This is a genomic window from Sphingobacterium spiritivorum ATCC 33861, from assembly GCF_000143765.1.
Taxonomy (GTDB): Bacteria; Bacteroidota; Bacteroidia; order Sphingobacteriales; family Sphingobacteriaceae; genus Sphingobacterium; species Sphingobacterium spiritivorum.
The window spans coordinates 1,010,246-1,125,588 of the sequence record NZ_GL379770.1 but is presented as its reverse complement, the minus strand read 5'-3'; the positions used below and the strand labels follow the sequence as shown (position 1 = coordinate 1,125,588).

Here is a 115,343-nt window from a genome sequence, read left to right as displayed (position 1 = left end):
ATCAGATAAGTCTGATAATACAGGACAATCCCTTACCAGTATCTGGAAAGTATTGGATCAGGTCATCAAAGGCATAGATATTGCACCTTACACCGATGCAGTAAGCAATTCTCCAATGAGTAAACATCTAGAAAGTGTGCAGCATATACTTGGTATAATAGAAGATATCCAGCAGAAGAACTTTACAGCTGCTACGCAGAAGACTCTTAAACTTGCAGATCAATTTTATGGAAGTAAATATGAATCACCAGATTTAAATAAGATATCTTTGAATATCAATGACACTTTATTGATCCTTAAATCCGGAAGCGAAAAGGAAATTTTCAAAACAAAATTTACCCTCCCCGGAATATCTCAACTAGCTATACAACAAAATTCAGTAAAGATTAAATATCAGAATATAGGAAAACAAGACTCCATAACTCTTACAGAAAAAGAACTGGAACAAATAAAGAGAATAGCATTAATAACCGGGCATCTGAATGAAAAGGACAGAAAAAAAATATTAAAGGAGTTTTCAGACACTAGCAAAACCACAATTAACGACCTTATAAACAACACATTAAAGGAAAAGAAGTTTAAGTTTTTCGAGATTATTTCCTTCTATCAAAAGATCACTTCGCAATCAGATTTACAAGGAGTACAAAAAAGCATTTCGGCTTATTCAAACTTGCTTAACCCGCAAAATTTAAATGATTTAAAAACATTAATAATATCGGGTGACAACTCTCAATTCGGAAGTACTTATCTCCATAAATATGGAGAACAGTTACTCAAACTCACCAGCTTCTTCGGCGATGTAATGGCGACTCAGGATGCCAATGCATTAGCCCAGGTAATCGAATCGTATGCACTCCCTCCTACCTCTTATAAGCTAAAACAAAAAATGAAAACATCTGTAGATCTGAATGCATACGTGGGTGCTTTCGGAGGAAAACTGTTTACCCACAAATATGCTTCCCTAAGTAAGCAGTTTACAGGTGGTATCACAGCTCCTATAGGAATAACATATAAAAACAATGGCTTGTTTAAACATATCAATCTCCATGCACAACTTCTTGATCTCGGTAATATCGTCAACCATTATTTAATTACACCGGATTCAGCCTACAATAAGGAAGTTCATTTCACAGAGGTATTCAGTCCGGGATTAAACATTTTATACAGCATCAAAAATACACCATTAGTTATTTTTATAGGAGGAAAAGGAATTCCGCTCAAATCCTATTATGATGAGACGCTGAATGCAAAAATGAATACCCGTGTTATAGACGCATGGGTATTTAGCCTGGGCTTAAAACTGGATATTCCTTTGCTGAATCTTTACTCCAGATAAAAAAGATAGTAATGCCAAAACCTAATATTAGTGCTCACCGATCAGCCTTTTCTTTCCTTTGAAAGAAAAGGTTTTTTGTAAGATATAACTCACGACAGTTACGATCACTCTTGTCAGCATTGCTGAGGGAATAGGATGAAAAGGAAATGGATACGCTTTATTAAATACATGAATAAACATACTTTTTGTGTCTATAAACATTAAATTATTCTCAACTGAAAGTAGACAATCCAAAGCCCTCAACAACGATAGCATCAACACAAAATCAAGTGCAAAAATCTATCCTTCTTGCTTTCCCTGAAGATATTTACTACCTTAGTACTGGCTTTAGGGGTATTCTGAAAAAGAATTGAGACAGTCCCTTTGAACCTGATCCGGCTTACATCGGCGTAGGGAAAAGCGCATAAGACAGGTTATAGTCTTATCCTATCTGCTTCCGTTCGGAAATTTCCTCAAGCCATTTTTGTATTTATTCATCACATTGAAACAGAAGAAAAATGCTCTGGAAACACATTCTCGAAGTACGCAAACAAGCTCCGCTCGTACATAATATTACCAATTATGTTGTCATGAACAATTCAGCCAATGCTTTGCTCGCCATCGGAGCATCCCCTATTATGGCTCATGCACACAGCGAAGTCAGGGATATGGTCAGTATCTGTCAATCTCTGGTCATCAATATCGGCACATTGGATGAATACAAGACGACTTCCATGAAACTGGCTATTGAAACCGCTATCGAACTGGAAAAACCCTGGATACTGGACCCTGTCGGTGCCGGAGCAACTCCTTACCGCGATCAGATACTCGCTGAACTGCTCCCTTACAGACCTGCCGTGATCCGTGGAAATGCCTCTGAGATCATGGCGTTGGCCAAGACCAACACCTCCCCTACAAAAGGAGTAGATAGCAGTAACCAAAGTGACGAAGCGCTGGAAGCCGCCAGACAATTACAACAATCCTTCGGCAGTGTAGTTTGCATATCCGGAGAAACGGATATTATTGTCGGAGCCGAACGGACGATCCGTATCTCCAACGGACATCCGCTGATGACTCGCGTTACCGGATTAGGTTGCAGTGCAACAGCAGTAATCGGAGCATTTATAGGCGTAACAGAAGATAAAGTTGAGGCAACCGCTGCAGCTACAGCCTTATTCAGTATTGCAGGAGAACTGGCGCAGCAGATCAGCACAGGCCCCGGATCCCTGCAAGTCAATATACTGGATGTACTTTATAACATGACCGAGCAACAATTTATCGATACCCTAAAAATTCAAAACTGATGCAGATACATCCCGGATTTCCGTATCCGCTTTACCTTGTTATCTCAGAAGCCGACTGTCAGGGTAAAGATATCCTTTATGTAGCTGAACAGGCCATACTCGGAGGTGTGGACATTATTCAGCTCCGGGAGAAGCATGCTTCAACTTCCGAATTTATAGAGAAAGCCTTACGGTTGAAAGAAATCACAGAAAAGCATCAGATTCCGCTTATCATCAATGACAATCTAAAAGTTGCTATCGAAGTAAATGCATTTGGTATACATGTAGGCAACAGCGATACTCCGCCTACAGTGATCCGGGATAAATGGCCCGACTGTAGCTGTCTGGGCTATTCTATTGAATACCTGGAGCAATTGGATAATCCTGAAACGGCTACAGCAGATTATCTGGGCATCAGTCCGGTATTCGTCACCGACACCAAAACCGATACGGTGACTGAATGGGGACTGGCAGGCATACAGCAAATCCGGATGCACAGTGACAAACCACTGATAGCAATAGGCCATATGAATTTACAGAATATCGCTTCAGTCCTACAGGCCGGAGCTGATGCTATAGCTGTAGTATCTGCCATTTGCGCAGCAGCAGATCCGCAGCAGGCAGCATACGAACTTAAAAACAAGATTTTAATAGCATGAATACCACATACAACTATATCCCCGTACTCAGTATTGCCGGATTTGACGGGAGTGGCGGTGCCGGCATACAAGCCGATATGAAAACCTTTTCCGCACTCGGATGTTACGCTACCTCTGTCCTGACCGCACTTCCGGTACAAAATACACAGGGAGTACGCAGCATTTACCCAATCCCTGATGTGGCTGTACGGGAACAGATACAAACTATTCTGGATGATATCTTTCCAAAAGCCATAAAAATAGGAATGGTTCACACCTCTGAACTGGTTCAGATTATTACAGATACCTTAGGCCGCTATCCTGCTACACCAGTAGTTTTTGATCCGGTCATGGTAGCCACAAGCGGACACAAGCTGATCGAAGAAAGCACTATCCGTACCCTTGTCGAACAGCTCTTCCCTATCACGACAGTCCTTACACCAAATATGGATGAAGCGGCTATATTAGCCGAAATGGACGTAAAAACACTGGATGACATGTATATAGCCGGTGAAAAAATACTAAAACTTGGCTGTCAGTCGGTATTATTAAAAGGAGGACATTTACAAACCTCTATGCTGACCTCTCTCTTCTTCGATCAATCGGGATTAGTACAAACATTCGAATTTGAAAAATTCGAAACAAATAATACACATGGTTCGGGTTGCACCCTGTCTTCAGCTATCGCAAGTTATCTGGCCCGGGGAGAAAGTCTGTCAGAAGCTGTCAGACTGGGACAGGACTATGTCCATCAGGCAATTCTCAACGGGAAAGACGTACAGACCGGAAAAGGTAACGGCCCTCTCAATCATTTTTTCAACCCTCAAAAACTTATCAAACATGAACTGGTCTGAACAAGCCTGGAAAACGATCCAGCCGGTCTATACCAATATATTACAAATGCCTTTTATCACCGAGCTAAGGAATGGCACTTTAGCTGCTGAAAAATTTCAGTTCTATATGGCCCAGGATTCCGCATATCTGGAACATTTCGGAAGAGCATTATCACTTATCGGAGCACGAGCAGATCACATACAGGATGCACTGGCATTTATGCGCTTCGGAGCCAATGCTATTATTGTCGAAAATGCCCTGCATGAGTCTTATTTTAAAGATTTTGGCGTTACGGAACGTGGGCAGATCCAGCCGGCATGTCATCATTACATCCATTTTTTGAAAAGCACTGCAGCTTTGGATGCAGTCGAAGTAGGAATTGCCGCCTTACTTCCCTGTTTCTGGATCTACAAACAGGTAGGCGATTATATCTATACACATCAGCAACAAGAGAATAACCCTTATCAGAAATGGATAGACACCTATGCAGGAGAAGAATTCGGAGAAGAGGTTCGAAAAGCAATCGCTATATGTGACCGGGTAGCAGCAAAAGCGACCACGGACACACGTCTAAAAATGACGGAAGCCTTTGTGACGGCTTCCCGACTGGAATACGACTTTTGGGATGCTGCTTATCAACTGAGAAAATGGTAAGAGGGTATAGAATACAAAATTTTTAAATATTAACCCTACTCTTAACTAATAATATGTATAAAATAAATTTTTAAAAATATAGAAAACACCACAATAAATCACTATTTTTAATAAATATTTTATTTTAAAAGCATGAAAACCAAATTAATCATTTCATTTTTCCTATTTTTTACATTTTATTCTTGTGAAAAAGAAAACCAAAACATTGATTCCTCAAAAATTTCCCCCGAAGAGTTGCAATTAAATAAATTGATAAAAAACTCAGATTTAACAAAGAAAGTTATTTCTTCCAGAAAATTTGAATTAAAAAATGGCAAACTATTTCAAGTTTCAAAATTTGCCTCTAATATTAAGTATTTATATGAAGTAGATGAAGGAATTTACATCGGTGATGGAATTGCAATTGAGCATTGCAATGATTTATTTAACGGAGACCCCGGCAATCAAATATCACTGTTAACTTATTATAGTGGACAACTATACTATGGAGAGATGGCTATATATGGCAAATCCACTATCGGAACTTCAAGTGGAACTCAAGCTCAATACTTTGAATGTTGGATTGATCACGATCCTATAGGCACAGTAAAAAGAATAAGTTCTTCTAGTCCGTGGGATTAATTATTCACTAACAAATCACAATTTCTAAATGACTTTAATAATCTAATAGTATTAAAAACAGAAACATGAAAACAATACTAATATCATCATTAATTATATTATTCATCGGTATTACCTCTTGCCAAAAGCAAAATGATTTGATACCAAACAAAGACTCTAATCAATTTATTAACATAGGAGAAGTTGTTTATAATTCATCTTCAAATTTATATTATAATAATAAAGGCAAATTGATTGACTTAGATAGTATTAAAAAGACTTTAAAACCAAACCAATTCTTAGAAGTAAGTTCATTATCAATAATTTCTGATGAAGGAATTGACAATTCTCCAAATGACATCAATAATATTCCTAATAGAAAAAGAACTGCAAATACTGCTAAAAACGCACACACTCAAGGTTACATAGTCAACATTGATAATCACATATGGTGGGGAGCTGACAACTTAGATAATGGCGGAGATATAGGTATTAGTACATCAGCAAAAGCATTCATTTTCAGACCTGGTGAATTATACATGAGGCATGCAAAATTTAAATTTGCTTCAGGATCAAATAATGATGGAGCTGTATGGGCTAGAAATTTTCTTTGGGCATTATATCAAGCGGATCCTACGGATACAGTAATTCTATCAGATTTTAAAGGACCAGCTATGACTTTTCCTTTTACTTAGACTTAGTGAATTTAAGAAATTATATATTTATAGGGTTGTATTCTAGAAAAACTACAACCCTAAATAATAAAAAATCGTAGCTAATCTCTTGGCAACTTATCCGGTCTGCGCATCTTATAGTCCGTGGCTGTGATGGCATTGAGGAATGCAGCGACATCCTGTATCTCTTCTTTAGTCAGTTTTAAAGGTTTCATCAGCGGATCAGTCACCGGGTACATCGGATCTTTGGCTTTCTGTTCAGCAGTAGCACTATTCATCTGCATACCACTATTATACATATTCAGCAATCCTGTAATATCCCAAAATAATCCATTGTGCATCCACGGATTTGTACTCATTACATCCCGTAACGATGGTGTGCGAAATTTACCCACATCATCCGGATTATGTGTTACATGATAACGTCCCAGATCTTCATACTTCCGTTTGTAATAAGTCAAACCGATATTATGAAAATCCTCGTCTGTAAAATACTGCCCGTTGTGGCAGTTCATACAACGCGCTTTGGTTCTGAAAAGATGAAGACCGCTGATTTCCTGATCCGAAAGATACTTATATTCGCCATCTAAAAACCGGTCAAACCGGCTTCTCCGGCTGGATATAGTATTCTGAAATGCGGCCAGAGACTGTGTTATCATATTGAAAGTAATGACATCCGTGCCGTAAGCTTTTTGAAACAATTCTCGGTAAGCTTTGTACTGCTGCAGTTTGGCAGGAAGCTGAGAAGCATCCATTGCCATTTCATTATGTGCCTGAATCGGCCCCAGTACCTGCTCTTCTAACGTGGCGGCACGTCCGTCCCAGAAAAAGGTCTTACGGGAATGTGCATTCAGCAGAGAAGGTGTATTCCGATTGCCGCTCAGATGGTCATGTCCCACAGGCACCTGTACTTTATCCGCCCAGGAAGTCTGAGGATTGTGACAGGAACTGCACGAGATCTGATTAGAGCCGGACAATATAGGATCGAAAAAAAGATTTTTACCCAGTATCACTTCCGGGCGTTCCATCATAGCAAAATATCCGGTATCAAAGTTAGGCAGAGATTTGAATTCTTCCCACTTCACCCCCGAATCTATAACAGGTCTCGGCCATTCTCCAACCGGACGCTGATATAAGGACCGTAAAGAATCCACTCCTATTTGTTCGTGTTGTGACTCAAATCCTTTAAAAGAAAGCAATGATACCACACTAATAATCACACCTAATACTATTCCTACCCTCATCCAATAATAATACTTTTTTGTGAACAATTTGCTACAAATATAAATTAATACCTACTTTTACAATAGCATTTTTACCTGTATATACTTTAGTATTTGGCTGTTGTATTCCTTTGAAATCTTCAGGAGAAGTGATATTTCCCTCAACATAAAAGCTCGCACCATAATTTTTCATGATCCGTTTTGTAAAATATTCCAAACGCGAACGGATATGAAAAACATTTACATCGTAATAATAATATTCCGGATAAGCTATATCAGTAGAAAAAATCTTAAGCTGTGTCTCAGGAATCGTCAATATATTATTCAATTTTAACCTATACGAAGGCTGAATACTCCATTTGACACGATCATGCTTATTTGTTTTATAAGTTCCTCCAAGTAAAAATCCTGCATTAATATAACTTCTTTTTGTATAATGTTGTGTAGCAGCGTCCTGCCTTTCATCATAGAAATAAGACACATCAATTCCGATTTCTTTTTCCCATCTGCGTCTTGCATGAAAAACTTGAGTAACACTTGTACTACCTGTCCATTGGGTTAACAAATAGTTCTTCCCTCCGTATATGGCATTTAAGTCAGCCCCATTGACATGAGTCATCTCAAAGTTGACAGAGGTATTGTTGGTTCTCTGACTATTTAAAAAAACATTTATCTTGTATTCATCTAAATCAAAACTTTGTTTGGTATAATAACCGACCATACGTTGTCTATCATTTGTGCTTTTATTTGTTCGAGCAATGTAATCCGCATTTGCCAACAAACTCCAGGATCCGATCTCAGTTTTGGTTTTCAAACTTAGTCCTTTGTAGGAGTCATACTTTCTTAATGTAGCAGTATCCATCTTGACAAAACTTCCGTACCCCAGATTTAAGTAATACAGATATTCAGGATAGAGATTACCGGTTGAGTATTTACTACTTTTATAGCTCATATCCGTTTGTGAACGTCCATAACCTACTATACCCCCTACTGTCCATATAGTCTTATTATGTATAAATGAAATTTCGGGTTGTATCTTAAGTGTCATTTCATAGTAATCCATCCGCGGATCTACAGAACGGGTTGCCCAATGATGCAAATAGGAGAGATTAATACCCGGTTTCCAACGATTAGGTACTGCTTCATAGCTAACATAAGCATCAGCCTGATACGTCTGCCTTTCAAATTCACCTGCTTTAGGAACAAAATAGTACGTAGGCAATGGCTGATCTACAATACCACCCAGCCTGTAGGAAAGACTGTCTTCCCATGTTTTATTAAAATAAAATTTTCCGGCAACCAGTACTCTTCCCAATTGGTTGTATCCTTCAGCAGAAAAGCTGGCAGATGTGGTACGATATGCCTGCTGAGCGCCTCTATAGTTCCTTTTATCTGACAAAAAATCCAGATTAGCTTTACCATATCCGGACTGGAGGGAATCCTGGATAAGTGCAGGATAATCCAGGAGATATGACATTTTCTGCCGGGAACCTCTTTGCCAGTCTATACTATCCGAATCATATTTCATTTGAGCATAAAGATTCACTAAAACTATAAAATGCAGGACAAAGACAAGTAGATATCTCATATACATAACAAGAAAAAACCTTCTCAGACTTTATTTATAAAGCCTGAGAAGGCAGAAATCATTTAATTTAAAAAGGAAGAAGCAGATTTAGACACATTTGGTCTATCAAAATAAGAGAAATCAGCTTCTGAATTATTAGTATCCTGCAATATTCTTCTCCCATTAACAGTCTTAGCTGTTTTACGGATTAGAGACTGACTGGAATACTGCCCACCTGGTACATGTGTACGTGTTGCATCCAAAGTCAAAGGTAAACGTTTTGGTACACGGCTATTCTCAAGAGGATGTTGAAATTCTACTGCATCTACAATTCCACTTACAGGTATCTGTCTGTATTTATTAGTTGTTGCAGTTATTTGACGTACATCTGGCTCCGCATATTCTGGAAAGTTCTTTGGATCCAATCCTCCGGCTTCTTTTTTGTAGAGAAATACAGCATCTCTTCCATTTGCTTTTAGAATCATATCATTTCCTGTTGCAACGAATAACACATCTACATTCGGAACATTCACATTATCTACATCATATTTGTATGGAGTACCTCCCAGATAATTGACCAGATAAGTTTCAAAATCTGCATTACTCAAATCTACAGTCAATGTAGGATCAGTAATAGCGACCGACTGTCCGTCATTTCCTGAGTAACTACCCGTATGGTTTACAGCAGTAGCCGCTATGATTTTACTTTCGCCAGGCTGAACAGGATATTTTTTACCTGTACCATCACTAGGTATCATGAATAAGGTATAAGCGTAGATATAGTCTTTATTTGCATCTAATCCTGGAGGCAGGATCATACCAATAGATTGACTCCAATCAAACTGGCGGGTATCTTTAATATAGTAAGTTCCTTCATTATTATTGTTTTTACCATCAGCCTGTCCAAAGTACAAACTGTCAGCATAAAGTACCTGATTGGAATTATTGTATACTTCTAAAAATACATCTCTGAAAGATGCCCCTCTTGTGGCATTGGAACCGGCATAATAAATTTGTTTAAAGACCCAATCCCCCACTTTGCCCACTACAAGTGGAAGATCTCTTTGCAGATCAGAAGTAATATCAAGCCTATCTACGCTTCCGTTAAAGAATACATTTTCTTCGGTGTAGACACCAGTTTTTGCAGAATAATCAGCTGCAGTTACTTCGAGTACAGCATTAACGCTGTAAGTTCCTGGAGTGATACTTGCAAAAGAAGCATTTCCGGAAGCATCCGCTGTTGCATTAAATATAGCGCCAGTAGATAAGTTTGTAATTTTTACAGTTGCTCCTTTTGCTTCAAATGAACTGGTACCATCTACTGCAGTAGGTTTTATATTCAATGATACAGGTGCAACCAGATTATTGTCGGCTTTCTTACATGATCCTAAAGTGATCAGAAGCAATGCCATCAAAAAAAGAATGTTATTTTTCAGCATAGTTTTTAAAATTTAAGTGTTGTTCCTATTGTTAAACTTGGTTTTCCATTTGGATTGAAGATTTCTTCTAATCCGCTATCTAAATAATATACTTTATACGGTCTGAAATCAAAGACATTATACCCTCTCAGGTTTATTCTGAAATTTTTACGTATTTCTTTCTCTACGCCCAAACTAATATTGGCATACGGCATAGGAATATTTTTTACTTTCGTTTCTTTCGACAATCTGTTTAGTTGAGCAAATGGTACATCCAGAGACTCAGAACCACTCAATGCTACGTATCTGATCTTATCATCCAGATAAGCGATAGGAGAAGTATTACTGATGGTACGATTGTTATCTAACCAATTAAGATCAATATTGAAATTCAGAACAAATCCAATACTGGGTAGATGCGTAACCGTATTGACCTTAGTCATAAAAAGTAAATTAGAACTTTTATCGGGTTCATAATATACCGTTTTGATATAGTCATCATTTGATATAAGTATCTTATTGGGAGGATTTACACTTGCATTTGAATTTGCAGCAAATGTATTGTAAACCAAAGACGTCAATAAAGAAAAAGAGGTATTAATATAAGGTATTTTCCGGGTAAATACCGACCAGTCAAATCCATAGCTTTGAGAAGCAGAACCGTTAACCATATTAAAGTCTATAAATCCACCTTCAAATCTATACTTACCATTCGGTGTATATTCAAATTTTTGGGTCTGCGCATTTAACCAAACATCATATTCCGGAAGTTCATATCTTCTGAGTGTCTGTTGTGTAGTGAAAATATCCCAGTTATTCTTGTAGTAAGCGTATATTGATGTATGAAATAAGGAATGCTCATATTCAGCACCTAACTCAATCTGAAGAGATTTAGACGGCTTGAGATGACTGTTATCGGGTGTAAACTTATCTGTAAACAACAAATATAATGAGGGATCCGTACCACCTGTAGTAGCTTTTATGAGGTCATAATCAATATAAGCTGGTCCGGGATATAAGTGAGCCAATGTTGGGGCTTTTGATCCTAAACCCAAAGCTCCGGTAAAACTCAGACTCTTATTCCATTTCAATCTGGAATTGATACGTGGCTGAATTGTGCCGAAACCATTCTGAATATCATAACGCAAGCCGATATTATTGGACAATTCGCGATCATCGATCTTCACCTTAAATTGATCCTGTATATAAAAACCATAATTTACAGCTTTAGGCAAAGATTCGAAAGAATAAGGTCTCAGATTTTGATTGTTTGTACCAACAAGTCGTGGACGTTCAGGATCTGAAATAACGCCTCTCCCTCCATTATTAGACAAGTTAAAATTCATACCATAACTCAACGAATGCACCACCTCGCCTGCATGAAATATACTGGCTGCAGAAAGAGAAGATCCGATTGTCAATGGCTTCCCGATAATAATCTCATCTGCCATATAACTTCCATTGATAAACTTACCTTCATAGATACCAGAAGTATCCAAATCAGCAATTGCAGTTAATCCTCTGTTGACAATATACTGAGATGAAGACTCCTGATTACCTACTGCTAGATTTGTATTAAATTGAAGATTCCTGATCCAGGTAGAGTTTAAATTGTAGCTTAGTCTGTTACTGATCCCCAGATTTGAATTTTTAAACTTCGAAGTTCTTTCCGTATCATCGTCAGGATCCTGCTTCTTTTCATCATTACGACTACCATAATCTACAGAAAGTGTATTTTTAATATCTTTAAATTGCTTAGTCCAGGTCATACTCTGAGAGAAACGACCAAATGTTTTTACCTTATCTTTGGGGTCGGCATTGCTATGTGTCCAGTTGGCACTTATATTTATAGCTCCCAAATTATTAGGCAACTGAAACCCTTTATTTATTCCCGATGAGGTAGATCCTCCATTTATGTTAAAGTTGATGAGATAAGGACTTTTACCGGCCTGTCTGTCAATAATAACAGCACCGTCTGTAACCTCGCCATATTGAGCAGGCGCGACCCCCTGAATTACTTCAATTTTTTCAATATTATTCACAGGAATATCACGAAGATCAATTCCTTGATAAGGAGTGTCATAACTTTTACTTCCCTGATTACCCCAGTAACTATCTCTATAGGAATTGGTTGTAATAGTTGTTCTTGCCATTCCATTTCTGGAAACACCTCTACTTTGCATATTAGCATCATTGGATAGACGAGCCCCATCCATAATAATGGCTATACCCAACGAATTATTAAAGTCACGAATTGAGCTATTACCGCCCATGCCCCCTCTGAAAGTAAGTGTTTTCAACGTATTAAGATCCAAAGCTGTTGATTTCTTTCCGGGAAGAGAATTCATAACGTCAACCAAACTGAAAGCCTGTAATTGATCGATAGCCTGTCTGTCAATTGTTATAGCAGAATTAGATCCTCCATCCCGTTTATAACTCGGAATTACATCTACTTCATCTAATTTCAGGGATAATTCCTTGAGAATAATAATTTGTGATTGAGCGGCATCATTGGGTTTAAAACCTAATGTCACGGTTTGCTTTCCTACAAAAACTACTTTAATACGGATAGAGTCTTGATTATTTTCTAATTTTATTCTAAACTCACCACGATCATTTGTAAAAGAAACCAGTTGCGTACGAAGGTTCGTTACTGACGCAAACTGTAATGGTTTACGCTCTTCATCAACCACTCTACCAATGAAGTAGGTTTGACTATATCCATTAAATGCAAGCAGGATAGATAAAAATGTGAGTATAAGGAGGCGCAACTTTATTTAGATTGAATCTTAACAATGCGCAAATATATGTAATTTAGATTAAATAAAAATTATTTTTTGCGTTTTTACATCACAACACTCTATAAACATGCAGAATAGCTAATAAACAAAGCATGTCTGAACACACATGTTTAATTAGAATTTCCGCCAATATTAGAATATGTTTAACAAAGGAAAAAGGATCTGCAATTGCTTGCAGATCCTTTTTCCTTTGTAGACAAATCCTCGTTAAAGTGCTTTTACATTATCATTAGGTGTATAATCCATAAAAATACCGCCATCCAGCTCTATTTTTTTCAAGGACTGTTTGGCAGGAATACGCAAAGTTGTTTGTTTTGAATTTTTCTCCCATACCTGAGGGGTGTAATGTATTGTAGCTGATTTTCCATCCGCAAAAGTAATATGCATATCAAACGGAATTGCAAAACCTCCGATATTGTCTACTACCACCTCTATAATACCCGGTACAGACTTAACAGTGTTTATTTTCAGATCAATATAATTATTGCTGAAGAACCAGTTCTGCCAGAACCAGTTCAGGTTTTTTCCAGACCCGGTATTCATAGAATAAAAATAATCCCAGGGAATCGGATGCTTACCATTCCAGTTATTCATATAATGGTGTAACGCTTTTTTAAATAAAGCATCACCCAGATAATCTTTAAGAGCAAGATATGAAAGAGCCGATTTGATGTAAGAGTTATTACCGTATCCGGCACCGCTAAGCTGTGAGCTCATGGAGATCAAAGGCTGATCCTGCTCAGCAGAAGGATCCGAGATCCAGCCTTTAACCCTGAAATCCTGAAACATCTTCTTCGTTGTAGCTTCACCGTTCTCATCAAGTCCGATCAGGTATTCAAAAGCTGTAGCCCAACCCTCATCCATAAACGCATAGCGCGCTTCGTTTGTACCCATATAAAATGGAAAGTACGTATGTGCAATCTCGTGGTCCACCGTCTGACGCGCATCCAGCAGATTATCCGGTACACTCGAATCATTGATCATCATCGGATACTCCATATCCGCAAATCCCTGTACTGCAGTCATCGTTGTGTATGGGTACTCTACTCCAGGCCAGTGCCTGGAAAACCAGTCAATACAATATTGTTCCCACCCTACATATTGCTCAAAATCCTTTGTGCCTGATTTATACGCAGCCTGTACACTGACCCGCTTAGAAGGCAGCTGAACACTTGCAGCATCCCATACATAGTGATTGCTCATTGCAAAGCAAAAATCCGTTAGATGATCAGCCTTAAATTTCCATACGTTCCATTCTTTAGGTTGAGTTACATTACCCGATTTCATTTCCTGCTCATTCGCAATATGCATACGTGTATCACTGCTTAATGACTGTTTGAATCGCTTCAAAAATTCAGGCATCAGTACCTCTTCCGGATTCAGAAATGTACCGGTAGCCCATACCACATAATTTTTAGGAGCAGCAATGGTAAACGTATAATCATTAAAGTCATTATAAAACTCCTGTCTTCCGTTGTGTGCCAGCATATCCCATCCGTTATAATCGTCATAGACCGCTATTCTCGGATAAGAATAAGCCACATAAAATGTCTCCGGATCAATCTGCCCTTCCCTGTCACTCTGCACAGATAACGGATATTCCCAGGAAATAGTGAAAGTTGCCTTTCCCTTGGGCAATATAGCATCTTCGAAGGCCCCTAAGGTGACAGTTCCCCAATCCTGAGCATCCACTTCATATTGATTGCCATTCATTGCAAACGAATGAATTTTCAATCCGGAAGTTAGAAAATCAGTTTCAGCATATGCAGCTCTGGGCGAATTAGGCTTGTGTACATTATTATCAAAGCGAATCGCTACTTGTCTCAATGTATCCGGACTGTTATTAGTATATACAATAGTCTCCGTACCACTGACCATCTTTGTATTCGCATCCACTTTTACCTGCACATCATATACTCCTTTATTTTGCCAGTAGGCAGGTCCCGGAGCTCCGGACAGACTCCGTGTACCACGCTCATAAGCCAGTTTAATATTTCGGGGAATATATAATTCCTGCGCAAATGCCGACAAAGCCAGCATAAAGCATAAAACGCTCAGTAATTTTTTCATATCATCACGATTGGATAATCAAAAATAATTAAAGTTAACAGATTTGGAATGTCTATTTAACATTTAAGTAAAAGTTTAAAGACAGAACTGATCTGATTTTGCTGGTGAGGACATCAGCAAACACAGACTTACCTATCGAAAACCAACCACCCAGCGTCAGTTGGCGTCCCCGCCAACTGCTATAACTCATTTTAAAGACTACTTTCATAAGTACCAAGCTCTACACCACAAAAAAAGCCGGATCAATGATCCGGCTTTTTATATGCTATGTAGAATAATTACACAGACTCCAGATACTGCGCATAGCAATACCCTTCCTCATTATCCTTTGTACGCACAAGCCACCACTGATCATTTGCCTTGCTGATCAGCGTAATGATTTCTCCCTTTGCAGCTTTACCTACAATAGGCTGATCTGTACCGGGACCTTTACGAATATTCAGATTACTGTTTTCGGTAATTACACGTACTTCGCTACCCGGTACTTCCGTAGCGACATCTACATTCATGACTACATCCCCTGTCAGGAAATTAGGGTCAATCTGCCCGTAGATATCCCACAGTTTATTTTTCACTTCCGCTGTCGGAGCTGTCCCTGCTATACGAAGTACACCGTCCTGTTCAGCAAATTGCAAATCATTTATCCCTGATGCCTGAGCCGTATCTAATAATGCTCTGTATTTATCTTGTAATGCCATATTAATGCTTCTTTAAAATGATTATTTAACCGATAATCCCGAAAGATCAACCTTTTTAGGATTCAGATTATCCAAAGCTTGTTTCAATGTTTTGATGCGCGCCTGTTCGATTGTTCCTGTCACCTGAATAACCCCATCTTTCACATTTGCAGATAGAGCAGGAAAATCCTTCATGACATCTGCAACATTCTTGACTAATGTATCGTCTACAGGAGTAGGCAATACCGGTGCAGCCTCTACAACAATGTTATTGACGACAGATTTAACACCTTTTTCTGCAGATTTTGCAGCAGTCTCCAGACTGATTTTCTCTTGTTCAGTGGCCACTGTACCGGACAGTGTGACAACACCATCTTTCACATCCACCAGTACATCCGGATTACCGCTTACAGCAGTTTCAACCTTCGTTTTCAGATCCGCATCCGAGATCTTGGATTTACACGAAATCATACTCATAGTCAGAAGTCCGGCCATGAATAAAACGGGAATAAATCTTTTTACATTCATAATTTTTTAATTTAACAGTTTTTTGTATTCAACTTTTACATCTTATTCAGGATTCATACCGAAAAGACTATGATACTAACAACTCTGATTTCAATTTGTTTGTAAAAAATAAGATCTTAATATATTCCTTTAATTGTCTGCCGAATACCATTAAATTCAAAATCCTGACCTTTTTCCTTACCAATCAATTGTTTACCTATTGGTGATTGAGCAGAGACAACGGCATATTTATTCCCATCGATGACAAGTTGTCCAAGACTGGTTGCCACAAAATAGGTAAACCTGTCTGTCACGACCAGTGCGCCCAATTTACCAACTTCCGTTCCCTCCTGTTCTATCTTATTGATAATATCCAGTTCGCGAATCACTTCCGCACGTTGCTGCTGTAATCTGTTAATATCCTGCTGAATCATCTCACGCGAAGTTTCATACTTATCCCCTGCACTACTCTTTGTATCATCATTAGCTGATTCCTGAGCCTGCACCAGCGCTGTATCAATTTCCAGCAGTCGTCTGTCAGTAGTCTCTTTAATGTGCTTTACAAGCCTTTCCTTTAGTTGTAGCGGATCTTTCATACCCGAAACTAAGATATATTTCCGAAATACCAAGAATACTTTTAAAGCACCTACTTTGTGACCCAGGAATTACTTTTTTTTCAATAAAATTGAATATTTTCACTTTGACAATCCAAATATAATGAAAAGAATACTTTCTATAGATGGCGGTGGAATCCGTGGTATTATACCCGGTCTTCTACTGGTCAATCTTGAAGACAAACTTAAAATAGCCACCAATGATCCGAATGCACATATATCGGATTTTTTCGACTTTTTTGCCGGCACCAGTACAGGAGGTATTCTTACGGCATTGTTATTATGTCCCAGTGAAGATAATCCCAATCGTCCCCGTTTCACAACACGTGAAGCGCTCAATATTTATCTGGATCATGGACCGCAGATTTTCTCCACCACACGCTGGAGAAGATTTTTAAGCAAATTCGGAGTCCTGAGTGAACTCTATGATGAAAAGATATTCGAATGTGTACTCATGGATTACTTTGGAGATATCAGGCTGAGCCAGTTAATCAAGCCCTGTATTATCACAGCCTACAATATCGAGCTCCGGAAAAATCATTTCTTCAGACAACAAAAAGCAATCAGCCACGGTGAATCAAGGGATTTTTATATCCGGGATGTATGCCGGGCTACCGCAGCAGCACCCACATACTTCTCGGTTGCTGAAATATTTTCTTTAGCCAATATTCGTTATCCGCTTCTGGACGGTGGTGTGTTTGCTCAAAACCCGTCAATTTCGGCCTTACTTGAAGTATTAAAAAACTTCAATACATTTAAAATAACAGACATATCCATTCTGTCACTGGGTACAGGTGCAGCACGGAATGCTTACAATTATGAAGATTTCAAGAAAAAATGGGCTATTTCTATCGGACCTGCACTTGTCGATATCATGACCAGCAGCTCTTCAGAGAGTACTGATTATTTCCTTCGACAGCTTTTCAGGTCTGTACAGCGTACCCAAAACTATATCCGGATAGAACCCAACAACCTGTTGTCTGTAGAATCTTCACTGGATGCAGCAACCAAAAGCAATATTCAAAAATTAGAGTCACTTGCAGACCGTATGATCAGTGAGAATGAAGCCCTCATAGATGACATTGTAGTAGATCTTATTGCCGACAGAAAATCCAGAAATCGCAAATCTGCCTGGAACTTTTTGAAGAATAAGGACTAAAACACTACTTTTACGCTATCAAATAAACAATATGGCCTTAAACTACGTATGGATAGCCTTCTTTATCATTGCATTTATTGTAGCGCTATGCAGATTACTTTTCCTCGGTGATACCGAAATATTCTCTCAGGTTATTAACGGAATGTTTGACAGTGCCAAGACAGGAGCCGAAATTTCACTTGGACTTGTAGGTATGATGACGTTCTGGCTGGGTATTATGAAGGTAGGTGAAAAGGCTGGTATGATAAGCTTATTTGCAAAAGGCGTAAATCCATTCTTTAGCAAATTATTTCCCGGAGTACCTAAAAACCATCCGGCAAACGGTTCTATCATTATGAATTTCTCCGCCAATATGTTGGGACTGGACAATGCAGCCACTCCTGTAGGGCTGAAAGCGATGAAAGAACTGCAGGAACTTAATCCGCAGAAAGACACAGCGACCAATGCACAGATTATGTTTCTTGTGCTTAATACGGCCGGAATCGCGCTGATCCCGACTTCTGTTATAGCGCTTCGTCTTGCCAACGGAGCAGCCAATCCGGCCGATATCTTTATTCCTTCGCTGATCGGTACTTTTATTTCTTTTATTGCAGGGATGATATCCGTTGCTTTCTTTCAGAAGATCAATCTCTTTAAACTTCCTATACTAATCTTTCTGGGTATTTTTGCTGGTCTGATGACCGCTCTTTATTTCGGTCTCAACGGCCTGCCGCCTGAACAAATTGAGAAGATCACCGGCCTTATAGGAGGCTTACTCATTTTTTCTATTATTGTCCTCTTCATCGCTTACGGTGCAGCAAAAAAGATAAATGTATATGATGCCTTTATAGACGGCGCAAAAGAAGGCTTTCAGACTTCCGTAATGATTATTCCATTTCTGATTGCTATACTCGTAGCTATATCTGCATTCCGTACAACGGGCTGTATGGATTATATTGTCAATGGTATTGGTTCTGCTTTTGCAGCAATGGGTTTTGATACCCGGTTTGTACCCGCATTACCTGTAGGTTTGATGAAAACACTTAGTGGTGGCGGAGCCAGAGGACTAATGGTTGATGTAATGACAACATATGGTGCTGATTCGTTTCAGGGAAGATTAGCTAGTGTAATACAAGGTTCTTCGGAGACCACATTTTATGTACTGGCGGTCTATTTCGGATCTGTAGGTATCAAAAATACACGTCACGCCCTGACCTGTGGTCTGATTGCCGATGCTGTAGGATTGATAGCGGCCATTATAATAGCATATATTTTCTTTGGTTAACTTTAAAATATAGATGAAAAAAACAATAGCACTGATTGCTCACGACGGAAAAAAAGCCGAAATGGTAGCCTTTGTCAAAGACCATATTGAATCTCTGAGACACGCACATCTTGTCGCAACAGGCACAACAGGCTCCTATGTACAGCAAACCGGATTACCGGTAGAACTCAAACTAAGCGGGCCTAAAGGAGGTGATGCACAGATTGCAGCTATGGCAGCAGAAGGTCTGGTCAACGGTATTATATTTTTCAGAGACCCGCTGGGTAAACATCCTCATGAACCGGATATACAAATGCTTATGCGTATATGCGACCTCTACAATGTACCTTTAGCGACCAATCCGGCCACGGGTGCACTTATTATTGAAGGATTACTGGAGGATAAAGATTAATACGAGTACAGATACAGACGTTACATTGACCCTATGAGCAGAGAGATCACCGTTACAATAGAGCAGGAAAAATACACAACAACGATTACAGACAATATACATACCCTTATTGCCGATGAACCAGCGGAAGTCGGCGGACAGGATAAAGGATTTGCTCCTACTCAACTTTTACTGTCATCCTTAGGTTCCTGTAAAGTGATTACAGTCCGGATGTATGCAGACCAGAAAAAATGGGAACTGGATAAAGTAATCGTACGTCTTTCTTCAGAAGTGAAGAGAAGTGTGCAGCAGCAGACCACCTATATCAAGTGCCATATTTCATTTGAAGGCAATCTCGATGACGATCAGAAAAAAAGATTAGCAATTATTGCAGACAGATGTCCTGTACACAAAATATTATCCAATCCGATTGTGATCGACTCCAATATGCTTTAATTATTTTACATTAATATTTTAAAGAACATTTTATATTTGCACCTCACAAGTATCGATATATACTGATGTCAAATCCAAATTCAGTCAATAGTCCTTTTCAACAGCTCTCCCGTGAAGAATGGAAACAGCTTAACGGCCACTTTTCACACAGCATCGCAGATAGCGATATTCAACATTTACGCGCGCTGAATGAGCCATTGACAATGGAAGAAATTGAAGAAGTATATTTTCCCCTGGCACATCTGCTGGATATACACATTCAACATTCCAAAATATTACATCACGATACCAACAGTTTTTTTCAGGCTAACAATAAAAAATTACCCTTTATAATCGGTATAGCAGGTTCAGTCGCCGTAGGTAAGAGCACCACAGCCCGTGTGCTGCAAAAAGTACTTTCGCTACTACCTGGCAAACCTAAAGTAGATCTGGTTACAACAGATGGATTTCTGTACCCAAACAAGATACTACAGGAAAGAGGGATTATGAACAGAAAAGGATTTCCGGAAAGTTATGATACAAAAGGTCTGCTGACATTTCTTTCGGATATGAAATCCGGAGAATCCAATATCAAAGTACCGGTCTATTCTCACCTGGCTTACGATGTACTTCCTGAAAAGATCGTTATCGACGGCCCCGACATCCTGATTGTAGAAGGCATCAACGTTTTACAGGTCAATTCACAGCGTACAGGAGTCTTTGTATCCGACTTTTTTGATTACTCTATATACGTAGATGCCAGGGAAAAAGATATTATGGAGTGGTATATTGATCGGTTTGAATCGCTAAGAGCCACTGCCTTTCAGGATCCGAAATCATTTTTTCACAGATATGCCAGTATGGATCAGGAAGAAAGCACCAAAATGGCCACCGATATCTGGAACGAAATTAACAGACCCAACCTGGTAGAAAACATCCTCCCTACGCGCAACCGCGCAGATCTGATCCTTGAAAAAGGAAATCATCACTTCGTCCGAAAAGTAAAAATCAGAAAAATCTAAGGTTCCCGTTGCTGCTTTAAGATAAGCGTCAATACTTCATTTTCCAATTGGCGGTGCAGTTTATTGGTACTGTTCAAGGCATTGAATTCAATTTTATATTGTACATAGTCTTTGCCGATATTGACGACTTTGAGCGCAACATCATCTGTCCAGTGTACATCAGGATGATACATAAGCAATTTTTTCAACTTCTCTTCAAGTTCTTCCATATTTGCAGCAGCATATAAGGGAAGTTCAAATTTGACAGACAATTTATTCGACTGGTTGACAGACTTATTGACGATTTTCTCTGTAAAAGCAGCATTATTCGGAATCAGCACAATATCATCTTCATCATTCTTGACCACAATATTTGCAAGCGTAATATCCACGATCTTTCCGTGATACTCCCCCACCTTAATCCGGTCTCCGATCGAAAACTGATCAGAAAACATAAGAATAAGACCACTGATCATATTGGTAATATACTCTCTGAACGTGACAGCAATAGCCATCGCAACGATAGTCATGCTTGTCACGAATCCTACAGGATTGATACCAAAGGCAAGCATTAGTGCAATAATGGCAAATATCGAATTCAATACAGCAGTGACTCTGTTGATACCCAACACAAAATTACCACGCACACTCTGGCGTTCAGTCCTACGCGTGTACAGGGCAATCATTACAAAGCGTCCTACCGAAAATAAGACACTTGCTGTTAGAAAAGTATTCAATGCATATGCAATCTGCGAAAGATAAGTACTCCTTTTATACACATCCTGAAGAATAGGAAAAGATAAGATCAATGCCAGCCATACGACAACTTTTACTATAAAAACAATGGGCCATTTACCTTTTTTAGAATAATCTTGCATACTTATGTTTACTTGTGCCGCTAAACTAAACAATTTTGCTCCTTTCTTCAACATACTCCTATAATAAGATGATCAATTTTTGTCAGAATAATAATTACGTAATACTGACCTGCAACTATAACTAAACAATTAGATGATAATTCCATTATTAAAATTTAACTGATCTGCGTATCATATATTCACACTTTTATGTTATATTGACATATATGAAACAATACCGCAATTTGCTTTTCGACCTGGATGGTACCCTAACGGATCCTTTTGAAGGCATTACCAAATCAATTGCATATGCCCTTGAGCACTTTGATATTGAAACAAAGGATCTGAATAGTCTGAAATCTCTCATTGGTCCTCCACTTAAACAATCTTTAATGGAAATTTATCATTTTGATGAGCGTAAGGCAGATGAAGGTGTCGCCAGATACAGAGAAAGGTTTGCGGATAAAGGTATTTTTGAAAATATCCTGTTTGAAGGTATACCGGAACTCCTGGCATCTGTCCGTTCAAAAGGTCACAAACTTTACCTTGCGACTTCCAAGCCTACAGTATTTGCAGTACAGATACTCCATCATTTTCATTTAGATCAATACTTCGAATTTGTCGGCGGTAGCGAGCTGGATGATTCCCGGCCAACCAAAACCCATGTTATTGAATATGTACTTGAGGAAAATAAGATTCAGGACCTTTCAGAAACATTAATGATCGGAGACCGAAAGCATGATATAATCGGTGCTAAAAACACAGGTCTGGACTCTGTAGGAGTTTTATATGGTTTTGGGGATCAGGAAGAGTTGAACCAGGCCGGAGCAACTTACATCGCAGAAGATATTCCTGCACTTAAAAATATCCTTCAATTATAGTATAACAACGGAATAAAGTACAGACATATGTATAAGACATACACTGGAAACCTGAAAAGAATATATCTGGCCATTATTTTTGGCCTTTGCTGCTTACACTCCACTTATGGACAGCAAATCGAAGAAAACAAAGTAGATGAACTGGTAGAGCATGTGAGGAAAACATTCAATGTGCCGGGTATAGCTGTAGGTATCGTTAAAGACGGAAAAGTCATCCTCAAGAAAGGGTACGGTGTATCCAGTATCAACACCGGAAAAGCTGTCGATCCGTTGACCAACTTCGGCATCGCATCCAACTCCAAGGCTTTCACAGCTACTGCGTTGGCTATGCTTATAGACCAGGGTAAAATCAAATGGGATGATCGTGTCCGCACTTATATTCCTGAATTTAAACTGTACAACGATTATGCGTCTGAGAATTTCACAATCCGTGACTTACTGACACACAGAAGCGGACTCGGTATGGGCGCCGGAGATCTGATGATATGGCCGGACGGAAACGATTTTACACCGCAAGATATTATCCGGAATATGCAATACCTGAAGCCAGTGTCTGATTTCCGGACAAAATACGATTATGACAATTTATTGTATGTGATAGCAGGTGTAGTCATTGAAAAGGTTTCAGGATTTTCGTGGGCATCCTATATACAGCAACACATACTGACACCTCTGCATATGGATCACTCCGCACCTAACTGGCATTTGCTAAGTAGTAAAGACAACTCGATTGATCCGCATGTGCCCATAGACGGCAAGCTTCAGGTGATTAAAAGATACAGCGGTACGACTGTAGATGCCGCCGGAGGGATCTATTCCAATGTAGAGGATCTTACTAAATGGGTACTTTTTCAGTTAAACAAGGGCAATTATGAAGGTAAACAACTGATCCCTAAAGAACAGCTTGCCGAACTCAGTACTCCGCAAACACTCATGCCCGTAGCAACAACCCCTCCTTACAATTCACTTTTCAGAGCCTATGGATTAGGGTTCAGACTTACAGATGTAGCCGGCAAACTCGAGGTATCGCATACCGGCGGACTGGAGGGTATCGTCACTCAGATTGTCATGCTTCCGCAGTTGCAACTCGGAATAATAGTACTAACCAATCAACAGGAAGGAGCTGCTTTCATGTCCATATCCAATACTATCAAAGATTTTTATCTGGGATTGCCACATAAAGACTGGGTAGATACTTATCAATCCAGTATAACGGCAAGTACATCTTCAGCAGATAAAATAACGGATGAGGTCTGGAAAACCATAGAAAAAAACAAAAATTCCAATCCATACGAAAACATGTTGACGGGTAAATTTGTTGATAACTGGCTGGGAGAAGTCAACATTTACAAAGAAAACGGCAAACTTATGTTCGCATCAAAACGTTCGCCGCAATTAACAGGGGAGCTTTTCTTCTATAAAGACCAGAAATATGTCGTCAAATGGAATAACAGATACTTCCATGCAGATGCTTTTTTAAATCTGGACATAAACCAGCAAAAGGTGTTGGGATTTAAAATGAATGCTATTTCCCCGCTTACAGACTTTAGCTACGACTTCCATGACCTTGCATTCAAAAAAGTAAATTAACATAAATTAAAAGTTATGCGCTGGAACCCTGAACAATATATTATATTCAAAAAAGAACGTTTCGCTCCGTTCTACGATCTGATCACTCCTATTGAAAAGAAAAAAGGTATCCAAGCCATAGATCTGGGATGCGGAACCGGCGAACTCACCCGTAAACTATCCGATTATCTGGAAGATGCTATCGTCACCGGTATAGATGCTTCGCCCGAAATGCTTACGCAGACATCAGCTTTTGCTAATGAAAAAACCATATTTTTGAAGAGAGATATTAAGGAACAACTGGATAGAGATGAAAAATGGGACCTCATCTTTTCCAATGCTGTATTACAATGGATTCCGGATCACGAATCATTGCTCCCAGCTATTATAAGACATATTAATCCGGGCGGGCAGCTAGCCATACAGATTCCGGCCCAGAATGACAACATTTTGAATATATTGATACTGGAGTTAGCGCAGGAAGAACCTTACGCAAAAGCACTGAATTATTGGAAAAAAGAATCTCCTGTTCTCCGTATAGATGATTATGCTCAGTTGCTATTTGAGAGTGGAAGTAAGAAACAAGAAGTTATGCAGAAGGTGTATCCTATAATTGCACAATCTCCGGATGATCTGTACCAGTTTATTGCAGGATCTACATTAATTCCATATCTCGAAAGAATAGACCCTGAAATGAAAGAAGATTTTATAAGAGCTTACAAAGAAAAAATCGCATTGCACGCAAAAAAATACCCTGCGCTTTATTCGTTCAAACGCAATATATTATATGCGGCTTATTAAATTTAGCTTTAACATTAAAACTATAGTTTAACTTATTCCAGTTGTATAACTCCACAAACCCTCTCCTCATCATATTTCATGAGCACTTCATCGATAAGCAGCATCAATTTGATTTTACAGAGTTTCTCGCTTGCACGATCAAGTTTTTCACTTGCACGATCAAAATGCTTCAAAACATAACTCTGAACATTTTCAACTTTTAGCGGAAAATAAATAGGGGTTTTATCGGATGTAGTATGATCCGATACTAATAAATTAAAACCTTTGGCTTTTAATTCACTCAAAATCTGGTAACTTACACGTTTGAAAATCATAGCTAATTTTTTTAAAAGAGTGAAAGTTTTATATGCATAAAACGAATTAACGTATCTATTGTTTTGTAACTATAAAGTGGAGTTTAAATTTTCATTAATTTACAACAGCCAGCTTAAACAACAGTAAACTCACTAAATAGAAGAACGGATACAACAAATATAAAGACTTATTTATCTAAAAAACAACAATTTATAAATGAAGGCGATAAATCTTATAAAATAACAACAGAACTATTTGTGAAAAAAGGTATATTTTTTGCATACAACCCATAAAACAGTTGAATCACAACAAATTTTCTTACTGCTTTTTTTACTTTTTGAAGACAATAATATACTTATATGATCAAGATGCTAAACAATTTAACAACAATAACCATATTTATTTTATGTTTTAGCTTTACTTCCTGTCAGAATAATAGTAAAAGCTATAGTATCTCTATACAGGATTCTTCAGAAAAAAGTTCCATTATAAGTTTACCTGTCAGTTATCGAAACATGGAAACAGAAGGATTTATTATCGGAGATCAGGTTGCTTTACTAAATGATAGCTTACAGGCTACTGACACTATCAGCGCCGAAGGTAAACTTGTGAAAATTTCGGGTATCAGCGAACAGTTCTACCCACTTACAGAAAATGATACAGGCATATGTAACAAATATTCTTATGTCAGAATACAATTACAGGACGAACAAGCCATAATCAATGGAAAGTATATCTATTCTGCCACCTCTGAGGAAGCCCCTAAAGAGATTCAGATAGAAAAAGATCAATACAGCTTTGTACGTCTTGAAAATTATAATGCCCTATCAGATACATCAGTTTCCTGTGATATGCACACCCCGTTGTTATTTACAAACTCCGGAGATAATTACAAAGGACTATTAAAACTGGTAAATAACGATATCTATCAATCTGAATACCCTTATTTAGAATTAATGGCTAACGCTATTGCACATGATGTAATTACAGAAATCAATACCAAAGGAAATCAGATCATCCTGTACATTCGCCGCACAGGAAAACAATCCTTGGCCAACATAGTCGTCGCTATAAAAAAAGATGCATTGAATGGCTACAGTGCCGAAGTGAAAAGTATAGAAAATATAAGATAAAATTACCTGACTTCGCAATACTTCTTTGGAGTAATAAATCTGCCATCAAATTGTAATTCTGGAATTTCAATTTCCGGGTTCTGTGTAGACCCTTAGACAATGCCTCCGGATATTGCAGAACAGTCTTCATGAACGCTCGCGGAAATACTTCAATTTATAAAGCATCTGTTCATAGACGCCACAAAATAAAAAATTATAAAATATTTATAATGAGAAATTTAAATATTTTCATATCAAGGATAAAAACACAATAAAAAACTCTATTATCTCGTATTGTATACCGCAAAATAATATTTGACAACCGTACTCAAATGATAAATCGGTAATGAGATTGGAATGTAAAAATTTTCCCCGTTTGGGAGAGAACTTTTGATACAAAAATTAAAGCCTGTCAACCTAAAATTTAACGCCCTGAAAGCTTCTCAAAATAGGTATTTTTTTGTATCTTCGCCTGCGTATGTTATTAGTTTAACTACGATAATGCATTAGTTTTATCGAACCCAACTTAATATGGCTGAAGAAACAGAAAACGAAAACAATTTATCGGCTAATGGCCGAATAATCCCTATTAATATTGAGGACCAGATGAAAGCTGCTTACATCGATTATTCGATGTCAGTAATTGTTTCCCGTGCACTTCCTGATGCACGTGATGGTCTTAAACCTGTTCATAGGCGTGTGCTTTACGGCATGCTGGATCTGGGAGTTACCAGTGGCAAGCCTTACAAAAAATCTGCCCGTATCGTCGGTGACGTTCTCGGTAAGTATCACCCGCATGGTGACTCTTCTGTATACGATGCAATGGTACGTCTGGCTCAGGACTGGAGCATGCGCTACCCATTAGTAGACGGTCAAGGTAACTACGGATCTATAGACGGAGACCCTCCCGCAGCGATGCGTTACACTGAAGCAAGATTAAAAAAGTTTGCTGAAGAAATGCTGTCTGACATCAACAAGGATACTGTTGATTTCAAATTAAACTTTGACGACTCTTTGGAAGAACCAACTGTACTTCCGACCCGTATTCCTAATCTTTTGGTCAACGGTGCCTCCGGTATTGCTGTAGGTATGGCCACCAATATGGCTCCTCATAATCTTTCTGAGGTTGTAGACGGAACCGTAGCCTTTATCGACAACCGGGAAATTGAGATATCCGAATTGATGCAGTACATCAAAGGCCCTGACTTCCCTACAGGAGGTATTATCTATGGTTACAACGGTGTCAAAGAAGCTTGCGAAACAGGACGCGGACGCGTAGTAATGCGCGCCAAAGCGGAGATCGAAACCACGAAATCCGGACGTGAGTGTATCATTGTTACCGAGATCCCCTATCAGGTGAATAAAGCTGATATGATCAAGCGGACTGCCGAACTGGTCAACGAGAAAAAAATTGAAGGTATTTCTGAGATCAGAGACGAATCAGACAGAGAAGGTTTCCGTGTCGTGTATGATATCAAACGCGATGCAAATGCTAACGTTGTATTAAATAATCTATATAAATACACTGCTCTACAAACTTCATTTTCAGTAAACAATATCGCTCTTGTAAAAGGAAGACCGATGATGATGAACCTGAAAGACATGATCCACGAATTCGTGGAACACCGTCATGAGGTCGTGATTCGCAGAACCAAATTTGAACTTGCCGAAGCAGAGAAACGCGCCCATATACTGGAAGGATACCTGATCGCATTAGACCATCTCGATGAGGTTATCAAATTGATACGTGCTTCCGAAACTCCGGAAGATGCCCGTACAGGTTTGATGGAGCGCTTTGCCCTTTCAGATCTTCAGGCACGTGCTATCCTGGACATGACATTACGTCGTCTTACAGGACTGGAACGCGATAAGATCAAAGAAGAATACAATGAATTGATGAAGACTATCGAATACTTAAAAGAAGTTCTTTCTGATGAGGGTCTTCGTATGAAAATCATCAAAGATGAACTTTTAGAGATCAAAGATAAATATGGTGATGAGCGCCGCTCTATCATTGTGCATTCTGCAGAGGATATGCGCATGGAAGACTTCATCGATGATGAAGAAATCGTCATCACTATCTCTCATAACAGTTATGTAAAACGTACTCCGTTATCCGAATACAAAAGACAAGGTCGCGGTGGTCGCGGTTCTATCGGAACAAACACACGCGAAGAAGACTTTACAGAACATATCATTACCGCTTCAGCGCATAATTATATGTTATTCTTTACTGAAGCTGGACGCTGTTTCTGGCTGAGAGCCTTTGAGATACCGGAAGGAAGCAGAACTTCCAGAGGACGTGCTTTACAAAACATCATCAACATTCCGAAAGATGAAAAAATCAAAGCCTATATCAAAGTAATCAATCTGAAAGATCAGGAATACTTAGAGAATAATTTCATCATTATGTGTACCAAAAAAGGTACAATCAAGAAAACATCTCTTGAAGCATACTCCCGCCCTCGTGCTAACGGTATCAACGCCATCAACATCAATGAAGGGGACCAACTGATCGAAGCATGTCTGACCGACGGAAGCAGCGAAATAGTAATGGCACTGCGTTCAGGAAGAGCGATCAGATTCAACGAATCGACCGTAAGACCTATGGGAAGAACAGCTACAGGGGTAAGAGGAATCACCCTTGCACATGAAAAAGACGAGGTTGTTGGCATGATTAGTGTTAATAATCCGGAAGTAACTGTGCTTGTCGTTTCTGAAAAAGGATATGGTAAACGTACAGATATCGAAGATTACAGGGTAACCAACCGTGGTGGTAAAGGTGTCAAAACCATCAATGTCACAGACAAAACCGGTGAACTCGTTGCCATTAAAGATGTCACCGACAGCGAAGATCTGATGATTATCAACAAATCAGGAATAGTTATTCGTATAGGTGTTGCAGACTTAAGAGTAATGGGAAGAGCTACCCAGGGTGTTCGACTGATCAATCTGAAAGATAACGATGAGATCGCTTCTATCACAAAAGTAGAAAGAGAAGAAGACGAAGAAATCACAGATATCGAAACAGAAGGAGAAGACAGTGAAAATACAAACATCGATACCACTGAAGAATAAAATATCATGATGAAGAAAGTTTTAATAGCTTTATTAATATTTACCTCATTCAGCTTAACTGTTGTTGCTCAATCCAATATAAAGGAGGGCAACAACAGTTTTGCCTTATATACCAAAACGGGAGATATCAAAAATCTGGATAATGCACGCAAATTTGCAGATGCTGCTTTTGCCAGTAAAAGAGATTCTTCGCAGGTCAAAAATAATGTATTACGGGCCCTGGTATATAGCTCATATGCCGTAACCGATTCTCTTCGCAAACAAAAATACCCTTCAGACCCGATTGATATCGCACAGGCATCACTCAAACTGATCGATAAAAAGGGTGGAAATGACGAATTCAGGACAGAAATCAGCTATGTAAAACAGAATCTGGTATCTGCGCTTATTTTCAAAGCGAACAAAGCCCTTAATGAGAAAAAATACAAAGAAGCATATTCCTATTACGAACGTGTAGATGAATTAAGTGCTGATAATGCTGCTGTAGCCAGTAATCTGGCTGTATTGGCGGTGCAGAATAAAAACTACGCTAAAGCCGCTGAATTGTATGAAGGAATCCTCCAGTCTGACAAAGTAACGCCAAACGATTACCTGCAGCTTGCAAATGTTTATACCACTCAGGATAAGAAACAGGCCACTTTAGACGTTTTGAGTCAGGGAAGACAACAATTTCCGAAAAGTAAAGAAATACTGTTTGAATTGATTCAGGTATATTCAAATAATAAATCCTATGATGCTATTGTTCCGGTAATCGATGAAGCATTATCTTACGAGCCGGAAAATATTGAAATGAATTATTTGGCAGGATATGCAAATGAATCCATCAACAATATCGCCAAAGCGAAGGAATATTATGAAAAAGTAATCCGTCTGGATAAAAATAACTATGAAGCCAATCTGGGTTTAGGATTGATTTATCTGAAGGATTTCTTAGCAAATAAAGATAATAATGAAGCTCAGTATAATGCTCAGAACTATCTTTTAAAAGCAAATGAAATAAAACCTTATGCAATTAATGCATTAAAATCATTGGCTTTATATTACGAAGCTGCTGATGATATGACACAATTGGATCGTGTCAATTTATTATTGAACCAACTTACAAATAATTAAACATGAACATTAAAAGAACAATAGTTTTATCCGTACTGTTATCTGCAGGAACATTTGTTTTTGCACAAACGGGAAACTTAAAAAAAGCAAAAGCGGCAATTGCTAAATTTGAAGAACTGAAAGGTGCTGGACAAGCTAAATTAGGAGAATCTAATTTAAAAACAGCTTCTGAGGCGATAAACGAAGCTATTGCTCATGAAAAAACAAAAGATCTGGCAGAAACCTGGACATACTACGCTTTAGTAAATGCAAACTATGCCTCCATGAATAATTCTGCTGAAGACGCACAAAAAGCAGAAGAAGGAATCAAAAAAGCTACTGAATTAGATACAGATAAGAAAAATGCCGATAACATTAAAGTAGCCACTCAGATCTTAGGCCAGTACAACTTCAATCAGGGAGTTGCAGCGTGGGAAAAACAAGATTTCCAGACGGCTTACAAAGCATTTGACAAAGGGTTGGTATATCTTCCGGGTGATACAACATTGACGTATTATTCAGGTCTTGCTGCCATTCAGAATAAAGATTACAAAAGTGCAATTGACAAATATAAATTGCTTATCCCTGAAAAGAACTTTTCAAATCACAAAAGTGTATTAGTAGACCTGCCTAAACTTTATCTTTCTGCTTTGGATACTGCAAGCGCATTAGAATATGCAAGTATCGCAGCTAAAGAATATCCAACAGACAACGCTGCTGCTGTTCAGAATATCGAACTTAACCTGATTGCCGGAAATGAGCAGAAAATTGTAACAGATATCGAAAGCCAACTGGCAAAAGATCCGACAAACAAAACGTTATACTACTATCTGGGTATTGCACGTAGTGCTACAAAAGAGACTGACAAAGCATTGGAGGCGTACAAAAAAGCGATCGAATTAGATCCTAATTATTTTGAAGCAAATACAAATGCTGCTGTTACGATCATGAACCTGGTCAGAGAGGATATCAACAAAGCCAACAACGACCGTTCACTGAAACCGGCAGAATATAACGCCGCTGTAGCTGCTGCGAAGGACAAATTAAAACCAGCTTTACCTTATTTGTTGAAACTGGTAGAGCTAGAGCCTAAAAATGTAGATTCATTGAAATATCTGAAAAGCTACTATGACTTCATTCAGGATGAAGCAAAAAGCAAAGAAGTTCAGGCAAAAATCGATGCTTTAAACTAAGCAACGTTTGCTATAAACAAAAGAAGTCCCGAATTTTTCGGGACTTCTTTTGTTTATAGTCAGCTTTTTTAGTTCTACCCTTTCTTTCCTTTTCAAGGAGAGATCCCGATTTATCGGGAGAGAAGTTATCTAGCCAATACCAAAATGGCCTCATCTTATACAGTTGGCGAGGCCGCCAACTGTATAAGAAAATATTCTTACTTACCGGCTTTAAGTATACCCTTACAGATATCAGAGATCAATCCCGGTCCTTCATAAATAAATCCGGTATACACCTGTATCAGACTGGCTCCGGCATCCAGTTTCTCTATTGCGTCCTGAGCCGAATGTATGCCCCCCACCCCTATTATCGGAAAGGAACGGCTTGATTTATCAGCCAGGTATCTGATCACCACCGTAGAGCGGTTTGTCAGTGGCTTTCCGCTCACTCCTCCGGTTTCTTTGACCAGATTCGGGTCACTTTGTAATCCATCTCTGGATACAGTAGTATTTGTGGCAATAACACCTGCAATTTTAGTTTCCTGTACAATCTCCACAATATCATCCAGCTGACTATCCGTAAGATCCGGAGCAATCTTCAGAAGGATAGGTTTGGAAACTCCATCTTTATTATTGATATCCATCAACTGACGCAGAATATTCATCAACGGCTCCTTCTCCTGCAGATCACGCAGTCCGGGTGTATTCGGCGAACTGACATTCACCACAAAGTAATCCACATAGTCAAAAAGAGCTTTGAAACAGTAAATATAATCCAGCACAGCGTCTTCATTCGGAGTTACCTTATTCTTACCGATATTACCGCCGATAATAATATTACCGCGTTGTTTGAGGTGCCTCAATCTGCCTGCAGCAACATCTGCCCCCTGATTGTTGAAGCCCATACGGTTTATAAGCGCTTTATCAGATACCAATCGAAACATACGCGGCTTATCATTGCCGGGCTGAGGTCTGGGTGTAACGGTACCGATTTCTATAAAACCGAAACCAAAGTTGACCATTTCATCAATATACTCGCCATTTTTGTCAAAACCTGCCGCCAGACCGACCGGATTTTTAAATTTCAATCCGAATACTTCGCGTTCCAGACGCTTGTCCTCTACCGTATAAATAGATTTCAATAAGGATTTGGCTCCCCATATTTTCGTGAACGTCTGCAATCCTCCCGTTACAGTGTGATGAGCAGATTCAGGGTTCATGGAGAAGAAAAATGGTTTGATCAGTTTGTACATTTTGCAAAGGTAGAGAAAGAAGCATAAATTTCACTATTTTTGCACCTGAAATGATATCTATAAATAACTTAACATTTGAAATTGGTTCCCGGGCATTGTACGACGAGGCCAGTTGGCACATCAAACCAGGCGATAAAGTAGGTCTGATCGGAGCCAATGGTACCGGTAAATCAACTTTATTACGCCTTATCGTCGGGCAGTACACACCGACTTCAGGTACAATTTCTATGGCCAAAGACTTAAAGATTGGTTATTTAAACCAGGATTTATTGTCATACCATTCTGATAAAAGTATTTTACATGTGGCAATGGAGGCTTTCGAGCGCCAAAACCAGCTTCATACAGAAATAGAAAATCTTCTACAAAAATTAGAAACCGATTATTCAGACGAGATCCTGAATAAACTCAGTGATAAGCAGATGGAATTCGAAGCACTGGACGGTTACAACATCGAATTTCGCGCACATGAGATACTGGCGGGTCTGGGATTTTCAGAGGATGAACAGAAGAGACCCTTAGCCACTTTCTCCGGAGGATGGCGCATGCGTGTCATGCTGGCCAGAATCCTGTTACAAACACCTGATATTCTTTTATTAGATGAGCCTACCAACCACATGGATTTACCTTCCATCAAGTGGTTAGAAAACTATCTGCAGGCATTTGAAGGCGCTATCGTCATCGTATCACACGACAGGTACTTCCTGGATCGTATTATCAAAAAAACCGTAGAATCCCGTAAAGGAAAATTGACCCTTTATGCCGGAAATTACAGCTTCTATCTGGAAGAAAAAGCATTGCGCAGCGAGATTCAGTCTAATCAATTCAAAAACCAGCAGGCAAAAATCAAACAGGAAGAACGCCTCATCGAGCGCTTCAGAGCCAAAGCATCGAAAGCGAAGATGGCACAGTCCCGTATTAAAGCATTGGATAGAATGGAAAAAATTGATGATGTGGATGATGACAATCCTACAGTCAACTTTCAGTTTAAATTTTCCAAACCATCCGGACGCCACGTGGTCACTCTTGAAAATATAAGTAAATCGTACCCTAATCTGGAAATCCTGAAAAACACGGATGGACTTATAGAAAAGGGTGATAAAATTGCGCTTATCGGAGCCAATGGTAAAGGTAAATCGACCCTGCTTCGTATAGTAGCCGACGCAGATCATGAATATACCGGAACCAGCACAAAAGGTCACAATGTTTCACAAACATTCTTTGCACAGCATCAATTAGAGGCTTTACATCTGGAAAACTCCATTATTGCAGAGATGCAGGCTTTTGCACCGAAACATACCGAAACTGAGCTGCGCTCCATACTGGGATGTTTCCTGTTTTCAGGTGATGATGCGTTCAAAAAAATCAAAGTGCTTTCTGGAGGAGAAAAGTCGCGGGTAGCACTGGCCAAAGCTCTGACTGCTGATGCCAATTTCCTTGTACTGGATGAGCCGACCAATCACCTGGATATGCAATCAGTCAATATTCTGATACAAGCCTTACAACAATATGAAGGTACACTGATCGTGGTATCCCACGACCGTTATTTCCTGGATCATGTAGCCAATAAAATATGGTTTATTGAAGACAAGGAAATCAAAGAATATCCCGGTACTTATCAGGAATATGAAGAATGGAATGCCAAACGTATCCTGAATCCTGCAGAGAAAAAGCCTGAAAAGAAAGTAGTAGCAGAACAACCAAAAAAAGCGAAACCTGCTCCTACAGAAGATAAATTTAAAATTATCAGCAAAAAGAATAAAGAATTAGCAACACTTGAACAGGAAATTTCTGAAAAAGAGAATGAGGTCAGATTTTTAGAGAATGAAATAGCAAAAGAAGAAATCTATTCTGATGCTGTCAAACTTCAGGATCATACCCGCAGATACAATTCTGAAAAAGCCTTATTAAACCAGTTACAAAAAAACTGGGAAGAGCTGGCTGAAGAAATCATGGAACTCGAAGGATAAGCCATTCGGAGAAACCTTTAGCATGATCTCCTTTTTAGGGAAGGAAATCGTGCTAAAGATTTTTCACCCTATTTTTCTGTGAGAGTATACGTTCGGATTACATGCAAGTGGTCCAGATCATCAAAGTCATAAACCGTACAGATCTGCCTTACCTTCTCTCCCGTTTCTTCATTACCAAAAGCTACTTTCGCCTGAATAACGACATTATTATCATCCTCAATAACATTAATGATATCCAAAGTAACCTGACCTGTGGTATCTGATGCCTTCAGCTCCTCACTGTAAGCTACTAAAGCAGCTTTTCCTTTTAACACTTCCTTTTCGCTGATATGCCATTCGACATAATCTGACAAATGAGGAAGGACGCGATCAAAATCAAGAGACGAAAATGATTCAGCTATTTCTCTATGTGATGGTATCATAAGTATATTACTTTATTTATTCCGAACAGTTCATTCTGTTCTCCGTATTACATAACAATCTATTCCCGTATAGAGTTTGTTATTTTATCGATATTCAGACTATTTGCCATCGCCATAAAGATTTTATAATACGTTCCCTTCAGCTCATATAATTTCTCATGTGTACCGTCTTCCATGACCTGTCCCTTCTCCATCACGATTATGTGAGAAGCATCTATAATCTGCGAGATACTATGAGATACAATAATCACCGTACGCCCCACCTTGATAGCATCCAGACTGTTTTTTATCTGTTCAGTAGCAATAGCATCCAGATTTGCCGTCGGCTCATCCAGAAAAATAATCGGGGGATTTTTGAGAAAGAGACGCGCAATAGCTATCCTTTGCTGCTGACCTCCGGACATCAGATGAGCTTCAGACTCATATCCGTCAGGCAATTCCAGTATCTGATCATGAATATATGCCTGTTTTGCAGCATATACCACTTCTTCCATAGTCGCATCAGGTTTACCATAGCGGATATTCTCCGCAACCGATCCTTTAAAAATATGATTGCGTTGCAAGACCAGACCAATATTCTCACGCAGAAAAGCGGTATCATATTCAGCCAGATCCACACCATCCAGTAAAATCTGACCTGAAGATGGCTCATAAAATTTATCCATCAGATTGATAACCGTACTTTTCCCGGCGCCGCTCAATCCGACAAGAGCTGTAATATCATTCGGACGGATAGTCATATGTATATTTTTCAACGCTTTTGTTCCATTAGGGTATTCAAATGATACATCTTTAAGTTCTATCAAACCTTGAATACGTGCAGGACGATATTTGCCGGACTGCTCAATCTCTTCATCAGATTCCAGAATTTCAAAGAAACTTTCCGAATAGATCAATGCATCATTTACCTCATCATAAATACGATGCAACTGTCTGATCGGCGCAGACACATTATTAAACAACAGCACATGAAACATAATGGCCCCAAGGGTCATCTGTCCCTCTAATACAAAATAAGCCGTCAGAATAATAACAATCACGATTCCGATCTGCTCTATAAAACTCTTGATACTATCAAACAAAAAGCTCGTTTTTCGGGTTGCCATCTGATTTTCTGTCATTTCATACTGAATCTTTTCATGACGCTCTGCTTCCAGTCGCTCTCTGACAAACGACTTGATAACATTAATGGAATCTATAAGGTTGATAATCTGATTACTCTTATTCTCCCGGTATCTGCGCATATTACGCCGAAAACCACTCAACCGGTTTGCCTGTACCTGACTTACGTAAAAATAAATCGGCACGATCAATAGCCCTACCAGTCCGACATAGAAATTAGCAGCAAACATACAGGCAAGAGCCACGATAGCATTTGCGAATAAAGGTAATATATCAATAAAGAAATTCTGAACCAGACGTGTCAGACTGCTGATTCCCGAATCTATCCGTGTCTGCAACTTCCCAGATTCATTTTTGGAAGAAGTATAAAAGGCCATACGGTAGCTGAGTATCTTCTCCACAATCAATTGTGCAAAATCTCTTGCAATATAGATCCTCAACTTTTCACCATAAAATTTTTGTCCGAACTGCACGCAGGAATAAATTATTTCCTTTAGTAATAAAATAATTGAAATAACAGTCAGCAGATAAAGACCTTTGGATAAAGACTGTTTAGCGACCAGCAGATTACTGATAGAGTCTACTGTATACTTAAGAATGAAAGCATTGACCTGCGCCGCAAAAGAACCTATAACAGTCAGTATGAGTGTATAAATAATAAGATTTTTATACGGTTTGGCAAATGGCGTAATCTTTTTTAACAAATTAGAAATGGTCATACAGAATATTCAATGTGTAATAACGGGAACAAACTTCGGGAAATATGGCGTTGTAAACATTGACAATTATCAAAAAAAAACACCTTCATAATAACTTTCCATAACGCATATTTGTTTGTATAATTCGTTTAAAATTCTACAATCATTACTGCTCTCCCCAACAATATCCGTAACTTTAGCCTATATTTTTAGTCTATGGCACATATTCCTCCTGCTCCGCAACACAGTCCTGCTACGGCCTTCCAACGTTTACTCGATGTCCTGTATACTTTAAGGGTTGAATGCCCCTGGGATAAGAAACAGACAATGGAATCTCTGAGACACCTTACCATTGAAGAAATGTACGAACTTACTGATGCTATTCTGGATGAAGATTATCCCGAAATCAAAAAGGAATTGGGAGATGTCATGATGCATCTCGTATTCTATGCCCGTATAGCAGAAGAACAAAACAGGTTTACACTGGTGGATGTACTCAATGCCGTCTGTGACAAATTGATTAACCGCCATCCGCATATCTATGGAGATACAAACGTAGAAGATGACGAGCAGGTGAAATCTAACTGGGAAGCGATCAAATTAAAAGAAGGTAATACATCGGTACTCTCTGGTGTACCCAAGGGATTGCCTGCATTGGTAAAAGCGTATCGTATACAGGATAAAGTGAGAGGTGTGGGATTTGACTGGGAGGATAAAAAACAAGTCTGGGAAAAAGTTGAGGAAGAACTGGCCGAATTTAAAGCGGAATTTAACATCGATAACGGAGAACCCATTGATGCTGAAAAAGCCGAAGGCGAATTCGGAGATTTACTATTTTCACTGATCAATTATGCCCGCCACGTGGGTATCAATCCGGAAAATGCCTTGGAACGGACAAACAAAAAATTCATAAAACGCTTTACATACCTGGAAGAAAAAGCGTCCGAAAACAACCAGAAACTGCAGGAAATGTCCTTAGCAGAAATGGATGTCTACTGGAACGAAGCTAAAAAACTCAACTAATTATTAAAACTTAAAATATGCATATGGATTTTTTTATCTGATAAAAATCCATATGTTTGTAATACTTTAGGGGTGTCTGCGAAAGCAGGCTGAGAATTACCCTTTGAACCTGATCTAGTTCATACTAGCGTAGGGAAAAGTAGATGACTGACCTGTGTACCTGTACACACCGTAGCCATTCCTAAAGTATAAATTTATCATTTAAAACTTTAGGAATATGAACTTTACCCTCAATGGTCAGACCAAACCTCTTCTATCTTCACTTACATTAAAGCAATTGCTGGATCAGGAAATTCCGTATAAGCAGACTGGTATTGCTGTAGCTATCAATGATCAGGTCATCCCAAAAGATCAATGGACCGGTCATGCTATTCTATCCAATGACAACATTCTCATCTTCACTGCCGCTCAGGGAGGTTAATTAATCACCGTATCATTCCACAAAACATGAAAGATCAACACAGCATCTCAGCCACTCCCTTTCCTAATTCCGAAAAGGTATTTGTAGAAGGTCAGCTCCATCCTGTAAAGGTAGCCATGCGCCGTATAAACTTAAGTGATACCAAACTCGCTAACGGACGTGTACAGCATAATCCTCCGATTACTATTTACGACACTTCGGGTCCATATACCGATGTAAATGCAGTGATAGACGTCCGTAAAGGCTTGCCCCGAATACGTGAACAATGGATACTGGACAGACAGGATGTAGAAATACTGTCCGGAATAAGTTCAGAGTACGGTATCCGCAGAAAACAAGATCCTAAACTCGATTCACTGCGCTTTGAATACGCTCATCAGCCAAAAAAAGCAATAAACAACAAAAATGTAACACAACTGCATTATGCCCGTAAAGGGATAATCACTGCCGAAATGGAATATGTAGCCATTCGTGAAAATCAAAAAATCGAACAGTTACAACAAGCTACAGCAGGTATGGAACATCAGCACAAGGGATATTCATTCGGAGCCAATACACCTGCAGGAAAGATTACACCCGAATTTGTCCGTGACGAGATTGCGGCGGGCAGAGCCATTATCCCCAATAATATCAATCACCCCGAAAGTGAACCTATGATCATCGGGAGAAATTTTTTGGTTAAGATTAATGCCAATATAGGCAACAGCGTAGTCACCTCCAGTATCGAAGAAGAAGTTGAGAAAGCAGTATGGGCATGCCGGTGGGGAGCAGATACAATAATGGATCTTTCAACAGGACAGAATATCCATGAAACACGGGAATGGATTATACGCAATTCACCTGTACCTATTGGTACTGTGCCGATTTATCAGGCCCTGGAAAAAGTAAACGGTATAGCCGAAAACCTTACATGGGAAATTTTTCGGGATACCCTTATCGAACAGGCCGAACAAGGCGTATCTTACTTTACCATACATGCCGGTGTACTGCTCCGCTACATACACCTCACCGCCAGAAGGGTCACCGGAATCGTATCCCGCGGAGGGTCAATTATGGCTAAGTGGTGTCTTTTCCATCATAAGGAAAATTTTTTATACACCCATTTTGAAAAAATCTGCGAAATTATGAAAGCCTATGATGTGGCGTTCTCCCTTGGAGACGGATTACGCCCGGGTGCAATAGCAGATGCTAATGATGCGGCACAGTTTGCCGAACTCGAGACCCTGGGTGAACTAACACATATCGCCTGGAAACATGATGTACAAGTCATGATCGAAGGTCCGGGACATGTCCCTATGCACCTTATCAAAGAAAACATGGACAAGCAATTGCAGGAATGCCAAGAAGCACCTTTCTACACGCTTGGACCGCTTACAACAGATATCGCACCGGGATATGATCATATCACATCCGCTATCGGGGCAGCGATGATAGGATGGTTTGGCTGTGCCATGCTATGTTATGTGACGCCCAAGGAACATCTGGGACTGCCGAATAAAAAAGACGTCAAAGACGGCGTCATTACCTACAAACTCGCTGCACATGCTGCCGATCTGGCGAAAGGCCATCCGGGAGCACAGTACAGAGATAACGCACTGAGTAAGGCGCGTTTTGAATTTCGCTGGGAAGATCAGTTTAATCTTTCTCTGGATCCGGATACCGCAAGAGAATTTCATGATGAAACACTTCCGGCAGACGGAGCTAAAGTTGCTCATTTCTGCTCAATGTGCGGACCTAAATTCTGTTCCATGAAAATTACACAGGAAATCCGGGAAGCGACAGAACAGGGACTGCTGGAGAAATCACAGGAATTTATCGATAACGGCAAACAACTTTATCTCTGAAAAATATGATTATAATATCACCGGATACCATTACTCCGCAGCATATCAAACTCATACACGCGATTCCATGGTCTGATGCACTGCTATATCATCTTCGTTTGCCATCGGCAGCAAAAGATGATATAACCCCTATACTGGAAGATATAGATAAACATCTCTATCCGTTCATTGTATTACATTATCATAAAGAAACTGCGTTAAAGGCAGGAATAAGAAGGTTTCATCTTTCAGGGGATAGGATAAAAGATATAGAACAATCACAGACAGACCTCATTCTGTCCGCATCTACACACCAGATCAATGAGTTCAACAGTCTGGATACACGTATCTCCTATGCCTTTATCAGTCCCGTATATCCAAGTATTTCAAAAGTAGGATATCAGGCAACTGCAGACTTCAAAAGTCACAATATACAGCACAGAACCAACTTCAACTGCAGAATGATTGCCTTAGGCGGCATTACAGAATACAATATATCCGAATTAAAAGCAATGGGATACGATGACATCGCTCTGTGTGGTTATATCTGGAAACATCCTGATCCTCTGTTTGCTGCAGATAAATGCCTTTCTATTTCTCAAACGACATCATATGTACAGTAGATTACAATATATTTCTACCGGAAATACGGTAAATGAACAACTCAATAATATCAGAAAAGTCCTGGAAAATAAAGGCGACTGGATACAGCTACGCTGGAAAAATGCACCCAAAACCGCATTGATAGATCTTGCTTTTCAGGTTGGTGAATTAAAAGAAAAATTCGACTTTACCTATATTATCAATGACCATGTTTCCGTAGCCTACAAGGTCAACAGTGACGGCGTACATTTGGGACTGACAGATCTTTCTATACAACAAGCCCGTAATTTTCTCGGAGCCGGAAAAATTATCGGCGGCACAGCCAATACAGTAGAACATGTACGTCAGCGTATTGCTGAAAACTGTGACTATATAGGTCTTGGTCCACTACGATTCACTTCCTCCAAGCAGAATCTAAGCCCGGTTCTTGGCTATGAAGGATATCAAAACATTATACAGGAGATACAAAAGGAAGATCAGCATCACCCTCCTATCTATGCTATCGGAGGTGTAAAGCAGGAGGATATTCTTCAACTGCAGCATATCGGTATCTACGGTGTGGCAGTCTCTTCCTTGCTGACTCAGTCCGTCAGCACGCAATCAATCATTCAACACATCAATCATGAATTTTATGGATAATCTTACTATTGCCAACCGCAGCTTTCATTCTCGTTTATTTGTTGGAACAGGAAAATTCGGTTCGGGAGAATTACTGGAAAAGGCGGTGTCAGCCTCCGAAAGCGAGTTAGTAACTGTTGCACTGAAACGTATCAATACCAATGACGAACAGGATCACCTTATCCGCCATTTACAGCATCCTCATATCCACTTATTACCCAATACCTCCGGGGCACGCACGGCAAAAGAAGCCGTATTAGCCGCACAACTTGCCCGTGAAGCCTTAGAAACCAACTGGGTCAAACTGGAAATTCATCCGGATCCCAAATATCTGTTACCTGATCCTATAGAAACACTCAAAGCTGCCGAAGAACTGGTGCAACTGGGATTCATTGTCATGCCTTATATACATGCCGATCCCGTACTTTGCAAACGGCTGGAAGATGTAGGCACACAGACTGTCATGCCTTTGGGATCACCAATCGGCAGCAATAAGGGACTCCGGACCATTGATTTCCTGGAAATCATCATCGAACAAAGCTCCGTACCGGTAATTATAGATGCAGGTATAGGTGCTCCCTCTGATGCAGCCAAAGCGATGGAACTAGGTGCCGCTGCAGTGCTCGTGAATACCGCAATTGCCGCAGCTGATGACCCTATGGCCATGGCCTCTGCCTTCAAACTTGCTGTACAGGCCGGAAGAACAGCTTATCTGGCCAAACTTCCTCCCGTGACACAACAAAGCTATGCTTCTAGCCCCTTCACCTCCTTTCTGCAAGAGACCTAGTATCAAAAGCCATGACAACGCAATTTAAAGAGATTTTCGATCAATACGACTGGGACAAAATTAAGGAAAAGATCTACGCAACCAGTGAACAACAGGTAAAGCACGTATTAGCCAAATCCAAAAGAAACCTGCAGGACTTCTTAACTCTCCTTTCTCCTGCAGCAGCCCCCTTTCTGGAGGAAATGGCTGCACAGTGCCACTATCTTACAAAAAAGAGATTTGGTAAAACCATTCAATTGTACGCTCCGCTCTACCTTAGCAATGAATGCAACAATATCTGTACCTACTGCGGATTTAGCATGGATAATAAGATCAGAAGAAAAACGCTTAATGATGAGGAAATGATTCGCGAGGTGTTGTTTCTCAAAAAGAAAGGGTTTGACCATGTATTGCTGGTTACCGGCGAAGCCAATTATACAGTTAATTTACTATACTTTCTGAATGCGATGGACCAGATCAGGTCTTATTTTTCTAACATTTCCATTGAAGTTCAACCTCTTACGCTACGGGAGTATCAACTCCTGCAGCAGGCAGGAGTATATGCTGTACTTGTATATCAGGAAACATATCATAAAGAAGTTTACAAAACCTACCACCCGAAAGGCAAAAAATCCAATTTTGATTTCAGACTGGATACTCCGGACAGAATCGGTCAGGCAGGTATACACAAAATAGGGCTTGGTGTCTTGTTAGGCCTGGAAGACTGGCGTGTAGACAGTTTTTTTAACGCCCTCCATATTGACTACCTGCAAAAAACCTATTGGCAAACCAGGTATTCGGTATCATTTCCGCGCTTGCGCCCTGCATCCGGTATCGGTGAACCCAATTTTCATATGGACGACCGGGATCTGGTGCAGTTAATTTGTGCATACCGCCTCTGGAATGAAGATCTCGAAATTTCTATTTCCACAAGAGAAAGTGAAAACTTCCGAAATCACATTATTCCTCTGGGAGTCACGACTATGAGCGCTGAGTCTAAAACAAATCCCGGAGGATATACAGTCGATCCGCAATCTCTGGAACAGTTTGAAATATCGGATGAAAGACCTGTGTCTGATATAGCACAGCTTATCAGATCCAAAGGTTATGAAGCTGTATGGAAGGATTGGGATTCTGTATTTTCATAATACCATTTGCTCAGATAACTTAAACAGATTATACTACTTTTAAACATACTCAAATGCTCCCCAGAGAAGAAATACTACGCTACAAGAAACATATTATGCTTCCGGAAATCGGAATAGAGGGTCAGGAAAAAATACGAAACGCTCGGATATTGGTAGTCGGATCAGGAGGTCTGGGATCACCTATACTCTCCTACCTGACAGGTGCCGGAGTAGGTACCATCGGAATTATTGATTTCGACCGGATTGAAAAAGACAATCTGCACCGTCAGATTCTTTTTACGGAAAGTGATCTCAAAAAAGATAAAGTAACAACAGCTATCCTCAAACTGCAGCAACATAACTCAGGAATTCAGTTTATCGCGCATAACCTAAAATTAGATTCTTCAAATGCTTCTCAAATTTTTGAAGCATATGATCTGATTATTGATGGCAGTGATAATTTTGCCACACGTTATCTTAGTAATGATACCTGTGTATCAATTGGAAAGCCCCTTATTTTTGGAAGCGTATTGAATTTTCAGGGACAAGTCGCTGTATTCAACCACAAGGGTTCGAAAAACCTGAGAGATCTGTTTCCGGTACCCCCTCCTGCAGAAGATGTACCCAATTGTGATGAAAACGGAGTAATAGGCACACTTCCGGGTATTATCGGTTGCATGATGGCACAGGAAGCATTAAAATTAATAACAGGATTACCCACTCTTCACAACGAATTTGTACTATTTGATACACTGCAGTTACAGATGCGCAAACTACGCTTTTAACCTCCGTTCTGAATAATCCTTATTCAAAAAAAGCATATTCCAATTACATATTTCTTAACCCATAAAGTGCAATTTATTTCGCTATTCATAAATAATACCGAAATAAGTTGCACACTTTCTTTGTTCAAATAAAATACCAGAATTAAAACACAAAACTCTGTAAAACAAATAATTAAATTAAAAAATGAGCTGATTTCAAATTTTATAGAATAGGATAGAAAACAAAACAAGAATAAACAATTTCCGCTAAATAAAAAATTAATTACTTAAAAATCAGATATTTACAAAAACAAAATAAATAATTACATCCAAAAACAAATTTTTATTTCTAAAATCAAGTATAATTAACCAAATTTACATTAAACAATAAAAAATGCGCTACTTTGCGTGTTTTAAAACGAACTAACAATTTTAACACATTCGATTATGAAGAAATCAGCATTACTTCTATTAAGTACGTTTCTGCTTCTGGCCCAGGCTATAGCGCAGCAAATAACTGTCTCAGGAAAAGTTACGTCAGGCGGAACTCCGGTGGCCGGAGTATCGGTCAGTGTGAAAAACACAAAAGAAGCCACCCTAACCAATCAACAAGGGGATTATTCTGTCAAAGCAAAGCAAGGTGATGTATTAATATTTTCACATATCGGCTATGTCAGACAGGAACAAACGGTCGGCACTTCAACAAATATACCTGTTCAGCTACAATCGGATGCCGTTGGACTGGATGAAGTTATCGTAACGGGTACTTCACAAGGAACGACTCGAAAACAATTGGGTAGCTATGTAAGCTCAGTAAAGGGCGATGATCTGAATAAAGCTCCAAGCGGAAATGTACTGGCTTCCTTACAAGGCAAGACAGCCGGTGCGCAGATTAGTCAGAACTCCGGAGACCCGGCCGGAGGAATCAGTGTAAGATTACGCGGAATCAGTTCTGTCAATTCTTCTTCTGAGCCCCTTTACATCATCGATGGTGTCATTGTTAGTAATAATACAACAAGAGTAACAAATACTTCCGCCAACTATGACGGAGGTAACTTTGTAGGTAGTATCGGACAAAACAGAATGGTAGACATCAATCCGGCAGATATAGAGCGTATCGAAGTATTAAATGGTGCTGCAGCCGCTGCTATATACGGATCCAGAGCCAATGCCGGTGTCATCCAGATTTTCACCAAAAGAGGTGCAAGCGGAGCTCCGCAAATTAATTTCGGAACCAGTCTGACCCTAGGTCATTTACGTAAACAGGTAGAAGTAAATGAATCGCCTGTGAAATTCGGTGGTTCACCCAATGTATTTACACAGGATGTAATTGCTACGCCGTTGCAAACGACTACTACTCCTGTCCAACGCTACAATTATCAGGACTACATCTTTCGTTCTTCCACAGGAACTGATAATACCCTTTCGATTTCAGGTGGAAATGACAACACCAAATATTATACTTCTGCAGGATACTTCTCCAATCAGGGAATTATCAGAAACACGAATTTCAGAAGATATAATTTCAGAACAAATTTAGACCAGAAACTAACAGACTGGGCTAAATTTAGTGCGGGATTGAATTATGTTAAGAGTTCTGCCAATGAAAAACCAGATGGCAACTCCTTCTTTTCACCTATGAACTCGGTGACAATCCTTGGTAATTTCCATGATATATTTGCCCGTAATGAAAATGGCAATTTAATGGCTGTCGGTGAACGCGGACGTGTCAATCCTGTTTCAGTTATTGAAGATATCAAGCAAAGACAAGAAACAGATCGTATAATTGCGAATGCCAACCTGAAACTAACTCCCGTGAAAAATCTGACTCTGGATTTCACAATGGGTGTAGACAATTCGGCTCAGAACGGAACTACTTATATTCCACCGTTTGCATATAATGTAAACCCGGACTTCTTTGGCGGGGGAGCTTCACTAGACGGAACACTAAATGGATATGCAAGTACAGCAAACAATAATGCTTTTCAGTTTAACAACGAACTGAATGCCACATATGAAGCCAAAATATCTGATATTCTATCATCCACAACACAGGTAGGCTACTCCTATCAATATGAAAAGAGTAAGTATGCACTGATCAGTGGCCGGGGACTTGCTCCGCTCATCGAAACTGTAAATGCAGCTTCAACTCCGCTTCCGGGAATAGACGGACGCACAGAATTATCGGTCAGTGGTGGATATATTCAGCAAAATTTCAAATACAGAGATCACCTCTTTGTAACCGGAGCCTTACGGATTGACCAGTCGTCCGTATTCGGAAAAGATTTCCGTACACAGAAATATTTGAAAGGTAGTGTAAGTTATGTACTGTCTTCTACTGAATACTGGAAAAAATTAGGCGTATCATCCTGGTGGGATACTTTCAAAATACGCGGAGCATACGGCGAATCCGGCAACCTGACAGGGATCGGCGCTTATGCAAGATTCAATGCCTACGAGACGCAGTCTTTCCTAGGCAGAGCTTCTTTATTCTCCAGTGCGACACTGGCAAATGAAAACGTTAAACCTGAGCGTCAGCGTGAACTTGAATTGGGTACAGATCTATCCTTTTTCAAAAATCGCTTAGGTCTGCAATTCAACTGGTACAACAAGAAAGTAGATGATCTTTTACTGGCCAGCGTCATTGCTCCTTCAGTAGGGTTTTCCAATTTACTGGATAACATAGGTTCACTCCGTAATAAAGGTATAGAAGTCGTTTTGAACGGAACACCTGTAAAAGGAGAAAAATGGAACTGGAATACTTCCTTTATCTATAGCCGCAATAGAAATGAGGCTTTGGATGTAGGTGGTCTCAGATTATTCAGCACCAACTCCGGAGCTCCCGTATCCATTATAAACGGACAACCTATTGGGGTATTCTACGGAACATTCTTCGCCCGCAATCCGGACGGTAGTTTATTGACCAATGCAGCAGGTATCCCGATGATCGAACGTGGTATTCAGAATTCGGCAACTACATTTACACCACAGCGTGATGCAAACGGAATGCCTACAGGCACTACACTGCGTAAAGTGCTGGGTAACCCAAATCCGGATTACACCTTTTCTTTTGTCAATGATATCAGTTATAAAAAATTAAGCCTTCATGTACAACTTGATGCCGTAAGAGGAGGAGATGTATGGAATGCAGACTGGAGAACCCGTCAAGGTGTAGGAAATGGAAAAGTAGCTGAGCAGGAACAGAAAGGTGAGTTACCACGTGGTTATGTTTCCGGAGTATACGCTATCGAAGAATGGCGTATTGACAACGGATCATTCGTCAAATTAAGAGAAGTATCACTAAGCTATAATGTAGGAAAAGTAAAATACATTAAGGATCTGACCATCAATGTCAGCGGACGGAACCTGATCTCATGGGATAATTATAAAGGATATGATCCTGAACTTAACGCCGGAGGACAATCCACTATTCTGCGAAACATTGATTTCGGAGCTGTGCCTATTCCACGTACATTTAGCATAGGCTTATTGACTAAATTCTAATTTATTTTAACGAAAAAGATCATGAAAAAACTTAAAAATATAACTTCACGCCAGTTTTTTGGTATAGGCCTCAGCTTTATATTGCTGGTTACCTCCTGTTCCAAAGAATATATAGATCCATCCAGAGCCAGTAATGAGACAGCCCTTGGCACTTCACAGGGACTTACTGCTGTCGCGATAGGCCTGCAAAGAGTGTATACATTGGGACGTACAGGTGTACTCTTCAACTCAGTAGCGGCAAATGGATTTGTAACCAATGAATTTCAATTACTGAACGCGGGCAATATTCCGGAATTACAACTTAGCACCGGAGGCAACGCAGTGGATGGTACAAATACGATTCTGGCTAACCTATGGACCAGTTCCAACAAAATCGTCTATGATGCAGATCTGGTCTTGCAGAATGCTGACAGATTGGGTGACAAAAAATATGCTGCAGGTCTTATTGCTTATACCAGTATTTTTAAAGCTCTGGCTATTGGAAATATGGCACAGTACTGGGAAAATGTACCGGATGGAACGGGTAAAAATGTATCATTTATAGACAGAAAAGCAGCTTTTACGAAAGCGATCAATTTGTTGGATAATGCGCTTAATATCATTGCTGCAAATGCTATATCTACCGAATTTTTGAATAATGTACCGGTGGATGTAAATATTATCAATACCATCCACGCATTAAAAGCCAGATATGCATTGTTCTCAGAAAACTACACGCTTGCTTATACTGAAGCAAATCTGGTAGATCTGACAAAGCCATCCTTTTTTAAATTTGATGCTATATCTCCAAATATTCTGTTTACCATTATATCTTCCAATAATGTCTTTCAGCCTCAAAACATCAATCTGGGTCTGACAGGTGCAAATATTCCGGATGGAGCAGATAAGCGCATTACATTTTACACAAAATTTGATGGTTCACCTTCAACAATCAGAATGAGAGGATTTGCAACAGCTACAACCAGTCCATTCCCGATCTACCTGCCAGGTGAAATGATCCTGATAAAAGCGGAAGTACTGGCACGTCAGAATAATACAGATGATGCGGTGACCGAATTAAATAAGGTTGTCACTAAAACACCTGAATCAGATACACAATATGGATTGGGAGCCGCATTACCGGCACTAAGCGGAACCTTTACGCAACAACAGGTATTAAATCTTATATATAAACACCGTTGTATAGAACTCTACGCTTCCGGATTGAAAATAGAAGATATGAGACGTTTTAATCAGCCGACAGCCGATCGTAAACGCAATTTCTTCCCTTATCCGTTTCAGGAAAGAGATAATAATACGAATACCCCACCTGATCCAACTTTTTAACATCACCCCTGAAGGAGAGCATTTAGCTCTCCTTTTTTGTTTCTCCGGTCAAACAGATCCAAAAAAGCTTATAGCATAAGAGCAGTATACAAATCTCTACCCCTGACACGAAATACAACGTAAATCAAAATAAAAATCGCTAAATTCGCATCAATATGGAAACTGTTGTTAGCGGTATCAGAAGTACCGGAAAATTACACCTAGGAAACTACTACGGTGCATTAAGCAATTTTGTGAAAATGCAAAACGAGTATAATTGTTTCTTTTTTATTGCAGATCTACACTCTTTAACGACTCACCCTACTCCTCATGGTCTTCAACAAACAGTGAGACAGGTTGTCGTAGAATATTTAGCAGCGGGAATCGATCCTGAAAAATCAACTATATACATCCAGTCAGATGTACCTGAAGTGGCAGAATTATATCTGTATATGAACATGAATGCTTATATGGGTGAACTTGAACGTGCTGCTTCTTTCAAAGATAAAGTCAGAGCAGATCCGAACAATGTAAATGCAGGTTTGCTGACCTATCCTGTATTGATGGCCTCAGATATTCTGATTCATCATGGAACGAAAGTACCTGTAGGAAAGGATCAGGAACAGCATCTTGAAATGACACGTACCTTTGGCAACCGTTTTAACAGACTCTATGAGGTAGATTATTTCAAGGAAGCATTTGCTTTTTCGTACTCCGATAAACTGGTAAAAGTACCGGGACTGGACGGACAGGGTAAAATGGGTAAATCCAACGGAGATGCCAATTGCATATACCTGTCAGATACACCTGATGCTATTCGTAAAAAAGTAATGCGTGCCGTATCTGATGGCGGACCAACAGAAATGAATCAGGTAAAACCTGAGCCTATACAGAATCTCTTCGACCTGATGAAGGTCGTATCTCCGGCTTCTACAGTTCAGCATTTTGATGACCTGTACAATAAATGTGAAATTCGCTATGGAGACTTCAAAAAACAACTGGCGGAAGATATGATCATCGCGACAGAAGATGTACGCTCACGAATAGAAGAGATATCTGCAGATAATGATTACATTTCCAAAGTGGTCAAATTAGGGGCTGACAAAGCCGGTGAATCTGCGCGAAAAACGATAAAAGAAGTACGTGAGATTATTGGATTTAAAAAGTTTTATTAAGAAGAATTAGGAAAAATAACATGCATATTGCTATTGTCGGAAATATAGGAGCAGGTAAAACAACCCTGACTCAGCTTTTAGCAAATCATTTCAAATACGAACCTCAGTTTGAAGCGGTAGATAACAACCCCTATCTGGAAGATTTCTATGCAGATATGAAACGTTGGGCATTTAATCTGCAGATCTTTTTCCTGAACAGCAGATTCAGACATATTGTACAGCTGCAGGAGAAAGGCATAGATATGATACAGGATCGTACCATATACGAAGACGCCTATATCTTTGCTGAAAATTTATTTGATATGGGGCTGATGAGTGAACGTGACTTTGAAAATTACAGTAATATTTTTCAGAGTATCATTCATTATATCAAACCTCCGGATTTGCTGATCTATCTGAAAGCATCTGTACCTACTCTGGTCAATAATATTCAAAGAAGAGGGCGTGACTATGAATCCGCAATCCGTCTGGACTATTTATCGAAGCTAAACGATAAATATGACAAATGGATCAATAATTATAAGGATGGTAAAGTGATGATACTGGACAAAGACAATCTGGACTTTACCAGCAATCCGGAAGATCTGGGTTTCATTATCCAAAAAATAGAAGCAGAACTATTCGGACTTTTTTAAAAGCAAAATAGTTAAGATCAGGAATTGACAAAAAATAAAACTGAATCACTTCCTGATCTTTTAAATACATTATACATTTATGAAAATTATTGGAATAATTCCTGCACGCTATGCTTCTTCCCGTTTTCCCGGAAAACCGCTGATCGATATTGCAGGTAAATCGATGATTCAACGTGTATATGAACAAGTGAAACAAACTCCCGGCTTACATGAAGTCGTAGTCGCTACTGATGACATACGCATTGAGGAGCATGTACGTAGCTTTGCTGGCAATGTAGTTATGACGTCAGATACACATGAATCAGGTACGGATCGTTGTGCAGAAGTCATATCAAAAGTTTCCGGATTTGATATTGCTATCAATATTCAGGGAGATGAACCTTTTATAAATCCCTTGCAGATTGAATTACTGATTTCTTGTTTTGAAAATGAACGTACGCAGATCGCAACACTCGTTAAAGAAATTCATACGGAAGCCGAACTGTTGAATGTCAATATACCAAAGGTAGTGCGGAGTGCAAGTGGTGAAGCTATATATTTCAGTCGACAGACCATTCCATTTATCCGCAATACCGAACAGAAAAACTGGCTGACTGCGCATCAATTTTATAAACATATAGGAATATATGGTTACCGGAAAAATATCCTGCAGGAACTGACTAAACTTCCTGTTTCTATTCTTGAAAAGGCGGAATCACTGGAACAACTGCGCTGGGTAGAAAACGGATACCGTATTCAGACTGCCGTCACAACCCACGAGACCATCGCTGTAGATACTCCGCAAGATCTGGAACACATTATGCAAACGTACTTCAGGTAAATCTATCTTATCCTTTTTTTAGTGTATTAATACATCCTTCTCGGACATGCAGCGAATCAACTATAATTTTGACACCTTGATAAAGCTACCGTTGTAAAAGTCAATTTTAGTAACATAATATTCTGTATTATTGGCCGCGAGAGCCGCGCCCAATGCACCAAATAAAACAGAAGCGGCAATTACATTGCTGGCAGAAGCTGTCGTCCTGCTTAGTCCGTTAAAAAAATAGTCTTTATCATTCTTGTAAAGCGGGTAGAATGTGCCTTCACTTGAAATATACGCCAATCCGTCAACAACGACAGCATAACACCTATTAGCTTTCAGGCGCTTCAGTTTTCCATTAGAATCCGGAGAATAAAACCCCTTCGTTAAATCATTATTGAGGAGAGACACATTTGCTTGGGGTAGCTGATCTCTAAAATGTAAATAATCATAATACACCCCATCATTAACAATTCCATTACTGTAAAGAGTCACCTTAGACTTTTCTATATTTTCAAAATCCAAAACCTGTGATTGAGAATATCGGATGGTATCTGTCGGCGATTTTCCTAAATTATCTTTCAGAAAATGGCTTACAATATAACTGGCATGACGGAGCAACCCCTTAGTTACATCCATCCCATTATTAATATGAGCAGTATCAATTGTAGCCAGCCTTTGATAGGATTTATCTTTGTTTTTCACAAATAAACTTGCTCTAAAATCAAAAAAGCCTGATTCAGAGAAAGCACCAGTCAGTTCGGCAACAGCAAATTTCTGTATTACAAGTGTAAGTGCCCCGTCACTCTTTTCGCCCGATACAAGAAAACCCAATTGTTGCTGAATTTGTTTCTCCAAAGGAATTTCAGGTATGACCTGCGCTTTTGAATTAAGGAGACCAACTTGAATAATACCCAGATTTTCTTTGAAATCCCGGTTATCTATAACATCAATAGCATTATATAGACTCGTTTCAACTTTCTCTGAAGGAGACATAAGCAAAAAATCCCGGGTTCTTTTCTGTGCATAAGTTTGTCCTGCCAGACAAATGGTTAGCGCAAAAACAAATATTCTTTTCATAAAAGTAGGTTAGTAATTATCTTAAAAATGAAGATAATAAATAGAGAATCCTAATAAATTAAAACATTAAAAACAGAAATAAAGATAAGTGCCAGATTTTCAGAAGATAACTAACGATGTTCTGAATATAAAAACGGACGTGTTTCCTGGCGCAGACGAATCCGGTCCTGAACAGAAAGACTCTCCAGATTCTCAGATGCCTCCAGAATCTCATTCAATTGCGCTTTAGTACGAATTCCCATAATAGCAGAAGCTACAGCAGGGTGCTGCAATACATAACCCATAGCGATACTTAAGGGTGATACCTGTTTTTCTTCTGCAATTTTTGCAATATGTCTGGCAGCATGTTGTACCTCTCCCGCCGTAAATTGCAGATAGGCTTCTGCTGTCTTATTTATCAGCAACCCTTTAGCTATCGTACCCCGGGTTACTACACTGATGTTTTTTTTCAAAAGCTCATCCAGTACGGTCTCTTCAGGTCGATGATCCAGAAGATTATACTGCATCATCACACTAGTGATATTAGATCTTTCAGCATATTCACGTATCACATTTGGGCGAATACTGGACAATCCGTAATACCTGATTTTACCTTCATCCACTAATTGTTCAAAAGCCTCAATAATTTCATCTATTGGATCGTCTATAGTGCCGCCATGAAGCTGATAAAGATCAATATAGTCAGTGTTAAGTCGGGAAAGAGAAGTTTCCACCGTCTGGATTATATACGGCTTGGATGCTTTCCAGTCCCAGCCACTTCCGTCTGCACGCCACTGATTGCCGACTTTGGTTGCCAGCAAAATATCCTGACGAAAGGAAGAGACCGCCTTTCCGACGAACTCTTCATTCCATCCGTGATCATACAAATCTGCCGTATCAAAGTAGTTGACACCTCCTTCATAGGCCTGTATAATCAGATTCACTCCCGAAAATGTCAGACTTTTGTGGATAGACATGCAACCGAATCCGATTGCAGAAACCTGTAGATCTGATTTTCCTAATTTATTTTTTATCATCTGCAACTTCAGCCACCGGCACTCCCTCTGTTTCTGCCTTTTTTATTTCTAATAATTCAATGTCAAAAATTAAAGTACTGTTTCCCGGAATTGGTCCCGAACCATTTGGCCCGTAGCCTAGTTTAGAAGGAATGTAGAAACGGTACTTGGAACCTACAGACATCAGGGGAATACCTAATTTCCAACCTTCAATTACACTTTGAAGACTTAAGGTCAGCGGGGTGCCTCGGTCATATGAACTGTCAAATGTTTTACCGTCCAGCAATGTACCTTTGTAATGAGCAACAATCTCATCTTCTCTTGCAGGCTTAGCACCTTCTGTCTTTGTAAGGATCTCGTATTGCAAGCCTTCAGGAGTAGTAATGACGCCTGCTTTTGTCTTATTTTTAGCAAAAAACTCATTTTCAGCTTTTAACGCTACAGCATTCTTCGCATCAGATGCTTTTTGAATACCATTCCTGATGATTTCTACATTTTGCTCTTTCGTAAATTTACCGTTGCTACCTTTCAGCGCTTCTTCCAGACCTTTTTTCATCAACTCAATGTTGAGAGGTAACTCCATAGGTTTGACAGACGACCCGATATCGAAGCCTAAAGCATAGGAAAGAGAGTCTCCGGAATTTTTCAAAACAATCCCCTGTTGTGCAGGACCTGACGGAGATGTGCTCTTTTTAGCGGGAGTCGTGTTTTTTTTCTTCACCTGAGCTCCGGCACACAATGTTAGTGCAGTAAGAAAACCAACTGCTAAAACTTTTCTCATTTTTTTATTTGTATTTGTTTAAGATGTTATCGACAATTTCCTGTGTATAATCCGGATAATGAACTTCCACCTTATTGCGGCTGTTCAACCAGGCTTCTATAGCGTATTCATTTTTTTGCTTAAGACTGCTGATCACCGGTACCCCCATCTCTTCCAGCGCCGCAGCATTCAGATGCTGTTCATATTGATTTTTCATAGGGATGACAAGCAATTTTTTATTTAGAAAAAGGGCTTCTGCAGGAGTTTCAAACCCCGCTCCGCACAGGACGCCGGATGCAGTAGACATACTTTTCACAAACGCTTCACTGTTGATGGGCTGTATAAATACATTACGCATCCGGAAAGGCTTACTATTATGTTTGCTGAAAACCTCCCAGCGTATATCCGGAAATTTGCTCAGATGCTTTAATAAATGAGCATCATCATACGAAGGCAGGTATACCGTATAATGACCATGATCTTCCGGCTCAATATTACGTATAGACTGCCGGATAACGGGGGTAAAAATATGGTCGTTATAAGACTTAAAATGAAATCCGTAAGATTTGGAACTCGGGGCATAATTTTTCATAATGAATTTACCCAGCATATCCTTTTCTTCCGGTTTAGGACTTGACGCATCCAGGGCACCGATCTGATGACTCAGCCCTATACACGGCTTATCTTTAGAGTAGCATGCCCAGGCCGAAATAGGCTCAAAATCATTGATAATCAAATCATAATTTTCAATTGGCAAAGATTTAATCTCCTGCGTAAACTTTCTTACTGTAGAACTCATGAACGTTTTCCATAAATCCACTCCTCCTGATTTGCCGAAGATAAAACTTAAGCCGTGAAGCTTATACTTCACCTCAAACGGAAGATTAATATCCGCCTGAATACCACTTACAAGTACATCAACATCTGCTGTTTTGCGTAAGCACGGAACAATATCCATAGCCCGGCATAAATGTCCATTTCCAGTTCCCTGGACGGCATAAAGTACTTTCATATAGCGTCTTTATATAGTTTGCAAAATACAAATTAATACCGAAAATTTAACGTTAATTAATTATTAAGTTACAGTCTCCACAACTTACATTTAACGTAAAATTCCTGTTTTCATCAATATAATACGTACATTAGAAGTCCTAAATTATGTCATATGAAGAAAATATACCTGATGCTCCCGGGTCTATTGATCTGTCTGCTTTGCAGTTCATGGGGATTTTATGCACATAAGCTTATCAACAGGAATGCCGTATTTACATTGCCCACCGAACTAGCCGTATTTTATAAACAAAATATAGATGAGATTACGGAAAAAGCCGTAGATGCTGACAAACGCTGTTATATTGATTCTGCAGAATCTCCACGACACTTTATTGATCTCGATGCATACGACACGAATACATTAGATACACTACCTGTACATTGGTACAGAGCTAAAGAAAAAATCGAAGAAAAACGGTTATTGTCCAATGGCATAGTTCCCTGGCAGATTTATATCACCTATCAAAAACTTGTCAAAGCCTTTATAGCCCGCGACAAAATAAAAATTATCCGGCACTCTGCAGATTTAGGACATTATGTAGCGGATGCACATGTACCGCTACATACCACCAAAAACTACAATGGGCAGTATACTGATCAGATAGGGATTCATGCTTTTTGGGAAAGCCGGTTACCTGAAATGTTTGCAACCCATTACAAGCTGACAGCAGGAAAAGCCCAATTCATCACCGATCCCGCAGCTCTGGGTTGGGCTATTGTATATGAAAGTGCTCCACTTGCAGATACAGTACTCCGTATTGAAAAAGAGCTTTCAGTTCGCTTCCCCGCCTCACAGAAAAAAACCTATCTCACCCGCAATAATGTGTTGGTTCTGACCTATTCAGATGCTTATGCAAAAGCCTATCATGAAGCACTTAACGGAATGGTCGAAGTCCGTATGCGACAAGCCATCCACAGGATTGGAAGTCTATGGTATTCTGCCTGGATAGAGGCCGGACAACCCGATCTTCGAAAATTAAAAAATAAAGATTCACAACCGGAGAGCATTATTCCTTCTCAATCCCCTCAGACACCCATGGGCCGGGAAGAATGGCCCTGATCGAAATAACATTTCTGTCATCAGGAGATTTAAATACCGGAATGTGTCAGATCATTATTAAATTTTATAGCTTTGGCAAAATTTTTAACATGATTATGCGAAAATCAACACTGATTCTCCTCTCTTTAGGCTGTACTATAGCTGTATACGGACAAAAAGCCTCATTAAATAGCCAGGAGATTGAAACTCGTCAGGATACAACCAAACTAAACGAGATTATTATCAGTGAAAACAGATTACAGATCCCTTTTGCCAGGCAAAGCCGAAATATCCAGATTGTAACCAGTGAGGAAATAAAAAGATTACCGGGAAATTCTTTAAATGAAATCCTGCAGTCGGTCAACGGTGTAGATATACGCCAGCGGGGACCTTTCGGCTCACAAGCAGATATCAGTATTGACGGCGGCAGTTTTGAGCAAACACTGGTACTGGTCAATGGCGTAAAAATGGCTGATCCGCAGACTGCTCATCATGCCCTCAATTTGCCAATTCCTTTAGATGTCATAGAACGTATTGAAATTATTCGCGGTCCGGCATCCAGAATATATGGCATCAACAGCCTGACGGGCGCAATCAATATCGTCACGAAAAAACCTAAGGAAAGTTTTATTTCGGCACATGTATATGCTGGAAGCTCTTTTAAAGATAATGAAGAGAAGACATCAGAAAAATACTATGGAGCAGGCACACAAATCGGAGGAGCCTGGCACCAGGAAAAGCACAATCATCTTTTCTTCTACAATTATCAGAAATCAAACGGACAACGCTACAATACAGCATCCGAGAATAACAAACTGTATTATCAGGGTGAATATAATCCCGGAGATGCTGATCACATCAATTGGTCTGCAGGTTATATTGACAACAAATTTGGAGCAAACGGATTCTATGCCGCACCCGGAGATAAAGAATCTCAGGAACGTGTAAAAACAGCATTTGCAACGCTATCTTCAAGACATCAGCTTACAGATAAACTCTCTGTCTCTCCCCGTATAAGTAACCGTTATAATGAAGATGACTACCGGTATTATCGTCAGGATTTTTCAAAAGCCCGAAGTAAACATTTTAACAATGCGCTTACAGCCGAGCTGAACGGAGTTTATCAGACTTCATTCGGAGATTTCGGATTAGGAATAGAATCCCGCTGGGAACGGATCAACAGCTCTAATATAGGAACACATAAAAGAGAGAATCAAGGTGCTTATGCAGAATTCAAAACAGAAGCAATACAAAATCTGATGATAAATGTAGGCACCTATGTCAATTACAATTCAGACTATGGATGGCAGGTCTTTCCGGGAATCGACCTGGGCTACGATCTGGACAGCAGATGGAAACTGGTATTAAATGCAGGAAGTAGCCAGCGTATACCTTCATTTACAGATTTATATCTGAAACAACCCGGAAATATAGGAAACCCTGACCTGACTTCGGAAAATGCCTATCAGGTAGAGACCGGAGTAAAGTACATCAACAATAACCTTATTATTCAGGGAGGATATTTTTATCGCTCTATAGCCGATTTTATTGACTGGACAAGAGAAGTCAGCACCGTACCTTATCAACCCTTCAATATTGGCACCAATAAGGTCAATGGTTTGAACACCTCATTACGCTATCAGATTGGAAATGATCAGGATATAATAAAGTATTTCATTAACATCGGATACAACTACCTCCACCCTTCAATCAAAAAGGAAGAACCGGGTACAGATTCAAAATACGCAATCGAAAGTCTGCGTCATCAGGCCATTGCAAATCTGACAGTACAACACAGAAAATGGTCATTGACAACATCCAATCGCTTTAACGAACGTATTTCTTATAAATCCTATTTCCTGTCGGATCTTAAGTTAGCCTACAGCCTGAACAAAATCAGTCTTTATGCAGATGTACAGAATATTTTTAATGTCTCATACATACAAGCCGGAGCCGTTCCTATGCCAGGTATATGGTACAGTCTGGGAGCAAAATTCAACTGTTCTTTCGGAAGATAGGATAATAGTCCCAAGCGGATACTGACACACATCTCCGCTTGCACCAAAATAAACTTTCACCTATAGCGCAAGCATTAGCGCAGCGGTGCTTGTGTTTAAACTATAATCAATAAAATACTTATCTAATTCGGAAGTAGTATGTTTGAATTGGAACAAGCGGACGCTTGCTCCAGAATAGAGCAGATGTATTTCACGATTGTCCTAAGTCGCGAAATACATCTAACAAATTACTTTATCTTGAGCACATACCGCAATCCGCCCAGCACATGTTGCTGAAAGTCGGGCTCATCAAAGGCTTCCTCTGTATGCCCCAGTCCGGTGTAAAATATACGGCCACCTTCAAATTCTTTGTACCAGGCTATCGGGTGATTACCGTTCATTTTACCACCTTTATAAGAAGTTTCATCTACTTTCATCAACACCTTATTATCCGGCTGAATATCTCTGAAATCATACCACTCATCCTTATGTTTCCATTCTTTAGGCAAATGCTTTGTTGAGGGGTGTTTGCGATTAAGCACATGGATCAATGCCTCCTGTACAGCCGGATGGCTCACAAAATAGCCACCTACCATCTGACCATACCACGGCCAGTGGTATTCTGTATCGCTCGCCGCATGAATACCGACAAATCCTTTTCCCGAGCGTATAAATTTTTGAAAAGCTTCCTTTTGACTATCGTTGAAGATATCTCCGGTCGTACTTAAAAACAATACCGCATCATACTTTGCTAACTGATCATCTGAAAAAACACCTGCATCTTCACTGTGTTCAGAAAGCATATGGTTCTTTGCCAGAAGATCTTTCAACACGTCTGCACCGTGTTCAATGCTCTTGTGACGAAAGGCTGCTGTCTTACTAAAAATCAGAATTCTTTTTTCCCCGGATTGTGCAAATGCAATATGCGCACATGCAACATAAATAATGAATAGTGTGATTATTTTTCTCATATTTCTATGTAATTAGTTCTCTGTAAAAATCCAAACTTTCTATAATCAGTTCTTCTTCTACATAATGATCATAAGTACAAGATCCTATACCCGTCAATAAAGCAAATCCTATTTTGGATCCGGCATTTTTCTTATCGTTTTTCATCAGTGCAATAAACTCATCATAGTTTTCAATCGAAATACGATAGTCAGGATAATGATTTCTGAATGTAACTACCAGATCATCCAATTCTTCCTTACTGAGACCGGCTAATTTGTGGGAAAGATATCCTTCACATATCATTCCGATAGCAATAGCCTCGCCGTGCAACAGGGGTTGGTCATCATTAAACAACGAAAAACCTTCAATTGCGTGACCGATGGTATGTCCGAAATTCAGAATCTTACGAAGTCCCTTTTCAGTCGGATCCTGAGTGATAACCTCATTTTTGATTTCTACAGAACGGAAAATAACATCAGTACTGATGCCGCGTACATCCGTCAGCCCTTTGATATTAGTGTACAACTCTCTGTCGAATATCAGACCGTGTTTGATCACCTCTGCAAAACCGGATTTCAGCTGTCTGTTATCCAATGTTTGAAGAAAATTAGTATTGATAAACACCGCCTGTGGCTGGGTGAATGTTCCGATAATATTTTTCACATTATCCAGATCAATTCCCGTCTTACCTCCTACCGATGCATCTACCTGACTCAGCAGCGTAGTTGGGATCTGTATAAAGTCTAATCCTCTTTTGAATGTCGAAGCAGCAAAGCCACCCATATCCGTGACCACACCTCCTCCAAGATTTATCATCAGACTTTTACGGTCTGCACCAAAATCAAGCATAGTTTTCCATACTCCAATACAGAAATCAATGTTTTTATTTTCTTCACCCGGATCTACTTCAATGATATCGTAATCCTTCACATCATTAAGGACCATTTGAAGGACAGGAAGGCAGTGATCGTTTGTATTACGGTCTACTAATACCAGAATTTTTGAATATTCGCGCTCTGCTAGAAAAGTTCTCAGGGAGGCTAAAGTATCATCGAATACGACCTGATACCCTAAGCTGTTTATTACGTGCATGTCTATAATTATTGTAGGCTAAGATACGTTTTTTATACTACTTTTACCTGCTGTCCGTCAAATTCAACAATATCTCCGACTCTCACTTTGAGGCGTTTACGAAAATCCACCTCACCATTATATTTCACATATCCCTCTGTTACAACCCATTGTGCCATCGCACCATGTTCTACCCAATTCATTGCTTTCAGCAATTGAATCATAGCGATATACTCTCCCTCTAATTTGAACGTTTGCATAAGACAAAAATAATTTAAAAAAACAGCATTCCAACAGGAATGTTTAGGTCTTTTAAGTAACAATTGTTTAATTTTGTCAGCATATTAAAACTACAATATGTCAAACACAGCTGCACCCGGTAAATTATCCTTTGATAATACGGAAATAGCATTTAAAAGTAAGAGTGATAAAGATCTGGACCGCGCCTACTGGTTGTTTAAAATGGTGGCTAGCAATACCCTGATCAAAATCGGAACTCCGATCACTAATTTTTCGCTGAATATTGGCCTTCCGATACAAGGCATTATCAAAAACACCATTTACAAGCAATTTTGTGGTGGAGAGACTATACAGGGTTGTGCCCCTGCAATACGTCAATTAGGGGAAAATGGTGTAGGAACGATACTGGACTACTCTGTAGAAGGTGAAGATACCGAAGAGGTTTTTGATTACACCTGTGAAGAGATTCTCCGGACCGTAGCCGCAGCTAAAAATAATCCCTATATTCCGTTTTCAGTATTCAAACCTACAGGATTAGGAAGATTCGAATTGTTTGAAAAGGTAAATGCGAAAAAGGAACTGTCCGATATGGAGAAAGTCGAGTATCAGAAAATGTGGGATCGCACCAATCGTATCTGTAAAGCCTGTTATGAAGCAGACATCAAAGTACTGGTAGATGCAGAGCACTCCTGGATACAGGATGTGATCGACGATATCGCCAGAGAAATGATGGAATTGTACAATAAGGAAAAACCTATTGTATATAACACCTACCAACTGTATAGACATGACAAATTAGCATCGTTAAAAGCAGACTTTGCCTATGCGCGCACTCAAGGTTTCTACCTGGGAGCTAAAACAGTCCGCGGAGCATATATGGAAATTGAAAGAGAACGTGCAGCACAAAAAGGCTACCCTTCTCCGATACAGCCCACAAAAGAAGCTTCGGATATCGATTATAATAAAGCAATCTTATTCTGTCTCGATAATATTGAGCAGATTGGCTTAATGGCAGGTACACATAATGAAGCGAGCAGTCTGTTACTGGCCGAAGAGATGAACAAACGTAATATCAGTCATCAACATCCGCATATCTTCTTTGCTCAACTATTGGGGATGTCAGACAACCTGACATTCAATCTTGCAGCTGCAGGATACAATGTAGCCAAATATATGCCGTATGGCCCTGTAAAAGCTGTTATGCCTTATCTGTTTCGCCGTGCACAGGAAAATACTTCTGTAGGAGGACAGACCGGACGTGAACTTTCTCTCATCATTAAAGAAAAAGAGAGAAGAAAATCTTCCCGAAGAGCATAGCGAATCACTATTTTTCAAATCATAAAAACAGCTACGGAAACACATAATATTTTCCGTAGCTGTTTAATTTTCAATATTTTTTCAACTATGACCTCCGAATCTCAACGTAAACTGCAGAAACTTCAGGAAATCACTGCTCCATATGAAGCCTTACTCTATGATGTAGACGGTACGCTGGCGGATAACATGCTGGCACACAAACTTTCCTACAAAGCTGCTGCTGCAGAATATGGTGTAGATCTGAATACCGATCTAATCGATGAAACTGCCGGATGGCCTACCGTAGCTGTAGCTAAAGAAATTGCAAGGCGCTATCAGACGACCTTTGATTTTGAAGTATTCTCCAAACGAAAGTCTGCCATTTTTATTGAGCGTTTTATTCAGAATACCCAGCCTGTAGATTATGTGCTTGCGCACCTGCTGGCTAATGAAGGAATCAAGAGAATAGGAATCGTATCCGGAGGATCAAGATCGACCTTACAGATTACCCTTAAGGTAATAGATGTGGAAGGCCGGTTTGAAACATTGGTTTGTGCAGGCGATACGCCCAAAGGAAAGCCTGATCCCGCACCGTTTCTACTTGCAGCCGAACAGCTGGGGGTAGATCCTCAAAAATGTATTGTACTGGAAGATGGAGATCCGGGAGTACAGGGTGCCATCAATGCAGGTATGGGCTGGGTCAGAATAGACCAACTCTAAAAGTTGTTTGCAGAAGTCTAAAAATTCGTAATGACCTTAATACCTCCATTGGAGTAATTAACGTCAGAATTTTTAAATTGCCCCAGTGGCAATCTGTAAAAGGGTTCAACAGATATTGAAAACGTCTTTTTGATCGGCAACTTACGCCCTATAGACAGATTGATAAAACCGTTAAATCCGTTTGTCCCGACATTCTGTTCGTTAGATTTCACCGTTTTATTTACTGCCTGTATATTATTTGATTCGGCTGCTCCTACTCCGTTTGCATTTTTACCCGCAAAAGTATTTCCGTTGATATTTTCTACATAATGATTCAGACGCTCTTGTTGCAATACGGACACCATAGACACTCCGGCCGTGGTATACAGATTCCGTGTGATGGCATATTTCATTTCCACAGGTATATCCAGAGTCAGTACTGAACCGGATACTGCAGTAAAATTAGGATTCAATCTGGACTGTGCACTTGACATATCTATTAGATAAGCATTGTTCGATACAGGAGAATCCATATATGCCGGAGATGCTGAAGATGGTTTACCGGGATTAAGCGCCATAGCCATCTGATAGTTTTGAACAGCAACTCCTGATCTTACACTTAGTTTTTTAGTCAGATTATAGGCAACAGAAAGTCCTCCACCCATACTCACCTCACTACTTGCACTGGCCGGAGATACAAAAGCCCCGAGTTCCCATTTACGCCCCATACCCTTAGGTCTGTTTATCTGCTGATTGGCTAATGTCTGTTGCTGATTATCTGTACCTAAGACACTCAGACTGAATTTAGACTCCGGTTGTGGCTCATCATCCGCTTTTATGCCGGAGAGACCATTATAACGGGAAAGACCTGTTCCGGTTTTATCCGGAAGATCAGATTCTTTTGCACGAATAGGATCTGCAGACAGGGCTGCTGTACGCAACTCGTTAAAAGGCACACTTACACGTGCAGACTGATCTGCAGCAATATATGTTGTTGTATGCTGTTGAGGGTCAGAAAGTGAAGCAAGACGATTTTCCAACCCTTTTGAAGAAGAATTTGTGATATTCGGATGAACCTGATTTACATTCGCATCTGAAGATTCAACAGGAGCCGAAGGGCTGTCTTGTCCTGCACCCGGCATTGCATGCTGTGTTGTATTTTCTTTTTTGGCAATCGTATTTACACCGGCATTATCCCCCTGCAGATCGCCTGTATTATATGTAATATAGGAAATACCTAAAGCCAAAATCACTGCGGCAGCACTCCAGTAAGGCCAGAGCACGCGCGATTTCCTTCCCTTATCCAAAGAAGCAAATTTCTCCCAGGCACCTTCCCGGTACGGCAATTCGTAATCTCGTAGCTTATCCGCTATGTCATCAATTAACTCTTTTTTATTCTCCTTTGCCATTTCTTAACTTCTGTGATCTGCAGTATTGAACTGCTCTACATATAATTTTCTTAACTTCTGCTTTGCTCTTGTCAGATAAGTACGTGAGGTGCTGTCCGGAATATTCAGCAGCGACGCAATCTCATCATGTGAAAAACCTTCTACTTCGTACATATTGAATATGGTACGTTGAATATCCGGTAATTCATCCAACAATTTTAATATATCCTGAACCTCCAGTGAGGAATGATTATGTACAGCATGAGGGACAAGCTCATATTCAGACACATCATCCAGCATCAACATTTGCTTCTTACTTCTCAAAAAGTCTATAGATTGATTGACAGCGATCCGTGCTATCCAGGAACGAAACGATTTTTCCAACCGCTCCTCCTCCACATCGAGATTAAAAGAATCTAATTTCGAAAAGGCCTTTACAAAACACTCATTTACGACCTCTTCAGATTCCATTTCATGCTTAATGTACCGAATAACAATGGCCATCAAATAACCATAATACTTTTTGTACACATATGCTTTACCCCGTTCTCCACGCCCCATACCACAGTCATCCAGAGCTTTACGAAGGCTCATGGGCTCCTTTTGGTCAGTGTATTTACGAAGTAGTTTCACAAATGGCGGAGATTGTTTTTGCTAATTTAACATCAATTTACAAATTATTGTATACATTAGAAATCCACCGTCATTTAGTCTGCACTAAAGATTTAAACATATTTTAGCATATAACGGTCTTCAAACCGCTTTCGCTACAGCCGGATTACATTTTTCTATTTTAAATGTCTGCATACATTTTACCTATAAAATTCCTACTTTTGCAACTTAATAATTGAAAATAAATGAGTACTGTATTATCCGAACAGGAACAACAACGTAGACAAGCTCTTCAAGCGCTTATTGATTTGGGAATCGACCCATATCCTGCCGAGGAATTCGATGTCAATGTGACGGCAGCTGATATATTGGAAAACTATGACCGCGACAAGCTGAACTATAAGACCGTCAGTATTGCCGGTCGTATGATGACCAGACGCGTGATGGGCAATGCATCCTTTATCGAATTGCAGGATTCTACCGGTCGTATTCAGGCCTATTTCAAACGTGACGATATTTGTCCCGGAGAAGATAAGACACTCTATAACACCGTTTTCAAAAAATTACTGGATATCGGTGATATCATAGGTATCAAAGGCTATGTATTTACTACACAGACCGATGCCATCTGTATTCATGTAGAGGAATTTGTCGTATTAGCCAAATCATTGAAACCGCTTCCGGTAGTAAAATCTGCCGATGGTAAGACGTTCGATGCTGTGACTGATCCCGAATTCCGCTACCGCCAGCGTTATGTGGATCTGGTAGTCAATCCGCAGGTCAGAGATACTTTTGTAAAAGTATCAAAAGTAAAAACGGCCATTCGTGATTTCCTGAATGAGCAGGGAGCATTGGAAGTAGATACTCCGGTATTGCAATCTATTCCGGGTGGTGCTGCAGCAAGACCATTTATTACGCATCATAATGCTTTAGATATTCCATTATACTTGCGTATTGCGAACGAATTATATCTGAAACGCCTTATAGTAGGTGGTTTTGACTGGGTATATGAGTTCAGCCGCAACTTCAGAAATGAAGGCATGGACCGTACCCACAATCCAGAATTTACCGTACTTGAATTTTATGTAGCCTACAAAGACTACGTATGGATGATGGAAACTACTGAAAAACTTCTTGAAAAAGTAGCATTAGCCACTAACGGAACTACCTCTGTACAGGTAGGAGAAAATCAAATCAATTTTGCTCCGCCTTACAAACGTATTTCTATTTACGATTCCATCAAAGAATATACAGGATTTGATGTCAGTGAAATGGATGAAGTGGGCCTGAGAGAGGTATGTAAACAATTGCACATCCCGACAACCGAAGCAATGGGTAAAGGTAAGCTGATCGATGAGATATTCGGAGAGAAGTGTGAGGGTAACTACATACAGCCGACTTTTATCACAGACTATCCGAAAGAGATGTCTCCGCTGACTAAAAAACACCGCGAGAAAGCCGGATTAGTAGAGCGCTTTGAATTAATGGTAAACGGTAAGGAAGTAGCAAATGCTTACTCTGAGCTGAATGATCCGATTGATCAGCTGGAGCGTTTTGAAGATCAGCTTAAATTAATGGAACGTGGTGATGATGAAGCGATGTTTATCGATTATGATTTTGTACGTTCATTAGAATATGGAATGCCTCCTACAGCAGGTATCGGTATAGGTATTGACCGTCTGGCGATGCTGATGACAAATCAGGCATCTATACAAGATGTGTTATTCTTCCCGCAAATGCGCCCTGAAAAAGTAACGAAAGTAGCTTCTACAGAGGATTACACAGCATTAGGCATACCGGCCGAATGGGTACCTGTATTACAGAAAATGGGTTTTACAACTATTCCGGCATTGAAAGAAGCAAATCCGAATAAGGTATTCAACGATCTTGGAGGAATGCGTAAAAAAATGAAACTGGAAATCAGTATGCCTGCGAAGGATGAAGTACTGGCCTGGTTTAATTAAGACTATAGCATTACATAGAAAAAGGGTTCAAAATTTAGATTTTGAACCCTTTTTTATTTGAGTTATCCGTAACCTAATAATCTGTTTGTCTCTCTAACTGCGCTTCTTTATATTGCGCTTTCTTGTGCTTCTGCCAGGTCATATATGAATTGACCATCACACCGTTCGAAAGAATGGGTTCTGTGGATTTCAGGTACAGTACATCTCCTTCAAAATCAAAGATTCGCTCCTGTGTCTGTCCTGCCCAATTCGGAAATAAAGAAGTTTTGATCTGATAAGAAACCACTCTGTTTTCCAGAATCTGGTAGGCTCCGCTAAAAGCAATAAACGTATTGATAACAGCCAGTGACTCTTCCTGTGTCGCCGCAAAACGGTCGCCGGAAACAAGAGGCGGGCGATCCTGAGCCATAATCTGTACGGACATAAAGCCATCCGGACTATACATCAATATTCCTTCCGGATTTTTCCCGACAGGAAATAACGAATCGGATCCATCAATGGGTAATTCTATATATGAAAGGAGCTTCCAACTCCCTACCAGTTCATTTTTTACTGAAGTCATAACAGGGTTAATTCTATTTAGCAATTTTATCTATAACGTAAAAGTACACATTATAGTTTATACAAAAAGACGTTGTGATACTAACATGACATTACGGTATAAAAATAAAAATGAAAGTACATTTTAACTTATTTATTATGCCCTGAAACAGTTATTTATACCTTAGTCAGATACAAATCTGCAACCGTCTTAAAGAATGTATTTATATTAGCTTTAAAAAAAACTAATATGGTTCAAAAATGTCCCTGTGGTAGTGGCCAAGACTACCTGAATTGTTGTCAGAATATACATGAAAACCTTCAGGCAGCTACTTCTGCAGAAAAATTGATGCGGGCAAGATATGCAGCATTCTACTTAGGATTGATTGATTTTATATACGATAGTTTCCATCCTTCTACGCGACGTTTTCAACAAAAAAAAGATATCAGACAATGGGCTCATGAAAACAAGTGGATGCACCTAGAAATTATTCATGTGACTCCGCAAACAGTAGAGTTTAAAGCCCATTACATGGATCCGCAATCCGCCATTCAGATACACTATGAAAAATCAACTTTTAAGAAATTTAATAACACATGGTATTATGTAGATGGAAAAATTATGCAGGAAAAATAATAAAGGGTTTCTGAAGAGTACACATTCTTCAGAAACCCTTTATTATTCCATGCTTAAATGCATGTAATCGGAAATTACCAGATTACAATTCTATTTTGCTGAGGCACATACATTTTGTCTCCTTCTTTCGTCTGGAAAGCTTCATGGAAACCATCCATATTGACAATAGGTGCAAATGCACGGTACTGAGCAGGCGAATGCGGATCTGTTTTCACCTGATTAATCACATACTGATCCGTAGTTTTTGTTCTCCAGATTGTTGCCCATGACAGGAAGAAACGCTGCTCCTGTGTAAAGCCATCAATCAATCCCGGATTACCTTTATCTTTCAGATACATTTTCAGTGCATCAAATGCTACAGATGCACCACCAAGATCTCCGATATTCTCCCCTAATGTAAAACGACCATTAACAAATACACCAGGAACAGGTTCGAACGCTTCAAATTGTTTAACCAATGCATCCGCAGAAGCATCAAACTTTTCTTTATCTTCTGTAGTCCACCAGTTATTGAGATTACCGTTACCATCATATTGTGCGCCTGAATCATCAAATCCGTGGGACAATTCATGGCCTATAACAGCACCTATTCCTCCAAAGTTAATGGCTGCATCAGCTCTGTAATCATAGAATGGGGACTGAAGAATTGCAGCAGGGAATACAATCTCGTTAAACAACGGACTGTAGTATGCATTGACCGTCTGAGGAGTCATACTCCACTCTGATTTGTCCACAGGCTTACCTTGTTTTGCACGATTCTCTTCAAAAGCCCATTTGTTAACATGTAATGCATTTTCAAACAGCGAAGTCCCAATAGATAATTTCGAATAATCCTTCCATTTATTTGGATATCCGATCTTCACATTAAATTTAGAAAGTTTCTCTAATGCTTTTTCTTTTGTAGCAGGAGACATCCATGCCAGATTTTTGATGTGTACTTCAAAAGATTTCAACAGGTACTGTACCATCTCTTCAGCAGCAGTTTTGGCCTGAGGAGGAAAATTGTCTTTAACATATACTTTTCCTAACAGATCCCCTACTCTTGCATTCACAAACGCTAATCCTCTTTTGTCTAAAGCACGCTGTTCCTGTTGCCCGTTTAATTTCTTACCCCAGAAATTGAAAGATAACTGATCCAGATCTGCTGTCAATAAACCGGCCGCATTATTCATAATATGAAAACGAAGAACTTCTTTGATCTGAGCAAGATTTTCAGGTTTCAGGATCTGATCCAGTTCCTGATAGTATTTCAATTCGGATATGATAACCGTATCTGCTTTGAATCCTAAGTCTGAGATGTATTTGGCGATATCGATATTCTTCACCATTTTATTCAGATCTTTTACCGCAACAGGGTTATAGCGTTTTTGCGCATCACGGGATTCCTCAATAGTTTTTAAACGGGAAGCGATCTCTTTCTCAAAAGCAACTACTTTAGGTCCTTTAAGATCTTTTGTACGTTGTCCGACAGCAGTGTTTAAAGCGGAAATATATTCGGAATAATCGGCCAGCGTTTGTTTATTCTTTTCATCTACTTTCTGATAATAAGAACGTCCAAGCCCCAGATTTGCTGCTCCCAGATAGATCGCATTCATACTGCTGTTTTTCATATGTGCATAGACGCTTGCTCCGAAAAACGGATTGCCTCCTTCAGGCGCAACCTCTAACAGGTATTTGTACAGATCATTGAAGTTTTTAATGGCATCGATCTTAGCCAGATAAGATTTGATCGGCTCAATCCCTTTTGCATTACGTGTATCGAAGTCTACATACGAACGGTAGAGATCAGCAATTTTTTGTCCGTCTGAACCTTTTTCAAATTTTTGAGTCAGCGATTCTTTCAGAATTTTTAAGGTTGCTTCATCTGTGTTTTCACGCAATTCTTCGAATGAACCCCATCTTGCTTTATCAGCAGGAATTTTTACGGTTTTCATCCAGTTACCATTTACATAACTGTAAAAATCATCCTGAGGACGGACGCTTTTATCCATAAAATCAGGATTGATGGCTTTTGCGGATTGTGCAAATGTACTCCCCGTTCCCATGAGCAAAACTGCCATAGCTACATACTTTTTCATACAACTGTAATTTGTTTTAATTGTTATATCAACTATCCGTCAAACATCGTTTGCAAATCGTTGAGAGACAAACTTAATAAAAGTTTAATACAATAAAAGGTAACGATTTTATATTTTTTGTATGTCGGATCACTTAATATTCACGGATATACTTTATTTTAGTTGCATATGAAAATCGAAATCGATGGGATCTGGTATGAGTGGGTGCCTTCTGTCCGTGATACCTTTAAGGTGCTGGAGCAGGATGGTACATTTGTTCGACTGCAGGTACCAGCCCATGCCGATGAAGCATTCGTAAAAAGCTATATCCGAACACATCGCGCTATACTTTTGAAGGGTCATAAATCCAATGCTGCAGACACTATTGAGCCAATTGAAATATTTGGTATCCCTCACTTTGTGCACCATCAGGAAAATTGTTCACAACCTTATATCAAAGGATTTCGTATTTATCTCAACACCTATGACAGACAATGGACTAATAAGGGGATCGACAGCCTGAAGAAAAGTCTGTTGCTTCAGTTGATTATACAATTGGTGGGGCATTGGGAAGAACAACTTGATTTATTAACTGGTGAGATTCTGATACGTAAGTTACGCAGTAACTGGTATAATACAGATAAACAAAGCTGTAACCTGACTTTTGATACAGCACTGACAGATCAGCCGGCAGATTATATTACGTATATTGTGATCAGAGCATTATTGTCACTGCAGAAAAACGCTAAAAAAGAGCAGGAACATCAATTGGATCATCTGCTACCGGGATGGCAGGAAAAAGAAGAAGCATTAGCCTATGAGCGGACAAAATTTAGAGATACAGATTACGATCAGCAATAACGAACTGCGAAGCATACAGGAGGATCCGCAGCAATTGATCACTCATATACCTTCAGAGAATTGGGAAGCACTAAAGTCAGGAATAGTGGATCAGTTAACCGATCGTGATGGTGCACCACAACTGGATCAGATCCGTATACAGAACTTCCGATGGAATGAAAATAGCCATAAAGGATCATTCCGGATGCAGTTTCTGATCAATCGTCATTTTTGTTGCAGCGATACGGAAGCATGTGCTATGGACTATGTAGACTGGAATTTTGTATACAATGCCGGTCTGTTATCTGCTGAAGCGAACTATGTTAACTGGACATTAGATAATTGATTATGCAGGCACCCCCGCAGCGATATCGTGTAAATACATCTTCCTTTCAACATTATTGGACAAAGGGGGCCGGAATTGAACTTTTACATAAATTGGGATACACTCCGGTTCTGGAAAAGGCTGATCAATATATCCCCTTGCTTTTCCAGACGGATGAAAGCTGTGATTACCTTGTCAAACAGCTCCATCAGCATGAAGGCTTTAAAAAAGGGAATGAAGAGGTACTTCGTTTTTTGAAAGATGGGCAGCATTATTCCGGCACATATGCTCACGTTTTGAAATCATTTTTTGATTCCTTTGAACGGCGCCCGGATTGGGTTGATGACGATTTACTCCATGTTGGTACCGAACTCAGCAGGCGTCCCGGGATCAGTGCACTTATTGTCCTCCGCGATTATTGCCTTATGGGTGGTTATGAATCTTCTGCGATTAACAAACCACTTATTTATACAAGCGCGCTCAAAAAAGGTGCTGTAAAGCGATTGACAGATACCGTGACTTTCTGGGTCAATATTACCAGAGCAGGTGCTTTTGATGCTGACGGGAAAGGTTTTCAAAATGTTATCCTGACCCGTATTATTCACTCTTTCTCCAGAGTCAATATTCTGCGTTCTACCGATTGGAATGCAGACAAGTGGGGAATGCCTGTCAACACATGGGATTTATTAGCGACCAATTTGGGATTTTCGCTGGTCTTTATCGTTGGCTTACGCCGAATGGGATATGCTCCGACAGCACATGAGGTCAAGGGATTATTTCACTTCTGGAAGTATGTTGGCTATCTTATAGGTATTCCGACCGATCTTTTGCCGGATACTGAAGAACAAGCTATAGAAGCACTTTATTATTGGACTATGACACAGGCAGACGGAGATGAAGATTCAAAAGCACTTGCCATGGCACTGAAGGAAGAGCCCGTAAAAGCTTTCTTTCCTCCCTCCCGTACAGGACGTAGGATGATGAAAGAAATACACCTTTACTACAATAACTTCTTACTCGGAAATTACTCCTGTAAACTTCTGGGTCTGCGCAACACGATATTCGGTAAAATAGCATATCTCAATATCCTGAAAAACAAAAGAGAAGAAAAGAAGATATACTTACCCGGCTACAGAGAACAAATGATCCGCAAAGGAGGTGAAGAACAGGATAAGGTCAAACAAATCTATCTTAAATATAACAACGGGTAGTGATTTATTGGATTCACCACCCGTTTGCCAATCCTTCTATTTCCTATTTTCCTTTCATAATCAAGGCTTCGTGTGCGCTGCCACGCATCCACAATAACCAATTGACACAGGACACAGCACATATATTCAGAATCCCGAAATATACTATCCAGATCTCAAATCCGAAAAAGTAAAACATGGGTATCCAGTATCCGAATACACTCCAATAGGATGCCATACAGATCGGACATTGAATAACGGGTTTACGAAAGTATTTATTCACGACATATTCTTCATCGGTTTTGTAGCAGCGAATTACTCCCTTACCATCAGTCTCCATGCTAATCTTTTCATCGATCTCTTTCAAGCCCTGTCTGATCCGCTCCTCTGATTCCGGGGAACTGTTATCATAGATCAGACTATTTCCTGAATTTACCAGTGTTTCATTTTTGAGCTTTTGCTGCAGTTTCCCAAACAATATATCCCATTGTTCTCCACTGTAATATACCTTTACATGTCGTACACGGCTCAGGTATTTAAACAAAGGATATAAAATCATTTCACTGTCTTTATCCCTTCCATCGGGAAGAACTTCCGTTCCTCCTTTTGCTGCTATGCGTACGCCCAGTATAAATAATGATTGCAGAATAACATAGCCTAATGCTGCAAATACCAAAAAGAAAAGTTCATTTACTTGTATCTCCATAACAGATCTCCTTATTTTAAAATTGTTCTTTTATTCAACAATACAAAATTCAGGATCTCTGTCATTTGTTAAAAGAGACACAGCACTGAAGAAATGGTACAAAACACAGATTTTAGATTGCCTGTGTATGCTGTTGCCGAAACTGTGCAGGTGTCATTCCGGCATGCTTTCTGAAAAAACGACCGAAATAAGACTGATCTGAAAACCGGAGACGGGCAGCGATCTGTGCGATAGTATCATCGGATTGTACCAGATGCGATTTGGCTTCGGCCAGCAAATGCTGATAGATAAAATTACTTGCGGACTGCCCGGTAATCGCTCTCACCATATCATTGAGATAATGTGGATGAACAAAAAGCAGATCTGCATAATCGGATACCTGTCTGTAAGTCAGAAAATGAGCATGCACAAGCCGTTTGAATTTACTTACCAGCTGCTCCTGCCTCGAATGCGTGATTGTTTCAGCAGATTGCTGAATATACATACGTCCGACCTCCAGCAAGAGCGCATTGAGATAAAGCCTCGTAAGCAGATCATCGTTGTAATTTTGTCGGTTTGTGTACTCATGTTTTAGCTTATCAAAAAGAGGTACAAGTTGCGCCATTTCATTCTCTTTAAGACAGACAAAAGGATCATTATCGGGAATAAAAAAGGGATATTCCATCAGTTTGATCTGGTTTTTCAGACACAATAAAAAGTATTCCGAATCAAAACTACAATGATACCCTTCAATATCCTCAGACCAGTGCTGTATTTTATGTAAGGTATTTTCGGGGATAAAATATAAGGTCCCTCCTTCAAAAGTATAGGTCTGATATGCGATAGTTTCTGTAGCTCTGCCTTTTGTAATTAAGATCATGCTGTAAAAACCTTTTCTTGTACTGTGGAATGGCGTATCGCGCTGACAGGATTTGATCATTTCCAGCGGTACAATGGAAAGAAAATTTTGAAAGACTACATGTCTGACAGATCCGCAAACTTCGCATACATCCAAACTATTATTTTTCGACTGCGGTACTGTAGCGAAGTTTTTTCCCTCAGATTTTTTATTTTTTTGTATTACTTCCATATCTGCATCCGTTAAATAACACACAAAAATAACATTCCCGTCTATTAAAAGCAACTTGATTGCTTTTAATAGACGGGAATGTATCACTCTTGACAACTTACAGACTATCGGGTCCTGCCTGTTTTACCCGATATTAAGGAAAACAGAGTCTGTCATGTCCCAGTGCACTTTTATACATAAAAATTATCTCACACAGATTGAGCACATTAGTATTAAAAGCTATATATTTTTGATAAATAAATTTTGCAATTCCGTTTTTCTCTCTATATTTGCATCACCAAAACGGAAAGAGCTACTGCTCGGAACGTAACAAGCGAAAGTAGCTCAGTTGGTAGAGCACAACCTTGCCAAGGTTGGGGTCGCGAGTTCGAATCTCGTCTTTCGCTCCACAATATCACCTGCCTAGGTGGTGGAACTGGTAGACACGCAGGACTTAAAATCCTGTTCCCGTTAAGGGAGTGCGGGTTCGATTCCCGCCCTAGGTACTTTAAGTGGTGGATTAACATCCATCACTTTTTTTTATTTTAAAAAAGTGACAATCAAACAATTAAAATATATTTAGCTAAATAATTCGATTTCACTATTATCTTACCCTGACAGGATTCGAACCGCTGTTAAACTTTCAGATAGCTTTATTTTTCATAATTATGTTGATAAAAAAGATAGTTTTTTCAATACTTTTATATTTAAATCATAATTTATCGAACCACTTCTATATTAACTTTGTATAACTGAATCAATCGGGATATTCTTCAGTTTTGCTATTTAATTCTTTAATGTTTTAAATAATTGCTTCATTATATCATTCATAGTATAGGCAAAATCCTGTTGTAAGCCCTTTGCTATAAATCCTTTAAAATCATCTTGCTGATCATTTTGTTCATTTACTATTTTGTTTATTACTTCTTTACTTTCTGCTTCTACTCTTTTCAACCAATCCATTTCCAGCTCGGACTCCTTATTCAATTTTGTTCTACATTCAGAAAGCTTCCATAATTCAGATAAAGCATTGTATTGATTCTCTTTACTCTGATTAAGGATTGAAGTCTCCGGTAAATTAATTCCAGATAGTGTTTCAATTGTTTTTGCATCAATATTGACGGGTAGCGGATGTAACCCATCTAAATTAAGAGGCGTACCTTCCAGTAGCATTTCTCGAAAAGCTTCAAAGTAACTTTTTGTAAATCTGCCTCCCACAGAAGCTATATTATCATTTATACTGATAATAGAATAGAAATCAATACTTAGTTCTGCCAGATCAGCCAAATTAATTGATAATTGAAAAATAGATGTCTCATCCGAAAAATCAAAGTTTAATATCCCGAATGTGGCGTAGGTGAGTGTATCCGTTTCTATTAGTTTATCAGGAAACACAAATTCATAATCTAAGTTTTCTTCTACTCTATTTAATATTACTTTTAGTTTGTCTAATTTCTCATTCTTTACTTTAGACCACCAGTCTTCTATAACCTTTCTCGCAACATGCAATGGTCTTTTATTCTCTAAAGGGATTTGCGAAATATAATATTGTACGGTAATATATAACCGTTCAAAACATTTCTCTTCCTCTATACATACTTTTTCTGAATCAAAATAAGGAATAGTTCTGTTCTCTACTTCTCTAAAAGCCTCCTGCATATCTTTTAAATCCAGATAAACGGCCTTTAAATTAATCAGTGCAACATGCCGGTCATGTTCTTCTTTGGGAAGCAGGATATTTAAGAATTGGCTATTAATATTTGATAATGATGCAAACCAATTACCAATTACATTCTCTTCCTTTGAATTGCTACCTTCTTCGAAATATTTTTTTCCATATTTGGGATATGTTTTTTTAACAGCAATTGCATCGGCAAGTTTGATTCTGATCTGGTCAACAACACGAACGATCCGATCTTTTTTCACAGTATTCCCTTCCAGTAGAGAATCAATCAATGTGGTAATAGCTTTCGCCCAATCAATAGCTATCTCACGTACCTCAAGAATATTTTTTTGCCATTCATAGGCTGACGTTTCCTGATAATTCTTTTGTATTATGGATCTCCATATACCGTTGAGATGGATGTCAAATTTATCCCCAATAGCTTCTGGGGTCAGGTTCTTTATAAAATTATGCTTCACAACAGAGATCAGCTCTTCTGATGGGAAAGGTAATAATAGTGCTTCGGCGCAATATTTTTTATAAAAGGGAAGAAAAGCATACAGAACCTGTATTCTGGATACACTATTCTCGTTTCCTTTATCTACTTCATTACCAGAAAGCAAGTATTCAATAAATATATCACCATCCTTTTCTTCAAGGGTAATCGAGTTAGTGCTAACTTTCAAATAACTTATTATTTGCCGCTTATTATCATTTGTAAATTTTTTAAACCCTGCCGGATTGCTCATGTTAAAGTATAACATGTACTCTTTAGCTTCCTTAATTTCCATATTGATGAGATCATCTATACCAATATTAGTCTGAACAAAAGGTAGCTTTAATGCTAATTTCAATTCATTATACCATTTGAAAAGAAACCCCAATCTTTTATAAGATGTTACTGGCGATATACGCTTTGCCAATTTATCTTTCAAAGCATTTGCGAATAGTAACAAATCTGCATTCTCAAAAGAATATTTTGGTAATTTACTCTTTAATTCAGCGAGCTGTTGAAAAGCACCTCCTTTCTCTCCCAATATCTCGGAAAGCTCAGATAAAGTATTAAGTTCAGTGAACGGGACTGTAGCAATTGAGAACATTTCAATACCACCCATATTATAAGCGGTATCAAATAAGTCTCTATTAGATAACCAATAACGCTGAGGCTCTCCATGCATTATGCCATCCAGTGCATAAACCATATCAGATATTTCACCTTCGCTCAGCAGATTTGCTAATCCTTTATAAAAAATGGCTTTATTATTTGTGAGTAGGAATGGTGCATTAATAAAAAAGTCATGCTTATAGTTATCATCGATTATTTTCAGCAAATTGAACAAAGAGTCTTCAAGAGGCAATTGTTTGTGCAATAAATCTTTCAAATGATTTGATCGTACTGGATGAAGCCCCTCTACATATTGTCCATCAAAATTTAAAAAGTATTCTTTTTCCAGCTCATTCAATAACAATCCTCTATCCTGCTCAAATCCTATTTCGGTTCTTATATAATTTAAAAGCCGAACAGTTTGCAGCTTAATATTTAAACAGTCTGCAAGAGAAACCATTCTCAAAATTTCAATCTTAGCTCCTGAAGATTTTGATTCGTGTAAATATTTGATTTGTACTTCAAGTCGTTCATGAATCATTTGTCCTTTTGTAAGCAGGTACGTATATTCAATCAGAAGCCCTTTATCCATTACCTGCTCCCAGATAGGCTGCCAATCTTTAATCTCTGCATGAGTTTTCTTTTTACGTTTAAATTGTTCGAAAATATCTTTTGCCTCCTGTGCTGATAAAGAAATATCGATTGAATATAGGTTGATACGTGAAATATCCGCACCAAATCTAAACCAGTCTTCCTGACGTGTAGTAATTAAAATTTTAACAGGTACTTGCTTAAGTCTTTCCGTTACATCTGACCATGCTTCAACTGAACTATCCAATCCATCAATGATTAATAAGGGGACTTCCCCGATAAAGACTCTGGATTCTAAAAATTCTACTACTGAATTGGCTTCATCTTTATCTCTACAAGTACTCAACTGATAAATGCTACGATGAGCTTTTAAATTATATCCTACCTGCCATGCTAATGTGGATTTCCCTTGTCCACTGGAAGATTTGATAACAACAATATCTGAGTCCTGTAATGCCTTTTCTACGGATCTCTCCCATGTTTTTCTTCGTGCGGGTAGTCCCTGAGCAATATGTATTGGTCTCGCTGATTTACCGTCATAGTAATCATCCGACAGTTGTACATTATTTTGGTAAGAGATCTCTGATATCCAATTATTCTGAATAGCTTTATTTATAGGTGATTTTGAAAATGAATCTCTTACATTTTGAAATAATGTACGAACCATTGCTTTACTTACAATTTCTCTGTCTTTTGACCAGATCAGAATATTATAAAATAAGGCATTCAAAAACTGAATTTCGGTTCCTTGATTCACTTTCCATTCCTTATACAATAAAGCCCGTATCTTCGTATACAATTCATTTGTAGAGTGATGCTCAAATGTCAACTTATCTGCAAAATCAACAAAATCCGTTTCCTGACATATCTTTTCCAGCTTGCTTACCCAAAATTCATCAAGGACTGTTCCTTTTTCTCTATTTACTAAATCATGCAAATTCCCCTTTGCTATTTGCATATTATAAACCAATCTGAATCGACTGTTCGGATTTGATTTATACACCTCTAAAAAGTTTTGAAGAACACCAAGTCCCCAAAAATCTCTCGCATTCATGCTATTAATAGATGACTTTAACTGTATGTACTCAGCATCAGTTCTAATTTTCTGAGATGTATGTACATCTATATCTTCAATACCTTCTAACTGAATAGAATTTATTTCAGAATCTGCTTTAAGTTCTTGTAGTACTAAAAAACATGAATACAAGACCTGAAAGTGTATACCTCTAAAATTGGTTGCACCACCATTTCTTTTTTGCAAAATATTATCTAGACTGTCAGTAACCTGCTTTAAGGTTTGCTGACCTGAATTTGATTTCATAAAAAAGTGTTTATTTAAGTTTTATTATTTATCCTAAACCAGATGCCATCTCTCTAAAGTAGTCACAGGATGCCCAGAGTTTTCTGTTTCCTATGACATAAAACCGTTTTTTGGCTCTCGTCAGTGCTACATTCAACATATTGGGCTTTTGTGAAGCCCAGTTTCTTGCTCCCTGAGACTTGGGGTCACTACCCAAAACAAGAAATACAATATCTGCTTCTTTTCCCTGAAACTTGTGTATTGTACCACAAGAGATTTTTTTCTGAAAACGGAATTCCTGTTCACAGAAATTTGCAATGGATTTGAAGGGAGATATTACATAAATTTCGTCCTTATAACCTGTTTGCAATAATTCAACAATTTTGGCTTTCAACACGTCAATTTCTTCCAGAATTATATGCTTATTGTATGGTACAGAAGAGTTTTCTACATGAAACCATGTAGATGCTCCGATAAATTTATCTGTTGAATTCTCGTTGACCGCTTTTACCATTTGATTACTGTATGCGATCTGATTCGCAATCGTGAACATCGGATTATCACATCTTCTGTGTGTACGTAATGGAAAACCTGTCCATATCTTTTCGTCAGACCCTCCTACTCTCATATATGTTCCAGACTCTGATACCCGATCCGCCAACTGCTGTACAGAGACTTTGTAAGGAGACCAGTCTACAGCCACGTCATGTTCATTTCGTAATTTAGTTACCAGTTTTTCAGGCATAGTTACTACCGGCTCCACCTGCAACGGATCTCCAACGATTACACAACGTTTCGAGCGGTGTATAATTCCGGCTACGGACTGGGGAGTAGCCTGCCCTGCTTCATCTATAAGCAGCCATCCGATTTGTTTTTTTTCTGTATTAGGAAATAGCTTGCTGACAGAGGCTAATGCTGTAGAGACGACAGGTACACACAAGAAAAGTGTATCCCAGAGATTTTGAGCGATATCAGGATTAAGTCTTGCCCATCCTCCGGTCATCTCAAAAAATGCGGTCAAATTATTCCGAATGCTCTTTGCATTCGCAAGAATGGCGTCACGATGCAATTGTAAAGCTGTATTAAAGATATTCCCTCTTAGTTTTGCAATCTTAGAAGAATGATAGGGATTCAATAATTGTATATCATGCAGATCCTTTCGCAGAAAATCTATATCACATAGATTTTTCTCCTCAATCTCATACTTTTGAATCAATATATCTCTTAGCTTTTTATATGCTACAAAGAACAGAGTAATGTTGGCTAATTCCTCTTTATATTTCTCTTGTTTAGTAGTAAGTCCTTTTATTTCATCCCTATTGCTGATCTGTTCTTTACGAATATTTTCTAACCTTTCACTAACTGGCTTTAATTTATTCAGAAGTTCTTCTGATTCGGTATTCCACTTTTTGTATCGGGAAGTTGAAAACAGCTTCTGGAAAAAGAAAAAGGGAGGTTTGCGTTGTAGATGTAGTGTTAGTACGGACTGTAATCGGTTTGCATCCTGTGTTGTAAAATTTTCTCTTTCCTGTATATCCTTTTTAGCCATATACAGTTTAGACAGCTTTTTTTCAATACTATTCAGTTCCTTAGTGGCTTCTTCTTCCTTTTGTCTGTTTTTGATATATTGTGAAAGTTGGTTATGAAACGAAGAGGCTACTTGTCTGAATTCATCAAATTCTTTCAGCAGATCCTTGAATATCTTATTTCTATTTCTAAATGATTCTCTGTGTAAAGCTGTTGTATCATTTTCCGGATCCCGATAAATACTATACAGCAAGTCATTAAACCCGATCTGCTCCACTTCATCCTGAGATAACCAGAAAGCTTTTCTGAAAGCATTTCTATTCTTAGCATTACCTAAAGCTGCCGCCAGCACTCCCCAACTCTCTTCATTGATTAAGCCTTGCGAACATCTTGAAAAATAGCCTGCTTCAGGAAATGATACATTATCAATCTTACGCCTCATTGGAAGCTCTTTACTGATATTCTCTACCGCAGCATTGTTGTTGCTTGCTACTACAATACCAAAATCATTTCTCAAACCTTTATTCAGAGTATAAGTATAACGATCATACCCTGATTCTTTTTCTATTTTGAAATAGCCTTTTTCAAATATATCGTCACACCCTAACGAAGAAAGTATTTTTGCCCGTTCAACAACAATATTCGCTACAACATCAAGTAACAGGGTTGTTTTGCCTGTACCCGGAGGACCATTGACTCCCTGTAAACCTTCCTGACCACTAAGATTAGAAAAAATAGTGTTTACAGCTCCGACCTGAGCAGAATACAGTCCATATTTTACGTCGGATAGCCATCGACCGGCTGGTATCTGTCCCGGATTAATACTGTGGAACAGCATAGCTTTACTTTGTATGATATCTTTACGCTTTTCCACAGAAGGACTAAGGGATAAATAAGATTGCAGAGCTATTCCCAATTCCTTTTCTTTTAGAGTATTTAGATGATTGAGATCTTCAAGATAAAAACTATTCAGAAAACTGGTATTTGGTTCACTGTCTTTCGGAACATGTTCTTCAACAATGAAGACTTTAATATCCTCTTTCCACCACAGACTCAGTTTTTTCAAGTAAGCAATTTCATTAGCGAGGTATTGCCAGGTGACTATATCTCCTTTTGGCATTTCTTCCCATTCAGCATCTACAGATCCAAAGTTATATCGTTCCAGAAAATCTTCCTGTGCTTTCTCTAAGGCAACTGAAACAGTAGAAAGATTTAATTTTTTCTCTATAGCCCTGAGACCAAAAATATAACTTGCTGTCAAATAACTGTCATACTCTGGATTCCCATCTTCATCTAATATCAGGGCTGATAAACAACTAAATCCCTTTACAGGTTCTTCCCAATCGTTCGTATCCTCAACTTTTAACAAACCATTGAGATGATTAACGACCACCTTTTTATCAATCTTACCAAAAATAAGGGTATAACGCCACTTATAATATTTCTTTTCCAACCGATCTGACCGAAACCAAGGCAATTCATCACCTTCCCGCAGCAGTTTTGCTTCACTGTGCAAATCCGGCAAATCGAAAACTTCGACATCCCGCCAAAATTCTAGTATATCTTTTTGTTTCAAATTGATACTTTTTAAATATCCTTTTTTATCTGTAGACCTTATTCTTCATACAATGGAATGTCAGATATTGTTATAATCTCTGATTGCATTTGAATACTTTGTTTGATATTATATTTTGCCTCTTCAACTTTTTCTTTTGAAATAATGTTCACTAATTTTTCTTCATCTGCTTCCATAAAATCATCTACACTATTAATCCCATTCTTGGAGAGTTCAAGATAATCCCCTCTATTCAATGTCCTTTTTACTTTTTCAGCCAGATCTCTGATTGAAGATGGAACTCCCATTTCCAACCTCACCAGTAGCTTAGATACAGTGTCACTAATATCAACACTTGGATAAAGAATTTGGACTATTGAAGAAACTACAGGTAGCAAATCACAAGTTCGAGATACAACCGATCTTATTGATCCTACCGCTGATTTGTTAAAATGATGTTGCATTAAAATATTCTCAATTTCGTTAGCATTTTTATCTGTAATCCAGAGCAAGCATGCAATTGTTTTTTTTAATTTTAATGTTAATTCAATTTGATCCTTTGAATATTTTGAATAGCTATTAAGAATATTACCTGCTATTCCTTGTGTATTAACAGCATTCCCCCATGTCTGATACTCTCTGTATTGCCCTTTTTTATTCATAGGCATATATATCTGTTCTAACTCAGTAGCAAGTTGAGCAATCCCTATTAAATTTGGACCATACAACTGATTAGGTAATGTTTGTCTCAAGACATCAACAAAACGGATGACAGATTCTAGCTCAATACCTGATTCCCCTGCAATTTTACCAATTGGTGTTGTATGAAAAAATCCATTAGCGTCTATTTCAATCAATTGATGATATTCCAATTTTTCCAAAGCATCACCAATAGTATCTTGATCCCAATCCCATTTATCATATTTAATTTTTTCCTGATAAGCTCCAAAACTTTCAACTAAAAATCCTATAATTTCATTTTCGGTCATTCCTTGCTTAGATCTGGAAGCCGAAAGAACTCTTAAAATTAAAGCTCTACAATCTGTATCGCTTGAGATAAAATTAGATTGCATATCTTCAGGTTTGGCTCTAATAAAATTTTGCCAAAACGAGTATTCCTCTATGGAAGTTAAAGCAATTAAAAAAGAATATCCTCTTTCAGAAAAACCTAACCTTCCTGCTCTACCTATGATATTCTTGTATTCAGACACAGAATATGGAATATCGCCCGGGTGTTTTAATCCTGCAACAATAACTGCTTCCGCAGGAGTGTTTACTCCCATTGCAAGTGTAGTCGTCGCAACAATTACTTTTAATCCGGAATTTCTATCTCTGAACTGCTCCTCTACTACAGCCCTTTCCTCAGGATCAAGATCAGAAATATGAAAAGAAATACCACCATTCAAAACCTGTCTAAGTTTCTCAGTAGCAACTGATGGATCTCGCTTAGGTAATAATCTGATAGCTTCAGAAGCAGCAGGTAAATCAAGATTAGCCGCAAGATATACAGCACATGACTGTGCCTCAGATTTTGTTTCGCGGAAAACTATAACATTCTTACCTTCACTAACTAATTTCCTAACCAAGGGTATAATAATATCTTGACTACTTCTTTTCCTAAACTCAGGCGTAATGAAATTCGTTGTATTCTCTACTTCTGTGTCGGATTCTATATATCTGAAATGTCCATTTGATTTTATTATTCCTTCATTTAAAGGAACAGGACGTTCTTCCCTTAATAGCAAACGACCTCCTAACCATCTTTCTAAACCATTTAAGTTCCCTATAACAGCGGATAATGCAATAATCTGAGGTTCAATACCCTCTCTTCGTTTGAGCTTCAATAGAGTAAGGATAAACTCTAAATTTACTCCTCTGTTTTTGTCTGCAATCATTTGAGCTTCATCAACCACTATAGTACCTATCTGATTAAGAATATAAGGATTTGCTAAAATTATTGCTGAAAACTTTTCATAAGTCATCAAACAAATGTCATACTGTCCTTTCATCAAAGGTATAATATCATCTGTTGTACTTTCTCCTGTTGCTTTTATAGTTTTGATATCAAAAGATGCATAGGTTTCTTCAAAATGTTTTAGTTTATCATTAACCAAAGCTTTCAAAGGAAGTAAGAATACAGCTCTTTTCCGTTGTGTAATACCATAAATAGCAGCAAGTTCCCCAACCATCGTCTTTCCCGAAGAAGTTGGTGCCGATACGACAAGATGCTTACCCTGTAAAATACCAAAATCGTTTATAGCATCTATTTGCAACTGATTTAAAGACGGTATTTTGGACTTCCATGCATTTAAAATACCAGGTGGATAACCAAATCCGAGCAAAGAGTCTATATTTGCTTCTGCTAAGCAGAAGTTTCTTTCAGGAAAAGCTTCATTATATAGATTTCCTGGTTTGAATATGGGAAAACTAATTTCTTCGGTAATATGCCCCAGCAGCATCGGATTTTGCTCAGTACCCAATTCACCAGCTGAATTTCTAACACTTGAAGTCACATATTCAAGTAGCCGGAAGATTCCTATTTTATTATCCTTTCTTACTTCTTCCGCTCCTTGCAATGCTTCCAATAGATGATAAGTTAATAGACCATGACCTAGTTTTCCGTTTTCCCATGCAGGTTCAGTCGCTTTAGAAGCAGTTAAAATTACTCGACCACTACCTGAAAATTGGCTTAACAATTCTTCTCCAGATCTTAACTCTCTTGAAGAATAATTTACCTCTAATGCCTTCGCTCCCATTCCACCGGAAAAACAACAATCAATAATACAAATCAGCTGTTTGGCTGGGATTTTTTTAAACCATTCAGATAATAAATCTAAAGAAACCGTAGTAGAAGGTATATTTTTAACATCTGTATCATATGTAACAAGTTCATGTGTTGAAGTTCCATGACCTGAAAAAGAAAATATTACGATATCATCTTCCGAGCAATCCCATAAGTGTTTAACCCCGTTCTCAATTGTACTTCTTGTGGCATTTTCATCGTACATCAGATGAAAATCTCCATCGAGGTTATCAGAAAATAAGGAATATAAAGCTACTGCATCTCGTCTAGCACAATTAAGCCAATTAATGCTTGGAGATAAAAATCTATCTATACCTATGAATATTCCATGTATTTTCATACTGAATAACTATAATTTAATTAACATTCGCAATGTAATAAATCCTTTCTAATAAACCTACCCTGCTCGACAATTCCGCTTACCTTCAGTTAATTACCCCCCCTCTCGCCAAATAATTCTCAATTTTTCAAAAAGAAATACAGAACAAATTATGGAACAGTTTTGCTATAGCTCCTTCAGGTTATGAAAACAGTAAACTGGAATCCAAGGGCTTTATGCCTGTTACCCGGATCAAAGACTTCCCCATTCGTGGACAGAAAGTTACCCTTCATATTAAGCGGAGGTTGGATTGTTATACGGGAAGGGGCTCGATTTACTACGGAATTCGGGCTTTTTTTAAAGGGAATATTTGGATAACTATCCTATCAGTGCTCATCTTTTGGGGCTTCTGTTCCAGTTGGATGGCAAACAACTTCAGGAACAGTATAAGAACCACCTTAGCGACTTCCACGATTGGGATCAGAAACATCATGCTGAGTGCTGGATTGTATTTCCTGAAAACATATCTGAGCAACTCAGTATCGATGAGACCAGTTTAAGTAATGGAGAACTCTATACAATCGTAAGCAGTAAAGCCTCAAAAGGAAGAAAGGGGACTTTACTGGCCACCATCAGCGGAACAAAGGCAGAGGATATTATAGCTGTATTGGAGCGTATCCCACTTAGACTAAGAAACAAAGTTAGGGAAGTAACGATGGATTTGGCTCCCAATATGGCCAAGGCTATCCGCAGATGTTTTAAGAATGCCAGAAGGGTTATCGATCGGTTTCATGGGCAGAAACTTGCTTATGATGCTGTTCAGGAACTACGTATCAGATACCGTTGTAAGGTGCTGGATGAAGAAAGTAAGAAGATTACCCGGTCCACTAAAAAGCGGTATTCCTTACGATCCTGAAATACTATCTAATGGTAACACGGTCAAACAGCTGATGACAAGAGAGTCCTTCAATGCTAAACTAAAAACATTCAGAAGTGTCTTTCGGGGTGTGAGAGATACGCAATTCTTTCTATATCGGGTAATGAAATTATATGCTTAATGACCAACCCCCAACTTTTCGGCATGATCCATGATCCTTTAATATTGAAACAGCCCGGAAAAGTAAAAACCGCATATAACAAAAAAGGCAGAGAATTTATCTCTGCCTTTTGGGTGGAATATGGGGCTCGAACCCACGACCTCCTGAACCACAATCAGGCGCTCTAACCAACTGAGCTAAAACCACCGTCTGATTTGATGTCACAAAAGTAGAATAAATAGCGATACTCTCCAAATGTTTTGACAAAAAAAATCCTCATTATTTTCTATCATAATGAGGATTAAGCAATTATTTTTAAATAAACATTATATCAATTCTACGCTTCTTTTGACAAAGGCAGTCAGATCCGCTCCTGTCAGCAATCCTCTTGACAATAATGCCAGATCAAAGGCCTGTTTAGCCAGTTGTTCAGCTTCTGCTTCAGGAGATGTAAGGATACGTTTGATCAGAGGATGATTGCCATTTACTGTTACTTTATAGTTATCCGGCAGTGTACCATAGAAGCCCATACCTCCACCTGTCTTTGCCATATCTTTCATACGGCGCATAAATTCATCCAGTGTGACAGATACAGGAGCTTCATCAGCAGACATAGCTTCCACTTCAACTTTCATATCCTGACGGCTGATCGCTTTTTCAAATACACCTGTAGCCTGTTTAGCTTCTTCTTCAGACAGTGTCAATTCCTGCTTTTCATCTTTCTGGATCAGTTTGTCAATTACATCTGCATCTACACGCTTCAATTGTACTTTTTCACCGCCTTTTTGCTCCAGATAAGAAACAAAGTGCGTGTCCAGCGGGCCATCCATCACAAGGACATCATAGCCTTTTTGTTTTGCAGCAGCGATAAAGCTATCTTGCTGAGCTTTATCATGCGTATAGAGATAGACGATGTTACCATCTTTATCTACTTGTATATCTTTTACTTTTTCGTAATATTCCTTGATGGTAAAGTGATCGTTATCTGTATTTTTCAACAAGCAGAAATCGGCAGCTTTTTCCGCAAATTTCTCATCACTCAACATACCATATTTGATAAACAGACCGATATCGTTCCACTTTTCTTCAAAACCTTTACGGTCTGATTTGAATATTTCCTGCAGCTTATCCGCAACCTTTTTTGTAATGTAATTATTAATTTTCTTCACATTACCATCAGCCTGCAGGAAAGAACGTGATACGTTCAACGGAATATCAGGAGAGTCAATCACACCATGCAGTAACATCAAAAATTCAGGTACAATATCTTTTACCTCGTCTGTAATAAATACCTGACGCGAATACAATTTGATTTTGTTACGCTGAATCTCCAGTTCATTTTTGATTTTAGGGAAATACAAGATACCCGTCAGATTGAACGGATAATCTACGTTCAGATGAATCCAGAATAAGGGTTCATCCATAGAATACGGATACAATTCACGGTAAAAAGCCAGATAATCTTCATCTTTTAATTCCGAAGGTGCTTTTGTCCATGCCGGGTGTGTATTATTGATGATATTGTCAACCTCTACAGATTTGTATTTTGGTTTACCTTCTTCATCCTCTCCGTCAGCTTCAGAAGAAGTTTTCGTACCGAAACGGATAGGAACCGGTAAGAAACGGCAATATTTATCCAATATCTCCTGCAGACGAGCCTTGTTCAAAAACTCTGCAGATTCATCATTAACATGCAGGATAATATCTGTTCCTCTTTCTGTGCGTGTACCCTCAGAGATTTCATACGAAGTACTTCCGTCGCATACCCATTTAGCCGGCTCAGCACCATCCTGATACGACAGCGTCTGTATTTCTACAGTATCTGCCACCATAAATGCAGAATAAAATCCTAATCCAAAGCGTCCAATGATTTCGTTAGCATCATTAGCTTCTTTGAATTTTTCCATAAATTCAGTTGCTCCTGAAAAAGCAATCTGGTTAATGTATTTCTTTACTTCCTCGGCAGTCATCCCGATACCTTTATCGGAGATCGTGATAGTCTTTGCAGTCTCATCAAATTTGACATCGACCGTCAGATCACCGATCTCACCCTGATACTGTCCAAGGGAAGCTAATCTTTTGATCTTTTGTGATGCGTCTACGGCATTGGATACCAATTCACGCAAAAAGATCTCATTATCTGAATATAAAAACTTCTTAATGACAGGGAAAATATTTTCCGTGTGTATTGAAATGCTTCCTTTTTCTGTATTCATATATACTTATTTTTATTTTATCAATTTACAGGAAAGCAACATCAAGGAATATTCCAAAAGCAGTTTTTTTTCTCCTATAAGACATGTTGACAGTCTCAAATGACAAAATATCCAGAAATACTATTTTAGGAATAACGGCTCATCGAGTTTGATGGCTATACGATATGCAGCGTTCATTAATCCTACATGACTGTAAGCTTGCGGAAAGTTGCCCCACTGGCTCCCGTCCTCTTCATCAATATCCTCACTGAACAGCATCAAATGATTACCATATTTCATCAGATTCTCAAAAATTTCCTGAGCTTCCTCAATACGTCCCACACAGGCCAGTGCTTCCACATACCAGAAGGCACAGATCAGAAATGTAGATTTAGGCTTTCCAAAATCATCCTTATGCAGATAGCGATAAAATAACCCTTCTTCCGTTTTCAGTTCCTTTTCCAGTCCTTCCAAATGTTTTTTGGCACGTTCACTGTCCGGATGCAGATAATGCATCATAATAAGCTGCAATGTGCTGGCATCGAGATTTGAACTTCCTCTTGCGCTCGTATATACCATGCGTTCCTCATCATAACAGCTTTCAATATATTCTGCAGCTTTTGCCATCATTTTTTGTGCACGCGCCATAATATCCTGATCACCGATCTGTCTGGCAATCTTCAATGCCGCTGCACTGCCGGCCCACTGAAAAAGGTTACTGTAACAGTGATGATTCTCAAAATTGCGAAACTCCCATATTCCGGCATCTTTTTCATCAATGGTCCTTTCGATACGTTGCAGAAAGTAATCCAGCCAATACCCTACCCCTGCCCGCTCCTTATATGTAAACCGATGATCGGTAAATAAGGGAAGCAAAGCAATAATCGCCTGGCCGTACACATCATTCTGAATATGTTCATAGGCCTGATTCCCGATGCGTACAGGTTGATTACCCTGATATCCGGTTAAATAGTCAAGCGTATGTTCTGTCAGAGTATGCTGTCCTAAAATACCATAAAGCGGCTGCAGTCGCCCCTGATCAGACTGTGTGATGCCTGTGATATAGGAAGCATATTTTTCCATTTCTTCAAAATGCCCGATATATTCCAGCGCATTCAGTACATAATAACTATCCCGCAACCAGCAATATCTGTAGTCCCAATTGCGTCCGCTACCCGGATGCTCAGGCAGACTGGTTGTGCTTGACGCAATAATAGCACCCGTATCTTCATACTGGTGTATTTTCAGTGCCAAAGCAGAGCGTATCACTTCTTTCTGGTAGAAATGAGGAATAGAAGCCTTCTTAATCCAATTGCGCCAGTAGCGCTTCGTATTATGAAAGAAATCTTCAGAAGTCTTTATCAACGGTGCTTCCAGAGAACTTCCATATGTGAGCACCAGATACTTTGTTTCATTGAGTGGCAATGGCAGATCCGAAAAAAAATGACTGATCGGTACATTCGTAGTCAGCCTTATTTTTTCCTGATCGTTGGTAAATTCGACATGATTGCTTCCTCTGTGGCGCTCAAACATCCCTTTACCATAGTCATATACCGGCTGACAGTTGATACGCACCCGTGGACGACCAGATATCACTTCCACCTTCCGAATCAGCATCAACGGTTTGTAATATCTGTTATATTGTTCAAAGCGGGGAGCAAAATCCGTAACCTGATAGGTACCTTCCTCTGTGGTAATGATGGTCTGTAAAATATTAGTGTTCTCTATATAAGTCTGTACACTTTCAAAAGATCCTGTGGCGGGTGTAATCGAAAACTCCCCTCCTTTTTCCCGATCAAGTAATCTTCCGAAGACAAATGAATTTTCAAAAGAAGGCCAACATAGCCAGTCTATATTGGTATCCTTATTAATATGTGCAATAAAAGCACAGTTACCTATAATTCCTGTATTGTAAACATGTCTGTTCTGATTCATTCTTTATATATTTTTGCAGTTCATGATATCATTCAGCAAGGGTAATACCTCCGGCTGTCCCTCAATATAATAACGCGCGGCTGATGCTTTATTGCCTACCTTGATCGTAAAGGTGTCTTCCGGGAGTGCATCAAACATATCTTCATCGGTCATATCATCACCGATAGCCAATACAAATCCGGGTTCAAAATCCTTATAGATCTCCAATGCTACCCGTCCCTTATTAACCTCCGGATTCTTCACCTCGATCACATCATCCCCATCCAATAACTGCACTCCGTAATTAGGGACAATATACCGCAGTCTGTCCATCAGTTCCTGTGCACGCAGGCGCCCGAGTCCCTTCTGCACCTTCCGGTAATGCCAGGCCAGAGAGTAATTCTTTTCTTCCACAAATGCACCTGGTGTACGATCGGCATATTTAACCATTGTTCTCTTTATAATATCTTTCCAGACAGTAGACAGACCTTTCTTAGCCTTCCATTTCCCGTCCGGATAATTAGACCAGGCTCCGTGTTCGCCCACCAGAATCATATCCCTGTCCAGAAACCATGTTTGCAAAGTCTGATGTTTACGACCGCTGATAATAACGACCAGATTTTTCGGGTCTTCACGAATCTGTTCCAGAATCTGATAAAGTTCACGTGTAGGAGTCGCCTTTTCAGCTTCTTTATTAAACCCTACCAACGTACCGTCATAGTCTAATAAAATAAGGCGTTTATCTGCACTCCGATAGCGCTTACACATCTGTTCCTTGATTCTGTCACCTACTTTTCGGGACAATTCCTTATCCTGCAAATCTTTGATCTCCCGAAGTCTCTCCAGAAACTGATTCACCCAATGATGAATATTAAACTTACGAACATTTTCCAGCATAGCTTCCATTCGCTCAGATTGTTCTTCTTCTGTCATTTCCAATGCCTGCATCAGACTTTGAGCGACACTATAGGCGTCATTCGGATTCACAATCAGGGCATCCGGAAGTTCCTGTGCAGCGCCTGCCATCTCGCTCAATACCAATACCCCATGTTGCTCCGGATGACTGGCAATATATTCCTTACAGACCAGATTCATACCGTCCCGTATAGGAGTCACCAGACATACATCAGCAGAAACATACAATGCAGATAACTCTTCAATAGGATAAGAATTATAAAAATATGTAATAGGAATCCAGTCCTCTGTACCGTATGTAGCATTCACTCTTCCTACAGAGCGGTCCACTTCATCCTTTAGCATCTTATACTGAGGCACCTGATCTCTGGAAGGAACGACCAGCATGTAATATACTACCTCTTTCATGTACGCCGGATATTCCTTCAGCAGGTTTTCAAAGGCGTGAATACGTTCCAATATTCCTTTACTATAATCCAGACGGTCTACGGACAGAATAATTTTGCGATGCCGGAAATTATCTCTGATCGTCTCTGCCCGCTCCCGTATACTACTTTCTTTGGCCAGCTTTTCAAACTTACTGTTATCTATACCCATAGGATAAGCCTCTACAAATACAGTTCTTCCACCGTGTTGTAAACTGTTGTTCTTATTTTTAGTGCCAAGAATATGCGAACAGGCATCAATAAAATATTGCGAATCATTAAACGTATGAAATCCGATCAGATCTGCTCCCAGTAAACCATTCAGCAATTCATTTCGCCAGGGGATCAGACGAAACAACTCGTGCGAGGGAAAAGGAATATGTTGAAAATAGGCAATAGAAATTTCGTTTTTAAAAGCCCTTATCTGGCTTGGAAGCAACATCAGCTGATAATCATGTATCCAGATCTCATCATTTTCCTGCATGTAACTTTTGATAATATCTGAAAATTTGAGATTGACATTCAGATAAGTTTGCCAGTTGGCTTCATCATATACTGCGTAACTGGGGCGGTAATGACAAATCGGCCATAAAACTTCATTTGAAAAACCTTCATAAAAGCCTTCCAGTTCCTCCTGATCAAGAAATACAGGAACAAGGTTCAATGTCTCTAATTTTGCTCTGATCTCCTTTTCCTCGGTTTCATTTTCAGGAATGATACCTGGCCAGCCTATCCAGATATTTCCTCCGGTATTGTAGATAGATCCTAAGCCTGTGGCCAATCCTCCTTCGCTGGGCATGAAATTAAGTCCCTGATTGGTACGTTCTATTTTTATAGGAAGTCTGTTAGAAACTATGATAGTTTTACTCATTTTATTTTTTATTTTTTTGAAGCCCAAATACGATTTTGAGCAAATACATAGGTGAGAAGTTTAGGCATATGCCAGATATTCAATAAACAACAAATCCACGTTTTTGTTTAAAATAATTGATTTTTTTATATCAAAAAGGCATTTTTTGATATCGGATATACACCTTTCTACCCGATTCTGTCCGACCTGCTCTTTTGTCGAAAAGCAGATTAACAAACAGGTCCGAAAATATTAATGAATAAAAATTTGGATTATTAAAATAAAGTCTATAATTTTGGTAGAGTATTCAGAATTGTTCGAAACAATACCAACCGAGTGGAGTCACCACGGTGGTAAAATAATACGGGTGTCTGCCAAAATAAACGTCAATCACGACTTATTTTAAACCCAGGTTCTGAATACGATTTATGGTTAAACGTTTTTTAATTTTAAATGGTATGTCAACACCGATTCAACTTTATCAGGATTTTTTGGAAATCTTTCAAAAGTACAGCGTTCAGGAATTAATAGAAGTCAATAATCAGGATTTACAGGAACATGGCCGACCGGGTTCCAGAGGTGCTTTCCGTACGGCCTTATTACATGCATTTTCGCTAAGAGGATTGGATCTCTCCAGAATAGTCTCCAAAGAGGATGGATTTACCTCTATCACTATTTCAGCACTCCGTCTGGAAAATAATGTACTGATACCTATTAATAAATAGAGTATACCGACTGCATCTGTAAGTCATACCAATGTTGAGCAAAGCAAAAGATCAGTAATGTTAGGGTATACTTCAGGCATATTGGTAGTTACATTAGAGACGAAAGAAGTCAAATTCTATGAAACAGATGCGTGGACATGTAGCAAATGCTGTCATGCTCACACATATTGCGTACAGATACAGCTGCTTTCCGCGCTTTTATAGTTAAATACAAAATCGGGACTTCCCTATCTCTTCCCTAATCCTGATGTGCTATAGCATAGAGCGCGAATGTGCCTAACCAGTGACTGCCCATATAATCATCATTTGAAATATTAGGCAGCGAGAAAGCCAGGTGCTCATGCCCTACCCTTTTGAGATGATGCAGCTCAGGCAATGCCTTTGCAATACCATTAAGACAATTAGCACGGCTGAAATTCAGACCATCCAGATGAACCAGTTTGCCGTCTGTGCGATCTTTCACGACCGCCGGTTTTAGTGAGAAGTCTGCTTCAAACAATTGTGGCATAAAAGACTTTAACCAGGTTTTATACGCTGCCTGCGGCAATATTTTACTCATGACAAACGCCTCTTCCAGACAGGGAGACAGAAAATCAGATCCGCTTGGTTCATAGGCCAGATCACAATTCTTGTCCTGAGTATATAAGCGCTTCGCATGCCCGGCTAATACATTTTCAAATTCTTTATTACCAACAGCTCTCGCATAATCCAGTGAAAGCGAAAAACCAAATGCAGAATTATCGTGTTGCCCCGACCGTATAGGGTAGACTAATTTAGGTAGATAAGCTGTATATCGATCTACCAGTATATCCACTAACGGTTGCAGGTTCTTTGCCCACTGCAGGGCATCCTTATCGTTCCAGCTCAACAGTTCTTCCTGCAGTTTGAATAACCAGGCCCAGCCATATGTACGCTCAAAGCCAAGGTTATTTTTATCCTGAAAAAAAGCCAGTTCTACCTGTACATTTTCAGGAGTAATATGTTGATTCAGCAACTGACGAATATGACCATCTTTATCCAGATCAGGATATATTTTCAAGATTTTGATAATAGACCAATACCCATGCACAGAAGAATGCCAGTCAAAACAGCCATAGAAGACAGGTCTCAATTGTTTGGGTGTTTTGAGGTCCTGTGCACTACCGATCACCTGTCCGAGTTTATTCGGATATTCTGTAGTGAGACAATGGAGAGGAAGGTCCAGAATACGTCTGGCCTGCTGCGCATCCAGCTGAATGCTCCTTACAGAATCCTGGGCAGGATCATTCTTCTTTTCAGTTGATTGACAGGAAAATAGTACAAACAAAACAGGAAGAATCAAAATAATTCGGTTCATCATTTCAAAATCATAGTTTGGCTAAATATAGTCAAATTAAGCTCATAATAACAAGACTCACTTTTAATTTGAGAAAAGGACTGTTACTTTTAGGGAAAGTAAAAAACGAACGCTATGAAATATCGGAAAATCGGAAAAAGCGATCTTCAACTATCGATTATTACTTTTGGCGCATGGGCTGCCGGAGGATGGATGTGGGGAAGTACAGATCGTAATGAGGCTATAAAAGCGATACAAGCTGGCTTGGAAGAAGGAATGACCTCTATAGATACTGCGCCTATCTATGGGCAGGGCACAAGTGAAGAGATTGTTGGTGAAGCTATTAAGGGATTGTCGCGCGACAAGATTCAGATTCTGACTAAGTTCGGCATGCGCTGGGATACGGATCAGGGTGATCTTGTAGGTCCCAGTAAAAACAATCAGGGACAGGATATTACAATCTATAAATACGCAGCTAAGGACAGCGTAATATACGAATGTGAGCAGTCACTAAAGAGACTGGGAACAGATTATATTGATCTTTACCAGATTCACTGGAATGACAAGACCACAGCAATTGAAGAAACTTTTGAGGCCGTAGCCCGACTTATAGAACAAGGTAAAATACGATATGCAGGAGTATGTAATTATGATAAAGAGCAGATAGCAAGAGCTGCTTCTGTATGTCCCGTTATATCCAATCAGATTCCTTACTCTATGGTCAACAGAGGTATAGAAAAAGAAACTGTGCCTTACTGTATCGCTAACGATATCGGAATACTTGCCTACAGTCCGATGGAAAGAGGACTCCTTACCGGAAAAATGAAACCCGGACAACAATTCGGAGCAGGAGACCACCGTGCTAATCTTCCATCTTTTACAGATGACAGTATTGCCAGAACAAATGCATTTCTGAAAACAATAGAACCTATTGCAGATAAATACGATGTGACCCTCGGACAACTGGTATTAGGCTGGACAGTAGCCCAGCCCGGAATCACTATCGCACTGGCAGGCGCGCGTAATGCATCACAGACTATAAGCAATGCAAGAGCAGGTGATTTGGAAATCGAACAGCAAGATATTGATACGATTACGAAAGAACTTCATACTATGCTTCCATAACCTGCGTACAGGGAGCATAAAAAAAAATCCAGACAACATGTATACCGTCTGGATTTTTTTATTTGATATCCGTCGGTTTTAAGAATATGGCGGTAATTTAACCCGACAAGTCCATTAGAACTATGAATCAGTCACAATGAATGGCTGTTTGGTATTATCGGTTGGATTCTACACAGATCTGGAATAATCACATTCGTCGTTTCATCTGTGACGGCATTTTTACAACTCTATCTCTCTTTTTTTAAGATTTAACTGCCAATGCTCAGCGTACTGTCAGAGCTGGTCTATGTTGACAGGTTAGTAGTTTGGGACATGGAGTAAGGAAAAAAGAAAAAGCTATAATATCCAAAAGACCAAAGCGGTCATAGCAGTAGAAATACACAACAATCTCATGTAAAGCGTGTTAAAGTACATTAGTCAATAAGCCTAATTTCTTATCAGATTATTTAATAAGCCAAATGATCTTAAAGATGAAATAACAAGTATTTTCGAAATTATATTGCGAAAGTTTAATAAATTTCCACTATTATTGATTTCTTTTATATAATTTTAACCTACACTAACTTCAAACTTGCTATAACACCAAAGATTTTGATTATCATAAATTAAAGTTTTAAATGTTTACATACACCTGCCTTTCTGATCAAGAACTTGTTGCTTTATTGAAACAAGGTAATCGTACTGCTTTCGCTCAAATTTACGATCGGTACAAGCAGCTGCTCTATGTACATGCCCTTAAAAAGCTCAGAAGCGAAGCGGAGGCGGAAGATATTATACATGATCTTTTTGCCACGCTTTGGAACAATCGCGAAACCTTCGAGCTCAAAAGCAACCTTATGGGCTACTTATACACTGCCGTACGTAATCGTATTTTTAAATTGCTGGCTCATAAAGATATTGAATCGGCTTATATTGCTTCGTTTCATGAAGTTGCAGAACAAGCAGGCAATATGGCAGACCATCGTGTCAGGGAAAACCAGATGATGGAGATGATAGAAGCAGAGATCGCGGCACTCCCGGCGAAAATGCGTGAAATTTTCGAACTTAGCCGTAAACAGCATCTATCCCACAAGGAAATAGCCGGGCAATTGCACATTTCAGAACAAACAGTGTCAAAACAAGTTAGTAATGCCTTAAAAATCTTAAGAAACAAACTTGGACTCATTGCCTATCTGATGTTGTTAATGCGGTATTAATACTACCGATTATTTCATAGTTGAAATTAAACTCCCCTTTCCTACCCACTACAATTCCTCAATTAAAGTTACTATAAGGGCTTTTTATGTTGTTGTGAATATTTTTTTTCAATCCACCTACCTGCAGACTTTTAGTTAAGGGTCTATAGCATAAATAACCCTAGTTAAGAAATGGACAAATATCAGGTAAAAGCACTGCTCGAAAAATTTGATAAGGGAAATTGTACAGCAGAAGAACTGGCCTTATTGGAAGAATGGTATCTTAATTGGCGCCAGACTCCTGTACATTTAACACAAGAGCAAATAGATGAGAGCTTAGATAGGATCTGGAACAGGCTACAGCATGCCAGAAAAAAGCCTGTTAAGCTGTACAACCTACGTTTTGTAATCCGATCCATTGCTGCCATTTTAGTACTGGCCATTGGGATTAGCCTCTATTTTTACAGGTATCAATCAGTGAATAAGCACGTCACAGAAGAAACAGTTAACGATATAGAGCCTGGTTCTAATAAAGCCTGGATTGTGCTGGCAGATGGCCGCAAAATAGATTTAAGTAAGGATAAAACAGGGGTGAAAGTGCTTAAAGGCCAATTGACTTACAATGATGGTTCCAAACTGCTTGATGAACCCGAGTTAATCAACCAGCCTGTTACTTTACAAACCCCACGTGGGGGAACTTATCAGGTACAATTGCCGGATGGTACGGAGGTTTGGCTCAATGCCGCTACCAAGTTAATCTATTATCCGGTACTGAGTAATAAGGGCAAACGAATAGTTGACCTAGAGGGAGAAGCATATTTTGAAGTGGCAAAGGATAAGGCTCATCCCTTTATTGTACAAAGTAAAGCGCAGGTAGTAGAAGTGTTGGGTACTCATTTTAACATTAGTAGTTACCCTGATGATATGCTTTCAAAAACCACCTTGCTGGAAGGAAGGATAAAAATTAATCACAACATGTTGCTTCCCGGACAGCAAGCCATCCTAAAAGATAAAAACTTAAGTATACACCATGCTGATACAGAACATACGATGGCCTGGAAAAATGGCGACTTTGTTTTTAAAGGGGAAAACTTCAAGGAAATGATGCAAAAAATTGCCAGATGGTATGATGTACAAATTGAATACAGCGAAAACGCAGCAACAGATCAGGTTGAATTAGCTGGCTGGATTTCCAGAAAAAGTAAACTTTCGGAGGTCCTTAATCGTATACAACGCGCAGGAAAAATACACTTTAAAATAGAAGGGAGGAAAATTATAGTAGAAAAACAGACCTGATAAAAGCCCTTGGAAAAATTAATCAGAAGTGCCGAAACACCTCTGATTTTGAGTTTGGCTTAGCTCATTATATAATCAACTTAAAATGCAAGGTGTAAATCTTCAAACCCTGTAACACCATGCACTAACCAAAAACTAAACAAATGTATAAAATTTATAGACATAAATTAGCCGTTATGCGGCTAACCGTTGCTCTGCTTTTAATAACATTTATGCAGCTAAGTGCCTTTACCTATGGGCAGCGCATTAACCTGAATGAGCAAAAATCAAGCATTGAAAACATCCTGAAAAAAATAAGGCGGCAAACCGGTTACGATTTTTTATTCCATAATTCGCTTAACAAAAGTGTTGGTCTTATAGACCTTAAATTAAAAAACGCGAGCCTCGAAGAAGCCCTTAAAAGCCTTTGTGAACTAGCCAACCTTACCTATTCCATCGATGGGAAAATAGTGGTGATAGAGGCTGCCAGGAAAACCTCTGCTCATTTGACCACTCAGGAAACAGAAGTGAAAGGACGGGTGGTAGATGAAAATGGAAAACCATTGGAGGGTGCTTCTGTTGCCATTGTTGTAGAGGAATATACAGAAGACAAAAAGACAACCAACTTTGAGATAACCACCAAGGGTACAAAAGTAGCTGCTCAAACAGACGCAAATGGAAAGTTTGTGCTTAAAAATGTAAATCAAAAAGCAATCTTGTACATTTCGTACATAGGTTATGAAACTTTTAGTGCTACAGCAGCCGCAAATATGGGTACCATTACCTTGCACCCTGCTAAAAACCAAATACAAGAAGTGGTGGTGAATACCGGTTACCAAAAAATTGCCAAATCTTTAAGTCCTGGGTCAAGTATCAATCCAGATATGAAGATCATAGCTGAAAGAAGTTTTTCTATGAATGTGCTACAGCGATTAGACGGTCTGGTACCCGGTCTGGTCGTTAACAATTCGCCCAGTGCCAGTAACAACCCGTTTCTAATAAGAGGAGTCACTACCATCAATGCCAATAGAAACCCATTGGTGGTAGTAGATGGTATTGCCATGGATATGGCCAATATTAACTCCGTAAACCCACAGGATATTGATGATATTACGGTACTGAAAGATGCCAATTCTACAGCCATTTGGGGAGCCAGAGCATCCAATGGTGTTATTGTAATCACTACTAAACGGGGGAAAACCGGAAGTATTAAAATCAGTTACGATGGTTTTGTAAATTTTCAGGGCAAGCCTGATTATAAATATTTCCCCGTATTGAACAGTGCACAGTACATTCAGGCTTCAAGAGAAACTTTTGATCCCGTTTACTGGCCTTATAGTATAGCAACTAACTATAACCCTTATATGGGTACTTTTTCTGGTATCTCGCCGGACCGGCAGATTATGTATGATATGGAACGGGGGGTGTTAACCCAGGCTCAGGGAAATGCTAAACTGGATAGTCTGTCGCGTATAAGCAATTTAGACCAAATGGGTGATATTTTTTATCGTAATGCCATGCTTACCAATCATACCATTTCGATTAGCGGCGGAGGCGACAAACATAATTTTTATAACTCTGCTGCTTATACCAATAACCGTAGTTCAACACCCGGAAGTAAAGACCAGACTTTTAAATTTAATACCCGTCAGGATTTCTCATTTACCAAACGTATACGTCTTTACGTCATCGCCGACCTCAGTTATCAAACCGCTTCATCGACAAATTGGGTGTCACCCGATAATCGCTTTGTTCCATACCAATTGTTTAAAAACTCCGCTGGTAACCCGATTGATATGTCTTATCTAGGCTTGTTAAGTGAAGAACAACGGCCCACCATAGAAAATAAGGGAAAAATAGGACTTAACTACAACCCCATCGATGACGCGAATACCGGTTTCAGAAATCGTAAAAATTTTACCGGTCGCTTTAATTCCGGCCTTACTGTTGATATTGTAAAAGGATTACGTTTTGAAGGAGTTTATGGCTACGTGCATGGTAGTAATCGAATGCAGCAATATTACGATAGGACCAATTACAACCAAAGAATCAATATTCTCAATTTTGCGGTAGCCAATAGTAATGGTACCGTCACGTATAACCTGCCTAATGCAGGCGGGCAGTACAGCGTAAGCAACGCCACCCAGCAAAACTGGGTGTTTAGAAACCAGCTGGACTATACTGCCGATTGGAAAAATAAACAACATCAACTCTCCGCACTTATCGGACAGGAAGTACAGGAGCAAAGAACGATCAGCAACAGCAGCACTGTATATGGTTATAATATTGATCTGCAATCGTATGCTATGCTCGATTACCTTAGCCTGGTTAACCCTGGTATCAGAAATCCAATACTAGCCCAGGTGAACAACCCTAGCCGTTCTGTTTTAGAAGCCAATTCATTTTTTGGAGAGATCGAGTCGGTCCCGAGAAACAGATTTATTTCTTATTACGCCAACGCAAACTACGCCTTTGATAGAAAATATAGCTTAAGCGCAAGCTGGAGAAATGACAGGAGCAATTTATTTGGCCTTAATAAAGCGGCACAACGTAAGCCGGTATGGAGCGTAGGGCTAAGATGGAATATGCATCATGAGCGCTGGATGCAGAATGTGCAGCAAACCATTAGCCAATTGGCTTTGCGAGCCACTTATGGCATTACTGGCAATCCACCAATGCCGGGTTACGCCACTTCCAAAGACATATTGTCTCCAGTAACAACTTCAGCTTCACCTGATGGTCAGGCACTTATCATAACCAGCTATGCCAATCCTTACCTGACCTGGGAAAGCACCAAAACCTACAATGCGGGATTGGATTTTGGATTGCTCAAAAACCGCATAAGTGGTGCATTAGATATTTACTACAAAAATACCAGCAATCTTTTAGGGAATTTACCGATCAATCCACTGGCGGGATCAGGCTATATTAGCGGGAATATAGGTAGTTTGTCCAATAAGGGGATAGAGTTGTTGTTGAACTCAAAAAACATTGTTAAAAGTGACTTTGCATGGAACAGCTTATTTACACTTTCCTATAACCAAAATAAGATTACTAATCTGGGGATGCTTCAAAATCCTATTGTTACAGCGCAAAATCAGGTGGCAAATGATTTTACTGCCGGTTACCCTGCGTTTGCAATTTTTGCCTATAACTATGGGGGGCTGGATAAAGAAGGTAACCCCTTGTTGCGAAAAGCGGATGGCAGCCTGACCAAAGACCAATTCAATACCCAGCCGTCAGATGCACTTTTTATGGGTCCTTATCAGCCCAAGTGGAGCGGTGGTTTAGCTAATCAATTTATTTATAAGGATTTTTCTTTTAACGTAAATATGGTCTTCAATCTGGGTAGTGTAATGTTCAGGAATGTAAACCAAACGTACACGGGAGGCTATTTAGTAAGAGGGCGAGAATTTACAAAAGGAAACCTGCATGCCGATTTTGCAAACAGGTGGAAGCAACCGGGTGATGAGGCTAAAACAGACATTCCGGCATTTATTGCAAACCCTAAAGAAAGCGGGAGGGGAAGATTTACTGATTATTATGTCCGGGGAAGCACCAATGTAGTTAGTGCCGACTTTGCCAAAATACGGGAGATGTCGCTGTCATATCAGATACCAAAGAAACTGCTTGGAAAAATTAAGGCTGAAGGTCTGTCATTCAGGCTCCAGATATCCAACCTGATGTTGTGGAAAAACAACAATTATGGTATTGATCCGGAATTCCAACATGCCCGTTTCGATACCGGAACAATACCGGTAAACCAAAATACCATTACACTTGGTGCTCGTTTAACCCTTTAAAACAAAATTATATGTTACGCAAATATATATACATCCTCTGTATCACTTACCTGCTGGTCAGTTTGGGCAGTTGTAAGAAAGGTTTTCTTGAAATAAATCCCAAAGGTTTACTGATCGCAAAGAAAACCTCTGAGTACGATTTACTCTTAAATGGTCTTCATTTAGTATCAATTGAGCCTGTTTCTACGCCGGTGATGGGCGATGAAGTGGCAGGAATAGACGAGCTCTTCGCTACTGACATTGCATCTCTCGCTCACCAAAAAGCATTTCGCTGGGAAGATGACTTTTACCTGCCCGAGGATAAAAATTCGGAATACTCATTACTCTCTACCCAGACTTATATCTATAATAAGATTATTAACGAGGTGCCCAGCTCCGAAGAAGGGACTGAGGCCGAAAAAGCAAGAATTAAAGCAGAGGCACTGGCCGGAAGGGCCTGGGTTAATTTTACGTTGGCCAATTTTTATGGCAGGCCCTACAACGAAGCTACAGCGGCTACTGATTTAGGGGCACCACTTATTAAAGAAGCTGATATAAGCCAGACCAAATATACAAGAGCTACTGTAAAAGAAATGTACGACCTCATGGTGAGCGACCTTACGCAGGCTATACCCGACCTGCCTATTGCCAGTAACAGGATACGCATGTCCAAGGCAGCAGGCGAAGCCCTATTGGGCAAAATTTATATGTACATGGGTAAATTTGATCTTGCACTGCCTTTGCTGGAAGCATCATTAAAAGACCTCGGTACGGCCACCATGCCCGTAGGTTTGTATGATTTTAATACAGAACTGGCTCCAGGCGGTTCATTTTATCCGTCCGATCCGTTATCGGGTCCCCCCAGAGACGATCCCTATAAAGATAAAGAAATTCTTTATTTAAAGGGAAACACTGATAATTTTTACTGGTACAACCGGTCAGCATTGGTCCTTAATCCCGAGACTATGAAATTATTTACGGCGAATGACATGAGGCGAATGTTTATGGATAGTCTTGTCTATGAATCTTCGAAAATGTATCCATCAGGCATGAAGAGGGCATACGGGCGGTATTATTATAACATGGGCATCAATGTTTCTGATATACACCTGCTAAGAGCCGAATGTAAGGCAAGACTGGGCGATACTGGTGGTGCTGCAACTGATATGCTGGCCTTTAGAAAAAACAGGATGCCGGAAGCTGAAGCCATTATAGCACCCGGTATTGCCGGTGATAAGATAGCCTTGACCAGATTTATCCTTGAAGAACGGATACGTGAATTTCCGATAACCGGCGAAAGATGGTTTGACATGCGCAGGCTCTCTGTAGATCCTGTTTACAAATCGACTGTTGGCAACAGGCACTACATTTATAACCTAAAAGGAGATATTACCTCCAGCTATACTTTAAAGCCCGAAAGGCTCACTTTTAGGTTTCCTCGATACATTACGGACGCTAATCCCGGCATGCCGCAAAACCCTTAATCTATTTTGAAATTAAATCTTTTAAAAAAATGAAAAAAATAACGTTAATACTATTGCTTTGTTTATATACGAGCTTAGTCATAGCACAACAAAAAACGGCTACCATCACTGTAGATTTAGAGGGGGGCTTAAAATTAGATTCAATTCGTCTTTTTAAGTACGATAGCTATAATTTGTATGCTAAACCGGATGCAGGAAGCAAATACAAATTTGAAATAAAAGATAAACTCCCAATAGGAGTTATTATTAACGGTCCTAAAGATAAACAGATTTATGCTTTTCTAGAAAGTGGTGAAGATCTGCAGCTCAAAACAGATTTTGATCAGAAAATTGTCTTTTCTGGTAAAGATGCTGCCAATTCTACGGTTTTAAACAATTACATGAAGGCTCTTGATAATTTTAATAAAAAAATTAACTACACAAACATGTCAGTGCCAACGCAAATTATGGATACTGTATACAAGGCCGATCAGATACCTATTGACCTGTTGATGGCCAACAAGGCAAAAGTAACGCCCGGATTTTACAATTTCCAAAAAGTGAACCTTGAATACGAGCTGTTGCAGGATAAGGCCTGGACAAGTTATATGGTGGCTCATCAAAAAAAAGATAAGTTTAAGATGAGCGAAGGCCTGCCACCAGATTTTGCAGATTTGATTAAACAGGTAAAGTTTGATGATCAATTACTCAACATTCCTAATTACAGATACTTGCTTACAGTTTATTACCCTTCTTATCTGCACAGACGTGAAATAATGTTAGCCGGTAAGATGGATAGTCCGCATGAGCTGAAGGATGCCCTCAATGAATATAAAATGATTCTGAAGTACTATCCGGCTGGTATGATAAGAGATGAAGCCTTTAAAATCTGTATTAGACAAGTATTGGATCAAGCAAAAGACGTTTCCCTGACCAAACCTACTATAGACGATTATATTGCCAAATACGCCAGCGCAGCAGAGGCCGGGGAAATACTGGATGAATATAATAGAAAGCTAAAGATGTCTGCAGGCCAAATGGCACCGGCATTTTCCTTGAAAAGCCTGGATGGCAAAGAGGTATCATTGCAAGACTTTAAGGGTAAAGTAGTTTACATTGATTTTTGGGCCAGTTGGTGCGGCCCATGCAGATATGAGATGCAAAATGGTTCACCTAAGCTCCATGCCAGATTTAAAGACATTAAAGATGTGGTTTTTCTGTATGTGAGTTTTGACAGTAAGGTTGATGACTGGAAAAAAGCAATTGCCGATGATAAGATTGAAGGTATTCACCTCTTATCTCAGGCCCGTTCCGGTTTGGATACTCCTATTGCAAAAGCTTTCAATATTAATGGTATCCCGCATTATGTGATTATTGATAAAGAAGGTAGGATTTTCGATAACAATGCCTCGAGACCCAGTGAAAACGGAACAGAGGCAAGAATTAGGGAGGCATTGAAAAAATAACTGGGTTTGTTTTCGCATTCTGAATGACTGTCTCTGGATAAGCGTTGCAGATTAAAATTATAAAACACTAACTATATTATGAGATAGTTGTTGGGCTAATCCGACAACTATCTCTGTTTTTCATAGATTCTTATTTTATACGATCGATCCTGTTTGTGCATTTACTTATCCATATCGCACGCCCAATGTGGTATTTTACCGTTATAAATGTGAATGGAATTAATCAAACAAAGCAGTCACAGAAATTGTTTAATCTAAAAACCGGCATTTCATAAACAACAGAATCTTTGGAACAGATTTTGTCAAAATGATCTAATAACACTAATACTATAAAATTATGGGAATGATTGATTTAATTACGGGCGGCATTGGCACTAAAGTCATTACTGCACTGGCTGGAAAATTGGGCATCAGCGAGACCAAAGCCAAATGGATGGTCGCAATTGCAGTACCCTTGATGATTGCAGCACTAAAATACAACTCCAGTAAAAAATCAGAACAAGCAGAAAGCCTGAACAATGCATTAGACAACAAACATACAGGAGATGCGTTGGATCGTGTAGATCAGATCGTGGAAGATGGCCCAAGCGAGGATGATGACAAAATTATCAATCATATGTTTGGCAAAAACTCTGATCAGGTAAAAAATGAAATTGCTTCCAAGACCGGAATAAGTTCAGAAACAGTGGGTACAGTCCTTTCGACTCTAGCTCCTATTGTAATGGCTTATGTAGGTAAAGAAAAAGCAGCCCAAAGTAATTCGGGAGGAATCGGAGACTTATTGGGAGGATTGTTAAACGGAGGGGGAAATGACAATGCTTCGGCTAATGGTCAGCAACAGCAATCGTCAGGTGGTGGTATTGCAGATCTGGTAAGCGGATTCTTTGACAAGAATAAAGACGGAAATTTTCTGGACGATATTGCCGGAATGTTTACAAAGAAATAAACTAAAAATGCCCCGAAAAAACGGGGCATTTTTAGTAGTACAGATAGGCATACTATATAAGCATTTCATTGAAATATTTTATAAGGATTCCCAGTTTGTAATAATACGTTCCAGATCTCCTATATCATAAAAAGTATAATCTGCATCTTTTGTTTCTCCTTCATCATCCCCTTTCCATCCTTCACCTTTAAGCCAAAGCGTCTGACAACCGCAGGCTTTTGCAGGCACCATGTCTTTACTGTAGGAATCCCCTATCACCAGACAATCTGCTGCAGGTAGTCCGATCACATCCACTCCTAAAGCATAAATAGCAGGATCCGGTTTACGTACTCCGACTACTGAGGACTCTATAATCTTGTCAAAACAATTGTAAATCCCAAAATCTCTTAATACAGAAGTGAGGTTACCATAAAAATTTGAAACCATCACCACCGGATACTTTTCATGCAGACGATTCAGGCTCTCTGTGACACGTAGCACGTTATTTTTGGCCAGTTCATATCCATCATTCGCAATAAGATCCGCCAGTTGATTATCAAGTCTGATATCCTGAGAAACCAGATACTCAAATTGTACACTTAACTTAGCCTGCAGCACCTGAAGAAAATTAAAATCCTCGGTAATAATGGGATGTGTAGCCATTTTACGCTCTGCAAATACATAAGCCTGATCAAATTGTTCCCTTGAAATTCCGGCTTCATATTTCTGATAGGATGACCAAAGCACGGCAGCCCAGTGCTGTCCGTTAGAATCTAATGTCCCTCCGTAGTCAAATATTAACCCTTCTATTTTTTTCATGTATTTAGTCTTGTTTTATGTACCGGATTTCTAATTAATGGGGTCTCTAAATCAGTTCTTCCGGTTCATTTAATTTTCTGAATCATTTAACTGAGCTTCTCTTTTGGTTTTGCTTCTTCTGGCAAAGCTCATCATAAGAAGACCTATAGCTATCCATACCAGCTCCCGTATACGGGTAGCGATACCAATAAACACGCCTACTGAAGCCTGATACCCTACACTGGCGACAGCCATAGCCATTCCCCCTTCCCGCGTCCCCAATTGCATAGGGAAAAAGAAAATCAGATTGGCAAACAGAGATGAGCCGGAGCTTACGATCAGACATTCGACATAAGTCATCGGCAGACCTAATGCATGGGCTATAAAATAAATCTCAGCACAGCCTACTACACGCGCAAAAAACTCCCAGCATAAAGAGGTATAGAAATTTCTCTTACGATCTACATATAACGACCTCACCTGATTATCTACATCTGTCAGAAGTTCATGGTGCTCCTGCTCATACAGCGCTATTTTTTTTCCTACAAACGGCAGCTTACTGAGGGACTTCATCAAACTCACGGTAATACCTTTTTTGTATCCTTTTGAAAACCACCAGACACCCAGCACAGCCATCAGTATAATAGTCACACAGGCGATTACGACAATTTTACTTGCAGGTACAAACCAGAGAATAAGGCCTACCGATGCCACCCAGAATACAAGATGGGAAAGGATATGCATCATCGTGTATAGCAATACAGATGATCCGGCTTTAGAATTCCCCACATAGGGCTTCAGTTCCATAATACGGTATGGCTCCCCGCCCAATGCCACAAAAGGCGTGATATAATTAATAGAAAAACCGGTAACAATCAATTGAAAGATTTTACCAAACGGCAGTCTGGTTTTAGGATTATCTTTTTCAAGAAGAATATCCCGCAGAGCCATAGCATTCATCAGGTAGATGACCAGCCAGCTTAGCAAAACCGGTATAAACCACCAGCCCGTCTTTTCAATATTTTCCCATATCACCTCCGGGCCAAGGGAATAGACCATATAACCCAAAGTACCAAGCCCCAGAATAAAGAAAATAATTTTATAGATTTTACTCGCCATTAGAGTCTAACTTTTGAGTTTATTTACAAAGTATCCGCTAACCTTTTCCTGTCTGTTGATCATATAAATCAGAATAGGATTCAATACAAACATATCAAAGAAAAAGTATAACCACACCTCTCCGATGAAAAGCCACAAAAACAAAAAGATAACACGAGTATTGAACTGTACGATATTTGTATATTTCATCAGCGGCTTGTTCATGGTTCTGAACTCTGTTACCAATTCTTGAGGCAAACTGTCAACATACAGGGCTTTGATCAACCCTAAAAGTTGCTGAAGATTAGGAGATAAGCGTTCCTGCATACGTGTATAACCCAGATAACCATTCAATACAAATTTGCTGAATGCTTGTTTACTCCAGCTCATCTGATCAAATTCAGCCTGCAGATCACGACTGTTATCCAGTTCGCTACCTGCTTTTCCTTTGATAAAATATAAGTGTACATTACGATAATAGTCGGCCATTGCAGATTGGAAGACATGTGATACCCCGGCTAGTACGCCCGGAACCCATACCCATGCAGACCATCCTTCATTCATAAGTCTCAGACACAGCGCAATATGAATAGAAGCAAACCAAAAATCGCCTGCAAATCCATCTAATATGCGTCCAAAGCGGCTTTTATTGTCTGTCATTCTGGCCAGCTGTCCATCAGCAGAGTCCAGTGAATTGGCAAAGACCAGTAATAGCATTCCGATCACATTGATCCACAGGGATGGATAATAAAATAAAATACCGGCACCTACACCAAAGAAAATACTGATAATAGTGACCGCATTAGGTGTAATCCCGATTTTTGCACAGACCTGGGCTATTCTGAATCCTATCGGCCTGTAAAACCATATGTCAATTCTTTCTTCTGTATCATTGGATTTGAGAGATTGTTCAAATGCCGTTTCTTGTTCTTCGGGAGTATTAGGATTGTTGTATACTGATGTCTCTCTTTGCATGTTGTTGAGTTGTAAAGACGTTATTGAGTAGACTACAGATAGCATCTGCAGCCTCAGCCCTGCATGGGGCAAAACTTGGCCAGTCATTGAGGTCAATAATGTGAAAATTACCATCCGGTCCGATGATAATATCCCCTCCGTAAATATGAACACCCAGAATCGTAGCAGCACGATCAGCGATTATTTTTAATTTTTCTTCATCAAAAGGATAATGCACCGTCTCTCCATTGATCTGTTCATATACAGCATATTTGTGGTGATTATGTTCATACGGATAGAAATAGTGAAAGAACCCGGTGTCTTTTACAGCATAGAACTTCAGCAGATCGCCTACCAGATGCTCAGAGATCACAGCTTCTTTAATTCCTCTCAGCGCATATTCATTAAGAATATATTTTGCTTCTTCTGCAGAGGATGCAAATGTCACATCTTCCTTATGAATAGCATGAAAATCTCCTCTTTTTATCCAGACACCTTTCCCCTTTAAAGAGTTAAAGACTTCTGTTATATCAGAGGTTGTTGAGACCACATAGCTGGCCGGATAAGGAATACCTCCCTCCAGCAATACATTGGTCATATTTTTACGAAAACAGTTTTCTATTCCCCATCCGGAGTTTATGACTGTTTTTCCTTCTTTTTCTAATTTTTGCAACCTTTTTACCAAGGTTTTGGTACGAGCCATCGTGACAATAAAATCCTGCGGTACAGATTCTTTTTCCATGAATTCATCTTCATTACAAATCTCAATATCCGCACCTGTTAAAGTCAGCTTTTCACATACTTCATTAAATATGGCAGCATCATTACCAATATGATTTGGCGAGAAACGGCTCTTTCTCGTCACTCCCAGAATCTTAATCTTTTCAGCCATTTTTTTGCACTAACTAAGTGTTTTTTCTAAAAGGAATGCTTCAGCCATTTCCTTGTCTTTGAGATGATCGACATCTACGATCTTTCCAAAAATATGCCCTTTCACATTTAAATGATTGAGCAACAAATCTCTTTGATAATTACGCATTCGCGTATTACCTTCTTCGACAGAGCGTTTCACTAACTCAATAGCATTCTTTCTCAAACCATAGATACCACCGGATACATATTGAACACCTTCCGTATGCTGATCCTGAAAACTCAGTATATTCTGTTGAGGATCTGTCTTTACGTACAAAGGACTTTCATCATCTATAAAAGGAGTGATTCCCATATAAGCATCTGCATGTACAGATGTACGGAATCCCTGCAGATAAGAAGCAAAATCTTCCTCTTTAAAAATTGTATCAGTAGTCGTCAGGCAGCAGGCTTCCCAATCCGGATTTGCCTCGATAAGTGCGTGAAAACTATGCAGAGAACTAGGGGTATCTTTTATAATCAGGCGGATCGGTACATCAAAGATTTCTTCCTCAAGGTAAGCTCTCAGCTCAGGAGAATGATTATTGATAATAATGTGAACAACCGGAGCACCCTGATCAGCAAAAATGCGTATTAATCTTGCGATCATAGGAACACCGTTCAGTGTCAATAGTGGTTTTGGAAGATCGACCCCCTCCTCTTTCAGACGGGATCCCTCTCCGGCAGCTATAATAGCAAAGTGTATCATCTTCATCACTAAAAATTACCATCACTGGCAAAAGTAATGGTAAGAAAGGGAGGCGAACCGCCTCCCTTTGAAAAATTATATTGTCAAAATCATTATTGGATACTGTCTACCAATTCCTGGTAGTAATCCAATCCCAAATGGGTAATCAGATCTTCACCCATCATATGACGCAATGTATTCTGCAATTTCATAAGCTGTTTGAAAATATCATGCTCCGGAGGTAATCCAGGTGCTGTCTGAGGTGATTTCAGATAGAATGACAACCATTCCTGAATACCTGACATACCCGCACGTTGTGCAAGATCAATGAATAAAGCCAGATCTAATGCAACCGGTGCTGCAAGAATAGAGTCTCTGCACAGAAAGTTTATTTTGATCTGCATTTTGTAACCCATCCATCCGAAGATATCGATGTTATCCCATGACTCTTTGTTATCACCATGTGGAGGATAATAATTGATTCTTACTTTATGGTAAAGATCACCATATAATTCAGGATTTTTCTTCGCATCAAGAATCTCTTCCAATACAGATAATTTAGAAACTTCTTTTGTTTTGAAGTTTTCAGGATCATCCAGTACCAGACCATCACGGTTACCCAGAATATTTGTTGAGAACCATCCTTCTACACCTAATGCTCTGGCCTGCAAACCAGGAGCAACGATGGTTTTCATCAACGTTTGCCCTGTTTTAAAATCTTTACCTGCAATAGCCACACCATTTGTCTGCGCCAGCTCTTCAATAGCCGGTACATCACAAGTCAGGTTAGGTGCACCGTTTACATAAGGTACTCCTTCCATCAATGCCGCATAACAGTAGATCATACTTGGCGGGATGCGCTTATCATCATTATCCAATGCTTCTTCCAGTTTTGCAACAGTAGAAAATGCATCATTAGTTTCGATATATCTCTCTGTTGAACCACACCACACAATCACTACACGATCCAGGCCATTCTGCTCTTTAAAGTCACGGATATCCTTACGTGCAGCATCAGCCAGTTCGCGGCGTGTAGTTTCGCTTTTAATATGCGTCCCATCAAGGTTCTTGACAAAGTTTTTGTCAAAAACAGCTTTCATAGGTTTGATATTTTCCAATACATCTTTTACCTGATCCAACTGACCTTGCTCCAATACTTTTGCTTTAGAAGCAGCAACATACACATTGTCTTCGTAAACATCCCATCCGCCAAAAACGATATCTTCCAATTTTGCCAATGGAACGAAATCTTTGATCAGAGGGTTTCTGTCTTCTGTACGTTTACCCAGACGAATACGGCTCAATTGAGAAACTGAACCAATAGGCAACGACAATCCTTTGTTAATAGCGGCTACACCGGCAATCAAAGTAGTAGCAACAGCTCCCAGGCCCGGAATTAAAATCCCCAACTTACCGCTGGCCTCTTTAACCTGATTTTCCATATTATTTAATAATCTATTGTTTTGTTTGTAATATTGATAACATTGTAATTAAACTTTAGGCAAGTTAAGCATTTTAGGTAATATTTTATTTATACAAATATAACATTTGACAGTTTTACCAAAAAAATAAAAAAGTCAATTTTTCAATTATGGCATTCCTTAAAAAATCGCATTTAATAATTCATTGATAACAAAAGAAATATACCATTTTACACGCTGTTATCATTCATCATTCTCTACAATATCGATAGTCTTTTATATTGCCAAAATCTGACAATTCAAAATAATTAAAAAAGAGCACTTTTGAGACATTTCCCATAAAACGTGAATGTTCAGCTTCCCTGTAGCTAATCTCACAGATCACATGCCGAATTTGCTTTGAAAAAAAAGAAAGATTTGATACCTTTGGCGCATATAACACCTTTTAAGTATAAGCCTTTCAGTATGTAATGAAAGGTTTTTTTGTACGGAATGTTATTAATATAGTTAAATGGTAGAGTTAGTCAATATTTCAAAAACATTTAAAGGTAAAGGCATTTCTACAAATGCACTGACAGATGTTTCGATAAAGATCAGCGCCGGAGAGATTTATGGAGTTATCGGGAGCTCCGGAGCCGGAAAGAGTACTCTTATACGATGTGTAAATCTGCTGGAGCGGCCTGATAATGGCGCAATTGTGCTCAACGGGCAAAATATTATGGCTCTTCCACAACAGGAGCTTACGATCAAAAGAAGAGAAATAGGAATGATCTTCCAGCATTTTAATTTATTCTCCTCCCGTACCGTATCTGAAAATATAGCTTTTCCTCTTGAACTGACAGGTAAATCAAAAATAGCAATCAAGGAGCGTGTACATGAATTATTACAGCTTGTTGGTCTGGAATCCAAAGCTAACGATTATCCTGCAAACCTATCCGGAGGACAAAAGCAACGTGTAGCTATCGCACGTGCACTGGCCAATAATCCTTCTATTTTGTTGTGCGATGAGGCGACGAGTGCACTTGATCCGCATACGACCAGGTCTATCCTTCAATTGTTAAAATCTATCAATAAAAAATTGAATCTGACTATATTGCTGATTACGCACGAAATGGAAGTGATAAAGACTATCTGTGATCGTGTCGCCGTCTTAGATCATGGCAGACTCATCGAACAGGGAACTGTTGAGCAGATATTCACGGCGCCGAAAGAAGCCGTTACACAACAATTCATCGCTTCCTCCTTTAATGCCGAACTTCCGCCATCAATTCAGAATAAATTAAAACAAACGGGGAATCCGGTAGTCAAAGTCTTTATTATGGGTGACGAACAACAGTCACTGCTGATCTCTGATCTGCAAAGATTATATGATACGGATGCCAAATTGATAAGTGCACAAATTGAATACATCGGTCAGTCCAATTTTGGACTGATGTTTCTTGAACTAAGCGGTGAATCACAGGCTATACAGCAGAGTCTCTCCTATCTGAACACTACTTATTCATCTTTTGAAATTATAGGATATGTCTGATACCATAGTTAAACTGTTACTCGAAGGGACCTGGCAAACACTGGTCATGACATTTGCCTCCGGTTTTTTCGGATTTTTATTAGGGCTTCCCACAGGAATTCTTCTGTTTGTGACGCGCAAAGGACAGATAATGCAAAATAAAGCTGTACATCAGATCACTTCTGTAATTGTGAATATTTTCAGATCTATTCCTTTTATTATTCTGATCGTCTGGATGATCCCCTTTACCCGGGAATTGGTCGGCACCTCTATTGGCGTATCTGCAGCATTAGTCCCGCTAAGCATAGGTGCAGCTCCTTTTGTTGCCCGTCTTGTGGAAAACAGTCTGCTGGAAATACCGGCGGGACTGATTGAAGCAGCCAGAGCAATGGGAGCTACTCATAAACAGATTATACTAAAGGTATTGTTGCCGGAAAGCTTGCCCTCAATGGTCAATAATGCAACGATAACGCTTATTACTTTAGTAGGATATTCGGCCATGGGTGGAGCAGTAGGCGCCGGAGGACTAGGACAAATAGGCTATCAGTATGGCTATATAGGATATGATGCTTTTATAATGAATGCTGTATTGATCCTCCTCATACTGATCGTATTTTTACTGCAGTTTACCGGAGATTTTATCGCAAAGAAAACAAATCACAGATAATACAATTAATAAGACATGAACATACGCACAAAACACATATGTATACTTGTTGCAGCAGTACTGACACTCAGTGGATGTAACGGTAAGAAAAAAGACAGCCAGACATTGAAAATCGGTATCGTGGCCGGTCCTGAGAAGGAAATCGCAGAAACTGCAGCAAAGGTCGCTAAAGAAAAATACAATCTGGAAGTGGAGCTTGTCACGTTTAATGACTATGTTGTTCCCAACGAAGCCCTGAATCAGGGAGATTTAGATGCAAATGCATTTCAGCATCAGCCTTATCTGGATGAACAGTCTAAGCAACGTGGCTATAAGCTTGTTCCTGTTGCAAAGACATTTGTATATCCTATCGTAGCCTATTCCAAAAAGATCAAAAATATAAGTGAACTGCTTCCCGGACAAACTATCGTTATTCCTAACGACCCGACCAATGGAGGAAGATCTTTATTGCTTCTCCAAAAGCAAGGTCTTATCAAATTAAAACAGAATACAGGTATTCTGCCCAAAGTAACAGATATCGTTGAAAATCCGAAACAGATTAAGTTTCTGGAACTTGAAGCGCCTCAGTTACCGAGAGTACTGGATGATAAAGAAGTGTATATCGCTATTATCAATAATACATTTGCATCTCAGGCCGGACTTGATCCCGAAAAAGACGGATTATTTGCAGAGGATAAGGAATCTCCTTATGTCAATCTGATCGTGACCCGTACTGATAATAAAGATGATGAACGTATCAGGAAATTTGTACAGGCCTACCAATCGCCGGAAGTAGAAGAAGTTGCCCGTAAAATATTTAAAGGAAATGCGGTTAAAGGATGGTAAATTAAACCTGCTATATATTAAAAAATAACAAATTAACGATGCTGCAATTGTGAAAATATTAACAATTGCAGCATTTTTTTTATATATTAGCAACTATATTTAATAAACTTCCTAATACCTTATGTCTAAAGTATATAATACATTTATTGATTACATCGAAAAACGCAATCCTAATGAACCCGAATTCTTACAAGCTGTTACTGAAGTTGCGGAAGATCTGATCCCTTATATTGAACAGCATCAACCTGAACTGCTAAAGATGAAAGTTCTGGAGCGTATTGCCGAACCTGAACGTGTAATCTCTTTCCGGGTAACCTGGTTAAACGATAAAAACGAAATTGAGGTAAACAGGGGTTACCGCGTACAAATGAACAGCGCAATAGGCCCGTATAAAGGAGGATTACGATTTGCACCTAATGTCAATCTAAGTATACTTAAGTTTCTGGCTTTTGAGCAGGTCTTTAAAAACAGTCTGACCAGTCTTCCTATCGGAGGTGGTAAAGGAGGTTCTGATTTCAATCCGAAAGGTAAATCGGACACGGAGATT

General features: G+C 39.3%; 95 protein-coding genes, 3 tRNA genes and 3 riboswitches (2 of these 101 running past the window's edge). Of the genes, 57 read left to right on the top strand and 41 right to left on the bottom strand.

Annotated elements, in window-relative coordinates:
* On the top strand, positions 1-1,336 hold the end of the coding sequence (locus HMPREF0766_RS04865) for a hypothetical protein (protein ID WP_380948577.1). It extends 1,631 nt beyond the left edge of the window; the window shows 1,336 of its 2,967 coding nt (coding positions 1,632-2,967); its start codon lies off the left edge, out of view; its stop codon occupies positions 1,334-1,336.
* 27 nt (positions 1,337-1,363) lie between these two features.
* Here HMPREF0766_RS04865 and HMPREF0766_RS22440 read toward each other — a convergent pair whose 3' ends face one another.
* The gene (locus tag HMPREF0766_RS22440; protein WP_211206616.1) at positions 1,364-1,537 is read right to left on the bottom strand and encodes a hypothetical protein; all 174 of its coding nucleotides are present in this window, start codon (positions 1,535-1,537) and stop codon (positions 1,364-1,366) included.
* 118 nt (positions 1,538-1,655) lie between these two features.
* Positions 1,656-1,749, top strand: a riboswitch (TPP riboswitch).
* Between the two features lie 84 nt (positions 1,750-1,833).
* Here HMPREF0766_RS22440 and thiM point away from each other — a divergent pair.
* The 6 genes from thiM (at position 1,834) to HMPREF0766_RS04835 (ending at position 6,019) form a co-directional block, all read left to right on the top strand.
* Entirely contained in the window at positions 1,834-2,619 is a 786-nt protein-coding gene (gene thiM / locus HMPREF0766_RS04860; protein ID WP_002994255.1) for a hydroxyethylthiazole kinase, read from the top strand.
* Complete coding sequence (gene thiE, locus HMPREF0766_RS04855) at positions 2,619-3,257, top strand: thiamine phosphate synthase (protein WP_002994253.1); 639 nt, start codon at positions 2,619-2,621, stop codon at positions 3,255-3,257. Before thiM ends, thiE begins: the two co-directional genes overlap by 1 nt.
* The gene (gene thiD, locus HMPREF0766_RS04850; protein WP_002994251.1) at positions 3,254-4,090 is read left to right on the top strand and encodes a bifunctional hydroxymethylpyrimidine kinase/phosphomethylpyrimidine kinase; all 837 of its coding nucleotides are present in this window, start codon (positions 3,254-3,256) and stop codon (positions 4,088-4,090) included. The genes thiE and thiD overlap by 4 nt, the downstream gene beginning before the upstream one ends.
* Positions 4,077-4,724 carry a thiaminase II gene (gene tenA, locus HMPREF0766_RS04845; RefSeq protein ID WP_002994249.1) on the top strand — a complete coding sequence of 216 codons (648 nt, stop codon included), beginning with the start codon at positions 4,077-4,079 and terminating at the stop codon, positions 4,722-4,724. Before thiD ends, tenA begins: the two co-directional genes overlap by 14 nt.
* Before the next feature lie 132 nt (positions 4,725-4,856).
* Positions 4,857-5,345 carry a hypothetical protein gene (locus tag HMPREF0766_RS04840; RefSeq protein ID WP_002994247.1) on the top strand — a complete coding sequence of 163 codons (489 nt, stop codon included), beginning with the start codon at positions 4,857-4,859 and terminating at the stop codon, positions 5,343-5,345.
* Between the two features lie 65 nt (positions 5,346-5,410).
* Entirely contained in the window at positions 5,411-6,019 is a 609-nt protein-coding gene (locus tag HMPREF0766_RS04835; RefSeq protein ID WP_002994244.1) for a hypothetical protein, read from the top strand.
* Between the two features lie 80 nt (positions 6,020-6,099).
* Here the strand turns inward: HMPREF0766_RS04835 and HMPREF0766_RS04830 are convergent, their stop codons facing one another.
* From HMPREF0766_RS04830 to HMPREF0766_RS04795, 8 genes are all read right to left on the bottom strand, one after another.
* The gene (locus tag HMPREF0766_RS04830) at positions 6,100-7,242 is read right to left on the bottom strand and encodes a cytochrome-c peroxidase (RefSeq protein WP_002994243.1); all 1,143 of its coding nucleotides are present in this window, start codon (positions 7,240-7,242) and stop codon (positions 6,100-6,102) included.
* A 31-nt stretch (positions 7,243-7,273) separates the two neighbouring features.
* Positions 7,274-8,809 (bottom strand): DUF6850 family outer membrane beta-barrel protein, encoded by a 1,536-nt coding sequence (locus HMPREF0766_RS04825; RefSeq protein WP_002994241.1) that lies wholly within the window; start codon positions 8,807-8,809, stop codon positions 7,274-7,276.
* A 62-nt stretch (positions 8,810-8,871) separates the two neighbouring features.
* Positions 8,872-10,227 (bottom strand): DUF4876 domain-containing protein, encoded by a 1,356-nt coding sequence (locus tag HMPREF0766_RS04820; protein WP_002994239.1) that lies wholly within the window; start codon positions 10,225-10,227, stop codon positions 8,872-8,874.
* 5 nt (positions 10,228-10,232) lie between these two features.
* Positions 10,233-12,977 carry a TonB-dependent receptor gene (locus tag HMPREF0766_RS04815; RefSeq protein WP_037459588.1) on the bottom strand — a complete coding sequence of 915 codons (2,745 nt, stop codon included), beginning with the start codon at positions 12,975-12,977 and terminating at the stop codon, positions 10,233-10,235.
* Between the two features lie 237 nt (positions 12,978-13,214).
* Positions 13,215-15,077: a M1 family metallopeptidase gene (locus HMPREF0766_RS04810; protein ID WP_002994235.1), complete on the bottom strand. Its 1,863-nt coding sequence runs from the start codon at positions 15,075-15,077 to the stop codon at positions 13,215-13,217.
* 278 nt (positions 15,078-15,355) lie between these two features.
* Positions 15,356-15,775: an SH3 domain-containing protein gene (locus tag HMPREF0766_RS04805; RefSeq protein WP_002994233.1), complete on the bottom strand. Its 420-nt coding sequence runs from the start codon at positions 15,773-15,775 to the stop codon at positions 15,356-15,358.
* Between the two features lie 21 nt (positions 15,776-15,796).
* Positions 15,797-16,282, bottom strand: coding sequence for a BON domain-containing protein (locus tag HMPREF0766_RS04800; protein ID WP_002994232.1), 486 nt, complete (start codon positions 16,280-16,282; stop codon positions 15,797-15,799).
* A gap of 116 nt (positions 16,283-16,398) precedes the next feature.
* Positions 16,399-16,857 (bottom strand): GreA/GreB family elongation factor, encoded by a 459-nt coding sequence (locus HMPREF0766_RS04795; protein ID WP_002994230.1) that lies wholly within the window; start codon positions 16,855-16,857, stop codon positions 16,399-16,401.
* 121 nt (positions 16,858-16,978) lie between these two features.
* On the opposite strand from HMPREF0766_RS04795, the gene HMPREF0766_RS04790 reads away from it, so the two are divergent.
* The 5 genes from HMPREF0766_RS04790 (at position 16,979) to coaA (ending at position 21,125) form a co-directional block, all read left to right on the top strand.
* Positions 16,979-18,034, top strand: coding sequence for a patatin-like phospholipase family protein (locus HMPREF0766_RS04790; RefSeq protein ID WP_002994228.1), 1,056 nt, complete (start codon positions 16,979-16,981; stop codon positions 18,032-18,034).
* A 31-nt stretch (positions 18,035-18,065) separates the two neighbouring features.
* Positions 18,066-19,298 (top strand): nucleoside recognition domain-containing protein, encoded by a 1,233-nt coding sequence (locus HMPREF0766_RS04785; protein WP_002994226.1) that lies wholly within the window; start codon positions 18,066-18,068, stop codon positions 19,296-19,298.
* 13 nt (positions 19,299-19,311) lie between these two features.
* Positions 19,312-19,689 (top strand): methylglyoxal synthase, encoded by a 378-nt coding sequence (locus tag HMPREF0766_RS04780; protein ID WP_002994224.1) that lies wholly within the window; start codon positions 19,312-19,314, stop codon positions 19,687-19,689.
* A gap of 33 nt (positions 19,690-19,722) precedes the next feature.
* On the top strand, positions 19,723-20,124 hold the full coding sequence (locus HMPREF0766_RS04775; protein WP_002994221.1) for an OsmC family protein: 402 nt from the start codon (positions 19,723-19,725) through the stop codon (positions 20,122-20,124).
* A gap of 65 nt (positions 20,125-20,189) precedes the next feature.
* Positions 20,190-21,125, top strand: a complete 936-nt coding sequence (gene coaA / locus HMPREF0766_RS04770) for a type I pantothenate kinase (protein ID WP_002994219.1) — start codon at positions 20,190-20,192, stop codon at positions 21,123-21,125.
* Here the strand turns inward: coaA and HMPREF0766_RS04765 are convergent.
* Positions 21,122-21,982, bottom strand: coding sequence for a mechanosensitive ion channel family protein (locus HMPREF0766_RS04765; protein WP_037459931.1), 861 nt, complete (start codon positions 21,980-21,982; stop codon positions 21,122-21,124). The two genes, coaA and HMPREF0766_RS04765, sit on opposite strands and share 4 nt — an antisense overlap.
* Positions 21,983-22,188: 206 nt before the next feature.
* Here HMPREF0766_RS04765 and HMPREF0766_RS04760 point away from each other — a divergent pair, with 206 nt between their 5' ends.
* Genes HMPREF0766_RS04760 through HMPREF0766_RS04750 form a run of 3 tightly spaced genes read left to right on the top strand, consistent with a single transcriptional unit; the run spans position 22,189 to position 25,212 of the window.
* Positions 22,189-22,842, top strand: a complete 654-nt coding sequence (locus HMPREF0766_RS04760; protein WP_002994214.1) for an HAD family hydrolase — start codon at positions 22,189-22,191, stop codon at positions 22,840-22,842.
* Between the two features lie 27 nt (positions 22,843-22,869).
* Complete coding sequence (locus HMPREF0766_RS04755) at positions 22,870-24,432, top strand: serine hydrolase (protein ID WP_002994212.1); 1,563 nt, start codon at positions 22,870-22,872, stop codon at positions 24,430-24,432.
* Positions 24,433-24,447: 15 nt separating this feature from the next.
* A complete protein-coding gene (locus HMPREF0766_RS04750) occupies positions 24,448-25,212 on the top strand; it encodes a methyltransferase domain-containing protein (RefSeq protein WP_002994210.1) in 765 nt (254 codons plus the stop codon).
* Between the two features lie 32 nt (positions 25,213-25,244).
* On the opposite strand, the gene HMPREF0766_RS04745 is transcribed toward HMPREF0766_RS04750, so the two are convergent.
* Positions 25,245-25,526 (bottom strand): hypothetical protein, encoded by a 282-nt coding sequence (locus tag HMPREF0766_RS04745; protein ID WP_002994208.1) that lies wholly within the window; start codon positions 25,524-25,526, stop codon positions 25,245-25,247.
* A gap of 495 nt (positions 25,527-26,021) precedes the next feature.
* Between HMPREF0766_RS04745 and HMPREF0766_RS04740 the strand changes: the two genes are divergently transcribed.
* The 4 genes from HMPREF0766_RS04740 (at position 26,022) to HMPREF0766_RS04725 (ending at position 31,981) form a co-directional block, all read left to right on the top strand.
* Complete coding sequence (locus HMPREF0766_RS04740) at positions 26,022-26,639, top strand: hypothetical protein (RefSeq protein ID WP_002994205.1); 618 nt, start codon at positions 26,022-26,024, stop codon at positions 26,637-26,639.
* Between the two features lie 510 nt (positions 26,640-27,149).
* Positions 27,150-29,696, top strand: coding sequence for a DNA gyrase subunit A (gene gyrA / locus HMPREF0766_RS04735; protein WP_002994203.1), 2,547 nt, complete (start codon positions 27,150-27,152; stop codon positions 29,694-29,696).
* Between the two features lie 6 nt (positions 29,697-29,702).
* Positions 29,703-30,809, top strand: coding sequence for a tetratricopeptide repeat protein (locus HMPREF0766_RS04730; protein WP_002994201.1), 1,107 nt, complete (start codon positions 29,703-29,705; stop codon positions 30,807-30,809).
* Between the two features lie 2 nt (positions 30,810-30,811).
* Positions 30,812-31,981, top strand: a complete 1,170-nt coding sequence (locus HMPREF0766_RS04725; protein WP_002994199.1) for a tetratricopeptide repeat protein — start codon at positions 30,812-30,814, stop codon at positions 31,979-31,981.
* A 197-nt stretch (positions 31,982-32,178) separates the two neighbouring features.
* On the opposite strand, the gene HMPREF0766_RS04720 is transcribed toward HMPREF0766_RS04725, so the two are convergent.
* Entirely contained in the window at positions 32,179-33,213 is a 1,035-nt protein-coding gene (locus HMPREF0766_RS04720) for a quinone-dependent dihydroorotate dehydrogenase (protein WP_002994196.1), read from the bottom strand.
* 50 nt (positions 33,214-33,263) lie between these two features.
* On the opposite strand from HMPREF0766_RS04720, the gene HMPREF0766_RS04715 reads away from it, so the two are divergent.
* Positions 33,264-35,180: an ABC-F family ATP-binding cassette domain-containing protein gene (locus tag HMPREF0766_RS04715; RefSeq protein ID WP_002994193.1), complete on the top strand. Its 1,917-nt coding sequence runs from the start codon at positions 33,264-33,266 to the stop codon at positions 35,178-35,180.
* A gap of 68 nt (positions 35,181-35,248) precedes the next feature.
* On the opposite strand, the gene HMPREF0766_RS04710 is transcribed toward HMPREF0766_RS04715, so the two are convergent.
* A complete protein-coding gene (locus HMPREF0766_RS04710) occupies positions 35,249-35,602 on the bottom strand; it encodes a nuclear transport factor 2 family protein (protein ID WP_002994189.1) in 354 nt (117 codons plus the stop codon).
* Positions 35,603-35,661: 59 nt separating this feature from the next.
* Complete coding sequence (locus HMPREF0766_RS04705; RefSeq protein WP_002994186.1) at positions 35,662-37,443, bottom strand: ABC transporter ATP-binding protein; 1,782 nt, start codon at positions 37,441-37,443, stop codon at positions 35,662-35,664.
* A gap of 195 nt (positions 37,444-37,638) precedes the next feature.
* Between HMPREF0766_RS04705 and mazG the strand changes: the two genes are divergently transcribed.
* From mazG to kdsB, 13 genes are all read left to right on the top strand, one after another.
* Entirely contained in the window at positions 37,639-38,445 is an 807-nt protein-coding gene (gene mazG, locus HMPREF0766_RS04700; RefSeq protein WP_002994183.1) for a nucleoside triphosphate pyrophosphohydrolase, read from the top strand.
* Between the two features lie 58 nt (positions 38,446-38,503).
* A riboswitch (TPP riboswitch) is annotated at positions 38,504-38,598 on the top strand.
* A 64-nt stretch (positions 38,599-38,662) separates the two neighbouring features.
* On the top strand, positions 38,663-38,866 hold the full coding sequence (gene thiS / locus HMPREF0766_RS04695) for a sulfur carrier protein ThiS (RefSeq protein ID WP_002994180.1): 204 nt from the start codon (positions 38,663-38,665) through the stop codon (positions 38,864-38,866).
* 26 nt (positions 38,867-38,892) lie between these two features.
* Positions 38,893-40,710 (top strand): phosphomethylpyrimidine synthase ThiC, encoded by a 1,818-nt coding sequence (thiC, locus tag HMPREF0766_RS04690; RefSeq protein ID WP_002994178.1) that lies wholly within the window; start codon positions 38,893-38,895, stop codon positions 40,708-40,710.
* A gap of 5 nt (positions 40,711-40,715) precedes the next feature.
* The gene (locus HMPREF0766_RS04685) at positions 40,716-41,312 is read left to right on the top strand and encodes a thiamine phosphate synthase (RefSeq protein WP_002994174.1); all 597 of its coding nucleotides are present in this window, start codon (positions 40,716-40,718) and stop codon (positions 41,310-41,312) included.
* Positions 41,302-41,931 carry a thiamine phosphate synthase gene (locus HMPREF0766_RS04680; RefSeq protein ID WP_002994171.1) on the top strand — a complete coding sequence of 210 codons (630 nt, stop codon included), beginning with the start codon at positions 41,302-41,304 and terminating at the stop codon, positions 41,929-41,931. Before HMPREF0766_RS04685 ends, HMPREF0766_RS04680 begins: the two co-directional genes overlap by 11 nt.
* Positions 41,915-42,697, top strand: coding sequence for a thiazole synthase (locus tag HMPREF0766_RS04675; RefSeq protein WP_002994168.1), 783 nt, complete (start codon positions 41,915-41,917; stop codon positions 42,695-42,697). The genes HMPREF0766_RS04680 and HMPREF0766_RS04675 overlap by 17 nt, the downstream gene beginning before the upstream one ends.
* An 11-nt stretch (positions 42,698-42,708) precedes the next feature.
* A complete protein-coding gene (gene thiH / locus HMPREF0766_RS04670) occupies positions 42,709-43,824 on the top strand; it encodes a 2-iminoacetate synthase ThiH (RefSeq protein ID WP_002994166.1) in 1,116 nt (371 codons plus the stop codon).
* Positions 43,825-43,877: 53 nt separating this feature from the next.
* Complete coding sequence (locus tag HMPREF0766_RS04665; RefSeq protein WP_002994164.1) at positions 43,878-44,588, top strand: HesA/MoeB/ThiF family protein; 711 nt, start codon at positions 43,878-43,880, stop codon at positions 44,586-44,588.
* A 426-nt stretch (positions 44,589-45,014) separates the two neighbouring features.
* Positions 45,015-48,071, top strand: a complete 3,057-nt coding sequence (locus HMPREF0766_RS04660) for a SusC/RagA family TonB-linked outer membrane protein (protein ID WP_002994162.1) — start codon at positions 45,015-45,017, stop codon at positions 48,069-48,071.
* Positions 48,072-48,092: 21 nt separating this feature from the next.
* Positions 48,093-49,397 carry a RagB/SusD family nutrient uptake outer membrane protein gene (locus HMPREF0766_RS04655; RefSeq protein ID WP_002994160.1) on the top strand — a complete coding sequence of 435 codons (1,305 nt, stop codon included), beginning with the start codon at positions 48,093-48,095 and terminating at the stop codon, positions 49,395-49,397.
* Between the two features lie 155 nt (positions 49,398-49,552).
* The gene (gene trpS / locus HMPREF0766_RS04650) at positions 49,553-50,551 is read left to right on the top strand and encodes a tryptophan--tRNA ligase (RefSeq protein ID WP_002994158.1); all 999 of its coding nucleotides are present in this window, start codon (positions 49,553-49,555) and stop codon (positions 50,549-50,551) included.
* A gap of 20 nt (positions 50,552-50,571) precedes the next feature.
* Positions 50,572-51,186: a deoxynucleoside kinase gene (locus HMPREF0766_RS04645; RefSeq protein ID WP_002994156.1), complete on the top strand. Its 615-nt coding sequence runs from the start codon at positions 50,572-50,574 to the stop codon at positions 51,184-51,186.
* Positions 51,187-51,265: 79 nt separating this feature from the next.
* Entirely contained in the window at positions 51,266-52,006 is a 741-nt protein-coding gene (gene kdsB, locus HMPREF0766_RS04640) for a 3-deoxy-manno-octulosonate cytidylyltransferase (protein ID WP_002994153.1), read from the top strand.
* A 60-nt stretch (positions 52,007-52,066) separates the two neighbouring features.
* On the opposite strand, the gene HMPREF0766_RS04635 is transcribed toward kdsB, so the two are convergent.
* The 4 genes from HMPREF0766_RS04635 to HMPREF0766_RS04620 all read right to left on the bottom strand — a co-directional run bounded on the left by HMPREF0766_RS04635 (position 52,067) and on the right by HMPREF0766_RS04620 (position 55,835).
* Complete coding sequence (locus HMPREF0766_RS04635) at positions 52,067-53,068, bottom strand: hypothetical protein (protein ID WP_002994150.1); 1,002 nt, start codon at positions 53,066-53,068, stop codon at positions 52,067-52,069.
* Positions 53,069-53,178: 110 nt separating this feature from the next.
* Complete coding sequence (locus HMPREF0766_RS04630; RefSeq protein WP_002994147.1) at positions 53,179-54,084, bottom strand: aldo/keto reductase; 906 nt, start codon at positions 54,082-54,084, stop codon at positions 53,179-53,181.
* The gene (locus tag HMPREF0766_RS04625; protein WP_002994145.1) at positions 54,071-54,844 is read right to left on the bottom strand and encodes an FKBP-type peptidyl-prolyl cis-trans isomerase; all 774 of its coding nucleotides are present in this window, start codon (positions 54,842-54,844) and stop codon (positions 54,071-54,073) included. The genes HMPREF0766_RS04630 and HMPREF0766_RS04625 overlap by 14 nt, the downstream gene beginning before the upstream one ends.
* Positions 54,845-54,848: 4 nt before the next feature.
* Positions 54,849-55,835, bottom strand: a complete 987-nt coding sequence (locus HMPREF0766_RS04620) for a glycosyltransferase family protein (protein ID WP_002994142.1) — start codon at positions 55,833-55,835, stop codon at positions 54,849-54,851.
* A gap of 153 nt (positions 55,836-55,988) precedes the next feature.
* Here HMPREF0766_RS04620 and HMPREF0766_RS04615 point away from each other — a divergent pair, with 153 nt between their 5' ends.
* Positions 55,989-56,936 carry a zinc dependent phospholipase C family protein gene (locus HMPREF0766_RS04615; RefSeq protein WP_002994139.1) on the top strand — a complete coding sequence of 316 codons (948 nt, stop codon included), beginning with the start codon at positions 55,989-55,991 and terminating at the stop codon, positions 56,934-56,936.
* Positions 56,937-57,031: 95 nt separating this feature from the next.
* Positions 57,032-58,933 (top strand): TonB-dependent receptor plug domain-containing protein, encoded by a 1,902-nt coding sequence (locus HMPREF0766_RS04610; protein WP_037459929.1) that lies wholly within the window; start codon positions 57,032-57,034, stop codon positions 58,931-58,933.
* Positions 58,934-59,160: 227 nt separating this feature from the next.
* Here the strand turns inward: HMPREF0766_RS04610 and HMPREF0766_RS04605 are convergent, their stop codons facing one another.
* From HMPREF0766_RS04605 to HMPREF0766_RS04595, 3 genes are read right to left on the bottom strand one after another with little or no spacing between them, the layout of a single operon-like run.
* Positions 59,161-59,883: a ThuA domain-containing protein gene (locus tag HMPREF0766_RS04605; RefSeq protein WP_002994133.1), complete on the bottom strand. Its 723-nt coding sequence runs from the start codon at positions 59,881-59,883 to the stop codon at positions 59,161-59,163.
* 4 nt (positions 59,884-59,887) lie between these two features.
* A complete protein-coding gene (gene aroB / locus HMPREF0766_RS04600; RefSeq protein ID WP_002994128.1) occupies positions 59,888-60,955 on the bottom strand; it encodes a 3-dehydroquinate synthase in 1,068 nt (355 codons plus the stop codon).
* A gap of 32 nt (positions 60,956-60,987) precedes the next feature.
* Positions 60,988-61,194, bottom strand: coding sequence for an RNA-binding S4 domain-containing protein (locus HMPREF0766_RS04595; RefSeq protein ID WP_002994127.1), 207 nt, complete (start codon positions 61,192-61,194; stop codon positions 60,988-60,990).
* A gap of 97 nt (positions 61,195-61,291) precedes the next feature.
* On the opposite strand from HMPREF0766_RS04595, the gene HMPREF0766_RS04590 reads away from it, so the two are divergent.
* Positions 61,292-62,491 (top strand): proline dehydrogenase family protein, encoded by a 1,200-nt coding sequence (locus tag HMPREF0766_RS04590; RefSeq protein ID WP_002994124.1) that lies wholly within the window; start codon positions 61,292-61,294, stop codon positions 62,489-62,491.
* A gap of 87 nt (positions 62,492-62,578) precedes the next feature.
* Positions 62,579-63,190: an HAD family hydrolase gene (locus HMPREF0766_RS04585; RefSeq protein WP_002994122.1), complete on the top strand. Its 612-nt coding sequence runs from the start codon at positions 62,579-62,581 to the stop codon at positions 63,188-63,190.
* A 17-nt stretch (positions 63,191-63,207) separates the two neighbouring features.
* On the opposite strand, the gene HMPREF0766_RS04580 is transcribed toward HMPREF0766_RS04585, so the two are convergent.
* Complete coding sequence (locus tag HMPREF0766_RS04580; RefSeq protein WP_002994120.1) at positions 63,208-64,578, bottom strand: hypothetical protein; 1,371 nt, start codon at positions 64,576-64,578, stop codon at positions 63,208-63,210.
* Positions 64,579-64,581: 3 nt separating this feature from the next.
* A complete protein-coding gene (locus HMPREF0766_RS04575; RefSeq protein WP_236590547.1) occupies positions 64,582-65,151 on the bottom strand; it encodes an RNA polymerase sigma factor in 570 nt (189 codons plus the stop codon).
* Between the two features lie 263 nt (positions 65,152-65,414).
* Here HMPREF0766_RS04575 and lysS point away from each other — a divergent pair, with 263 nt between their 5' ends.
* The gene (gene lysS / locus HMPREF0766_RS04570; protein ID WP_002994116.1) at positions 65,415-67,133 is read left to right on the top strand and encodes a lysine--tRNA ligase; all 1,719 of its coding nucleotides are present in this window, start codon (positions 65,415-65,417) and stop codon (positions 67,131-67,133) included.
* Between the two features lie 73 nt (positions 67,134-67,206).
* Here lysS and HMPREF0766_RS04565 read toward each other — a convergent pair whose 3' ends face one another.
* On the bottom strand, positions 67,207-67,695 hold the full coding sequence (locus tag HMPREF0766_RS04565) for a lipocalin-like domain-containing protein (protein WP_002994114.1): 489 nt from the start codon (positions 67,693-67,695) through the stop codon (positions 67,207-67,209).
* Between the two features lie 228 nt (positions 67,696-67,923).
* On the opposite strand from HMPREF0766_RS04565, the gene HMPREF0766_RS04560 reads away from it, so the two are divergent.
* Positions 67,924-68,310: a YchJ family protein gene (locus HMPREF0766_RS04560; RefSeq protein ID WP_002994111.1), complete on the top strand. Its 387-nt coding sequence runs from the start codon at positions 67,924-67,926 to the stop codon at positions 68,308-68,310.
* Positions 68,311-68,384: 74 nt separating this feature from the next.
* Here HMPREF0766_RS04560 and HMPREF0766_RS04555 read toward each other — a convergent pair whose 3' ends face one another.
* The gene (locus HMPREF0766_RS04555; RefSeq protein ID WP_002994109.1) at positions 68,385-70,388 is read right to left on the bottom strand and encodes a M13 family metallopeptidase; all 2,004 of its coding nucleotides are present in this window, start codon (positions 70,386-70,388) and stop codon (positions 68,385-68,387) included.
* Between the two features lie 168 nt (positions 70,389-70,556).
* Here HMPREF0766_RS04555 and HMPREF0766_RS04550 point away from each other — a divergent pair, with 168 nt between their 5' ends.
* The 3 genes from HMPREF0766_RS04550 to HMPREF0766_RS04540 are packed head-to-tail and all read left to right on the top strand — an operon-like array spanning position 70,557 to position 72,743.
* A complete protein-coding gene (locus tag HMPREF0766_RS04550) occupies positions 70,557-71,228 on the top strand; it encodes a YgjP-like metallopeptidase domain-containing protein (protein WP_002994107.1) in 672 nt (223 codons plus the stop codon).
* On the top strand, positions 71,185-71,553 hold the full coding sequence (locus HMPREF0766_RS04545; RefSeq protein WP_002994105.1) for a hypothetical protein: 369 nt from the start codon (positions 71,185-71,187) through the stop codon (positions 71,551-71,553). The genes HMPREF0766_RS04550 and HMPREF0766_RS04545 overlap by 44 nt, the downstream gene beginning before the upstream one ends.
* A 2-nt stretch (positions 71,554-71,555) precedes the next feature.
* Positions 71,556-72,743 carry an oxygenase MpaB family protein gene (locus HMPREF0766_RS04540; RefSeq protein ID WP_002994103.1) on the top strand — a complete coding sequence of 396 codons (1,188 nt, stop codon included), beginning with the start codon at positions 71,556-71,558 and terminating at the stop codon, positions 72,741-72,743.
* 43 nt (positions 72,744-72,786) lie between these two features.
* Here HMPREF0766_RS04540 and HMPREF0766_RS04535 read toward each other — a convergent pair whose 3' ends face one another.
* Positions 72,787-73,428 carry a hypothetical protein gene (locus tag HMPREF0766_RS04535; protein WP_002994101.1) on the bottom strand — a complete coding sequence of 214 codons (642 nt, stop codon included), beginning with the start codon at positions 73,426-73,428 and terminating at the stop codon, positions 72,787-72,789.
* A 112-nt stretch (positions 73,429-73,540) separates the two neighbouring features.
* A complete protein-coding gene (locus HMPREF0766_RS04530) occupies positions 73,541-74,497 on the bottom strand; it encodes an AraC family transcriptional regulator (RefSeq protein WP_115388631.1) in 957 nt (318 codons plus the stop codon).
* 313 nt (positions 74,498-74,810) lie between these two features.
* Here HMPREF0766_RS04530 and HMPREF0766_RS04525 point away from each other — a divergent pair.
* Together HMPREF0766_RS04525 and HMPREF0766_RS04520 are read left to right on the top strand one after the other, a co-directional pair.
* Positions 74,811-74,886 (top strand) — tRNA-Gly (locus HMPREF0766_RS04525).
* An 11-nt stretch (positions 74,887-74,897) separates the two neighbouring features.
* A tRNA-Leu gene (locus HMPREF0766_RS04520) sits at positions 74,898-74,982 on the top strand.
* A 280-nt stretch (positions 74,983-75,262) separates the two neighbouring features.
* On the opposite strand, the gene HMPREF0766_RS04515 is transcribed toward HMPREF0766_RS04520, so the two are convergent.
* Genes HMPREF0766_RS04515 through HMPREF0766_RS04505 form a run of 3 tightly spaced genes read right to left on the bottom strand, consistent with a single transcriptional unit; the run spans position 75,263 to position 85,360 of the window.
* Complete coding sequence (locus HMPREF0766_RS04515; protein ID WP_002994097.1) at positions 75,263-79,156, bottom strand: P-loop NTPase; 3,894 nt, start codon at positions 79,154-79,156, stop codon at positions 75,263-75,265.
* Positions 79,157-79,184: 28 nt separating this feature from the next.
* A complete protein-coding gene (locus tag HMPREF0766_RS04510) occupies positions 79,185-82,238 on the bottom strand; it encodes a DEAD/DEAH box helicase (RefSeq protein ID WP_002994094.1) in 3,054 nt (1,017 codons plus the stop codon).
* Positions 82,239-82,276: 38 nt separating this feature from the next.
* Entirely contained in the window at positions 82,277-85,360 is a 3,084-nt protein-coding gene (locus tag HMPREF0766_RS04505; RefSeq protein WP_002994093.1) for a DEAD/DEAH box helicase, read from the bottom strand.
* A 349-nt stretch (positions 85,361-85,709) separates the two neighbouring features.
* Here HMPREF0766_RS04505 and HMPREF0766_RS04495 point away from each other — a divergent pair, with 349 nt between their 5' ends.
* Positions 85,710-86,255 carry an ISAon1 family transposase gene (locus tag HMPREF0766_RS04495; RefSeq protein ID WP_002994092.1) on the top strand — a complete coding sequence of 182 codons (546 nt, stop codon included), beginning with the start codon at positions 85,710-85,712 and terminating at the stop codon, positions 86,253-86,255.
* 253 nt (positions 86,256-86,508) lie between these two features.
* On the opposite strand, the gene HMPREF0766_RS04490 is transcribed toward HMPREF0766_RS04495, so the two are convergent.
* The 4 genes from HMPREF0766_RS04490 to HMPREF0766_RS04475 form a co-directional block, all read right to left on the bottom strand.
* Positions 86,509-86,584: transfer RNA gene (locus HMPREF0766_RS04490), tRNA-His, on the bottom strand.
* Between the two features lie 118 nt (positions 86,585-86,702).
* Positions 86,703-88,592 (bottom strand): molecular chaperone HtpG, encoded by a 1,890-nt coding sequence (gene htpG / locus HMPREF0766_RS04485; protein WP_002994090.1) that lies wholly within the window; start codon positions 88,590-88,592, stop codon positions 86,703-86,705.
* Between the two features lie 120 nt (positions 88,593-88,712).
* Positions 88,713-90,506, bottom strand: coding sequence for a glycoside hydrolase family 15 protein (locus HMPREF0766_RS04480; protein WP_002994089.1), 1,794 nt, complete (start codon positions 90,504-90,506; stop codon positions 88,713-88,715).
* Positions 90,507-90,509: 3 nt separating this feature from the next.
* The gene (locus HMPREF0766_RS04475) at positions 90,510-92,696 is read right to left on the bottom strand and encodes a bifunctional alpha,alpha-trehalose-phosphate synthase (UDP-forming)/trehalose-phosphatase (protein ID WP_037459927.1); all 2,187 of its coding nucleotides are present in this window, start codon (positions 92,694-92,696) and stop codon (positions 90,510-90,512) included.
* 277 nt (positions 92,697-92,973) lie between these two features.
* Positions 92,974-93,067: riboswitch (SAM-I-IV-variant riboswitch) on the top strand.
* A 66-nt stretch (positions 93,068-93,133) separates the two neighbouring features.
* On the opposite strand from HMPREF0766_RS04475, the gene HMPREF0766_RS04470 reads away from it, so the two are divergent.
* A complete protein-coding gene (locus HMPREF0766_RS04470; protein WP_115388720.1) occupies positions 93,134-93,400 on the top strand; it encodes a 5-oxoprolinase in 267 nt (88 codons plus the stop codon).
* A gap of 238 nt (positions 93,401-93,638) precedes the next feature.
* On the opposite strand, the gene HMPREF0766_RS04465 is transcribed toward HMPREF0766_RS04470, so the two are convergent.
* Positions 93,639-94,739 carry a DUF2891 domain-containing protein gene (locus HMPREF0766_RS04465; RefSeq protein WP_002994084.1) on the bottom strand — a complete coding sequence of 367 codons (1,101 nt, stop codon included), beginning with the start codon at positions 94,737-94,739 and terminating at the stop codon, positions 93,639-93,641.
* Positions 94,740-94,850: 111 nt separating this feature from the next.
* Here HMPREF0766_RS04465 and HMPREF0766_RS04460 point away from each other — a divergent pair, with 111 nt between their 5' ends.
* From HMPREF0766_RS04460 to HMPREF0766_RS04430, 7 genes are all read left to right on the top strand, one after another.
* Complete coding sequence (locus HMPREF0766_RS04460) at positions 94,851-95,840, top strand: aldo/keto reductase (RefSeq protein ID WP_002994082.1); 990 nt, start codon at positions 94,851-94,853, stop codon at positions 95,838-95,840.
* Positions 95,841-96,457: 617 nt separating this feature from the next.
* Positions 96,458-97,036, top strand: coding sequence for an RNA polymerase sigma factor (locus HMPREF0766_RS04455; protein ID WP_002994080.1), 579 nt, complete (start codon positions 96,458-96,460; stop codon positions 97,034-97,036).
* Between the two features lie 171 nt (positions 97,037-97,207).
* The gene (locus tag HMPREF0766_RS04450; RefSeq protein WP_002994079.1) at positions 97,208-98,311 is read left to right on the top strand and encodes a FecR family protein; all 1,104 of its coding nucleotides are present in this window, start codon (positions 97,208-97,210) and stop codon (positions 98,309-98,311) included.
* Between the two features lie 143 nt (positions 98,312-98,454).
* Positions 98,455-102,093 carry a SusC/RagA family TonB-linked outer membrane protein gene (locus HMPREF0766_RS04445; RefSeq protein ID WP_002994078.1) on the top strand — a complete coding sequence of 1,213 codons (3,639 nt, stop codon included), beginning with the start codon at positions 98,455-98,457 and terminating at the stop codon, positions 102,091-102,093.
* An 11-nt stretch (positions 102,094-102,104) separates the two neighbouring features.
* Positions 102,105-103,556 (top strand): RagB/SusD family nutrient uptake outer membrane protein, encoded by a 1,452-nt coding sequence (locus HMPREF0766_RS04440; RefSeq protein ID WP_002994077.1) that lies wholly within the window; start codon positions 102,105-102,107, stop codon positions 103,554-103,556.
* Positions 103,557-103,585: 29 nt separating this feature from the next.
* A complete protein-coding gene (locus tag HMPREF0766_RS04435; protein WP_002994076.1) occupies positions 103,586-105,001 on the top strand; it encodes a TlpA family protein disulfide reductase in 1,416 nt (471 codons plus the stop codon).
* 343 nt (positions 105,002-105,344) lie between these two features.
* Complete coding sequence (locus HMPREF0766_RS04430) at positions 105,345-105,947, top strand: DUF937 domain-containing protein (RefSeq protein ID WP_236590548.1); 603 nt, start codon at positions 105,345-105,347, stop codon at positions 105,945-105,947.
* 78 nt (positions 105,948-106,025) lie between these two features.
* Here the strand turns inward: HMPREF0766_RS04430 and HMPREF0766_RS04425 are convergent, their stop codons facing one another.
* The 6 genes from HMPREF0766_RS04425 to HMPREF0766_RS04400 all read right to left on the bottom strand — a co-directional run bounded on the left by HMPREF0766_RS04425 (position 106,026) and on the right by HMPREF0766_RS04400 (position 111,815).
* On the bottom strand, positions 106,026-106,745 hold the full coding sequence (locus tag HMPREF0766_RS04425; RefSeq protein ID WP_002994073.1) for an HAD family hydrolase: 720 nt from the start codon (positions 106,743-106,745) through the stop codon (positions 106,026-106,028).
* Between the two features lie 69 nt (positions 106,746-106,814).
* A complete protein-coding gene (locus HMPREF0766_RS04420) occupies positions 106,815-107,843 on the bottom strand; it encodes a lysylphosphatidylglycerol synthase transmembrane domain-containing protein (protein WP_002994072.1) in 1,029 nt (342 codons plus the stop codon).
* A 6-nt stretch (positions 107,844-107,849) separates the two neighbouring features.
* Positions 107,850-108,797, bottom strand: a complete 948-nt coding sequence (locus HMPREF0766_RS04415; protein ID WP_002994070.1) for a CDP-alcohol phosphatidyltransferase family protein — start codon at positions 108,795-108,797, stop codon at positions 107,850-107,852.
* A complete protein-coding gene (locus HMPREF0766_RS04410) occupies positions 108,763-109,668 on the bottom strand; it encodes a hypothetical protein (RefSeq protein ID WP_002994069.1) in 906 nt (301 codons plus the stop codon). The genes HMPREF0766_RS04415 and HMPREF0766_RS04410 overlap by 35 nt, the downstream gene beginning before the upstream one ends.
* A gap of 9 nt (positions 109,669-109,677) precedes the next feature.
* Entirely contained in the window at positions 109,678-110,394 is a 717-nt protein-coding gene (locus HMPREF0766_RS04405) for a nucleotidyltransferase family protein (protein WP_248676707.1), read from the bottom strand.
* Between the two features lie 92 nt (positions 110,395-110,486).
* On the bottom strand, positions 110,487-111,815 hold the full coding sequence (locus tag HMPREF0766_RS04400) for an inositol-3-phosphate synthase (RefSeq protein WP_002994066.1): 1,329 nt from the start codon (positions 111,813-111,815) through the stop codon (positions 110,487-110,489).
* A 490-nt stretch (positions 111,816-112,305) separates the two neighbouring features.
* Here HMPREF0766_RS04400 and HMPREF0766_RS04395 point away from each other — a divergent pair, with 490 nt between their 5' ends.
* The 4 genes from HMPREF0766_RS04395 to gdhA all read left to right on the top strand — a co-directional run.
* A complete protein-coding gene (locus tag HMPREF0766_RS04395; protein WP_002994065.1) occupies positions 112,306-113,325 on the top strand; it encodes a methionine ABC transporter ATP-binding protein in 1,020 nt (339 codons plus the stop codon).
* Positions 113,318-113,971, top strand: a complete 654-nt coding sequence (gene metI / locus HMPREF0766_RS04390; protein WP_002994064.1) for a methionine ABC transporter permease MetI — start codon at positions 113,318-113,320, stop codon at positions 113,969-113,971. Before HMPREF0766_RS04395 ends, metI begins: the two co-directional genes overlap by 8 nt.
* 15 nt (positions 113,972-113,986) lie before the next feature.
* Complete coding sequence (metQ, locus tag HMPREF0766_RS04385) at positions 113,987-114,796, top strand: methionine ABC transporter substrate-binding lipoprotein MetQ (RefSeq protein ID WP_002994063.1); 810 nt, start codon at positions 113,987-113,989, stop codon at positions 114,794-114,796.
* A gap of 121 nt (positions 114,797-114,917) precedes the next feature.
* Positions 114,918-115,343 carry the 5' end (the start) of an NADP-specific glutamate dehydrogenase gene (gdhA, locus tag HMPREF0766_RS04380; protein ID WP_002994062.1) on the top strand. The gene runs 906 nt beyond the window's last position, so 426 of the gene's 1,332 nt are visible here — the first part of the coding sequence; the start codon lies at positions 114,918-114,920; its stop codon lies off the right edge, out of view.

What these genes read in the sequence shown, in the direction of transcription:
- metQ (WP_002994063.1), top strand. Translation starts at nt 113,987, where the DNA reads ATGAACATACGCACAAAACACATATGTATACTTGTTGCAGCAGTACTG.
- HMPREF0766_RS04410 (WP_002994069.1), bottom strand. Translation starts at nt 109,668, where the DNA reads ATGGCTGAAAAGATTAAGATTCTGGGAGTGACGAGAAAGAGCCGTTTC.
- HMPREF0766_RS04685 (WP_002994174.1), top strand. Translation starts at nt 40,716, where the DNA reads ATGATTATAATATCACCGGATACCATTACTCCGCAGCATATCAAACTC.
- HMPREF0766_RS04560 (WP_002994111.1), top strand. Translation starts at nt 67,924, where the DNA reads ATGGTTCAAAAATGTCCCTGTGGTAGTGGCCAAGACTACCTGAATTGT.
- HMPREF0766_RS04435 (WP_002994076.1), top strand. Translation starts at nt 103,586, where the DNA reads ATGAAAAAAATAACGTTAATACTATTGCTTTGTTTATATACGAGCTTA.
- HMPREF0766_RS04805 (WP_002994233.1), bottom strand. Translation starts at nt 15,775, where the DNA reads ATGGCATTACAAGATAAATACAGAGCATTATTAGATACGGCTCAGGCA.
- HMPREF0766_RS04825 (WP_002994241.1), bottom strand. Translation starts at nt 8,809, where the DNA reads ATGAGATATCTACTTGTCTTTGTCCTGCATTTTATAGTTTTAGTGAAT.
- HMPREF0766_RS04450 (WP_002994079.1), top strand. Translation starts at nt 97,208, where the DNA reads ATGGACAAATATCAGGTAAAAGCACTGCTCGAAAAATTTGATAAGGGA.
- HMPREF0766_RS04755 (WP_002994212.1), top strand. Translation starts at nt 22,870, where the DNA reads ATGTATAAGACATACACTGGAAACCTGAAAAGAATATATCTGGCCATT.
- HMPREF0766_RS04445 (WP_002994078.1), top strand. Translation starts at nt 98,455, where the DNA reads ATGTATAAAATTTATAGACATAAATTAGCCGTTATGCGGCTAACCGTT.
- HMPREF0766_RS04455 (WP_002994080.1), top strand. Translation starts at nt 96,458, where the DNA reads ATGTTTACATACACCTGCCTTTCTGATCAAGAACTTGTTGCTTTATTG.
- HMPREF0766_RS04750 (WP_002994210.1), top strand. Translation starts at nt 24,448, where the DNA reads ATGCGCTGGAACCCTGAACAATATATTATATTCAAAAAAGAACGTTTC.
- HMPREF0766_RS04810 (WP_002994235.1), bottom strand. Translation starts at nt 15,077, where the DNA reads ATGAAAAAATTACTGAGCGTTTTATGCTTTATGCTGGCTTTGTCGGCA.
- HMPREF0766_RS04575 (WP_236590547.1), bottom strand. Translation starts at nt 65,151, where the DNA reads ATGAGCCTTCGTAAAGCTCTGGATGACTGTGGTATGGGGCGTGGAGAA.
- HMPREF0766_RS04475 (WP_037459927.1), bottom strand. Translation starts at nt 92,696, where the DNA reads ATGAGTAAAACTATCATAGTTTCTAACAGACTTCCTATAAAAATAGAA.
- HMPREF0766_RS04530 (WP_115388631.1), bottom strand. Translation starts at nt 74,497, where the DNA reads ATGGAAGTAATACAAAAAAATAAAAAATCTGAGGGAAAAAACTTCGCT.
- HMPREF0766_RS04725 (WP_002994199.1), top strand. Translation starts at nt 30,812, where the DNA reads ATGAACATTAAAAGAACAATAGTTTTATCCGTACTGTTATCTGCAGGA.
- HMPREF0766_RS04840 (WP_002994247.1), top strand. Translation starts at nt 4,857, where the DNA reads ATGAAAACCAAATTAATCATTTCATTTTTCCTATTTTTTACATTTTAT.
- HMPREF0766_RS04740 (WP_002994205.1), top strand. Translation starts at nt 26,022, where the DNA reads ATGGAAACAGAAGGATTTATTATCGGAGATCAGGTTGCTTTACTAAAT.
- aroB (WP_002994128.1), bottom strand. Translation starts at nt 60,955, where the DNA reads ATGCACGTAATAAACAGCTTAGGGTATCAGGTCGTATTCGATGATACT.
- gyrA (WP_002994203.1), top strand. Translation starts at nt 27,150, where the DNA reads ATGGCTGAAGAAACAGAAAACGAAAACAATTTATCGGCTAATGGCCGA.
- HMPREF0766_RS04780 (WP_002994224.1), top strand. Translation starts at nt 19,312, where the DNA reads ATGAAAAAAACAATAGCACTGATTGCTCACGACGGAAAAAAAGCCGAA.
- HMPREF0766_RS04440 (WP_002994077.1), top strand. Translation starts at nt 102,105, where the DNA reads ATGTTACGCAAATATATATACATCCTCTGTATCACTTACCTGCTGGTC.
- HMPREF0766_RS04465 (WP_002994084.1), bottom strand. Translation starts at nt 94,739, where the DNA reads ATGATGAACCGAATTATTTTGATTCTTCCTGTTTTGTTTGTACTATTT.
- HMPREF0766_RS04580 (WP_002994120.1), bottom strand. Translation starts at nt 64,578, where the DNA reads ATGGCAAAGGAGAATAAAAAAGAGTTAATTGATGACATAGCGGATAAG.
- HMPREF0766_RS04535 (WP_002994101.1), bottom strand. Translation starts at nt 73,428, where the DNA reads ATGGAGATACAAGTAAATGAACTTTTCTTTTTGGTATTTGCAGCATTA.
- coaA (WP_002994219.1), top strand. Translation starts at nt 20,190, where the DNA reads ATGTCAAATCCAAATTCAGTCAATAGTCCTTTTCAACAGCTCTCCCGT.
- thiE (WP_002994253.1), top strand. Translation starts at nt 2,619, where the DNA reads ATGCAGATACATCCCGGATTTCCGTATCCGCTTTACCTTGTTATCTCA.
- HMPREF0766_RS04795 (WP_002994230.1), bottom strand. Translation starts at nt 16,857, where the DNA reads ATGAAAGATCCGCTACAACTAAAGGAAAGGCTTGTAAAGCACATTAAA.
- HMPREF0766_RS04790 (WP_002994228.1), top strand. Translation starts at nt 16,979, where the DNA reads ATGAAAAGAATACTTTCTATAGATGGCGGTGGAATCCGTGGTATTATA.
- HMPREF0766_RS04545 (WP_002994105.1), top strand. Translation starts at nt 71,185, where the DNA reads ATGAGCGGACAAAATTTAGAGATACAGATTACGATCAGCAATAACGAA.
- HMPREF0766_RS04420 (WP_002994072.1), bottom strand. Translation starts at nt 107,843, where the DNA reads ATGGCGAGTAAAATCTATAAAATTATTTTCTTTATTCTGGGGCTTGGT.
- HMPREF0766_RS04430 (WP_236590548.1), top strand. Translation starts at nt 105,345, where the DNA reads ATGATTGATTTAATTACGGGCGGCATTGGCACTAAAGTCATTACTGCA.
- HMPREF0766_RS04730 (WP_002994201.1), top strand. Translation starts at nt 29,703, where the DNA reads ATGATGAAGAAAGTTTTAATAGCTTTATTAATATTTACCTCATTCAGC.
- HMPREF0766_RS04660 (WP_002994162.1), top strand. Translation starts at nt 45,015, where the DNA reads ATGAAGAAATCAGCATTACTTCTATTAAGTACGTTTCTGCTTCTGGCC.
- HMPREF0766_RS04470 (WP_115388720.1), top strand. Translation starts at nt 93,134, where the DNA reads ATGTCAACACCGATTCAACTTTATCAGGATTTTTTGGAAATCTTTCAA.
- HMPREF0766_RS04540 (WP_002994103.1), top strand. Translation starts at nt 71,556, where the DNA reads ATGCAGGCACCCCCGCAGCGATATCGTGTAAATACATCTTCCTTTCAA.
- thiC (WP_002994178.1), top strand. Translation starts at nt 38,893, where the DNA reads ATGAAAGATCAACACAGCATCTCAGCCACTCCCTTTCCTAATTCCGAA.
- HMPREF0766_RS04765 (WP_037459931.1), bottom strand. Translation starts at nt 21,982, where the DNA reads ATGCAAGATTATTCTAAAAAAGGTAAATGGCCCATTGTTTTTATAGTA.
- tenA (WP_002994249.1), top strand. Translation starts at nt 4,077, where the DNA reads ATGAACTGGTCTGAACAAGCCTGGAAAACGATCCAGCCGGTCTATACC.
- HMPREF0766_RS04590 (WP_002994124.1), top strand. Translation starts at nt 61,292, where the DNA reads ATGTCAAACACAGCTGCACCCGGTAAATTATCCTTTGATAATACGGAA.
- metI (WP_002994064.1), top strand. Translation starts at nt 113,318, where the DNA reads ATGTCTGATACCATAGTTAAACTGTTACTCGAAGGGACCTGGCAAACA.
- HMPREF0766_RS04760 (WP_002994214.1), top strand. Translation starts at nt 22,189, where the DNA reads ATGAAACAATACCGCAATTTGCTTTTCGACCTGGATGGTACCCTAACG.
- HMPREF0766_RS22440 (WP_211206616.1), bottom strand. Translation starts at nt 1,537, where the DNA reads ATGTTTATAGACACAAAAAGTATGTTTATTCATGTATTTAATAAAGCG.
- HMPREF0766_RS04620 (WP_002994142.1), bottom strand. Translation starts at nt 55,835, where the DNA reads ATGAAAGTACTTTATGCCGTCCAGGGAACTGGAAATGGACATTTATGC.
- thiH (WP_002994166.1), top strand. Translation starts at nt 42,709, where the DNA reads ATGACAACGCAATTTAAAGAGATTTTCGATCAATACGACTGGGACAAA.
- HMPREF0766_RS04720 (WP_002994196.1), bottom strand. Translation starts at nt 33,213, where the DNA reads ATGTACAAACTGATCAAACCATTTTTCTTCTCCATGAACCCTGAATCT.
- HMPREF0766_RS04635 (WP_002994150.1), bottom strand. Translation starts at nt 53,068, where the DNA reads ATGAAAAGAATATTTGTTTTTGCGCTAACCATTTGTCTGGCAGGACAA.
- HMPREF0766_RS04680 (WP_002994171.1), top strand. Translation starts at nt 41,302, where the DNA reads ATGTACAGTAGATTACAATATATTTCTACCGGAAATACGGTAAATGAA.
- HMPREF0766_RS04480 (WP_002994089.1), bottom strand. Translation starts at nt 90,506, where the DNA reads ATGAATCAGAACAGACATGTTTACAATACAGGAATTATAGGTAACTGT.
- HMPREF0766_RS04610 (WP_037459929.1), top strand. Translation starts at nt 57,032, where the DNA reads ATGCGAAAATCAACACTGATTCTCCTCTCTTTAGGCTGTACTATAGCT.
- HMPREF0766_RS04645 (WP_002994156.1), top strand. Translation starts at nt 50,572, where the DNA reads ATGCATATTGCTATTGTCGGAAATATAGGAGCAGGTAAAACAACCCTG.
- HMPREF0766_RS04595 (WP_002994127.1), bottom strand. Translation starts at nt 61,194, where the DNA reads ATGCAAACGTTCAAATTAGAGGGAGAGTATATCGCTATGATTCAATTG.
- HMPREF0766_RS04655 (WP_002994160.1), top strand. Translation starts at nt 48,093, where the DNA reads ATGAAAAAACTTAAAAATATAACTTCACGCCAGTTTTTTGGTATAGGC.
- kdsB (WP_002994153.1), top strand. Translation starts at nt 51,266, where the DNA reads ATGAAAATTATTGGAATAATTCCTGCACGCTATGCTTCTTCCCGTTTT.
- thiD (WP_002994251.1), top strand. Translation starts at nt 3,254, where the DNA reads ATGAATACCACATACAACTATATCCCCGTACTCAGTATTGCCGGATTT.
- HMPREF0766_RS04555 (WP_002994109.1), bottom strand. Translation starts at nt 70,388, where the DNA reads ATGAAAAAGTATGTAGCTATGGCAGTTTTGCTCATGGGAACGGGGAGT.
- HMPREF0766_RS04515 (WP_002994097.1), bottom strand. Translation starts at nt 79,156, where the DNA reads ATGAAATCAAATTCAGGTCAGCAAACCTTAAAGCAGGTTACTGACAGT.
- lysS (WP_002994116.1), top strand. Translation starts at nt 65,415, where the DNA reads ATGAGTACTGTATTATCCGAACAGGAACAACAACGTAGACAAGCTCTT.
- mazG (WP_002994183.1), top strand. Translation starts at nt 37,639, where the DNA reads ATGGCACATATTCCTCCTGCTCCGCAACACAGTCCTGCTACGGCCTTC.
- HMPREF0766_RS04710 (WP_002994189.1), bottom strand. Translation starts at nt 35,602, where the DNA reads ATGATACCATCACATAGAGAAATAGCTGAATCATTTTCGTCTCTTGAT.
- HMPREF0766_RS04460 (WP_002994082.1), top strand. Translation starts at nt 94,851, where the DNA reads ATGAAATATCGGAAAATCGGAAAAAGCGATCTTCAACTATCGATTATT.
- HMPREF0766_RS04605 (WP_002994133.1), bottom strand. Translation starts at nt 59,883, where the DNA reads ATGAGAAAAATAATCACACTATTCATTATTTATGTTGCATGTGCGCAT.
- HMPREF0766_RS04675 (WP_002994168.1), top strand. Translation starts at nt 41,915, where the DNA reads ATGAATTTTATGGATAATCTTACTATTGCCAACCGCAGCTTTCATTCT.
- HMPREF0766_RS04775 (WP_002994221.1), top strand. Translation starts at nt 19,723, where the DNA reads ATGAGCAGAGAGATCACCGTTACAATAGAGCAGGAAAAATACACAACA.
- thiM (WP_002994255.1), top strand. Translation starts at nt 1,834, where the DNA reads ATGCTCTGGAAACACATTCTCGAAGTACGCAAACAAGCTCCGCTCGTA.
- HMPREF0766_RS04550 (WP_002994107.1), top strand. Translation starts at nt 70,557, where the DNA reads ATGAAAATCGAAATCGATGGGATCTGGTATGAGTGGGTGCCTTCTGTC.
- thiS (WP_002994180.1), top strand. Translation starts at nt 38,663, where the DNA reads ATGAACTTTACCCTCAATGGTCAGACCAAACCTCTTCTATCTTCACTT.
- HMPREF0766_RS04665 (WP_002994164.1), top strand. Translation starts at nt 43,878, where the DNA reads ATGCTCCCCAGAGAAGAAATACTACGCTACAAGAAACATATTATGCTT.
- HMPREF0766_RS04585 (WP_002994122.1), top strand. Translation starts at nt 62,579, where the DNA reads ATGACCTCCGAATCTCAACGTAAACTGCAGAAACTTCAGGAAATCACT.
- HMPREF0766_RS04715 (WP_002994193.1), top strand. Translation starts at nt 33,264, where the DNA reads ATGATATCTATAAATAACTTAACATTTGAAATTGGTTCCCGGGCATTG.
- HMPREF0766_RS04615 (WP_002994139.1), top strand. Translation starts at nt 55,989, where the DNA reads ATGAAGAAAATATACCTGATGCTCCCGGGTCTATTGATCTGTCTGCTT.
- HMPREF0766_RS04405 (WP_248676707.1), bottom strand. Translation starts at nt 110,394, where the DNA reads ATGATACACTTTGCTATTATAGCTGCCGGAGAGGGATCCCGTCTGAAA.
- htpG (WP_002994090.1), bottom strand. Translation starts at nt 88,592, where the DNA reads ATGAATACAGAAAAAGGAAGCATTTCAATACACACGGAAAATATTTTC.
- HMPREF0766_RS04630 (WP_002994147.1), bottom strand. Translation starts at nt 54,084, where the DNA reads ATGATAAAAAATAAATTAGGAAAATCAGATCTACAGGTTTCTGCAATC.
- HMPREF0766_RS04505 (WP_002994093.1), bottom strand. Translation starts at nt 85,360, where the DNA reads ATGAAAATACATGGAATATTCATAGGTATAGATAGATTTTTATCTCCA.
- HMPREF0766_RS04415 (WP_002994070.1), bottom strand. Translation starts at nt 108,797, where the DNA reads ATGCAAAGAGAGACATCAGTATACAACAATCCTAATACTCCCGAAGAA.
- HMPREF0766_RS04785 (WP_002994226.1), top strand. Translation starts at nt 18,066, where the DNA reads ATGGCCTTAAACTACGTATGGATAGCCTTCTTTATCATTGCATTTATT.
- HMPREF0766_RS04400 (WP_002994066.1), bottom strand. Translation starts at nt 111,815, where the DNA reads ATGGAAAATCAGGTTAAAGAGGCCAGCGGTAAGTTGGGGATTTTAATT.
- HMPREF0766_RS04425 (WP_002994073.1), bottom strand. Translation starts at nt 106,745, where the DNA reads ATGAAAAAAATAGAAGGGTTAATATTTGACTACGGAGGGACATTAGAT.
- HMPREF0766_RS04800 (WP_002994232.1), bottom strand. Translation starts at nt 16,282, where the DNA reads ATGAATGTAAAAAGATTTATTCCCGTTTTATTCATGGCCGGACTTCTG.
- HMPREF0766_RS04830 (WP_002994243.1), bottom strand. Translation starts at nt 7,242, where the DNA reads ATGAGGGTAGGAATAGTATTAGGTGTGATTATTAGTGTGGTATCATTG.
- HMPREF0766_RS04565 (WP_002994114.1), bottom strand. Translation starts at nt 67,695, where the DNA reads ATGACTTCAGTAAAAAATGAACTGGTAGGGAGTTGGAAGCTCCTTTCA.
- trpS (WP_002994158.1), top strand. Translation starts at nt 49,553, where the DNA reads ATGGAAACTGTTGTTAGCGGTATCAGAAGTACCGGAAAATTACACCTA.
- HMPREF0766_RS04705 (WP_002994186.1), bottom strand. Translation starts at nt 37,443, where the DNA reads ATGACCATTTCTAATTTGTTAAAAAAGATTACGCCATTTGCCAAACCG.
- HMPREF0766_RS04625 (WP_002994145.1), bottom strand. Translation starts at nt 54,844, where the DNA reads ATGAGAAAAGTTTTAGCAGTTGGTTTTCTTACTGCACTAACATTGTGT.
- HMPREF0766_RS04835 (WP_002994244.1), top strand. Translation starts at nt 5,411, where the DNA reads ATGAAAACAATACTAATATCATCATTAATTATATTATTCATCGGTATT.
- HMPREF0766_RS04745 (WP_002994208.1), bottom strand. Translation starts at nt 25,526, where the DNA reads ATGATTTTCAAACGTGTAAGTTACCAGATTTTGAGTGAATTAAAAGCC.
- HMPREF0766_RS04820 (WP_002994239.1), bottom strand. Translation starts at nt 10,227, where the DNA reads ATGCTGAAAAATAACATTCTTTTTTTGATGGCATTGCTTCTGATCACT.
- HMPREF0766_RS04395 (WP_002994065.1), top strand. Translation starts at nt 112,306, where the DNA reads ATGGTAGAGTTAGTCAATATTTCAAAAACATTTAAAGGTAAAGGCATT.